The 115,343-nt window shown below is 57.9% G+C and carries 101 protein-coding genes and 3 pseudogenes (1 of these 104 running past the window's edge); 60 read left to right on the top strand and 44 right to left on the bottom strand.

Going from position 1 to position 115,343, the window contains the following annotated elements; translation table 11 throughout:
• Nucleotides 1–1,203: the 3' portion of an NAD(+) synthase gene (locus FH061_RS21250; RefSeq protein WP_151637831.1), read on the top strand. Its footprint begins 858 nt before the window's first position; 1,203 of the gene's 2,061 nt are visible here — the last part of the coding sequence; its start codon lies beyond the left edge, outside the window; the stop codon is at nt 1,201–1,203.
• A 96-nt stretch (nt 1,204–1,299) separates the two neighbouring features.
• On the opposite strand, the gene FH061_RS30625 is transcribed toward FH061_RS21250, so the two are convergent.
• Together FH061_RS30625 and FH061_RS21245 are read right to left on the bottom strand one after the other, a co-directional pair.
• The gene (locus tag FH061_RS30625; RefSeq protein ID WP_192805180.1) at nt 1,300–1,461 is read right to left on the bottom strand and encodes a hypothetical protein; all 162 of its coding nucleotides are present in this window, start codon (nt 1,459–1,461) and stop codon (nt 1,300–1,302) included.
• A gap of 73 nt (nt 1,462–1,534) precedes the next feature.
• Nucleotides 1,535–1,966: a tautomerase family protein gene (locus FH061_RS21245; protein WP_151637830.1), complete on the bottom strand. Its 432-nt coding sequence runs from the start codon at nt 1,964–1,966 to the stop codon at nt 1,535–1,537.
• Between the two features lie 135 nt (nt 1,967–2,101).
• Here FH061_RS21245 and FH061_RS21240 point away from each other — a divergent pair, with 135 nt between their 5' ends.
• On the top strand, nt 2,102–2,965 hold the full coding sequence (locus tag FH061_RS21240; protein WP_151637829.1) for a LysR family transcriptional regulator: 864 nt from the start codon (nt 2,102–2,104) through the stop codon (nt 2,963–2,965).
• A gap of 24 nt (nt 2,966–2,989) precedes the next feature.
• Here the strand turns inward: FH061_RS21240 and FH061_RS21235 are convergent, their stop codons facing one another.
• Together FH061_RS21235 and FH061_RS21230 are read right to left on the bottom strand one after the other, a co-directional pair.
• The gene (locus FH061_RS21235) at nt 2,990–4,336 is read right to left on the bottom strand and encodes an MATE family efflux transporter (protein WP_151637828.1); all 1,347 of its coding nucleotides are present in this window, start codon (nt 4,334–4,336) and stop codon (nt 2,990–2,992) included.
• On the bottom strand, nt 4,333–4,974 hold the full coding sequence (locus FH061_RS21230; protein WP_151637827.1) for a TetR/AcrR family transcriptional regulator: 642 nt from the start codon (nt 4,972–4,974) through the stop codon (nt 4,333–4,335). Before FH061_RS21230 ends, FH061_RS21235 begins: the two co-directional genes overlap by 4 nt.
• 109 nt (nt 4,975–5,083) lie before the next feature.
• Here FH061_RS21230 and FH061_RS21225 point away from each other — a divergent pair, with 109 nt between their 5' ends.
• The 11 genes from FH061_RS21225 (at nt 5,084) to FH061_RS21175 (ending at nt 16,275) form a co-directional block, all read left to right on the top strand.
• Entirely contained in the window at nt 5,084–5,833 is a 750-nt protein-coding gene (locus FH061_RS21225) for an SDR family oxidoreductase (protein ID WP_151637826.1), read from the top strand.
• Nucleotides 5,834–5,974: 141 nt separating this feature from the next.
• A complete protein-coding gene (locus FH061_RS21220; RefSeq protein ID WP_151637825.1) occupies nt 5,975–6,565 on the top strand; it encodes a 2-hydroxychromene-2-carboxylate isomerase in 591 nt (196 codons plus the stop codon).
• Nucleotides 6,566–6,867: 302 nt separating this feature from the next.
• Entirely contained in the window at nt 6,868–7,731 is an 864-nt protein-coding gene (locus FH061_RS21215; RefSeq protein WP_151637824.1) for a branched-chain amino acid ABC transporter permease, read from the top strand.
• Nucleotides 7,732–7,733: 2 nt separating this feature from the next.
• Nucleotides 7,734–8,744 (top strand): branched-chain amino acid ABC transporter permease, encoded by a 1,011-nt coding sequence (locus FH061_RS21210; RefSeq protein WP_151637823.1) that lies wholly within the window; start codon nt 7,734–7,736, stop codon nt 8,742–8,744.
• Nucleotides 8,745–8,747: 3 nt separating this feature from the next.
• Nucleotides 8,748–9,512: an ABC transporter ATP-binding protein gene (locus tag FH061_RS21205; protein ID WP_151637822.1), complete on the top strand. Its 765-nt coding sequence runs from the start codon at nt 8,748–8,750 to the stop codon at nt 9,510–9,512.
• Nucleotides 9,499–10,206, top strand: coding sequence for an ABC transporter ATP-binding protein (locus tag FH061_RS21200; RefSeq protein WP_151637821.1), 708 nt, complete (start codon nt 9,499–9,501; stop codon nt 10,204–10,206). Before FH061_RS21205 ends, FH061_RS21200 begins: the two co-directional genes overlap by 14 nt.
• Before the next feature lie 82 nt (nt 10,207–10,288).
• Nucleotides 10,289–11,473: an ABC transporter substrate-binding protein gene (locus FH061_RS21195; protein ID WP_151637851.1), complete on the top strand. Its 1,185-nt coding sequence runs from the start codon at nt 10,289–10,291 to the stop codon at nt 11,471–11,473.
• A gap of 86 nt (nt 11,474–11,559) precedes the next feature.
• Nucleotides 11,560–12,666, top strand: a complete 1,107-nt coding sequence (locus tag FH061_RS21190) for a zinc-binding dehydrogenase (protein ID WP_151637820.1) — start codon at nt 11,560–11,562, stop codon at nt 12,664–12,666.
• 25 nt (nt 12,667–12,691) lie between these two features.
• A complete protein-coding gene (locus tag FH061_RS21185) occupies nt 12,692–14,149 on the top strand; it encodes an aldehyde dehydrogenase family protein (protein ID WP_151637819.1) in 1,458 nt (485 codons plus the stop codon).
• Nucleotides 14,150–14,312: 163 nt separating this feature from the next.
• Nucleotides 14,313–15,293, top strand: a complete 981-nt coding sequence (locus FH061_RS21180) for a Bug family tripartite tricarboxylate transporter substrate binding protein (protein ID WP_151637818.1) — start codon at nt 14,313–14,315, stop codon at nt 15,291–15,293.
• Nucleotides 15,294–15,456: 163 nt separating this feature from the next.
• On the top strand, nt 15,457–16,275 hold the full coding sequence (locus FH061_RS21175) for an IclR family transcriptional regulator (RefSeq protein ID WP_151637817.1): 819 nt from the start codon (nt 15,457–15,459) through the stop codon (nt 16,273–16,275).
• Here FH061_RS21175 and FH061_RS21170 read toward each other — a convergent pair.
• Nucleotides 16,261–16,695 (bottom strand): PaaI family thioesterase, encoded by a 435-nt coding sequence (locus FH061_RS21170; protein ID WP_192805179.1) that lies wholly within the window; start codon nt 16,693–16,695, stop codon nt 16,261–16,263. The genes FH061_RS21175 and FH061_RS21170 overlap by 15 nt on opposite strands.
• Nucleotides 16,696–16,968: 273 nt before the next feature.
• Between FH061_RS21170 and FH061_RS21165 the strand changes: the two genes are divergently transcribed.
• The 4 genes from FH061_RS21165 to FH061_RS21150 all read left to right on the top strand — a co-directional run bounded on the left by FH061_RS21165 (nt 16,969) and on the right by FH061_RS21150 (nt 22,284).
• Nucleotides 16,969–19,083 (top strand): 3-hydroxyacyl-CoA dehydrogenase NAD-binding domain-containing protein, encoded by a 2,115-nt coding sequence (locus FH061_RS21165; RefSeq protein ID WP_225984784.1) that lies wholly within the window; start codon nt 16,969–16,971, stop codon nt 19,081–19,083.
• 70 nt (nt 19,084–19,153) lie between these two features.
• A complete protein-coding gene (locus FH061_RS21160) occupies nt 19,154–20,332 on the top strand; it encodes an acetyl-CoA C-acyltransferase (protein WP_151637815.1) in 1,179 nt (392 codons plus the stop codon).
• A 27-nt stretch (nt 20,333–20,359) separates the two neighbouring features.
• Nucleotides 20,360–21,133, top strand: a complete 774-nt coding sequence (locus tag FH061_RS21155) for an SDR family oxidoreductase (protein WP_151637814.1) — start codon at nt 20,360–20,362, stop codon at nt 21,131–21,133.
• A 71-nt stretch (nt 21,134–21,204) separates the two neighbouring features.
• A complete protein-coding gene (locus FH061_RS21150) occupies nt 21,205–22,284 on the top strand; it encodes a phosphotransferase (protein WP_151637813.1) in 1,080 nt (359 codons plus the stop codon).
• 24 nt (nt 22,285–22,308) lie between these two features.
• On the opposite strand, the gene FH061_RS21145 is transcribed toward FH061_RS21150, so the two are convergent.
• Entirely contained in the window at nt 22,309–22,728 is a 420-nt protein-coding gene (locus FH061_RS21145; protein WP_151637812.1) for a PACE efflux transporter, read from the bottom strand.
• A 253-nt stretch (nt 22,729–22,981) separates the two neighbouring features.
• Between FH061_RS21145 and FH061_RS31130 the strand changes: the two genes are divergently transcribed.
• The 3 genes from FH061_RS31130 to FH061_RS21130 all read left to right on the top strand — a co-directional run bounded on the left by FH061_RS31130 (nt 22,982) and on the right by FH061_RS21130 (nt 24,640).
• Entirely contained in the window at nt 22,982–23,371 is a 390-nt protein-coding gene (locus FH061_RS31130) for a hypothetical protein (protein WP_225984783.1), read from the top strand.
• Nucleotides 23,372–23,416: 45 nt separating this feature from the next.
• Entirely contained in the window at nt 23,417–24,025 is a 609-nt protein-coding gene (locus FH061_RS21135; protein WP_151637811.1) for a hypothetical protein, read from the top strand.
• A gap of 171 nt (nt 24,026–24,196) precedes the next feature.
• On the top strand, nt 24,197–24,640 hold the full coding sequence (locus FH061_RS21130) for a DUF3597 domain-containing protein (RefSeq protein WP_151637810.1): 444 nt from the start codon (nt 24,197–24,199) through the stop codon (nt 24,638–24,640).
• Between the two features lie 93 nt (nt 24,641–24,733).
• Here the strand turns inward: FH061_RS21130 and FH061_RS21125 are convergent, their stop codons facing one another.
• Nucleotides 24,734–25,039, bottom strand: coding sequence for a hypothetical protein (locus tag FH061_RS21125; RefSeq protein WP_225984782.1), 306 nt, complete (start codon nt 25,037–25,039; stop codon nt 24,734–24,736).
• A 296-nt stretch (nt 25,040–25,335) separates the two neighbouring features.
• Here FH061_RS21125 and FH061_RS21120 point away from each other — a divergent pair, with 296 nt between their 5' ends.
• Both FH061_RS21120 and FH061_RS21115 read left to right on the top strand, forming a co-directional pair.
• The gene (locus FH061_RS21120; protein ID WP_192805178.1) at nt 25,336–28,047 is read left to right on the top strand and encodes a bifunctional diguanylate cyclase/phosphodiesterase; all 2,712 of its coding nucleotides are present in this window, start codon (nt 25,336–25,338) and stop codon (nt 28,045–28,047) included.
• Between the two features lie 87 nt (nt 28,048–28,134).
• The gene (locus FH061_RS21115) at nt 28,135–29,691 is read left to right on the top strand and encodes a methyl-accepting chemotaxis protein (protein ID WP_225984781.1); all 1,557 of its coding nucleotides are present in this window, start codon (nt 28,135–28,137) and stop codon (nt 29,689–29,691) included.
• Between the two features lie 285 nt (nt 29,692–29,976).
• Here FH061_RS21115 and FH061_RS21110 read toward each other — a convergent pair whose 3' ends face one another.
• Nucleotides 29,977–32,001 carry a hybrid sensor histidine kinase/response regulator gene (locus tag FH061_RS21110; protein ID WP_151637808.1) on the bottom strand — a complete coding sequence of 675 codons (2,025 nt, stop codon included), beginning with the start codon at nt 31,999–32,001 and terminating at the stop codon, nt 29,977–29,979.
• The gene (locus FH061_RS21105) at nt 31,991–32,809 is read right to left on the bottom strand and encodes an alpha/beta fold hydrolase (protein ID WP_151637807.1); all 819 of its coding nucleotides are present in this window, start codon (nt 32,807–32,809) and stop codon (nt 31,991–31,993) included. The genes FH061_RS21110 and FH061_RS21105 overlap by 11 nt, the downstream gene beginning before the upstream one ends.
• A gap of 548 nt (nt 32,810–33,357) precedes the next feature.
• On the opposite strand from FH061_RS21105, the gene FH061_RS21100 reads away from it, so the two are divergent.
• The 6 genes from FH061_RS21100 to FH061_RS21075 all read left to right on the top strand — a co-directional run bounded on the left by FH061_RS21100 (nt 33,358) and on the right by FH061_RS21075 (nt 41,035).
• A complete protein-coding gene (locus tag FH061_RS21100; RefSeq protein WP_151637806.1) occupies nt 33,358–34,854 on the top strand; it encodes an ATPase domain-containing protein in 1,497 nt (498 codons plus the stop codon).
• A 46-nt stretch (nt 34,855–34,900) separates the two neighbouring features.
• Nucleotides 34,901–36,412, top strand: coding sequence for a hybrid sensor histidine kinase/response regulator (locus tag FH061_RS21095; protein WP_225984780.1), 1,512 nt, complete (start codon nt 34,901–34,903; stop codon nt 36,410–36,412).
• A gap of 353 nt (nt 36,413–36,765) precedes the next feature.
• A complete protein-coding gene (locus FH061_RS21090; RefSeq protein ID WP_151637846.1) occupies nt 36,766–38,256 on the top strand; it encodes a DUF4331 domain-containing protein in 1,491 nt (496 codons plus the stop codon).
• 20 nt (nt 38,257–38,276) lie between these two features.
• Nucleotides 38,277–38,516 (top strand): hypothetical protein, encoded by a 240-nt coding sequence (locus FH061_RS21085; RefSeq protein ID WP_151637804.1) that lies wholly within the window; start codon nt 38,277–38,279, stop codon nt 38,514–38,516.
• Nucleotides 38,517–38,702: 186 nt separating this feature from the next.
• Nucleotides 38,703–39,896, top strand: a complete 1,194-nt coding sequence (locus tag FH061_RS21080) for a tetratricopeptide repeat protein (protein ID WP_151637803.1) — start codon at nt 38,703–38,705, stop codon at nt 39,894–39,896.
• Nucleotides 39,893–41,035: a HupE/UreJ family protein gene (locus tag FH061_RS21075; protein ID WP_318841039.1), complete on the top strand. Its 1,143-nt coding sequence runs from the start codon at nt 39,893–39,895 to the stop codon at nt 41,033–41,035. The genes FH061_RS21080 and FH061_RS21075 overlap by 4 nt, the downstream gene beginning before the upstream one ends.
• Before the next feature lie 68 nt (nt 41,036–41,103).
• Here FH061_RS21075 and FH061_RS21070 read toward each other — a convergent pair whose 3' ends face one another.
• The 5 genes from FH061_RS21070 to FH061_RS30620 all read right to left on the bottom strand — a co-directional run bounded on the left by FH061_RS21070 (nt 41,104) and on the right by FH061_RS30620 (nt 46,278).
• Nucleotides 41,104–43,521, bottom strand: a complete 2,418-nt coding sequence (locus FH061_RS21070; RefSeq protein WP_225984779.1) for a DNA polymerase II — start codon at nt 43,519–43,521, stop codon at nt 41,104–41,106.
• A gap of 311 nt (nt 43,522–43,832) precedes the next feature.
• Entirely contained in the window at nt 43,833–44,123 is a 291-nt protein-coding gene (locus tag FH061_RS21065; protein WP_151637802.1) for a hypothetical protein, read from the bottom strand.
• Between the two features lie 118 nt (nt 44,124–44,241).
• On the bottom strand, nt 44,242–45,144 hold the full coding sequence (gene sigJ / locus FH061_RS21060) for an RNA polymerase sigma factor SigJ (protein ID WP_151637801.1): 903 nt from the start codon (nt 45,142–45,144) through the stop codon (nt 44,242–44,244).
• 50 nt (nt 45,145–45,194) lie between these two features.
• Complete coding sequence (locus FH061_RS21055) at nt 45,195–45,659, bottom strand: carboxymuconolactone decarboxylase family protein (protein WP_151637843.1); 465 nt, start codon at nt 45,657–45,659, stop codon at nt 45,195–45,197.
• Nucleotides 45,660–46,116: 457 nt separating this feature from the next.
• On the bottom strand, nt 46,117–46,278 hold the full coding sequence (locus tag FH061_RS30620; RefSeq protein ID WP_192805177.1) for a hypothetical protein: 162 nt from the start codon (nt 46,276–46,278) through the stop codon (nt 46,117–46,119).
• A 195-nt stretch (nt 46,279–46,473) separates the two neighbouring features.
• Here FH061_RS30620 and FH061_RS21050 point away from each other — a divergent pair, with 195 nt between their 5' ends.
• Entirely contained in the window at nt 46,474–46,878 is a 405-nt protein-coding gene (locus FH061_RS21050) for an FKBP-type peptidyl-prolyl cis-trans isomerase (protein ID WP_151637800.1), read from the top strand.
• Between the two features lie 105 nt (nt 46,879–46,983).
• Here FH061_RS21050 and FH061_RS21045 read toward each other — a convergent pair whose 3' ends face one another.
• The 6 genes from FH061_RS21045 to FH061_RS21025 form a co-directional block, all read right to left on the bottom strand.
• Nucleotides 46,984–48,102 carry an MBL fold metallo-hydrolase gene (locus FH061_RS21045; protein WP_151637799.1) on the bottom strand — a complete coding sequence of 373 codons (1,119 nt, stop codon included), beginning with the start codon at nt 48,100–48,102 and terminating at the stop codon, nt 46,984–46,986.
• A 138-nt stretch (nt 48,103–48,240) separates the two neighbouring features.
• Nucleotides 48,241–48,789 carry a DUF2939 domain-containing protein gene (locus tag FH061_RS21040; RefSeq protein ID WP_151637798.1) on the bottom strand — a complete coding sequence of 183 codons (549 nt, stop codon included), beginning with the start codon at nt 48,787–48,789 and terminating at the stop codon, nt 48,241–48,243.
• 5 nt (nt 48,790–48,794) lie between these two features.
• Nucleotides 48,795–49,295, bottom strand: coding sequence for a C40 family peptidase (locus tag FH061_RS21035; protein WP_151637797.1), 501 nt, complete (start codon nt 49,293–49,295; stop codon nt 48,795–48,797).
• A gap of 98 nt (nt 49,296–49,393) precedes the next feature.
• Nucleotides 49,394–49,567 carry a hypothetical protein gene (locus tag FH061_RS30615; RefSeq protein ID WP_192805176.1) on the bottom strand — a complete coding sequence of 58 codons (174 nt, stop codon included), beginning with the start codon at nt 49,565–49,567 and terminating at the stop codon, nt 49,394–49,396.
• A 4-nt stretch (nt 49,568–49,571) separates the two neighbouring features.
• The gene (locus FH061_RS21030) at nt 49,572–50,420 is read right to left on the bottom strand and encodes a PA4780 family RIO1-like protein kinase (RefSeq protein WP_151637796.1); all 849 of its coding nucleotides are present in this window, start codon (nt 50,418–50,420) and stop codon (nt 49,572–49,574) included.
• A 57-nt stretch (nt 50,421–50,477) separates the two neighbouring features.
• Nucleotides 50,478–51,791 (bottom strand): DEAD/DEAH box helicase, encoded by a 1,314-nt coding sequence (locus FH061_RS21025; protein ID WP_151637795.1) that lies wholly within the window; start codon nt 51,789–51,791, stop codon nt 50,478–50,480.
• 621 nt (nt 51,792–52,412) lie between these two features.
• Here FH061_RS21025 and FH061_RS21020 point away from each other — a divergent pair.
• The 3 genes from FH061_RS21020 (at nt 52,413) to FH061_RS21010 (ending at nt 56,350) form a co-directional block, all read left to right on the top strand.
• Entirely contained in the window at nt 52,413–54,248 is a 1,836-nt protein-coding gene (locus tag FH061_RS21020; protein WP_151637794.1) for a hybrid sensor histidine kinase/response regulator, read from the top strand.
• A gap of 211 nt (nt 54,249–54,459) precedes the next feature.
• Complete coding sequence (locus tag FH061_RS21015; RefSeq protein WP_151637793.1) at nt 54,460–55,029, top strand: hemerythrin domain-containing protein; 570 nt, start codon at nt 54,460–54,462, stop codon at nt 55,027–55,029.
• Nucleotides 55,030–55,936: 907 nt separating this feature from the next.
• A complete protein-coding gene (locus FH061_RS21010; RefSeq protein ID WP_151637792.1) occupies nt 55,937–56,350 on the top strand; it encodes a hypothetical protein in 414 nt (137 codons plus the stop codon).
• Between the two features lie 389 nt (nt 56,351–56,739).
• Here FH061_RS21010 and FH061_RS21005 read toward each other — a convergent pair whose 3' ends face one another.
• A complete protein-coding gene (locus FH061_RS21005; protein WP_192805175.1) occupies nt 56,740–57,654 on the bottom strand; it encodes a Bug family tripartite tricarboxylate transporter substrate binding protein in 915 nt (304 codons plus the stop codon).
• Between the two features lie 7 nt (nt 57,655–57,661).
• On the opposite strand from FH061_RS21005, the pseudogene FH061_RS21000 reads away from it, so the two are divergent.
• Nucleotides 57,662–58,264, top strand: a pseudogene (locus tag FH061_RS21000) (M20 peptidase family dipeptidase); the annotation flags it as partial.
• A 475-nt stretch (nt 58,265–58,739) separates the two neighbouring features.
• On the opposite strand, the gene FH061_RS20995 reads toward FH061_RS21000, so the two are convergent.
• A complete protein-coding gene (locus tag FH061_RS20995; protein ID WP_225984778.1) occupies nt 58,740–59,690 on the bottom strand; it encodes a LysR substrate-binding domain-containing protein in 951 nt (316 codons plus the stop codon).
• Nucleotides 59,691–59,803: 113 nt separating this feature from the next.
• Here FH061_RS20995 and FH061_RS20990 point away from each other — a divergent pair, with 113 nt between their 5' ends.
• The 4 genes from FH061_RS20990 (at nt 59,804) to FH061_RS31820 (ending at nt 63,469) form a co-directional block, all read left to right on the top strand.
• Nucleotides 59,804–61,639: a gamma-glutamyltransferase family protein gene (locus FH061_RS20990; protein ID WP_151637790.1), complete on the top strand. Its 1,836-nt coding sequence runs from the start codon at nt 59,804–59,806 to the stop codon at nt 61,637–61,639.
• Between the two features lie 41 nt (nt 61,640–61,680).
• The gene (locus FH061_RS20985; protein ID WP_151637789.1) at nt 61,681–62,658 is read left to right on the top strand and encodes a Bug family tripartite tricarboxylate transporter substrate binding protein; all 978 of its coding nucleotides are present in this window, start codon (nt 61,681–61,683) and stop codon (nt 62,656–62,658) included.
• A gap of 65 nt (nt 62,659–62,723) precedes the next feature.
• Nucleotides 62,724–63,239 (top strand): GAF domain-containing protein, encoded by a 516-nt coding sequence (locus FH061_RS20980; RefSeq protein ID WP_151637788.1) that lies wholly within the window; start codon nt 62,724–62,726, stop codon nt 63,237–63,239.
• Between the two features lie 5 nt (nt 63,240–63,244).
• Nucleotides 63,245–63,469: a tautomerase family protein gene (locus tag FH061_RS31820; protein WP_151637787.1), complete on the top strand. Its 225-nt coding sequence runs from the start codon at nt 63,245–63,247 to the stop codon at nt 63,467–63,469.
• Between the two features lie 408 nt (nt 63,470–63,877).
• Here FH061_RS31820 and FH061_RS20970 read toward each other — a convergent pair whose 3' ends face one another.
• A complete protein-coding gene (locus tag FH061_RS20970) occupies nt 63,878–64,663 on the bottom strand; it encodes an IclR family transcriptional regulator (RefSeq protein ID WP_192805182.1) in 786 nt (261 codons plus the stop codon).
• A gap of 211 nt (nt 64,664–64,874) precedes the next feature.
• On the opposite strand from FH061_RS20970, the gene FH061_RS20965 reads away from it, so the two are divergent.
• The 5 genes from FH061_RS20965 to FH061_RS20945 all read left to right on the top strand — a co-directional run bounded on the left by FH061_RS20965 (nt 64,875) and on the right by FH061_RS20945 (nt 70,386).
• A complete protein-coding gene (locus FH061_RS20965) occupies nt 64,875–65,834 on the top strand; it encodes a tripartite tricarboxylate transporter substrate binding protein (RefSeq protein WP_225984787.1) in 960 nt (319 codons plus the stop codon).
• A gap of 28 nt (nt 65,835–65,862) precedes the next feature.
• Nucleotides 65,863–66,663 (top strand): enoyl-CoA hydratase/isomerase family protein, encoded by an 801-nt coding sequence (locus FH061_RS20960; protein ID WP_151637785.1) that lies wholly within the window; start codon nt 65,863–65,865, stop codon nt 66,661–66,663.
• Nucleotides 66,664–66,668: 5 nt separating this feature from the next.
• Complete coding sequence (locus tag FH061_RS20955) at nt 66,669–68,756, top strand: acetate--CoA ligase family protein (RefSeq protein WP_151637784.1); 2,088 nt, start codon at nt 66,669–66,671, stop codon at nt 68,754–68,756.
• 13 nt (nt 68,757–68,769) lie between these two features.
• Nucleotides 68,770–69,648 (top strand): alpha/beta fold hydrolase, encoded by an 879-nt coding sequence (locus FH061_RS20950; RefSeq protein ID WP_225984777.1) that lies wholly within the window; start codon nt 68,770–68,772, stop codon nt 69,646–69,648.
• Nucleotides 69,649–70,020: 372 nt separating this feature from the next.
• On the top strand, nt 70,021–70,386 hold the full coding sequence (locus FH061_RS20945) for an EamA family transporter (RefSeq protein WP_192805173.1): 366 nt from the start codon (nt 70,021–70,023) through the stop codon (nt 70,384–70,386).
• Nucleotides 70,387–70,540: 154 nt separating this feature from the next.
• Here FH061_RS20945 and FH061_RS20940 read toward each other — a convergent pair whose 3' ends face one another.
• Nucleotides 70,541–72,763, bottom strand: coding sequence for a hybrid sensor histidine kinase/response regulator (locus FH061_RS20940; protein ID WP_151637782.1), 2,223 nt, complete (start codon nt 72,761–72,763; stop codon nt 70,541–70,543).
• 311 nt (nt 72,764–73,074) lie between these two features.
• Between FH061_RS20940 and FH061_RS31815 the strand changes: the two genes are divergently transcribed.
• Entirely contained in the window at nt 73,075–73,428 is a 354-nt protein-coding gene (locus FH061_RS31815) for a response regulator (protein WP_151637781.1), read from the top strand.
• 387 nt (nt 73,429–73,815) lie between these two features.
• Here the strand turns inward: FH061_RS31815 and FH061_RS20930 are convergent, their stop codons facing one another.
• Nucleotides 73,816–75,552: a carboxylesterase/lipase family protein gene (locus tag FH061_RS20930; protein WP_151637780.1), complete on the bottom strand. Its 1,737-nt coding sequence runs from the start codon at nt 75,550–75,552 to the stop codon at nt 73,816–73,818.
• Nucleotides 75,553–76,175: 623 nt separating this feature from the next.
• Between FH061_RS20930 and FH061_RS30610 the strand changes: the two genes are divergently transcribed.
• A complete protein-coding gene (locus FH061_RS30610) occupies nt 76,176–76,400 on the top strand; it encodes a hypothetical protein (protein ID WP_192805184.1) in 225 nt (74 codons plus the stop codon).
• Here FH061_RS30610 and FH061_RS31810 read toward each other — a convergent pair.
• The 3 genes from FH061_RS31810 to FH061_RS20910 all read right to left on the bottom strand — a co-directional run bounded on the left by FH061_RS31810 (nt 76,350) and on the right by FH061_RS20910 (nt 79,318).
• Nucleotides 76,350–76,568: a tyrosine-type recombinase/integrase gene (locus FH061_RS31810; RefSeq protein WP_151637779.1), complete on the bottom strand. Its 219-nt coding sequence runs from the start codon at nt 76,566–76,568 to the stop codon at nt 76,350–76,352. The two genes, FH061_RS30610 and FH061_RS31810, sit on opposite strands and share 51 nt — an antisense overlap.
• A gap of 762 nt (nt 76,569–77,330) precedes the next feature.
• The gene (locus tag FH061_RS20915; RefSeq protein ID WP_151637778.1) at nt 77,331–78,221 is read right to left on the bottom strand and encodes a LysR family transcriptional regulator; all 891 of its coding nucleotides are present in this window, start codon (nt 78,219–78,221) and stop codon (nt 77,331–77,333) included.
• Nucleotides 78,222–78,313: 92 nt separating this feature from the next.
• The gene (locus FH061_RS20910; protein ID WP_151637777.1) at nt 78,314–79,318 is read right to left on the bottom strand and encodes a zinc-dependent alcohol dehydrogenase family protein; all 1,005 of its coding nucleotides are present in this window, start codon (nt 79,316–79,318) and stop codon (nt 78,314–78,316) included.
• 509 nt (nt 79,319–79,827) lie between these two features.
• On the opposite strand from FH061_RS20910, the gene FH061_RS20905 reads away from it, so the two are divergent.
• Complete coding sequence (locus FH061_RS20905; RefSeq protein ID WP_151637776.1) at nt 79,828–80,991, top strand: EAL domain-containing protein; 1,164 nt, start codon at nt 79,828–79,830, stop codon at nt 80,989–80,991.
• A gap of 180 nt (nt 80,992–81,171) precedes the next feature.
• On the opposite strand, the gene FH061_RS20900 is transcribed toward FH061_RS20905, so the two are convergent.
• Complete coding sequence (locus FH061_RS20900) at nt 81,172–82,113, bottom strand: AraC family transcriptional regulator (RefSeq protein ID WP_151637775.1); 942 nt, start codon at nt 82,111–82,113, stop codon at nt 81,172–81,174.
• A 107-nt stretch (nt 82,114–82,220) separates the two neighbouring features.
• Here FH061_RS20900 and FH061_RS31805 point away from each other — a divergent pair, with 107 nt between their 5' ends.
• The 3 genes from FH061_RS31805 (at nt 82,221) to FH061_RS20885 (ending at nt 84,807) form a co-directional block, all read left to right on the top strand.
• Nucleotides 82,221–82,379, top strand: coding sequence for a nuclear transport factor 2 family protein (locus FH061_RS31805; protein ID WP_225984776.1), 159 nt, complete (start codon nt 82,221–82,223; stop codon nt 82,377–82,379).
• A 298-nt stretch (nt 82,380–82,677) separates the two neighbouring features.
• A complete protein-coding gene (locus tag FH061_RS20890) occupies nt 82,678–83,703 on the top strand; it encodes a zinc-binding dehydrogenase (protein WP_151637774.1) in 1,026 nt (341 codons plus the stop codon).
• A 15-nt stretch (nt 83,704–83,718) separates the two neighbouring features.
• Nucleotides 83,719–84,807 (top strand): Gfo/Idh/MocA family protein, encoded by a 1,089-nt coding sequence (locus FH061_RS20885; RefSeq protein ID WP_151637773.1) that lies wholly within the window; start codon nt 83,719–83,721, stop codon nt 84,805–84,807.
• 463 nt (nt 84,808–85,270) lie between these two features.
• On the opposite strand, the gene FH061_RS20880 is transcribed toward FH061_RS20885, so the two are convergent.
• Complete coding sequence (locus tag FH061_RS20880; RefSeq protein ID WP_318841038.1) at nt 85,271–85,771, bottom strand: hypothetical protein; 501 nt, start codon at nt 85,769–85,771, stop codon at nt 85,271–85,273.
• A gap of 350 nt (nt 85,772–86,121) precedes the next feature.
• On the opposite strand from FH061_RS20880, the gene FH061_RS20875 reads away from it, so the two are divergent.
• On the top strand, nt 86,122–86,490 hold the full coding sequence (locus tag FH061_RS20875; RefSeq protein WP_151637772.1) for a VOC family protein: 369 nt from the start codon (nt 86,122–86,124) through the stop codon (nt 86,488–86,490).
• Nucleotides 86,491–86,872: 382 nt separating this feature from the next.
• On the opposite strand, the gene FH061_RS20870 is transcribed toward FH061_RS20875, so the two are convergent.
• The 3 genes from FH061_RS20870 to FH061_RS20860 all read right to left on the bottom strand — a co-directional run bounded on the left by FH061_RS20870 (nt 86,873) and on the right by FH061_RS20860 (nt 90,530).
• Entirely contained in the window at nt 86,873–87,406 is a 534-nt protein-coding gene (locus FH061_RS20870; RefSeq protein WP_151637771.1) for a YajG family lipoprotein, read from the bottom strand.
• Entirely contained in the window at nt 87,403–88,401 is a 999-nt protein-coding gene (locus FH061_RS20865; RefSeq protein ID WP_151637770.1) for a hypothetical protein, read from the bottom strand. The genes FH061_RS20870 and FH061_RS20865 overlap by 4 nt, the downstream gene beginning before the upstream one ends.
• Nucleotides 88,402–89,021: 620 nt before the next feature.
• Nucleotides 89,022–90,530 carry a DUF4214 domain-containing protein gene (locus FH061_RS20860; protein WP_192805172.1) on the bottom strand — a complete coding sequence of 503 codons (1,509 nt, stop codon included), beginning with the start codon at nt 90,528–90,530 and terminating at the stop codon, nt 89,022–89,024.
• 349 nt (nt 90,531–90,879) lie between these two features.
• Between FH061_RS20860 and FH061_RS20855 the strand changes: the two genes are divergently transcribed.
• Entirely contained in the window at nt 90,880–91,077 is a 198-nt protein-coding gene (locus FH061_RS20855) for a YqaE/Pmp3 family membrane protein (protein ID WP_151637768.1), read from the top strand.
• Between the two features lie 464 nt (nt 91,078–91,541).
• On the opposite strand, the gene FH061_RS20850 is transcribed toward FH061_RS20855, so the two are convergent.
• Nucleotides 91,542–92,426, bottom strand: coding sequence for a YihY/virulence factor BrkB family protein (locus FH061_RS20850; protein ID WP_151637767.1), 885 nt, complete (start codon nt 92,424–92,426; stop codon nt 91,542–91,544).
• A 257-nt stretch (nt 92,427–92,683) separates the two neighbouring features.
• Between FH061_RS20850 and FH061_RS20845 the strand changes: the two genes are divergently transcribed.
• Entirely contained in the window at nt 92,684–95,326 is a 2,643-nt protein-coding gene (locus FH061_RS20845; protein WP_151637766.1) for a PAS domain-containing hybrid sensor histidine kinase/response regulator, read from the top strand.
• Between the two features lie 159 nt (nt 95,327–95,485).
• Here the strand turns inward: FH061_RS20845 and FH061_RS20840 are convergent, their stop codons facing one another.
• Nucleotides 95,486–95,716: a response regulator gene (locus tag FH061_RS20840; RefSeq protein ID WP_151637765.1), complete on the bottom strand. Its 231-nt coding sequence runs from the start codon at nt 95,714–95,716 to the stop codon at nt 95,486–95,488.
• Nucleotides 95,717–95,901: 185 nt separating this feature from the next.
• Between FH061_RS20840 and FH061_RS31120 the strand changes: the two are divergent.
• Nucleotides 95,902–96,114 (top strand): annotated as a pseudogene (locus FH061_RS31120) (transposase); the annotation flags it as partial.
• Here the strand turns inward: FH061_RS31120 and FH061_RS31115 are convergent.
• Both FH061_RS31115 and FH061_RS20830 read right to left on the bottom strand, forming a co-directional pair.
• Nucleotides 96,075–96,428 (bottom strand): hypothetical protein, encoded by a 354-nt coding sequence (locus tag FH061_RS31115; RefSeq protein ID WP_225984788.1) that lies wholly within the window; start codon nt 96,426–96,428, stop codon nt 96,075–96,077. The pseudogene FH061_RS31120 and the gene FH061_RS31115 overlap by 40 nt on opposite strands.
• A 430-nt stretch (nt 96,429–96,858) precedes the next feature.
• Nucleotides 96,859–98,448, bottom strand: coding sequence for a methyl-accepting chemotaxis protein (locus tag FH061_RS20830; protein WP_151637763.1), 1,590 nt, complete (start codon nt 98,446–98,448; stop codon nt 96,859–96,861).
• 490 nt (nt 98,449–98,938) lie between these two features.
• On the opposite strand from FH061_RS20830, the gene FH061_RS20825 reads away from it, so the two are divergent.
• Together FH061_RS20825 and FH061_RS20820 are read left to right on the top strand one after the other, a co-directional pair.
• Complete coding sequence (locus tag FH061_RS20825) at nt 98,939–99,319, top strand: TetR/AcrR family transcriptional regulator (protein ID WP_151637762.1); 381 nt, start codon at nt 98,939–98,941, stop codon at nt 99,317–99,319.
• 2 nt (nt 99,320–99,321) lie between these two features.
• Nucleotides 99,322–99,681: a hypothetical protein gene (locus tag FH061_RS20820; protein WP_151637761.1), complete on the top strand. Its 360-nt coding sequence runs from the start codon at nt 99,322–99,324 to the stop codon at nt 99,679–99,681.
• Nucleotides 99,682–99,977: 296 nt separating this feature from the next.
• Here FH061_RS20820 and FH061_RS20815 read toward each other — a convergent pair whose 3' ends face one another.
• From FH061_RS20815 to FH061_RS20805, 3 genes are all read right to left on the bottom strand, one after another.
• Nucleotides 99,978–100,418, bottom strand: coding sequence for a universal stress protein (locus FH061_RS20815; RefSeq protein ID WP_151637760.1), 441 nt, complete (start codon nt 100,416–100,418; stop codon nt 99,978–99,980).
• Between the two features lie 156 nt (nt 100,419–100,574).
• Nucleotides 100,575–103,253, bottom strand: a complete 2,679-nt coding sequence (locus FH061_RS20810; protein WP_151637759.1) for a bifunctional acetate--CoA ligase family protein/GNAT family N-acetyltransferase — start codon at nt 103,251–103,253, stop codon at nt 100,575–100,577.
• Nucleotides 103,254–103,325: 72 nt separating this feature from the next.
• Nucleotides 103,326–104,171, bottom strand: coding sequence for a universal stress protein (locus FH061_RS20805; protein WP_151637758.1), 846 nt, complete (start codon nt 104,169–104,171; stop codon nt 103,326–103,328).
• 303 nt (nt 104,172–104,474) lie between these two features.
• Between FH061_RS20805 and FH061_RS20800 the strand changes: the two genes are divergently transcribed.
• Together FH061_RS20800 and FH061_RS20795 are read left to right on the top strand one after the other, a co-directional pair.
• A complete protein-coding gene (locus tag FH061_RS20800) occupies nt 104,475–104,924 on the top strand; it encodes a pyridoxamine 5'-phosphate oxidase family protein (RefSeq protein WP_151637757.1) in 450 nt (149 codons plus the stop codon).
• A gap of 288 nt (nt 104,925–105,212) precedes the next feature.
• Nucleotides 105,213–106,067 (top strand): universal stress protein, encoded by an 855-nt coding sequence (locus FH061_RS20795; RefSeq protein WP_192805171.1) that lies wholly within the window; start codon nt 105,213–105,215, stop codon nt 106,065–106,067.
• 133 nt (nt 106,068–106,200) lie between these two features.
• Here the strand turns inward: FH061_RS20795 and FH061_RS20790 are convergent, their stop codons facing one another.
• The 3 genes from FH061_RS20790 to FH061_RS20780 all read right to left on the bottom strand — a co-directional run bounded on the left by FH061_RS20790 (nt 106,201) and on the right by FH061_RS20780 (nt 111,870).
• Entirely contained in the window at nt 106,201–107,070 is an 870-nt protein-coding gene (locus tag FH061_RS20790; RefSeq protein WP_225984775.1) for a DUF6920 family protein, read from the bottom strand.
• A gap of 45 nt (nt 107,071–107,115) precedes the next feature.
• Complete coding sequence (locus FH061_RS20785) at nt 107,116–109,944, bottom strand: cation-translocating P-type ATPase (RefSeq protein ID WP_151637755.1); 2,829 nt, start codon at nt 109,942–109,944, stop codon at nt 107,116–107,118.
• A 135-nt stretch (nt 109,945–110,079) separates the two neighbouring features.
• Nucleotides 110,080–111,870 (bottom strand): PHA/PHB synthase family protein, encoded by a 1,791-nt coding sequence (locus FH061_RS20780; protein WP_225984774.1) that lies wholly within the window; start codon nt 111,868–111,870, stop codon nt 110,080–110,082.
• 133 nt (nt 111,871–112,003) lie between these two features.
• On the opposite strand from FH061_RS20780, the pseudogene FH061_RS31110 reads away from it, so the two are divergent.
• Nucleotides 112,004–112,393 (top strand): annotated as a pseudogene (locus tag FH061_RS31110) (MaoC/PaaZ C-terminal domain-containing protein); the annotation flags it as partial.
• 228 nt (nt 112,394–112,621) lie between these two features.
• The gene (fabI, locus tag FH061_RS31105) at nt 112,622–113,380 is read left to right on the top strand and encodes an enoyl-ACP reductase FabI (protein ID WP_225984786.1); all 759 of its coding nucleotides are present in this window, start codon (nt 112,622–112,624) and stop codon (nt 113,378–113,380) included.
• Nucleotides 113,381–113,467: 87 nt separating this feature from the next.
• On the opposite strand, the gene FH061_RS31800 is transcribed toward fabI, so the two are convergent.
• On the bottom strand, nt 113,468–113,725 hold the full coding sequence (locus FH061_RS31800) for a chemotaxis protein CheW (protein ID WP_225984785.1): 258 nt from the start codon (nt 113,723–113,725) through the stop codon (nt 113,468–113,470).
• 397 nt (nt 113,726–114,122) lie between these two features.
• Here FH061_RS31800 and FH061_RS20765 point away from each other — a divergent pair, with 397 nt between their 5' ends.
• Both FH061_RS20765 and FH061_RS20760 read left to right on the top strand, forming a co-directional pair.
• A complete protein-coding gene (locus FH061_RS20765; RefSeq protein ID WP_192805170.1) occupies nt 114,123–114,719 on the top strand; it encodes a TetR/AcrR family transcriptional regulator in 597 nt (198 codons plus the stop codon).
• Nucleotides 114,720–114,940: 221 nt separating this feature from the next.
• Nucleotides 114,941–115,264, top strand: coding sequence for a hypothetical protein (locus FH061_RS20760; protein ID WP_151637752.1), 324 nt, complete (start codon nt 114,941–114,943; stop codon nt 115,262–115,264).
• The last annotated feature ends 79 nt before the right edge of the window (nt 115,265–115,343 follow it).

Genomic DNA, 115,343 nt, shown 5'->3' with positions numbered 1-115,343 from the left:
ATGCGCGCCTCCACCTTCGGCGATTCGGTACGCCGGCATCGTGATGAAGTGAGCCGGTTCCGCACCGTGTCCTATGCGGTGAATCTGCCATTCGACCGGGTGCTGCCGCTGGCGCGCAATGTCGAGCGTTTTCCCTATGTGCCTTCGGATCAGAAGCGGCGCGACGAGCGCTGCTCCGAGGTCTACAACATCCAGGTGCAGGCACTGGTGCAGCGCCTGTCGGCATCCGGCATCAAAAAGGTGGTCATCGGCGTCTCGGGTGGGCTCGATTCCACGCATGCGCTGCTGGTATGCGCCAAGGCAATGGACAGGCTGGGCCTGCCGCGCACCAATATCATCGGAATCACGATGCCAGGCTTCGCCACCAGCGACCGTACGCTGAAACAGGCGCGCCAGCTGATGGAAGTCGTCGGCTGCTCGGCAAGCGAAGTGGATATCCGTCCCAGCTGCCTGCAGATGCTCAAGGATATCGGTCATCCCTATGCCGAAGGCCAGGAAAACTATGATGTGACGTTCGAGAATGTGCAGGCGGGCGAACGCACCAGCCATCTGTTCCGCATCGCCAACTTCCGCGGCGGCATCGTGATCGGCACCGGAGATCTGAGTGAACTCGCGCTGGGCTGGTGCACCTACGGCGTGGGCGACCAGATGTCGCATTACAACGTCAATGCCAGCGTGCCGAAAACCCTGATTTCCCATCTTGTACGCTGGGTGGCCGAAACCGGCCAGATCGGAGAATCCGGTTCCGACGTTCTTCAGGGCGTCCTCGACACCGAGATCAGCCCCGAACTCGTGCCAGGCAAATCGAAGAATCAACCGGAGCAGAAGACCGAAAGCGTGATCGGTCCTTACGAGCTGCAGGATTTCAACCTGTACTACACGCTGCGTTTCGGGTTCTCGCCCTCGAAAGTGGCTTTCCTGTCGCTGGCGGCATGGGGAGACCGGGACGCAGGGAACTGGCCGGAGGGGCCGCACGTTGCACGCAATGAATACGATCTCGCGGCCATCAAGCACAATCTTGGCATCTTCCTGTACCGCTTCTTCAAGCTGAGCCAGTTCAAGCGCACCTGCATGCCGAACGCGCCGAAGGTGGGTTCCGGCGGTTCGCTGTCGCCGCGCGGCGACTGGCGGGCGCCGAGCGATTCGGAGGCAACGGTCTGGATGGAAAATCTGAAGACGATTCCGGATCAGGCCGAGCAGTAGCGCGGTTGAAAAACCGGGCGCCGGCATGAAGCCGCCGATGCTGCCTGCCTTGCCGGGAATGGCAGCGGCAATGGCAGCATCGGCCATGGCCGCACGTCATGCCTGCACATTCATGAGCAGGTACACCGCCGCGCTGGCCAGCGTGCCGGAAAAGGCCAGCGAGACTGCAAGGGCGGTGGCCAGGGAAAGTTTCTCGTTGAACGCCAGCGAAGGTGGCGCCTCCTGGTACAGGTCGATATCGCAATAAGCTGTTTGCATGGTTGTTCTCCTCATAGGTAATTAGGGCGGATTGCAGTTGGAGAGGTAGATGAACGGTCGCCTCGGCGCTGATTTAAACCGATGCCTTCGTCCCGCTTTGTCCGGGAACCACCGCGCCCGGCAATGCGTAATGAGCAATGCCGTTGCCGAACGACCAGTTTTCCTTTTTCGTTTCCAGCAGGCTGATGAGAACGTCGGCGCGCGAGATCCCGGTGCGCTCGGCAATGCCATCCGACATGTGCCGGTACAGCGCCTGCTTCATCTCCAGGCTGCGGCCTTCGTTGCAAGTGATCTGGATGAAGACGGCGTCCGCGGCAATATGGCGGATGCCGAGGTATTCCGGCGCGCAGACGAAGTCTTCCGGGAGGTGCTCGCCGATGACATGAAAACGGTCATCGGCAGGCACGTTGAATGTATCGACCAGCGCCTGATGAATGGCATCGGAGATATGTTTTTTCACTGCGGCGGACTTGCCCTGGGCAAGCGAGATGCGAACGAGCGGCATGGTGGTGCTCCTTTCATGAATTGAGTAAAACAGCACTGCGGTAGATTGAATTCGTGTCGACACCCAAACTATAGGGGCGTAAAATACATTTGTAAAATTGGAATAACTGTTCAATTGCTTTTGTAAAACTCATATATGAGCCTTCCCTTGCTTGAGCTGGATGTACTGAGAACCTTCGCCGCCGGGGTGGATATCGGCAACTTCGCGCGGGCGGCGGAAAAAATAGGACGGTCGCAGTCGGCGGTCAGCCTGCAGATGAAAAAGCTGGAAGAGCAGCTCGATATCGCCATTTTCGAAAAGCAAGGCCGCTCGCTGGCACTGACTGGCGCGGGCAGGGCGCTGTACGACTATGCGAAGCGCATGCTGGAATTGAACGAGGAAGCCGTCGGTGCGGTGCGCGGCATTGCGGTGGACGGCGAAGTGCGCTTCGGCATGTCGGTCGATTTCGAGAATACCTGGCTGCCCGCGACGTTGGCCCGCTTCACCCGCTCCCATGGCAATGTAACGGTGGAAATCCGGATGGACCGCAACGCGGTACTGGCTGCACGCGTCGACCGGGGCGAAGTGGATATCGCCTTGCTGTTTGCGCACGACGCCGGATTGAACAGCGAACGCGTTGCCGACGTCGGGATGATCTGGATAGGCCGGCCGGATCTGGCATGGAAACCGGAACAGCCGCTGCCCCTGCTGTTGCTGGAGCAACCTTGCCTGTTCACCCAGGCCGCGCTGCAGGCGCTGGATGCGGCGCGGATCAAGTGGCGCGTCGCGGTGACGAGTCCCAGCCTGGGCGGTTTATGGGCCGCCGCCGAGGCAGGCATGGGCATCACGGTGAGATCGGCGGTGTCGATGCCGCGCGGGCTCGCCGATCTTGGAAGCACGCTCGCGTTGCCATCGCTGCCTGGCATCGGCCTGTGCATCAAGCAGTCGGAAAAAGCCGGCAGCCAGGCTGTCATGCGGCTGCGGCAGGCGTTGCTCGATGTGCTGCAAGAACAACTCTGATTCCGCGTCGGGGCCCTGCGGGCGTCAGCGCGCCGACCAGACTGCCTTGCGTACCCCGGCCGCGCCGAACAAGCCGTAAGCCGCCAGACCGAGCGCGACGCCAAGGAAATGTCCGCTCATCCCCATGCCGGCGACATTGGCAAGCAGCCAGCCGCCGCCGACCGCCAGCACAATCCGCGACAAGGCCGCCAGCACCGGCCATTTCATGCGGCCCGCGCCCATCGAAGCGAAATACAGCGCCATGCCCAGACCAAGCCCGCCGAAGGCCGGGCCGATGAAGCCGAGTGCGGCCGCGGCGATGGCGGCCACTTGCGCGTCCTGCGTGAAGAACGCGGTGAACCGGTCCGAGCCTAGCGCGACACCGATGCCGAGCAGTGCGGTCGCGGCGAAGGTGACCGCGCCGCCCAGCCATGCAAGGCGGCGCGCGGTAGGCCAGTCGTTGCCGCCGGCCGCCTTGCCGACCAGCGCCGTCAATGCCGAACCCACGCCGAACGCCAGCGGAATGATCAAGAATTCGAGGCGTGCGGAGATGCCGTAGGCGGCAACCGCCGCCGTGCCATATTCCCGCAGCTGGCGCGTGACCAGGATCGTGGTCAGATTGGCGATGGCGGCGAGTCCGCAGGCGGTGGCGCCTATCGAGAGAATCCGCCTGAACAGGTCTGCCTTCAGGCGCTGCCTGAATACCGGCATGAAGCCGGCGCCGCCGCGCAACACGACGATGGCCATGGACAGCGCGGCCGCAATGAAGACCAGTGAAAACGCGGCGCCGATGCCGCCCAGCCCCATGCCGGCGGGCTCGCACAATACCCATGCCAGCAGCGGAAAGGCAATCCAGGTCAGCGTCAGGGTGCGCGCGGCAAGGGCATGACGCCCGCCGCCGCGCAGCACCGAAGCGAAGGTATTGGCCAGCCAGGACGGCACCGCCCCCAGCCCGAACAGCAACAGCACATAGCCATGCGCCGCTTGCGCGGCTTCCGCTCCGGCCACCGATTCCAGGATGGTCGCGCCGAACAGGCACAGCCCGATGGTGAAGGCCAGGCCGGCCGCGAGGGCAATCGTCAATGCATGCATCACCAGCGAAGAAGCCTCATCGATCCTCGCTGCGCCGAGCGCTCTCGCAATGGCCGAGACCACGCCGCCGCCCATGGCGCCGGTGGACATCTGCTGCATCAGCAGCGCGAAGGGCAGCATCACCGCCCAGCCGGCCAGCGCCGCCGTACCCTGGCGGGCAGCAAGCCAGGTTTCCACCAGTTGAGCGGCGACCTGCAGCAGTGCCACGAGCGTGGTCGGCGCGGCCAGCGCAAAGACATTGCGCAGCAAGGCGGCATTGGCGAGCGGAGGTGCGTGAGGCGTGGCGGCGGGTGAATTCATTTCAAGTTTGCAGCCCCGGCAGTCTTGCGCCTGCCTTTCGCACCTGAAGTTTCAGTGTCAGTGTCAGGCGCTGCCGCCATGCAGGCAACCGCTTTCTGCAGGAAGCCCTTGCTCGATTCGATGACGGCACGCTGCGACTTCTGGTTCGGCATGGTCCTCGCCATCAGTATCGCGCCCACCATCTGGCACAGGAATGCCCATGCCAGGTCCTGGCTGCCCAGGCGCTGCTCCAGAATCTCGATGCCCCTTGCCAGTTCCTGCGCGCAGGCCGCCCTGACTTCTTCGCCGGCGCGGGCGATTTCCGCTCCGAGTGCCGGCAGCACGCAACCTGCCTCCGGATGCCGCACGTGGCTCATGCTGAGATAGCGGTCGAGCTCGAAGCCTATCCAGTCTTCGGCGGTCTGGTGCGGATTGCCTGCCCACATCTCGCGGCTGCTCTGAAGTTCGCTTTCGATCAGGGCTTTCAGCAAGTCGTTCTTCGAAGCGAAATGGCTGTAGAAGGCGCCGCTGGTCACGCCGGCGGCTTCGGTCAGCGCATCGACGCCGGAAGCGGCGAAGCCGCGGTCTTTCACCAATGCGCCGCTCGCCTTGAGCAACTCCTTGCGTTTTTCTTCCTTGTGTCCTGGAGGATATCTCATCGTATTGCGGTCAATGGTCTGGTTAAAACAGGCTTGACAATGCGACCGATCATAACATAACGTCCGTTATCACAACGATCGTTATCCAATCAGAAAACGGAGACCTGTCATGCATCAGGAAACGGCTCAGGAGAGGGCTGCGCGCGCGGCGCTGGTAGTGGGAGCAGGGGACGCCACCGGCGGCGCCATTGCGAAACGTTTCGCCAGGGAAGGCCTGGTCGTCTGCGCAACCCGGCGCAGCGCGGACAAGCTGCAGCCGCTGATCGACGAGATCCGGAGGGCCGGCGGGCAGGCGCATGGTTACGCTTCGGATGCCCGCAAGGAGGAAGACGTCGTCAAGCTGGTCGACGATATCGAGCGCGACATCGGTTCCATCGAGGTCATGGTGTTCAACATCGGCGCCAACGTCCCGTGCAGCATTCTAGATGAAACCGCCCGCAAGTATTTCAAGATCTGGGAAATGGCCTGCTTCAGCGGCTTCCTGGTTGGCCGCGAAGTGGCGCGTCGCATGGTGACGCGAGAGCGCGGCACGATCATCTTCACCGGCGCAACCGCAGCCTTGCGCGGTTCTGCCAATTTTGCGGCGTTTGCCGGCGCCAAGCATGCCTTGCGCGCGCTTGCCCAGAGCATGGCGCGCGAACTCGGTCCGAAAAACATCCATGTCGCCCATGTCGTGATCGATGGTGCCATCGATACCGAATTCATCCGCGAGAATTTTCCCGATCGCTACGCGCTGAAGGACAGCGGCGGCATTCTCGATCCTGCGCATATCGCGGACAATTACTGGCATCTGCATACCCAGCCGCGGGATGCCTGGACACATGAACTGGACCTGCGTCCCTGGTCGGAACGCTGGTAAGCATTTTCCCTGCGGCATTGCCTAGCCGCCGCATCCCCGAATCGCCGCATCAACGCATCAACGCATCAACGCATCAACGCATCAACGCATCAACGCATCAATGCATGCGCATATCCCGAATCTTCGAACCCGGAGGTCTTCATGAGCAGGAAAGTCGAGTTCTTCTTCGATGTGGGCAGTCCCTACAGTTACCTTGCCTATCACCAGTTGCCGAAAATAGCGCAGGCAACAGGCGCTGAAGTGACCTGGAAGCCGATGCTGCTCGGCGCGGTACTGAAGGCGACCGCCAACCAGAGCCCGATGGCGGTGCCGCTGAAGGGGCAGCATCTTCTGACCGATCTGCAGCGCTGGGCAGATCACTTCGGGGTGGTATTCGTGCAGAATCCGCATTTCCCGATCAACACCCTGCATCTGATGCGCGGCGCGATCGGCATGCAGATGGCCGGTGAGGCCGAATTCCGGCGCTATCTCGACGCCGTGTTCCATGCGATGTTCGGAGAGCCGCGCAATCTCAATGAGATTGGCGAGGTCATCGCGTTGTTAACTGAAAACGGCTTCGATCCGCAGCGTTTCCAGGCGATGATCAACGACCCGGCGGTGAAGGATGCCCTGAAGCGCAACACCGATGACGCTGTCGAACGCGGCGTGTTTGGCGCACCGACCTTTTTCGTCGGCAACGAGATGTACTGGGGACAGGACCGCCTGCATTTCGTCGAGGCGGCATTGCGCTGAATTTTCTTCTCTTACCCTCTTCGTTCCCCATGCCGGCCCGCCGAAGGCGGGCCACGCTCCGCACCCTGTTCCTCATTCCGTAAAACTTGATGTGAAACGCGATCTCCCTCGCGAATTCCGCATTTCAGCTTGAGAGAGTGGCCTCTGATCCTACTTTGGTTTCGCTCTGCAAAACTTCATTCCAAATTAATTGACACGACCGTTCGCTTTCGGTAGCTTTCGTACAACTAGAAAGCGGACAAAAAGTCCGTTCGGTGCCTTCGGTTTACTGGCTGCATGGCAATTCTTTTGGAGACGACAATTTGGAACTCATACTTCAACAGGTCCTTAACGGACTCACGCTTGGGGGTGTCTACAGTCTGGTGGCGCTAGGACTGACCCTCGTCTACGGCATTCTTCACGTTCCCAATTTTGCACACGGCGCCTTTTATATGGCGGGCGCCTACGCCGCTTTCATGCTGATGAGCAAATTCGGCGTCAACTATTGGCTCGCAATGGCTGGCGCCGCCGTGGTGGTTGCCCTGCTGGCCGTCATTGCCGAACGACTGGTGTTTCATCCGTTGCGAAATTCTCCCGGCCTGCACCACATGATCGCGGCCATCGGCATCCTGCTGTTTCTCGAATCGAGCGCGCAGGCGATCTGGGGCGCCGACTTCCATCGCATGCAGACGCCCTACAACGGCATCATGAATTTTGCCGGCCTGGTAATGCCGGTCCAGCGCCTGCTGATCATCGCCGCCGCCTTCGGCCTGATGGTGCTGCTGCACCTGTTCCTGAAGAAGACCACCACCGGAGCCACCATCATCGCCATGGCGCAAAACCGTGACGGCGCCGCGCTGGTGGGAATCGATCCCAACCGCGTCGCCATGCTCACGTTCGCGATTTCCGGCGTGCTCGCGGCGGTTGCAGCGACGCTGTACGCGCCGATCAACCTGGTGTATCCGGCGATGGGACACCTCGTCATTACCAAGGCCTTCGTGATCATCGTGCTCGGCGGCATGGGCAGCGTGCCCGGCGCCATCATCGGCGGCCTGATCATCGGCTTTGCCGAAGCCTTCGGCGCCTTCTACATCTCGACCGATTACAAGGACATCATCGCCTTCGTCCTGCTGGTTGCCATCCTCTCGGTTCGTCCGGAAGGCCTGTTCACGAAAGGAGTGCGGTAAGCATGAACTATCTCGAAGGCAAACTCGGCTGGACGCTGCTGCTCATCCTCGGCCTGCTCTTTCCGCTGGTCGCAAGCAATGACTACCTGCTGACGGTGATGTCGCTGGCCTACATTTATGCGATCGCCACCATCGGCCTCAACCTGATCACCGGCTATACCGGCCAGTTCAACCTGGCGCATGCCGGCTTCATGGCGATCGGCGCCTACACCGTCGGCATCCTGACCGTGGACCACAAGGTCTCTTTCTGGCTGGCTTTCGCCTTGTCGGGCTTCGTGTCGGCGGGCGTCGGCGTGGTGGTGGGCATCATTTCCCTGCGCTTGAAGGGTCACTTCTTTTCGATCTTCACGCTGTGCGTCGGCTACATCATGTATCTGCTGATCGAGAAATGGGAAAGCCTCACGCACGGCACCGTGGGCATCATCGGCATTCCCGCGCCGGAATCGATCTTCGGCATCGACTTCGAAACGCCGCGCGCCCAGTATTACATGGTGCTGTTCTTCCTGGTGCTGAGCGTGTGGATCATGCACCGCATCGTCACCTCGCTGCTCGGCCGCACCTTCATGGCGATCCGCAACAGCGACGACCTGGCGGAAGCGCTCGGCATCAACCTGATGCGCAACAAGGTGCTGGCCTTCGTGCTGTCCGTGTTCTATGCCGGATTCGCCGGCGGCCTGTACGCGGGTTCGGTGCGTTTCCTCGGCCCCGGCCTGGCGGGCGTGGAGCATACCTTCGACATGACGATGTTCATGCTGGTGGGCGGCATCGGCACGCTGTTCGGTCCGCTGCTCGGCTCCATCTCCATGCCCTGGCTGACCCAGTATCTGCAGTTCCTGCAGGATTACCGCTTCATCGTGTTCGGACCGATCCTGGTCGCGCTGGTGATCTTCCTGCCCAACGGCATCGTCGGCACCTATCTCGCCTGGAAGGCGCGCAATGCGTCCCGCAAGGCAAGCGCGGCCGCGCCGCTCAAGCGCCCGACCGTGATGGCAACCGCAAAACAGGAAGGATGAGCCATGCTGCAGATTGAACAACTCAACAAGCGTTTCGGCGGCCTGCATGCGGTGCGCGATGTGTCGACCACCATCGAGAAGGGTAAGATCAACGCCATCATCGGACCCAACGGCGCGGGTAAGACCACGTTTTTCAACCTCATCAGCGGCGCCATCAAGCCGACTTCCGGCCGCATCGTCTTCGATGGCCAGGACGTGACCGGCATGCGCGCCGACCAGGTGGCGCAGCTCGGCGTGTCGCGCACCTTCCAGGCAACCAGCCTGTTCGAGCGCGCGACCGTGCTCGACAACCTGATCGTCGGTCACCGGCTGCGCACGCGTTCCGGGCTGATGGATGTTCTGCTCGGCAGCAAGCGCTTGAAAGAGGAAGAGGCGAGGTGCCGCGAGAAAGCCCGCGAGGCACTGGATTTCGTCGGCCTGTCGCATGTGGCCCACCGCATTGCCGCCGATATCTCGCAGGAGGAGCGCAAGCGGGTCGCTTTCGCTCTGGCGCTGTCGACGGAACCCAAGCTGGTGCTGCTGGATGAACCTGCCGGCGGCGTCAATCCGGAGGAGACGGTCGGCCTGGCCGAGCTCATTCGCAAGATGGTCAGGAGCGGCCTGACGGTCTGCCTGATCGAACACAAGATGAACATGATCATGAACCTGGCCGACAAGATCATGGTGCTGAGCTACGGCGAAAAGATCGCCGAAGGCACGCCGGCCGAGATCCGTTCGAATCCGGTCGTCATCGAAGCTTATCTCGGGAGTGAACATGCTGCGGCTTGAAAACGTTTCGGTCAATTACGGCAGCTTCCGCGCGCTGGACAACGTGAATATCCATGCGAAGGAGGGGGAGCTGGTGGTGCTGCTCGGCGCCAACGGCGCCGGCAAGAGTTCCATCTTCCTGACCGTCAGCGGCCTGAACAAGGCAGCCAGCGGTAGCATCAAGTTCGGCAGCAAGGAACTGGTCGGCATGCAGCCGTCGCAGATCGTGCATGACGGCGTGGTGCATTGTCCCGAGGGTCGCAAGCTGTTTCCGGGCATGTCGGTGCTGAAGAACCTCATTCTGGGCGCCTACGTGCACCGCAAGGACAAGGCCGGCGTGCAAAAGACGCTCGATGAAGTGTTTGAACTCTTCCCCATCCTGCATGAAAAGCGCGAGTCCAATGCCGGTTCGCTGTCCGGCGGCCAGCAGCAGATGGTGGCCATCGGCCGTGCGCTGATGGGCCGGCCCAAGGCGCTGCTGCTGGACGAGCCGTCGCTCGGCCTGGCGCCGCTGGTGGTGAAGCAGGTGTTCGATGTGATCCAGAAAATCAACCGCAGCGGCACCACGGTGCTGCTCGCGGAACAGAACGCTTTCGCCGCATTGAAGATCGCCAGCCGCGCGTATGTGATCGAAAACGGCCACATCGTGATGGAAGGCTCGCAGGAAGAGCTGTTGAACAACGAGCAGGTGCGCAAGGCGTATATCGGCGCCTAGTGGTACGAGTTGGAAATTTGTTGAAGGCAAATCTGACCGGAATCCAACCGGCAGGACTATCCACAAGGAGACAGGAATGTACATGCAGTCTGGAATCAAGCTTACCCGCATTGCAGCGGCCACCGCAGCCGCAGTCACCATGAGCCTGACCATGGCCGGCGCCGCGACGGCGCAGGAAGTGGTCAAGATCGGCTACTCCGGTCCGCTGAGCGGCGGCGCCGCGCTGTACGGCAAGAACGTGCTCTCCGGCATGGAGATGGCGGTCAATGAAATCAATGCGAAAGGCCTGGAAGTCGGCGGCAAGAAATACAAGCTGGAAATCGTCTCGCTCGACGACCAGTACAACCCGAGCCAGACGGGCATCAACGTGCAGCGCCTGATCCAGCAGCACAAGACGCCGGCGGTGCTGGTGCCTCACTCGGGCGGCATCTTCGCGGTGCAGGCTTTCAACGAGAAATCCAACGTGCTGCTGCTGGCCTATACCAGCCTGCCGCAGGTCACCGCGCGCGGCAACAAGCTGACCGTGCGCATTCCGCCGGAATTCACCGGCTATGTCGATCCCTTCGTCAAGCATGCGATGAGCAAGTACGGCAAGAATGCCGCCATCGCCAATGCCGACCATGATTATGCGAAGGCATGGACCGCTGCCTTCAAGCCGGCATGGGAAGCGGCCGGCGGCAAGATCGTGGCCGAGAATCCGATGTCCTACAACAAGGCCACCGACTTCTACAGCGGCGTGTCGCGCGTGATGCAGGCCAAGCCGGATGTGCTGTTCATCGGCGGCGCATCCGAGCCGACGGCGCTGGTGGCCAAGCAGGCGCGCGAACTGGGATTCAAGGGCGGCTTCATCGTGATCGACCAGGCAAAGATGGATGAAATGGCCAAGGTCATCGGCGGCTACCAACCGCTGGAAGGCGCGATCGGCGTGCTGCCGCTGGTCGAGGATACGCGTCCTGATGCGAAGTCTTTCGTCGAGCGCTACCGCAAGTCGCATGACAACCGCGACCCGAGCTCGGAAGTCTCGCTCAACTACACCGCCGTGCATGCAACCGCGATCGCCATGAAACTGGCCAATTCGGTTTCCGATCCGGCAGCGATCCGCGCGCAGATGGACAAGGCGGTCAAGCAGCTGCCCAACGAGTCCAATCCCAACGACCTGGACGGCGTCAATGAAGCGGGCGGCATGCTGGCCAATACCTATGTCGGCACGGTGGAGGGCGGCAAGGTGAAGTCGCTGAACCTGCGCAGCCTGGCCGCATCGAAGTAAACGGGCCGGGAAACGCATAGCAGGCATTACGACAGGCCGGCGATCATGCCGGCTTGTTTTCATCCAATTCAGGCAGGGAACAGGGTATGGAGCAACGAGCGAAGGCGGTGATCTGCCGCGAAATCAATCAGCCGGTGGTGGTCGAGGAAGTCATCGTCGAGGCCCCGCGCCGCGGTGAAGTGATGATCAAGCTGGCAGCCTGCGGCGTCTGCCACAGCGATCTGTCGGCGACCAACGGCACGATTCCTTTTCCGCCGCCGGTGATCCTCGGACATGAAGGCGCCGGCCGCATTGTTGCCGTTGGCGAAGGCGTCACCGATTTCAAGGTGGGCGACCATGTGGTGAGTTCGTTCGTCAGCATGTGCGGCAAGTGCCGCTATTGCCAGACCGGGCGCCCGCAATTGTGCGACCAGGCCGGCAAGGCCATGTTTACCCTGCCCGACGGCACGGTGCGTACGCGCGACCTGTCGGGCAATGCGCTCAATGTATTTTCCGGATGCGGCGTGATGGCGGAATACGCCACGCTGCATACCGATAACGTGGTGAAGATCGACCAGCAGGTGCCGCTCGACAAGGCGGCGCTGATCGGCTGCGGCGTGATGACGGGCGTAGGCGCGGCGGTGAATACGGCGAAGGTGGAACCGGGTTCGGTGACGGTCGTGTTCGGTTGCGGCGGCGTCGGGCTCAATGCGATTCAGGGTTGCGCCATCGCCGGCGCCCGGATGATCGTCGCGGTCGATACCTCGGATGCCAAGCTGGAGATGGCGAAACAGTTCGGCGCCACCCATGTGGTCAACAGCAAGACCGAAGACAATGTGGTCAAGACCATCCTGAAGCTGACCGGCGGCGCCGATTATGCGTTCGAGTGCGTCGGCCTCGGCGATATCGCCGCGCAGGCTTACGGCGTGCTCGGCAAGGGCGGCACGGCGGTGGTGGTCGGCGTGGCCAACCAGAAGGACACGACCACCGTCAAGACCGCGTCGCTCACCTTCGGCGAAAAGACGCTGACCGGCAGCTACTTCGGCTCGGCGCGCCCGACCGAGGATTTCCCGCGGCTCATCGGCCTGTACCGGGCGCAGCGCCTGAAACTCGACGAGCTGATCAGCCGCACCTATACCGTCGACGAAGCACCGCAGGCATTCGCCGACCTCAGCGCCGGCCGCAATGCGCGCGGCGTGATCCTGTTCGAATAAACCGGGCCTTGCACGGAGAGACAGCATGCAGAACCGAGACAAGCTTTACATCAACGGCCAGTGGGTGACTCCCTCGGGCCGCAACACCATCGACGTGATCAACTCCTCCACCGAGGAAGTGATGGCGACCATCCCCGACGGCGACGAAAACGATGCCGCTGCCGCCGTGGCGGCCGCGCGCGCCGCATTCGACGCCTGGAGCGCCACGCCGCCGGCGGCCCGCGCGGATTACCTGCGCAAGATTCACGAGGGCCTGAAGGCGCGCAGCCAGGAACTGGCGGAAGTCATCGCCGGCGAAGTCGGCATGCCGGTCAAGCTGTCGGCCGCGATCCAGGTCGGATCGCCGGTCGCCAATTTCGGCTACTACGCCAAGCTCGCCAATGAATTCGAATGGGAAGAAGTGGCGGGCAACTCGCGGGTGGTGCGCGAGCCGGTCGGCGTGGTGGTCTGCATCACGCCATGGAATTATCCCTTGCACCAGATTGCCGCCAAGGTGGCCGCGGCCATGGCGGCCGGCTGCACCATCGTGCTCAAGCCGTCCGAAGTGGCGCCGCTCAACGCCTTCGTCCTGGCCGAGGTGATCGATGCCGCGGGCGTGCCGGCCGGCGTGTTCAATCTCGTCAGCGGCACCGGCCCGGTGCTGGGCGAGGCGCTGGTGCGCCATCCGGACGTGGACATGGTGTCGTTCACCGGATCGACCCGCGCCGGAAAACGCATTTCGGAAGTGGCCGCCGCCACGGTCAAGCGGGTGGCGCTGGAACTCGGCGGCAAGTCCGCGTCCGTGATCCTCGACGATGCCGACCTCGCGGCCGCGGTGAAGGGCACGGTCAACGCCTGCTTCCTCAACAGCGGCCAGACCTGCTCCGCGCATACCCGCATGCTGGTGCCGGAGTCGCGCTATGAAGAGGCGGCGAAGATCGCGGCCGAGGTGGCTTCCAAGTTCACCGTGGGCGATCCCTTCGGCGGCACCGCCAAACTCGGCCCGCTCGTGTCCGAAGCGCAGCGCGAGCGGGTGCGCAGCTACATTCGCAAGGGCATGGAAGAGGGCGCCGAACTCCTGTGCGGCGGGCCGGATGCACCGGCCGACCTGCCGAAAGGCTATTACGTCCAGCCCACCGTGTTCGGCCGCGTCAAGCCGGACAGCACCATCGCGCAGGAAGAAATCTTCGGGCCGGTCCTGTCCATCATCACCTACAAGGACGAGGATGAGGCGGTGCGCATCGCCAACGGCACGCTCTACGGGCTTGCCGGCGGCGTATGGGCCGGCTCGGATGAGCGGGCGCAACAGGTGGCGCGGCGGCTGCGCACCGGGCAGGTGGATATCAATGGCGGCACCTTCAACCTGTTCGCGCCCTTCGGCGGCTACAAGCAGTCGGGGCGCGGCCGCGAAATGGGCAAGTATGGAATGGAGGAATTCCTGGAATACAAATCGCTGCAGTTCAAGCCGGGGGCTCCCGTACTGAGCGAGAAGGCGCCTTACTGAATACCGATCGGCATGCGCTGCAGGCCTTGGCGCCTGCGCATTGCCGGTTTTCGAAGCAGCGGTTCGCCGGTCGGCAAAACATGACAACACGACGGCAAGGAGCAGTTCAACATAGCAAGATCAGCAAGATCAGCAACACCCACACAACAAGGCAGGAGACATCATGCTTAGCAAACTGGCAGCAAGCTTCACCCTCGCATTCGCAGCCGTGGCCGCTGCGCCCGCATTTGCGCAATCCCCGGCGCAGAACTTCCCCAACAAGCCGATGCGCATCATCGTCACCTTCACGCCCGGCGGCGCTCCCGACATCCTCGGCCGCCTGCTGGCCGACCGCATGCAGGCCGCGTGGGGCCAGCCGGTGATCGTGGAAAACAAGCCCGGCGCCGGCGGCAACATCGGCGCCGACGTGGCGGCCAAAGCCGCGCCGGACGGCTATACGCTGCTGGTCGGCACCGTGGGCACGCATGCGATCAACGGCGCGCTGTATGAAAAAATGCCGTACGACATGGTCAAGGATTTCAGCCCGATCAGCCTGCTCGCCACCACGCCCAACATGCTGGTCGTGCACAACAGCGTGCCGGCCAAGAACCTGCAGGAGTTCATCGCGCTCGGCAAGAAGGAGGGCAAGATGACCTTCGCGTCCTCCGGCTCCGGCACTTCCATCCATGTATCCGGCGAATTGTTCAAGACCCAGACCGGCATCGACATGCAGCACATCCCGTACAAGGGCCGCGCCAGTGCGATTCCCGACCTGCTCGGCGGTCGCGTGACGATGATGTTCGATAACATGCCGTCCAGCCTGCCGCTGGTCAGGGAAGGCAAGCTGCGCGCGCTCGGCGTCACCAGCGCCAAGCGCTCCCCGGCGGCGCCGGATATTCCCACCATTGCCGAACAGGGATTGCCGGGTTTCGAAGCGGTCTCTTGGTTTGCCTTGTTCACATCGCCCGGCGTGCCCAAGCCGATCGTCGACAAGCTGCAGGCGGAAGTGCAGAAGATACTGAAGTCGCCGGAGGCATCCAAGAAGCTGCTCGATATCGGCCTGGAACCGGTCGGGTCGAGCGCCGAGGAACTGGTGACTTACCAGCGCGCCGAGATCGCCAAATGGAGCAAGGTGGTCAAGGACTCGGGCGCCAAGGCGGAATAATCCGAGTTTGGGGCGTTCCGAAAGGCTGATATGCGCCGCATGTTGATTGCTTGATTGAAGTCTGCCGGGGCATCCTGTAAAGTTTCCCGGCATGCAAGCAACGATAGCGGCGCATCTCCGGCTTTCCGGTTCGAGTCCGTCCGCTGTCTCCAAGGTTACCCAAATGAATTCCCGCGACAACGATATTGAAGACCTGGCTTCCGCCGAGGAGCCCAAGACGGGCGAAGACCGTTATTTCATCACCGCGCTTTCGCGCGGGCTGGACGTGCTGTCCTGTTTCCGTTCCGGCGACGTCTCGCTGAGCAATCAGCAGATATCCGAGCGCTGCGGCCTGCCCAAATCGACGGTGACCCGCATTGTCTACACCCTGTCCAAGCGCGGCTACCTGATCCAGGTCGAGCCGGGCGGCCGTTATGCGCTGGGCACAGCCACGCTGGCGCTGGGCAGTTCGATGCTGGCGCGCATGGACATCCGCCAGATAGCGCGGCCGCTGATGCAGGAACTGGCCGACTATGCCGGCGCGACGCTGGCGTTGGGCGTGCGCGACCGCCTGTCGATCATCTATACCGAAGTGGTGCGCAGCACCGCAACGCTGGCGCTGACCCTGCAGGTCGGTTCGCGCCTGCCGCTGGCGTCGTCGGCCATCGGCCGCGCCTATCTCGCCAATGCCTCGCTGCAGGAACGCAATGCCATCGTCAAGCTGGCGACCGAGCTCGACGACTCCGCCGGCGAAGCCATGCGCGAAGGCATAGCGCGCGGCCTGCAGGATTACCAGGAATACGGCTGCGCTACTTCGTTCTGCGACTGGCAGAAGGATGTGAACGGCATCGCGGTGGCATTCCGTTCCAGCGGTACCATCCCGGCGATGGTGATGAATTGCGGCGGTCCTTCGTCGAGCCTGTCCAGGGAATTCCTGATCGATGAAGTCAGGCCGCGGCTGCTGGAACTGGTACGCCGGCTCGAATCCTCAAACTTTGGCTGACATCGCAAACACGCCGCTCGCACGCAGGATGCGGCGTTCTCCCACTTGCAGGAAGCAGGCGGCGAATGCCAGCCGGCTGCCGCTGCGATGAATCTCCACGTGCGCCTCGACCCAGTCGCCCGGGCGCGCGGCTTCCATGAAGTCGGTCGTGAGATTGACGGTGGCGATGCGCTTGTCCGCATGGGCGCGCAGGATGGCGATGCCGAGCACGCTGTCGGCGAGGGTCGCCAGCATGCCGCCGTGGGCCACGCCATTGCCGTTGAGATGTCCTGAACTGATCCGCACCCCGAATATCGCCTCGCGTTCCCCGATTCTCTTCTCATAGACCGGACCCAGCGCGCCGAAATAAGGCCCGCCCCGATTCAGTTTCTCGAAACCTTCCGGCACGGGAAGGGACTCTGCCGATACTTGCTCTGCCATGATTTTTCTATCGAGGGTGGATGCACGCATTGTAAATGCCATTCCTCGCCATGGCTATCCAAACAGTTCTGCAGAGTAAAACTTATCAGCGAAAATCAAAATGGATTTGATGCCGCGCAGGCGCGCTTGGAGGCATTTCCACTCTATCGCTCGCTTTACACTGGGTAAGTCACCTGCTAACATCGACGGGACTTAAGTGGAACATTGTTTTGCTATGCAAAACAGCGAATGTAATCATAAGCGTGCCGGCGACCCGGTCGGCATGAAAAACAAATGAACAGGACAGGAGCCGCAAGCATGGAGACCACGCAGTATGAGATCAAGGGAGACATCGCCGTCATCAGTCTCAACAATCCGCCCGTCAATGGTCTCGGGCTGAGTCTGCGGCGGGGCATCATCGCGGGTGTCGAGCGTGCGCAGGAAGACGCCGCGGTGCGCGCCATTGTCCTGATCGGCACCGACAGGGCATTTTCCGGCGGCGCCGACATCAAGGAATTCGGCACGCCCAAAGCGAGCCAGGAACCCAACCTGCTGACCGTGATCCGCATTGTCGAAGCATCGGCCAAGCCGGTCATCGCCGCCATCGGCGGCGCCTGCATGGGCGGCGGGCTGGAGCTGGCGCTGGGCTGTCATTTCCGCATCGGCCGGCCGGATGCGCAGATTGCGCTGCCCGAGGTCAAGCTCGGCATCCTGCCCGGCGCCGGCGGCACGCAGCGCCTGCCGCGCCTGGTCGGCCTGGATACCGCGCTCAACATGATCGTGTCCGGCAATCCCGTGCCCGCGGCGAAGCTGGAAGACACTGCCTTGTTCGACGAAATGGTGGACGGCGACCTGCGCGAAGCGGCGCTGGCGTTTGCGCGCAAGGTGGTGGATGAGAACCGGCCGCTCAAGCGCGTGCGCGATCTCCGCATCAGCGAGCCGCTCGGTGAAGCCTATCTGGCATTCGCCCGCAATACCGTGGCCGCCAGTACGAAACATTTTCCGGCCCCGCTGAAATGCGTGGAAGCGGTGACCGCCGCCTTTACCAAGCCTTTCGACGAAGGCATGAAGATCGAGCGGGAAGCCTTTCTCTGGTTGATGAACACCCCCGAGTCGCGGGCATTGCGCCATGCCTTCATCGGCGAGCGCGCCGCGGCGAAAATTCCCGATGTGCCGGCCGATACGCCCACCCGCAAGATCGAACGCGTCGCCGTGATCGGCGCCGGCACCATGGGCGGCGGCATCGCGATGAACTTCCTCAATGCCGGCATCCCTGTGGTGCTGCTGGAGATGAAGCAGGAAGCGCTCGACCGCGGCATCGCGACCATACGCAAGAATTATGAAAACTCGGTCAAGAAAGGCAAGCTGAGCAGCGAGAGCCTGGAACAGCGCATGGGGCTGCTGACATCGACGTTGTCATACGAGGATATCGGCTCCGCCGACCTGGTGATCGAGGCGGTGTTCGAGGACATGGGCGTCAAGGAGCAGGTGTTCGGCAAGCTCGACGAAGTCATGAAGCCTGGCGCCATCCTTGCCAGCAATACCTCGACGCTGGACATGAACCGGATCGCCGGTTTCACCAAGCGCCCGCAGGATGTGGTCGGCCTGCATTTCTTCAGCCCTGCCAATGTGATGCGCCTGCTGGAAATCGTGCGCGCCGAGCACACCGGCAAGGACGTGCTGGCCACCGTGATGCAGCTGGCCAAGACCATCAGAAAGGTCGGCGTCGTGTCGGGGGTCTGCGACGGCTTCATCGGCAATCGCATGCTCAAGTATTACCGCAACCAGGCCAATGCGCTGCTCGATGAAGGCGCGTCGCCGCAGCAGATCGACCGCGCGCTGGAAAAATGGGGCATGGCCATGGGGCCGTTCCGCATGGGCGATCTCGCCGGTCTCGATATCGGATGGGCGGTGCGCAAGCGCCAGTATGCGGAGAATCCCGACATGAAGCGCTCGGTGATCGCCGACCGCCTGTGCGAACTCGGCCGCTTCGGCCAGAAGACCGGCAAGGGCTGGTATCGCTACGAAGCCGGCAAGCGCGATGCGCTGCCGGATGCGGAAGTCGATGACATCATCAAGGCGGCCCGCGCCGAAGCGGGCGTCGCGCCGCGCAAGATCAGCGACGAGGAAATCGTCGAACGCTGCATGTTCGCGCTGGTCAACGAAGGCGCGCGCATCCTCGAGGAAGGCATTGCGGCGCGCGCCTCCGATATCGACATGGTGTATCTCACCGGCTACGGCTTCCCGGCGCACCGCGGCGGACCGATGCTGTATGCGGAAACCGTGGGCCTGCCGAATGTGGTCGAGAAGATGCGGCGGTTCGCGGCGATGCCCAACGGCGACAAGGCATTCTGGACGCCGGCGTCCTCGCTGGTGTGCATGGCCAACAGCGGCGAATCGTTCAGCTGACAAGGCTGCATGATCCGCTGCCGCGCATGCAGGCCGTTCAAACCATTCAGAAAACTTAAAGGAATCCAACGTGAATGATGCAGTCATCGTCTCCACCGCCCGCACCGGACTTGCCAAGTCGTGGAAGGGCGCCTTCAACATGACCTATGGCGCCACCCTCGGCGCCCATGCGGTACGTGCCGCGGTAGAGCGCGCCGGCATCGATCCGGCGGAGGTGGAAGATGTGCTGATGGGCGGCTCCCTGTCCGAAGGCACCACCGGCGGCAACGTGGCCCGCGCCATCGCATTGCGCGCCGGCTTGCCGGTGACGGCTGCCGGCGCGACCATCAACCGCTTCTGTTCTTCCGGCCTGCAGGCCATCGCCATGGCGGCCCAGCGCGTCATGGTCGACCGCGTGCCGGTGATGGTGGCCGGCGGCGTGGAATCGATTTCCTGCGTGCAGAACGAGACCAATCGCCACATGCGCCAGGATCCATGGCTGATCGAGCACAAGCCGGAAATCTACTGGAGCATGCTGCAGACGGCCGAGCAGGTGGCCAAGCGCTACAACATCTCCAAGGAAGCCCAGGACGAGTATGGCGTGCGCAGCCAGCTGCGCGCGGCGGCAGCCCAGGCTGCCGGCAAGTTCGACGACGAGATCGTGCCGATGACCACCGTCATGGGCGTGGCCGACAAGGAAACGGGCCGCATCACCACCCGCGAAGTCACCATTTCCGCCGACGAAGGCATTCGTGCCGATACCACGCTTGAAGGCGTATCGAAGATCCGCTCGGCGCTGCCGGGCGGCGTCATCACCGCCGGCAATGCCAGCCAGTTTTCCGACGGTTCGTCGGCCTGCGTGGTGATGAGCGCCAAGCTGGCCGAGCGCCGCGGCATCCAGCCGCTCGGCATCTTCCGCGGCTTCACGGTTGCCGGCTGCGAGCCGGACGAGATGGGCATCGGCCCGGTATATGCGATTCCGCGCCTGCTGGAACGCAACGGCCTCAAGATGGAAGACATCGGCCTGTGGGAACTGAATGAAGCCTTTGCCTGCCAGGTGCTGTATTGCCGCGACAAGCTGGGCATTCCGGATGAACTGCTCAACGTCAATGGCGGCGCAATCGCGGTCGGCCATCCGTATGGCGTCACCGGCTCGCGCCTGACCGGCCATGCGCTGATCGAAGGCAAGCGCCGCGGCGCGAAGTATGTGGTGGTCACCATGTGCGTCGGCGGCGGGCAGGGCGCGGCGGGCCTGTTCGAGGTCTGCTGAACAAACAACGATAGAAGGAGACAAGCGATGGGCGTCAAACAATTATTCCAGCTCGACGGCAAGATCGCGCTGATCACCGGCGGCTCGCGCGGGCTGGGCCTGCAGATGGCCGAGGCGCTCGGCGAGATGGGCTGCAGGCTCGCCATCAGTGCGCGCAAGGCCGATGAGCTGGCCGAAGCGAAACAGCATCTCGAAGGCATGGGTTATGAAGTGCTCACCGTGACGAACGATCTGTCCAAGAGCGAGCAGATTCCCGCGCTGGTGGACGAGGTGGTGCAGCGTTTCGGCACCATCGACATCCTCGTCAATAATGCCGGCGCCACCTGGAGCGCACCGGCGGAAGAGTATCCCGATGAAGCCTGGCACAAGGTGCTGGGGCTGAATGTCGATTCGCTGTTCTTCCTGGCCAGGGAAGTCGCGCGGCGCTGCATGATTCCGCAGAAGTCGGGCAAGATCATCAATATCGCCTCGGTGGCAGGCCTGCGCGGCAGCGCCACCAACGTCACGACGATCGCCTACCACACCTCCAAGGGCGCAGCGGTCAATTTCACGCGCGCGCTGGCATCCGAATGGGGCAAGTACAACATCAACGTGAACGCCATCTGCCCCGGCTTCTTTCCGTCCAAGATGTCTGCCGGCCTGCTGGAAAAGGTGGGCGATGCGATCATTGCCCGCGCGCCGCTGCATCGCATCGGCGGCGACGAGGATCTGAAGGGTGTCGTGGTGTTCCTGGCATCCGAGGCATCGCGCCACATCACCGGCCAGGCGATCGCGGTCGACGGCGGTGTCAGCGCGGTTTGAATCCGCACGCTGCCGAACCGAACCCGAAAATCCAACCCTGAGCCGCTCCCAACTCCGACCAGACTGACATCATGACTCTCGATCCCCAAGACCGCTTCGTCGGCACCCGCCCGGTGGCGCCGCAGCATGCGTTCGATATCGACCGGCTGGCTGCTTTCATGCGGCAGCACGTCGACGACTTCCGCGGTGAACTGCAGGTGGAGCAATTCAAGGGCGGGCAATCCAATCCTACCTTTCTGCTGACCGCGGGCGGGCACCAGTATGTGATGCGGCGCAAGCCGCCCGGCACGCTGCTGCCGTCGGCCCATGCGGTCGACCGCGAGTACCGGGTCATCAGCGCGCTGGCCAATACCGATGTGCCGGTCGCCAAAGCCCATGCGCTGTGCGAGGACGATTCCGTCATCGGCAGCGCGTTTTACATCATGGACTACGTGCAGGGCCGCATCCTCTGGAATTCGGCATTGCCCGGCTTTGAAGCCGGCGAGCGGCGCGCGCTGTTCAACGAAATGAATCGCGTCATTGCCGCGCTGCACAGCGTGGATTACGAAGCGGTCGGCCTCGCCAGCTACGGCAAGCCCGGCAGCTATATCGAGCGGCAGGTGGCGCGCTGGACCAAGCAGTATCGCGCTTCCGAGACCGAGCGCATCGAGGCGGTGGAAAACCTGATCGAGTGGCTGCCCCGGCATATTCCTTCCGGCGATGAGACACGCATCGTGCACGGCGATTTCCGCATCGACAACGTGATCTTTCATCCGACCGAGCCGCGCATTCTCGCCGTGCTGGACTGGGAGCTGTCGACGCTCGGCCACCCGCTGGCTGATTTCGCCTATCACTGCATGACCTGGCGCATGCCGCAAGGGCGTGCGCGCGGACTGGGCGGCGTGCCGCTGACGGAACTGGGGATTCCGACCGAAGAAGAGTACGTGCGGATGTATTGCGAGCGCACCGGCCGTGCGGACCTGCCGACGAGCGACTGGGAGTACTACATGGTGTTCAACATGTTCCGGCTGGTCGGCATTCTGCAAGGCATCGTCAAGCGCGCGCAACTCGGCAATGCGGCCAGCGCCGATGCCGTGGAAACCGGCAAGCGCACCCGTCCGCTTGCGGAGCAGGCCTGGGCGCTGGTGGAGCAGATAGAACGGCGCAACTGACAGCGGCCGCAGGTCGGCGGCGAATCATGCCGCCGATGCCGGCAGCCCGAAGAGGCGGTCGAATGCCCAGCCGAATACAAAGGTATAGACCAGGAAAAAAATGGACAGGCCGATGTCCATCAACAAGGACTGGAGCAGGCTCACCTCCAGCCACCATGCAATGATCGGCACCAGCATGACGATCAGTCCTCCTTCGAATCCCACCGCATGCGCGGCACGGCGGGCGAGACTGCGGCCGCGCACGGTCTGCCGCGATTCCCAGCGTTCGAACAAGGCATTGAATGCCAGATTCCACATCACGGCGATGGCCGAACACGCGATTGACAGAGCGGTCGCATGTTCCAGGCCCTTGTCCGACAGTGCGGAAAAACTGACGCTGCAGATGGTGATGGCGATGGCCTCGTACAGGCAGACGTAGACGACCTTGCGCTTGATTCCTTGCAAAACGGTTCCTGTTTTCTGGTTGACGCGAGCCAGCCGAAAATAATTTCCAGGTGGCGAAACAGGCATTGTAAGCAATTCGGCGCAACACCATCGCCGGCCGCGTCGGCCTCTTCCGGCACGGCGCTCACCAGCGTTCACCAGCGCTTCCCCGAATGTCCGCGACAATCTGCCGCCGCGGCATTGATACATGGCGCATACATTAGGGTACATACATCCGGTAACTCTCCTTACGCTTTTCGCGTAGGCGGAAAGCATGCTTCGGCATTTAATACAGGCATGGAACAGCGCATCGCCGGACTGGCTGGCGACAGGCGGTTTCCAGCTGCGTGCCGCGCCTCGGGTGCAAGCCGCATCGAAGCATCGTTCAGTGCATTTCAAGTGCATCGTCAAACAAGGAGAAATGATGAAAGCATTCCTGTTGCCCGCGGCCGCGGTCTGCACCATGCTCGGCGGCTGCGTCGCGGTGCCGGTCAGCGATCCCGGTGTCCATGTGAGCGGAAGCGCCCGCGTATACAACCATCCGGGTTACGGGCCGCCGCGCCATGCCCATCCGCATTATCCGCGCGGACAGGTTTATGACCGGGATGGCGATGGCGTGCCGAACCGGCATGACCGCCGTCCGAACAATCCCTATCGTTACTGATCTGCAGCACGAATCCACTCGTTCGTCTTGAAAGGATAAGCAGCCATGAATGCAAAATCACTTGTTTCCACGATCGCGTCGGCACTGGCGCTGACGTTGTCACTGGCTGGCGCAGGCCTGTCCCCGGCCGGCGCGCAGGACATGCATACCCCGGGGATCGATCATGCGCAGGCACAGATCCGGCTGCGCATCGAGCAGGGGATTGCCAGCGGACGGATCACCCCGCGCGAAGCCGACGCCCTGTACCAGCGCGAGCGCGAACTGCAGGCACGTGAAATGCGCATGAAGCGCGACGGCCACGCCTCGCCCGGCGAGCGGCAGGCGCTCCGGCAGGACATGGAGTCCATGCGCGCCGATGTCGAGCGTGCGATTGCCCGCCAGTCCGCCTCGGCAAGCCATCCCGACCATCGCCCGGGCGTGCTTGATTCGCATGCGCACATCCGGGCGCGCATAGACCAGGGCATCCGCAGCGGCCATCTGACCCCGCGCGAAGCCGGCAGGCTGCGCATGCAGGAGCGGGATTTATATCGGCTTGAAGCGCAGTTCAATGCCGACGGCTATCTGTCGCGCGGTGAACGGCGGCAGTTGCGGGAAGAGCTGGCCATGCTCGATCGCGATATCGACAGGCTGATGGCAAATCATCGATATCGCTGAGTGGCAGGCTGCTGGTCCGGTGCCCGGGTGGAGCGATCCGCTTCGATTCCACCCGGCAGCACATCAGGCCATGCCGTTTGCGCTGCCTCTTTCGGAGGCAAGACTGATGGAACCTAAGGAAAGGCCCGGTGCTCCAAGCTGAGCAATTTAACAATCTTTAGGAGAGGAAACATGGGCATCCTGAGCAATATCTTCGGCAAGATTTTCCCTTCGTCGCATGCTGCCAATGCGCAGGGGCAGCAGACTTCCGGACAGGCAGCAACGCAGGCGGCACCACAAGCGGCACCACAAGCAGCGCCAGCCGCCGTCCCGGGTCAGCAGGGCCAGGCCTCGCAAGCTGCTCCTGCCGCCATGGAGCAGGTTGATGTCGAGCAAGTGTTGAATGACATGGCCCAGAAGAATTCGCAGAAGCTGAACTGGCGCACCTCGATCGTGGATCTGCTCAAGCTGCTCGACCTCGACAGCAGCCTTGCGGCCCGCAAGGAACTGGCGCAGGAACTGCAATACTCGGGCGACATGAACGATTCCGCCGCGATGAACATCTGGCTGCACAAGCAGGTCATGAACAAACTGGCGGCCAATGGCGGCAAGGTACCGGCCGATCTGAAGGATTGATGCCTGGCCTGGTTTGTCCGTCCTCCGCACGCACCGGACAAACCGGACGGCAGGGAACATGTCCCTCCCCGCACGGCCAGGTCTGCAGTCGCATTACGCCTGCAGACCGGCATGCCAGTCCGCATAGGGCGTATTTTTTGCCATGCGCCGGTTGTAATCCGGCGCGCCATCCTTCCACCACACCGGGCCGCGCTCCCCCAGGGCGAGCTTCGCCGCATGCACGGCGGCCCGTGCCGCGGCGAGCTGTCCCGGATTCCCGGCCTTCTGCGCCGCGGCGACCGCCCGCCGCGCCGCCATCAGCTCCGAGGTAAGAGCCTGTCTGCGGCTGTCGGGCAGGGCGGGATCGGACATCCGCCACAGGCGTCCGCGTACCACGAAATAGCGTCCATCCGGAGTCACGGGATAATTGATAAGCGCCTCCCTGCAATATTCATGAGTTGCCTGCCATCGGCGAGCAAAGCCCTCGCCGGCCCCATCAGTATTGACCACTTTTGACCGCTTTTGTCCGTTCGGCACCGGAAAATATCTCTCCTCCCGCGGACCTGGCAGTGACCGCTTCGCGCAGGCACCCATGACAATTCCAAGCGCATGAAGTCGTGTTTCTCCGGCATTTAGGGATTTTGTAACGCAATATGTTGCCTTAAGGAAATATAATGCGTTACTCTTTCGGCTGTCCCAGTCATGACCGCCCATTCATGCATTTTGATTCCCTTAAACGTTCGATCAGGCTCACGCCGGAGAAACAGAGATTTATTCGTCAGCATGGACGGCTGATTTGTGCCTGGCCGGCCCTGTGCCTGATTCTTGGCGCGGTACTGTGGGCCTTGCTCGCCTCCCTGCTGGACAGCGATCGCCAGCATCTGGAGAAGGAAGCGCGTGTTGACGCCAGCATGCTGTCGGCGACGTATGCAAGACAGATCTCCCACACCATCGGCGAGCTTGATCACATTACTGCATTGTTGAAGAGCAATTGGGAGCGGTCGCAAGGGCATTTCAGGCTGGAACAGATACGAAGCCGCGCCAGTTTCATCGACCCGACCCTGGTTGCCATTTCGATCAGCAACCGCGACGGCGTCATCGTCTCCAGCACCCTGTACAACGCGGTCGGCATGTCGATCACCGGGCGCGACTATTTCAAGCATCATACGGCCAATCCGTCGCCCGCCCTTTACATCGGCGCGCCGCTTGTCGGACGTTTCAATGACAAGGAGATCGTCACTTTCACCCGCCGGCTCGACCGGGACGATGGACAATTCGACGGCATCATCACCGCTTCGACCGGTACGCCTTTCCTGGCCGCCTCCGCCAACAAATCCACCCTCGGCGCAACGGGGATTCTCGCGCTGGTGGGGCAGGACGGCATCCTGCGCGCGGCCAAGGTCGGCAGTGAAACTGACAGCCTGCTCCAGCCATCGGTCATCACGCGCGACATGCTTGCCTCCGGCCCCGACTACAGCGATGTGAGCCGCCCCGGTTGGTTCGCCGATGGCGTGCTGCGCTACCTCGCATCCGTACCCGTGCCCGGCTATCCGCTGCATGCGGTGGTCGGCCTGGGCCAGCCCGACGTACTGGAGCCGCTGCAGAATGCGCGGGCGACGTACGTCAAGATCGGTCTGGGAGGAACCTGCATGCTGGTGCTGTTTGCCGTCATCGCCACCGTCATGTCGCTGCGCCTGGCATGGCGCCGGCACCGGGAAGAACTCGTGCGCCAGACCTATCGGGTCGCGACAGAGGGCGCCAACGAGGGTTTCTACATGTGGCGGCCGATCTACGGCAGCAGCGACGACGTGCTCGATTACGAATTGGTGGATTGCAATGAGCGCGGCGCCGAACTGTACGGCTCCCAGCGCACCCGGATTCTCGGCGGACGCCTGAAGACCCTGTACAGCGATCCGATGCTGGAACAGTTGCTGGCGACCGCCCAACATGTGATGCGGAGCGGGTATTACGAGGATGAATTCCAGACCACGGGGAAAAGCCTGGTGAAGTCGGCATGGCTTCATCGGAAATTCGTCCGCGCCGAGGATGGCATCGCTGTCACGCTGCGCGATATCAGCGAGCGCAAACGGCTGGAACAGGAGCGAGACAGGATGTCGGAGCAGGACAGTCTCACCGGCCTGCCCAACCGTCACTGGCTCGCCGGCTATATGCCGGTGGCCCTGGCCCAGGCTGCCGTGCGCAATGGCCTGCTCGCCATACTGTTCGTCGATCTCGACAAGTTCAAGGCCGTCAATGACACCTGGGGCCATTCCACCGGCGACCAGCTGCTGCAGGCGGTGGTCCGGCGCCTGCGCGGCGTGCTCAGGCCGTCGGACAGAATCACCCGTTTCGGCGGCGATGAATTCATCATTGTTCTCGAGGGGATCGCACGGGACGACGATGCCGCCGAAGTCGCGCACCGCATCAACGCCGCGCTCGAAGAACCGTTCCAGGTCGGGTCGCGCGAATGCCAGGTCGGTGCTTCCATCGGCATCAGCCTGTTCCCCAAGGACGGCGGCGATGCCGAGACCCTGATCCGGAATGCGGACATCGCGATGTACACGGTCAAGTCGGGCAGCAAGGGGCACTATCGTTTCTACGACCAGGAATTTTATGCCCGCATCCAGACCCGGCGCGAAATGGAAGCCGAACTGGTGCAGGCGCTGGAACAGGACCAGTTCGTCCTTCATTACCAGCCGCGCGTCGACGCCCGTTCGGGCAGGCTGCTGGGACTGGAAGCGCTGGTGCGCTGGCAGCATCCTTTGCGGGGGCTGGTGTATCCGGGCGACTTCATTCCTATCGCCGAGGGCTCCGGTCTCATCCTGCAGCTTGGCGCCATGGTGATGGACAAGGTCTGCGCGCAGCTCGTGCAATGGCGGGAAGGCGGACTGGACGTGGTGCCGGTATCGGTGAACGCGTCGGCCCGCCAGTTCAACGAAGGCAGCGTGGACGAAATGCTGGCGGCGCATGTGGAGCGTCATGGACTTCCCGCCAGCCTGATCGAAATCGAACTCACGGAATCGATCATGGTGAGCAATGCCGAACAGGTGTACGACCAGCTCACCGCGCTGCATGCGATGGGCGTATCGGTGCATCTCGACGATTTCGGCACCGGCTATTCTTCGCTGTCCATCCTGCACAAGCTGGATGTCGACGTGCTCAAGATCGACCGTGCCTTCACCGCTCAGCTGGGTACCGGAAAGGAAGGCGAGATCCTGTTCAAGGCCATCATCTCCATGGCCAAGGCGCTCGACATGCGCGTGGTTGCCGAAGGCGTAGAACATGCGGAGCAACTGAGCGTGCTGCAACAGTTGGGATGCGACGAGATTCAGGGTTATCTGGTCTCGCGACCCTTGCCGGCGGCAGAGGTGCAGCGGTTCCTGCGCCCGGAGATGACACTTCTCGATGCGGCAGCGATGCTCCATTGATGCACACCTTGCTATCGAACACGGCAAAACTCCTTGATGGCGGGCGGCACAGGGCGCCATCGGTATCAATTCATTCATGAGACAAGCATGTCATTGGAAAACCTGAAGATTACCCACCGGATTGCCATCGGTTTCACCGCCGTATTGATGCTGATGACGGCAGCCATCACCGTATCCGATCGGCAGTTGAGCGTCATGGAAGACGCCGGTCGTCACATGAGCAGGACCGAGTGGAGCAGAATCGAGGCTGTCATGGGAATGCAGTCGGCGGCGGGCGCGAGTGCCGCCCGGACGGCAGCCCTCTTCGGACTGGCAGACAAGGCCGCTACTGGAGCCGATACCTTGAACAATGAGATATCAGGCATGCGGGCCTTGCTGTCATCACTGCAATCCGTGGCCGACTCCAGTGATGACGCCGCTGCAGTGGCCAGGATCGAGGAAGCCTTGGCAGCCTATGCCGCGGCACTGCGAAAGACGGAAAATCTGCTCAAGCAGGACAGCCGCGATGAAGCCGCGAAGGCGATGGCAAGCGAAATGGCGCCGGCATTGCAGGCCCTGCAGAAACAGCTTGCCAGCCTGGGCGCGATGCAAAAGAAGCGTGTGCAGGCCGCAGCCGACGCCGCAGCGAAAAGCAGTTGGGAAACCCGTTTGGCAGCCTATGGCCTGGGAGCGGCGGCATTGATCGCGGCGGCCGGATTGGGTGTCTGGCTTGCCAGTGGAATCATTACACCGCTGCAGGAAGCCATTTACATTGCCGAAACAGTCAGTTCCGGCGACCTCAGCCAGGAGTTCAATACCGAGCGGGGAGGCGATTTCGGCCGCCTGCTGTCTTCCCTGGGTGACATGGAGGACCGGCTGACCGACCTGGTCGGCAAGATCAAGGAGTCGAGCGACTCCATCATGGCGGCGTCGAAGCAGATCGCTTCCGGCAATCAGGATTTTTCGGAGCGCAACAGAGAGCAGCTCGCTTCGCTCGTCGGCACGACCGCCACCATGCAGGAACTGACCTTGAACGTCAAGAAGAATGCTGACAGCGCCACTCGCGCCAACGAACTTGCGGTTTCGACTTCCACGCTGGCAAGCAAGGGCGGAGGCAGCGTGACGCAGCTGGTCGGCACGATGAATTCCATCAGCGCCTCTTCCCAGCGCATCGTGGACATCATCGGCGTCATCGACGGCATCGCGTTTCAGACTAACATCCTCGCGCTCAATGCGTCGGTGGAAGCGGCGCGCGCCGGCGAGCAGGGCAGGGGATTCGCGGTGGTGGCGGGCGAGGTGCGTAATCTCGCGCAGCGCGCCGCCAATGCCGCCCGCGAGATCAAGGGGCTGATTGATGACTCGGTTGAAAAAGTGGATGAGGGCAGCAAGCGCGTGGCCGAAGCCGGCGCCACCATGCAGGAAATCGTGGCCAGCGCAAACCGTGTGACCGACATCATGGCCGAGATCAGTGCCGCAAGCCGGGAGCAGGCGGCGGATATTGAACAGATCAACCGCAGCATGGCAGGGATGGATGACGCCGCCAGGCAGAACTCCAGCCTGGTGGAAGATGCCGCTGCGGCAGCCGCCTCGCTGCAGCGGCAGGCCGGCACGCTGGTTGAAGTCGTGTCCTCCTTCAAGCTTGACGACGAGCCGGCTTCGGCTTGACCGACGTCGCGTCGGCCGAGAGCTAAATGAATCGCAAGGGAAGACGGCGTGCTTCCCGGAGAGCATGGACGATGCGTACCGCGTGTATTGCGGGTATACCGTGTTCGTCTCTGCGGCAATGCGCGCAACCTGTACCGGATCGGCACGAATACGCCGGAGGAAAGCGGCGCTGCCGCAATTGTTATTGCCTGGACCAGTTCAATGACCGTGACAATCTCGATCACATGCGCGTGTTCATTGCGAATGACAGCGTCACGAACTTGCCGTCCCTGCATGCCTGCATTCTTATAACGCCTGAAGCGTCTTCGCAACCTCTTCCGTGAACACCGACAATGCAAACGGTTTTACCAGCAGTTTCGTGTCGCCTGCCATGATGTCATTGCGAACTTCGGCATCCTGCACATAGCCAGTGATGAGTATTGTCTTCAATTCCGGACGAAGCCGCTTGGCGACCTTTGCAAGCTGGCGTCCATTCATGTCGCCGGGCAGGCCAATATCGGTCACAAGCAAGTCGATGTTCGGCGTTTGATCGAGGGCAGCCAGGGCCTGCGCACCGGTTTCGGCCTGCACCACGATATGGCCTTCATTTTCCAGTACTTCAGCAAGTAGCATTCGCAGCGGCGCTTCGTCGTCAACCATAAGGATGGTTGACGACATTGATGACTTGGCAGATCGTCCTTCCAAGGAAGCCGATGATTTCAGGTCTGCCGGCTCGCCAACGTGCCTTGGAAACCGAAGACTGACCGTCGTTCCGGTGCCAACCTCCGAGCGGATTTCCACATGCCCGCCGGACTGTTTCACGAATCCGAAAATCATGGAAAGACCCAGGCCGGTGCCTTGGCCGATCGGCTTGGTGGTGAAGAAAGGCTCGAACGCACGCGAAGCCACATCGGGGCTCATTCCGCTGCCTGTATCCCTGACGCTGATGGTGACGAATTCCTGCGGGGATGGCAGCGGCGTTTCCGCCAACCCCGCCGGGCTATCCATCACGCTTTTCTTCGTCTCGATGACTATGGTTCCGCCATCGGGCATGGCATCCCGGGCGTTGATGACCAGATTCAGCAGGGCGCTCTCGAGCTGATTGCGGTCGGTCTTCACCAGGCCCAGGTCGTTTTCCAGCGCGGTGTGAATCCGAATGTCGGGGCCAACCGTCTGCGCGAACATGTCGACCATCGACTCTATGAGCTGAGTGACATCCAGGGCGACATTTGACAAGGTCTGCCTGCGGGCAAACGAGAGCATGCGGTGGGTCAGCGCGGATGCGCGCCCCGCCACGGTTTCGGCCGCGTCGATATAGCGAAGCAGATCGTCCTTGTGGCCGAGCGTGAAGCGAAGCCGCATCAGTTGCAGATTGCCCACGATGCCTGCCAGGAGATTATTGAAGTCGTGGGCAAGACCTCCCGTCAGTTGGCCGACGGCTTCCATCTTTTGCGCCTGCTGCAGGCTTTCCTCCATCTGCCGAAGATACTCGGCCTGGCGCCTCTCTTCGGTGATATCCCGGCCGACGAAGTAGAGCGAGCCGGCATCCGGAACGATGTTCCAGGATATCCACCGATAGCTTCCATCCTTGTGCCGCCGACGCCCGGTGCGGTTGCTCAGAGCCTCGCCGGCGCGCAACCTGTCCATCGCCTCCAGAAATGCTCCCGTATCTTCCGGATGAATCAGCTCGCTGAAAGGAAAGGAACACACTTCAGCATCGGTCCATCCGAGAACCGCGGTAAAGGCCGGGTTGACCCGGGTAAAGTATCCTTCAGTCGAGCCGACAGCGAGAAGGTCCTGCGAGAGACGCCAGAGCTGGTCGCGCTCGGCGGTACGCTTCGCCACCTCGGCTTCCAAGGTATTGTTAAGCGTGCGCAAGGCGCTCTCGGCATCCTCCGCTCTACGCTTGGCGGCAAGAAGTTCCTGCTCGTAGGCGCGTCGGCCTCGCGCATCCACCAGCGTGGTTTTGATCAGCAGGGGCTGGCCGTCTTCGTTTCTTTTCAGTATGGCGCTGAGAAAGACGGGAAGCCTGTTTCCGTCCTTGCACTTCACATCGAAGGCAAGCTCATTAACGTATCCCTGCATTAACAGCAGCGGGCCGTAATGGGTATCGTGATAAATGCGCCCGGCTATCGCAAGGAGATCCTGGAAACGGACTTTTCCATCGAGAGCACCCTGGTCATATCCGGTCCAGCGAAAGAAGGTGGCGTTCGCTCTGATGATGGTTCCGTCAGGCAGAGTCAGCAGATAAGCACACGGTGCATTTTCGTAGAGATCCTGTATGTCCTCTACCTGAACCAGACTCTCCAGATCGGGCTTGCTATGTTCCATGGGTCGCGAGATATTCTTTTATCGCGCCAATTGTTTCTTCCGGCGCGCTGAGATTCGGGCAGTGCCCGGTCGCCTTCATCAAATATAGCTCGCTTTCGCGCAATTCGCGGTGCATGAATTCGCCGACCGTACGCGGGGCAATGACATCATCCGCGCACTGCAGAATGAGGGCGGGCACGTTGCATTTCAACAGGTCGCTTCGATTATCGGAGAGGAAGGTTGTCCGGGCAAAATGCTTGGCAATCTCAGGGTCCGTGCGGCAAAAGCTGTTTTCCAGTTCCTGAGCAACCTCGGGCCGGTCCGGATTTCCAACGATGGTTGGAGCCAGGGCATGTGACCACCCCAGATAATTGGCATCCATGAATTCCAGAAGCTCTTCAATGTCGCTTTTATTGAACCCGCCGATGTAATCACCGTCATTGATATAACAAGGCGAAGGCGCGACAAGAATCAGGTGTTCAAACAATGCAGGCTGCCGGATCGCCGCAAGCACGCCAATCATCGCACTGACCGAATGTCCCACATAGATCGTACCCGGTCCGGCGACCTCGTTGCAGATGCCGAGGACATCTTCGGCATAACCCTCCAGGGAGGCATATTTGCTTTGGTCGAACCGGGTAAGGTCCGATGCGCCCGCACCCACATGATCGAAAGCGATGACTTTATAGTCGTCCAGAAAAGCGGGTATGACATGCCGCCACATGTTTTGGTCACAACCAAATCCATGGGCAAGAATCATGGGCTTTGTGCCACGGCCCAAAACCTTAACGTTGTTTTGTTCAATGATGAAATTGGTTTCTTGGTCCATCTTGCACCCGTTGATTTCTCTGATGGAACAGTTAGAGCCGGCAACAGCTTTTCCGCATTCCGAGCCCGACTGACCGGAGGCTCTTCCCGATCCGCGAAATGGCAATAATGGTACTGCCTGTGTCTCTGCGAAAATTCCTTGCAACATTATCAGCCATTGACAGGAACTGTGCAGGAGCTTGATCAGCTTCCGTGTGCATTAATTACGGGGAAGCGGGCGCATTAATCATGTGGTGGTGAATCACTTGCGTTTGCAATCGTCCTTTGATGCGCAAGCTTATGCGTTAATGCACACGGCTCGCCCAATGCAGTGATGAGTATATTGCTCCCTTGAATGAGCACGACATGCTTGAATGAATAAGGATGGATGCGAAAAGACCGTTGCAGGCGCCGAGCAGGTTCCGGGCTTCCCGCGTCCTGTCAGGCGCCAGCGACTTTACCTGTAGAATGTTCAGTATGACTTGGTCATGGCTTGCAGGACTAACGGTGGGCTAGATTGAGCCAGCGTTCATGTATCGCGGTAAATCATCTAACCTTCGCGAATATCCAATGCTTTCACAACAGAATAATTCCAGTCAGGCATTCATTTCCACCGGCGTTCCCGGCCTCGACAACATACTCGGCGGCGGCCTTACCAAAGAACGTCTGTATCTGCTGGAAGGCGATCCGGGAGCCGGCAAGACGACGATTGCACTGCAGTTTCTCATCGAGGGAGCAAAACGGGGAGAATCCGTTCTTTATATCACCCTTGCCGAAAACAATATCGAACTGAGGGCGGTTGCGGCATCCCACGGATTTTCGATGGATGGCGTTACCGTGCATGAAGTCATACCCGAAGAAAGCATTCTCGATCCGGACGAGCAATATACGATTCTCCACCCGTCCGAAGTGGAACTGGGCGAAACCAACAAGCTCATCCTCGAAGTCATAGAAAGAACCAGGCCGACACGCATCGTGCTGGATTCCCTTTCGGAATTGCAACTGCTCTCCGGCAGTGCATTGAGATATCGAAGGCATGTGCTGGCGTTGAAGCAATATTTCGCCACGCGCTCATGCACGGCCTTGCTACTCGATGATAAGACTGCCATAGGCGGCGACCAGCAGGTGCGCAGCATTGCCCATGGAGTCATTTCACTGCAGCACACCGACTCGGAATATGGCGCGGAACGCCGTCTCGTGCGCATATTGAAATACCGTGGCATTTCGTTTCGCCGCGGCCCGCATGACTACTCGATCATCTCCGGCGGCATCGTCGTTTATCCCAGAATCGTGGCGGCCGAGTCGCGCGAACTGATCAAGCGCTCGCAGATACCAAGCGGTCTCGCTTCTTTTGATGCGATGCTGGGCGGCGGCATTGAAGAAGGATCCAGCACACTGATTTCCGGTCCGCCCGGCACGGGGAAATCGAGTCTGGCGGCACAGTTCATTGCCGCCGTCACCGGGCAAGGAAAACCCGCCGCGATCTTTCTGTTTGAAGAATCGCTCAACACCTTGCTGAACCGTTGCGATGGAATCGGCCTTGACTTGCGTACTCCCTATGAGTCCGGGCTGCTTGCGGTTTACCAGATCGATCCGGCGGAAATGTCGCCTGGAGAATTTACGCATACCGTGTGCAAGGCTGCGGATAATGGCGCCAGGGTCATCGTTATCGACAGCTTGAATGGCTATATGAATGCGATGCCGGAGGCAAGTTTTCTGACCACCCATCTGCATGAGGTATTAACCTATCTTGGACAACGGGGAGTTGTCACGTTCCTGGTCGGTGTGCAGCAGGGAATAGTCGGCGCGATGTCGACCAGCCTCGACGTGAGCTACATGGCCGACAATGTGCTGATCCTGCGGTATTTTGAAGCGAGAGGCGCGGTGGAAAAAGCGATCTCGGTATTCAAGAAACGCGGCAGCGCCCATGAAACCACTTTACGCCGCTTCTGCATCACGGCGCACGGAATCGAGGTTGGCCGGGTGCTTGAAAACTTCCAGGGCATCTTGACTGGCGTGCCGACGCTGGTGGCAGGTCCCGGCGGCAATGACTTTTTGCCGACTTGACGTACCTGGCAACGGCTTTCGATAATCGCATCGGATGACAACACGTATGGAACAGCGAATTCTCATCCTCGCTCCCACGGGAAAAGACGCCCGGCTGGTATCCCAGGTCTTTGACCGCGCCGGTCTCACGTGCTTCGTATGCTCCCCCGCTGTCGACATTCTTGCCGAGCTTGATAAAGGAGCGGGCGCGCTTTTCATCGTGGACGAAGCTCTTACGGTCGACTTTCTCAAGTCGTTCACCCAGTTCCTCAATCAGCAGCAGACCTGGTCCGATTTGCCTGTCATCGTTCTCAGCAAGAGAGGGCTTGATGCGCAGGGCATGAGAAAGATTTACCAGGAGCTTGGAAACGTGACCATCCTGGAGCGTCCTGTTCAAAGCATCACGCTGCTGACCGCCGCCAATGCCGCGCTGCGGGCACGCAAGCGCCAGTATGAAATGCGTGAAATCGATCGCCGCAAGGATGAATTCCTTGCCATGCTTGCGCATGAACTGCGCAATCCCCTGGCGCCGATCAGTGCGGCCGCGGAACTGTTAAAGATGGTGGATCTCGATCCGGACCGCATGAAAAAAACCAGCGACATCATCTCGCGCCAGGTTGAGCACATGACGGGCCTGATCGATGACTTGCTTGATGTGTCGCGCGTGTCCAGGGGGCTGGTCGAGCTGGATCAGGGGCTGGTCGATGCAAGGAAGATCGTGGCGAATGCGGTCGAACAGGTGCGGCCACTGATCGATCTGCGCAGGCACCATCTGTCGGTGCATACGCCGCCCGTGTCGGCCCTCGTGCAAGGCGATCAGAAACGCCTGATCCAGATTATTTCGAACCTGTTGAATAATGCGGCGAAATACACTCTGGAAGGCGGCACCATTACCCTGACAATGGAGGTCGATAGCAAGAACATTGTCCTGAGCGTGACGGATAATGGCATCGGCATGGCGCCGGAGGTAATCGAGCATGTCTTCGAGATGTTTACGCAGGCCGAAAGAACGCCGGACCGGTCGCAGGGAGGTTTGGGAATCGGCTTGTCACTCGTAAAAAGCCTGGTCGAGCTGCACCATGGTTCGGTCAAGGCGACCAGTCCCGGCATCGGAAAGGGAAGCACCTTCTCCGTCCTGCTGCCGCGGGCCATGGCGCCCGGGAATGCCTCCGAGCATGATGAGCCCCGCATGATGTCGCCATCCCCGAGACGGCAACGTCTGCTCGTGGTTGACGATAATGTCGATGCGGCGCGCATGCTGGGCATGTTTCTGGAATCGGCCGGCCACGAAATCATGATCGAGCACAGTGCCAGAAATGCGCTGGAGCGGGCGCGCAAGGACTTGCCGGACGTTTGCCTGCTCGATATCGGCCTTCCGGACATGGATGGCAATGAACTTGCAAGGTGCCTTCGCGCGCAGGCGCAAACAAAAAATCTGACCTTGATCGCCATTACCGGCTACGGCCAGGAACAGGACAGGAGGAATACCGCCGACGCGGGATTTCTCCATCACTTCGTCAAGCCTGTGGACATGGAGCGGCTGCTTGCCATCCTGGCAACGCCGGTGTCTTTGCAATAACCGGCTCGACAGCCGGCGCGGATGATGCCGATCATACGGATGGCGCGATGCCGGAACGTCGATGACATGCATCTTTTCCCGACCGTTTCCTTCCCTATACGATAGGGACCGGCTTCGCATTGACCGAGGCCTCCCGATTCATCCCATGTTTCCAGGTTGAGGAAGATGCGTCTTGCCCCCTGTCATTGACGCTCTCCAAGACTGTACCCGCCGACTTCTGATGGGGTCAATTCGGTGCCGATCCGGCGCCGATCCGAGCGTGAACATATTTGAATCCAGATTCCGTACTCCTCCGTACAACGAAGGCGGGCACAGATTCCGTTGTTCTATCAATCAAGGAGAGAGTCATGTTAATGCGAACCAACAGGCGCCAGCTCGGCGTCAGTCTCATTGCCGGAGCGTTGGCCGGCCTTGCCGCACTGCCGGCCGCCGCTTCCAGCCACCGGGAAGCTCCCTTCATTACCCGGCAGCCCACCGTCGACGCCACCGATTTCTACATGTTCCGCAGCTACGAGGCCAACCGATCCGGCTACGTGACGCTGATCGCCAACTATATTCCGCTTCAGGATCCAGGCGCCGGCCCGAATTATTTCGCGATGGATCCCGACGCGCTCTATGAAATCCACATTGACAACAATAGCGATGCCAAGGAAGACCTGACTTTCCAGTTCCGCTTCAACAATGAAAATCGGGACACCAAGCTTACCGTGGGCGGCAAGCAGGTATCGATTCCGCTGGTCATCAATGGCGCATCCGACATCAACACCCCGGGATCGGCGGCATTGAACCGGAGGGAAACCTATTCCATCAATGTCGTGCGCGGGGACCGCCGCACCGGCACGCGCCAAGCGGTGGCCAATGCCGCCGGCGGCGGGACTACCTTCGACAAGCCGGTTGACAACATCGGCAACAAGTCGATCGCCGACTACGCCTCCTATGCCGCCAGGCATCTCTACAACGTCAGCATCCCCGGCTGCGCCGCGCCAGGACGCGTGTTTGTCGGCCAGCGGAAGGATCCGTTCGTGGTGAATCTGGGCGAAACCTTCGACCTCATCAATATCAAGGCGCCGGCCACCGCCTTCGATCCGAATGCGGAACGTGCGGCGCAGGACTCGCTCGCCGGCAAGAACGTGACCTCGATCGCCATGGAAGTGCCGATCGCCTGTCTGACCAATGGCGCCGAACCGGTCGTCGGCGGCTGGACCACGGCCAGCCTGCGCCAGGGCCGCGTCATCAACCCGACACCGAAGAGCGGTGCGGCGACAAAGGACGGCGGCGCATGGACCCAGGTCTCGCGCCTGGGCAATCCGCTGGTCAATGAAGTCGTGATCGGACTCAAGGACAAGGACCAGTTTAACCACAGCAAGCCGAGCGGCGACGGGCAATTCATTGATTACGTCACCAATCCGACCCTGCCGGCCCTGGTTGAGGTGCTATTCGGCAGCGCCGGCGTGAAGGCGCCGACCAACTTCCCGCGCAACGACCTCGTCACCGCATTCCTCACCGGCGTCAGTGGCCTGAACCAGCCGGCCAACGTGGTCGCCTCGGAAATGCTGCGCCTGAATACCGCCACACCGGCAGCGTCCGGCACGCAGAATCGTCTTGGCGTGATTGGCGGCGACAATGCGGGCTTCCCGAACGGACGCCGTCCCGGCGATGATGTCGTCGACATCGCATTGCGCGTGGTCATGGGCCGTCTCTGCCATGTCAACATCGGATGCGCTGCCAAGGACGCGCCGGCCGGCCTGATCGATTTCACCGACGGCGCCTATGTCGACAGCACCCGGTTCGACAATGCCTTCCCCTACCTGCGCACACCGCTCGCAGGCTCGCCCAACCAGTAATCCGGCCCAAGGAGACAGCCATGAAGACGCAGTTAGCAGTGCTCGCAATGACCTTGGCATTGAGCGCATGCGGAGGAGGGGGCGGCGACAGCGGAACGGCGAGTGCGCCGGCCGACACTACGACGCCAGCGCGCGGCGACAGCTTCATCAGCAGCGTGCTTGCCTTGATCAGCGGCGGCAGCGATTCCGCCGAGCCCACGTCGGTGGATGCATTCAATGCGACCACGCCCGAGGACACGGAGCCGCAGCCGACAAGCTGATCGCCCGGCGATCCGCATCCGCAGCCCGCAGCCCGCAATCCGCACACTGCGCTCGGTCCCGATCGCATTTGCAGGTGAAGGCTGCGCAACACCGCCCCGGTCCGGTAATCTTCCGGTCCGCGGCGCGTCCTGGCCGGCGCCCCTGGCGGGTTGCCGGCCGCTCCAATGAATCGGGAGGGAAGACCCATGCGCGTTCCTCGGGCGGCGTCATTGATCGCGCCACTCAAGCTTGTCTGCCTGCTGGCAGTGCCGCCGGCGGCATTCGCCGCGCCGTATGTGCCGGCAAGCGGTGATCAGGTAATTGAACGACTGCCTTCGCGCGGCGATCCGCGGCAGCAGGAGCTGCAACGGCTCCGCGCCGATTTGTCGGCAACGCCGAACGACCTTGCCAAGGCCGCGGTCCTGGCAAGGCGCTACGTGGAAGCGGGAAGACTGGATGGCGATCCCCGTTACTTCGGCTATGCTCAGGCCGCGCTGGCGCCCTGGTGGAATCTGTCCGATCCGCCAACCGAAGTGCGCCTACTGCGGGCCACGCTGCTGCAGGGCAGGCACCAGTTCGCCGAAGCCTTGCAGGACCTCGACGCCGTCTTGCGCACCGACAGCCGCGATGCCCAGGCGTGGCTCACCCGCGCCACCATCGAGCAGGTGCAGGCCGAATACGCGAAGGCGAAAGCGAGCTGCTCCAGGCTGCAGGCCCTGGCGCCGGAACTGGTGACGGTGACCTGCATGGCGAATGCGGCAAGCCTGAGCGGCCAGGCGGAAAAAGTGTATCCGCTGCTCGAATCGACGCTGAAAAGGCATGCCGATGCCGATCCCGGCATCCGAAGCTGGGCAATGACGCTGCTGGCGGAAATGGCTGTGCGCCTGGGCCATGCCGGCGCCGCCGAAACGCATTTCCGCGGCGCGCTCGCGCTTGCTCCCCGCGATACCTATCTTCTCGGCGCCTATGCCGATTTTCTTCTGGACCAGAACCGTGCCGCCGAGGCGGAAAGCCTGCTTGCCAGGCATGGCCGGGTCGACGGTCTGCTGCTGCGCCATGCGCTTGCGCTGCGTGCGCGGAATGCGCCGCAGGCCGGCGAACAGGCCGCCACGCTGCGCACGCGCTTCACGGCTGCCGCCCAGCGCGGCAGCGACGAGCATCTGCGTGAACGGGCACGCTTCGAACTGGGACTGATGAACCATCCTGCGGAAGCACTGCGCCTGGCCAGCGAAAACTGGAAGACGCAAAAGGAACCCGCCGATGCGCGCATCCTGCTGGAAGCGGCGCTCGCCGCCGGGGATCGCGGCGCGGCCAAGCCGGTTCTGCAATGGATGCAGTCGAACGGGGTGCAGGACGTGGCCCTTGCGGCGCTTGCCGGCAAGCTGGGAGCGCGCTCATGATGCTTGCCCGCTTTCTCATGATCGTGATCTCGGCGCTGTCATGGGGACTGATGCCGTCCGCACATGCGCACAAGCCGAGCGACAGCTATCTTTCCCTCAGTACGTCGGATGCCAAGGCACATGAAGTGCGCGGCCAGTGGGATATCGCGCTGCGCGACCTGGAACATGCGGTCGGCATCGATGGTAACGGCGATGGCGAACTCACCTGGTCCGAGATCCGGGACAGGCATGCCGACATCGCAGCCTACGCGCTGTCGAGGCTGTCGCTCAAGGCCGGGGGCAGCCCATGCCGTGCGGCCCCGACCGCTCATCTGATCGATCATCACAGCGACGGCGCTTATGCGGTGCTTCGCTTCAGCGCCACTTGCGAGCAAGCCGTCAATGCGCTCGACATCGAATACCGGCTGCTGTTCGATCTCGATCCCCAGCACCGGGGCTTGCTGAAATTTGCGCAGGGCGGACAGGGCACAAGCGCGATCTTCAGTCCGGACCAGCCGAGCATTCGCGTCGATGCAGCCGGTTTCGGTCCGCTCGCCCAGTTCATCGATTACTTTGGTCACGGCGTCTGGCATATCTGGATCGGCTTCGACCATATTCTGTTCCTCATTTCCCTGCTGCTGCCGGCGGTGCTCGTATTCCATCAGCGGCAATGGCAATCGGCCGACCGCCTGAGGCCCGCGGTGACCGATGTGCTCAAGGTCGTGACGGCTTTCACGCTCGCCCACTCGATCACGTTGAGCCTCGCCGCGCTGGAACTGGTCAGTCTGCCGACGCGCTGGGTCGAATCGGCCATCGCGGCATCGGTCGTTATCGCCGCAGTGAATAATCTCGTCCCGTTTTTCCAGGGACAGCGCTGGATTGCGGCCTTCGTGTTCGGGCTGGTGCATGGCTTTGGTTTCGCCAGCGTCCTCGGCGACCTCGGCTTGCCGCAGTCCGCACTGCTGCTTTCGCTGGTGGGTTTCAATCTCGGCGTGGAAATTGGACAGCTGGCCATCGTCGCGGCATTCCTGCCGCTGGCCTACGGCTTGCGCAAGACCTGGCTTTACCGCCGTGCCATCTTCGTCGGCGGATCGGCGGCCATCGCATTGCTCGCCAGCGTATGGCTGGTGGAGCGTGCCTTTGAAGTGAATGTGGGTTGATTCGCGCGGCGATATTCATCATGCCGTGTTTTCGCACGGATATGCCTGTTGCAGACAAGGGTCGCGTTCTAGAACAGAATCTGCTGCCGGCTCGTCAATGCCGTGAAATCGTCCTGCACGAAGGGCAGGATCGCATCCGCCACCGGCTGCAGCTGGCGCGTCAGGTAATGATCGTAATCGATGGGAGACCGCCGCGTTTCGAGCGGTTCCGGGCCGGCGGTGGTCATCACATAGCGGATCCACCCGCCATTCTGGTACTGCCTGGGACGCCCCTGGCGCAGGTTGTAGTCATCGGCCATGCGCGCGGCGCGTACATGCGGCGGCACATTGCGCTCGTACTCGTCGAGCGGACGGCGCAGGCGCTTGCGGTACACCAGCAGCTCATCGAATTCGCCGCCGACGGTGCGGCTGACATAGTCGCGCACATAATCCTGATACGGCTCGCCCTTGAAGATGCGCAGGTACAGCGCTTGCTGAAACTGCTGCGCCAGGGGCGTCCAGTCGGTGCGGACCGATTCCAGTCCCTTGAAGACCGCTTCCTCGCTGCCGTCGTCTCTTGCGACCAGCCCGGCGTAGCGTTTCTTGCTGCCTTCCTCCGAACCGCGGATGGTCGGCATGAGAAAGCGCCGGTAGTGGGTATCGAATTCAAGTTCCAGCGCGCTCTCGAGATGGAGTTCCTCGCGCAGGTGGCGGTCCCACCATCGGTTGACATGGGCGACCAGTTCATCGGCGACCTCGTTTGCCTGATCATCGGAATGAGGATGCCCGAGCCAGACAAACAGGGAATCGGTGTCGCCGTAAATCACTTCGTAACCACGCTCCTCGATCAGCTTGCGCGTGCGGCGCATGATGTCGTGGCCGCGCATGGTGATCGATGATGCCAGGCGCGGATCGAAGAAACGGCAGCCGCTGGAGCCCAGCACGCCATAGAAAGCGTTCATGATGATTTTCAGGGCCTGCGACAGCGGCGCGTTGCCGTCGCGCTTGGCATTTTCCCGCTCCCGCCAGATTTGCCGCACGATGGCGGGCAGGCAATGCCTGTCGCGAGAAAAGCGTGCGCCGCGGAATCCCGGCACGCTTGCGGCATCGTCCGGATGATGCAGTCCTTCCACCAAACCTACCGGATCGATCAGGAAGGTGCGGATGATGGAGGGGTAGAGGCTTTTGTAGTCGAGGACCAGTACCGAGTCATAGAGTCCCGAGCGTGAGTCCATGACGAAGCCGCCCGGGCTGTTTTCCCCGGCGACATCGCCGAGACCGGGCGCCACATAGCCCTGGCGATGCATCATCGGCATGTACAGGTGCTCGAAGGCGGCAACGGAACCGCCGCTGCGATCGATGGCCAGCCCGGTGACGCTGGCGCGTTCCAGCAGGAAGCTCATCAGCCCGGTCTTGTCGAAGATGCGCGTGACCAGTTCGCAATCCTTCAGGTTGTAACGCGCCAGCGCAGGCTTGTCCTCGGCAAAGCGGCGGTCGATCTCCGCCATCCGCTGGTAAGGATTGTCGATGGACTTCCCTTCGCCCAGCAGCGTCTGCGACACATGCTCCAGGCTGAAGGAAGGAAAATTCCAGGAGGCCGACTTGAGTGCCTCGATGCCGTCGATGATTAGGCGGCCGGCCGCGGATGCGAAGAAGTGCTGGCTCTTGCCGCCGTGCTCGCGCCAGCCGAGCGCGCCGCCATCCCGCCCGAAGCGCAAGGGCACGCGCAGATGATCGGCATGCCGCTGCAGCACGCGCAGGTCGAACTGAACCAGGTTCCAGCCGATGATCGCATCGGGATCGTGGCATGCCAGCCATTGGTTCAATCGCTCCAGCATGAGAGAACGGCTTTCGCAGTACTCCAGCGCGAAGTCGAGCGCTTCCTGTTCGCCGTTTGCCGGTCCCAGCATGTAGACCTGGCGCTGGCCGCAGCCTTCGAGCGCAATGGAATACAGGTCGCCATGGGCATTCGTTTCAATGTCGAGCGACACGGTGCGCAGGCGGGGGCGGTATGCGGTCGCCGGCTTGATCTGGCAGTCGAGCAGCGGACCGCCATCCTGTGAAGGCCGGCCGCCAAACGTGACCGCGCCGGTGATGAAACGCTCCATCAAATAGCGCTCGGGCGGACGGATGTCCGCTTCATAGACCTCGATGCCGTTTTCGCGCAGGCGCTTTTCCAGCTTCTGCAGCTGGCGATACTGGCGGCAATACAGGCCGAGCACCGGGCGACGGTGGAAATCGCGGAGTTCGAGCGGGCGGAGTTCCCATGCGCGCTCGCCCTGCAATGCCGCTTTTGCCTGGTCTTCCTGTTCGGCGGGGATGAACGCCACCGACACTTGGTGAGGCAGTCGAAGCTGCTGCGGACCGTCATCGGTGGCGACCCAGAAATCAACCTCCGTGCCGGCGGACGTGTCGCGCCAGTGCCGGGTCAAGAGGAATCCCAGTTTCAGTTCCACCAGCGCATCACCTTCAAAGCACTCTCCCGAAGCAATCCACAATACCCTCATGCTGCTTCGCCAAGGAAACAATGCATGCAGGCAAGCATCTTAAACCATGCTTGCGGTTTGTGAGTGCCGGTGAGTGCCGGTTTAAAAAGAGCGTTATGGCGGCCCGGCGGGCAAGCAGGGAGCGTTGAAAGAACCCTTGTTGGGTGCAGCAGCTCGCGCCGGGTTTATGCTGGTTAGCAGATTGTTATTGTGCTCGGTATCGAATCTCCGCAGGAGACCGGGTGCCAAGGACCTCGAAAGCGATGACTTGCCGCTTTGCGACAGACACCGGCATCCGCCGAAGGCAGCTTTTTAGAATCCGGGCGGCAGTATCAATTGTCCAAAGGGCTTATTTTGATATAGGCATCGGTTACGCGAAACTTCTGCCGCCTGTCTCCGAGCAGCTCCCGCAGTTTCGCAATGCTGAAGTTGGTTTCCTCGTGTATCCGGATGAGCAATGAAGCGCTGACCGGCGTCCGGCGGTGCCGTATCTTGCTCAGCACGGGCGGTCGCACTTGCAGCGTTCTGGCAAGAGCGGCGTCATTTGCAAGTTGCAGCGCATCGCGCACGCTGTCGAGCAGACGGTTCGGATCATAGACACGGTAACTGGAATTGTCGTCCATCAACTGGCTCAATAAGCAGAATGAAGAAGCTTGTTGATGTGTCTATTCGGGAATTGTTCAATATAAAACGAAAATTTTTGCCGCATGATGCCGCGTAATGCACGGGCGTCAAGCTACCTCATGTCGCTGTATCCAGGAACTGCTGCGGCACGCCTGCCAGCTTGTCAGGATTGCGCACGACGAATACGCTGGCAATACGTCCGTCATCGATATGGAAGGATTGTGCCGATTCGATGCGGCCCTTGACGTAACGCAGCAATCCCGGCTCGCCATTGACCCGCGCCATCCGGTATTGCACGCACCCGGGATTCTGATGCTCGATCGACCAGAACACGCCGGCAATCCGGCCCGCCCCTTCAAGAACGCGGCCAAATGAAGGCATCTTGCCGCCGCCGTCGCTGACCAGGGTGACTTGCGGCGAGAGCAGGGCTTTCATCGCGTCCCGGTCGCCGCGGCCTGCGGCCTGCATGAAAGCACCGATCAGGGCACGGTGCGCCTCCGGCGATGACGGGAAACGCGGTCGCTCCTCGCGAATTTTTTCCTGCGCGCGATGCACCAGCTGGCGACAGCCGGCTTCACTCCTGCCCAGCAAGGCGGCGATGTCGCCATAGTCCTGGTCGAATGCCTGCCGAAGGAGAAAGGCGGCGCGTTCATCCGCGCTTAGGCGCTCTAGCGTCCAGAGCAGCGCGAGCGAAACATCGCTGGCCAGTTCAGCCGCCGTTTCCGGCGTGTTCTCGTCCATCTCGACCAGGGGCTCAGGCAGCCACCAGCCCGGATAGCTTTCCCTCTCGATCTTGCGTTCGCGCAGCCGGTCAAGCGCGAGTCGCGTCGTGACGGTCACCAGCCAGGCTTCCGCCGACTGCAGGCTGTCGTGATCGGCGGCCTGCCAGCGCAGCCAGGCGTCCTGCACCACGTCTTCGGCATCGGCGCGCGTACCAAGCATCCGGTAGGCGGTGGAGAACAACCGCGCGCGAAGTCCGGCAAACACTCCTTCGCTCCCGATGTTATTCCGTGCGTCCATCGCTGCTTCTCCTTCACGCCTCGTGTCGATATCAGGCCTCATGTTACTCATTAAAATCCAGGCGCGGGCACTTCGGGAACAGGATTGCGCAGGCTCAGATTCAGCATGTTCCAGGCCTTGATGGTGGCCACGGCATAGCCTAGTTCGACGATCTCGGTTTCAGAAAAATATTCTCGCACCCGCGCGAATTCCTCATCGCTGGCATCGGCATGCGGCTGGCTGTTGACGATCTCGGCCCAGCGCAGCGCCGCCCGCTCACGCTCGCTGAAAAAAGGGGATTCGCGCCAGGCCGCAACCGTGTTGAGATGACGCGGATCTGCGCCCTGGCGGATCAGGTCGCGCCAATGCATGTCCACGCAAAAGCCGCAGCCGTTGATTTGCGAAATGCGCAGATTGACCAGTTCCACGAGCCGCTCGCCAAGCGAGCTTTGCTTGACCGAGCCCGACAGGTTCATCAGCGCCTTGAGGCTGGCGGGGGCGTGCTTGAGCAGGGAAATGCGTGCGTTGAGTGTCATGGCCGTCCTTCTTGGTTGTGAGGGGCGGGCGCCCAATGCGCCGCCTTCCATCATTAGACGTGCGGCCGGGAGGCGCTGTGACAGTCGCGAGGAAAATTGTTGCCCGGGATTTTGAAGGGCCAAGGCGTTCGTGTTATTGCGCAGGCAAGTCGGGGCTTCGGCATGGCAGTCCACCACGCCGCCGGAATGCTTTCCGTGTCGCGGATCAATGAGGGAACGAGTGAAGGATCTTGGAAAAGCAGGATAATCCATGTGGAATACCCATACTGGAAATGAGAAAGGCCCGCCATCCTTGCGGAATGGCGAGCCCTTCGGGTAATTCTCGGTGTCGGAGTGTCGGAGTCTTGGTGTCAGAGTGGCTGGGCGTATCGACCAGCCTGAAACCGCCAGACATCCCGGCTTGACAGCTTAATAACTGATGCCCGAATACCGGAATGTCAGATGCGGGACGCTGACTTCAGATTGTTTCCGCGATGGCGCGTACTTTCTTCATGTCGTCCGCGCTCGGGCTGTCGTGGTGAACTGCTTTTGCCATGGTGATGGCCTTGTCCAATGCATCCATGAATGTGCCCAAAAACGCGAAGGAACGGTTTGCGGCGTTGAGTGCAAGAGTTGTCATGGCTTTTCCTTTCGTACTTTCGTAATGTCTTCTGGTGTGAAGACAATATAGGCCTGACCGCGCGACATTCCCAATTTCAAGTGGTGATGGAGAGAAATAAGCTTTGTGAATTTCTCTCGCTTGTCGAATGGCGTTGCGCCGCAACCTGCACTCTGCTAGGTTTCCGTTTCCGCTTTCTTTTACCTGGAATACGATATGAAGACAATTTCTATGCTGCTTGCTGTTCTGTCCATCGCGGCCGGCGCCGCGACTGCAGCGGATGCACCCGTTGAAACGCTGGAGTCCGGCGTCAAGGTCCAGAAGATCAAGACCGCCAAAGGAGCGAGTCCGAAGGCCTCGGACGTCGTCAAGGTGCATTACCGCGGAACGCTGCAAAACGGCACGGAATTCGACAGTTCCTACAAGCGCGGGGAGCCGGCCACCTTCCCCCTGTCCGGCGTAATTCCATGCTGGACGCAAGGCGTTCAAAAGCTGAACGTGGGGGAAAAAGCGAAGCTCTTTTGTCCCGCCAAGACCGCATATGGCTCACGTGGCGCGGGCGGCGTGATCCCGCCGAACAGCGACCTCAACTTCGAGGTTGAACTGATCGCGATCCAGTAGCGGCTTGCGCGGAACTGCGCGGCAGGGCGCCACAATGAACAGGGAGGGAAGCAGAGCAAATGAGCGCGATGCCCCTCATCCGCTCATCTCATTGATCCCGCATTATCACGACGGGTTGCGCTGTTCGCCGTGGCGCCTGGTGTTCGACGCCGGCAGAAAGGTTTCGCCATGCCGGAGGACGAAGAATTCGTCTTCCGCAATGTCCTGGTCGCGGCGCGCCTGCGCAAGGTCGACGGGAGCCTGATCAAGCCTTTCCTGCCCCATGGGGAAGGTTCCCCAATGCATGCCTATGCTGCGCCGGATCTTGAGTTCGCGGTGGATCCTGACGGCCTCGTCCGGGCTGACATGAGAGTTCCGGTACCAGATCGGCTGATAGGCGCCGATGCCGATGGCGGCAAGATCGAAACCGTCGAATCGCGCGGCGATATCCCCGATGTCTTTTGAATACCCCAGATCGCCCGAAAAGAAAAAGGACGCCTTCGGCGTTTTGATCGCGAACGCGCCCCACAGGCTTTCGTCGCGGTCCCAGGGGGTACGGGAAGACCAGTGATGGACCGGAAGGAAATGGACTTCCATTCCGCGTACCGAGGTTTTGTCCCACCAATCCATCTTGACGATCCTCGACCGGTCGCCGCCGGTAATATACTTTTCCAGCCAGAGGTCGACGCCAAGCGGCGCCAGCATCATGGGCGGTCCGCCTTTCTGCCGGTAGAGTGCGCGCAGCGAGTCGACCGACAGATGATCGTAGTGAGAGTGACTGATCATCACGACATCGATATGGGGCAGGGCGGAAAGCGCCACTCCGGGTGGCTGATGCCGTTTCGGGCCTGCAAAGCCTATCGGCGATGCGCGCTCGTCGAACACGGGATCCGTAAGCACATTGAGGCCGGTGCCGGTCTGATACAGGAAGGTCGCATGTCCTATCCAGGTCAGGGCCGGCTCGCTGCGATTGCTATGAACGAAGTTCAGATCCGGCGTCACGCCGACAATCGGCGCGGCCGGATCGCGGGCATTGCTCGGGCTCGTCCAGTTCTTGATCCTTGCGACCCAGCCTTCGATGAAGCCGGTCGCCGGGCGCTGATAGGCAGGATTCGGAGGGTAATTGTTTTTGAAGCCTTCCACCGTATGATGCGGCTTCGCGGGATCATAGTGCGGATTGATGTTGGTACAGGCAGTCGTGGCCAGCACGGCCAGGAGCGCCGAGGTGAGGATGGCTGATTTCATCTTGTCGGAATGCAAAGGAGTGCATGACAGTATACGACGTCTGATGCGAGACGTTGGACATGCAGGATCCAGGGCATGAGCGAGGAGGCCGCGTCATGGGGCGGCACCGGCATGCCTGGAAGCCCGAGTTTTTCCGTTTCAAGGCTGGCGCGGCAGCACGACCTCGGCGAGCCTCCAGCTCCAGAATCCTGAGCGTACCAGTATGAAGCTGCCGTCCTTTTCCAGCGCGCCGTCGCCCCGAAAGGCCACGCGGCTCCATCCCTGATAGGCGATGTTCATTGAGGGCATGGCTTCGCCGGCCGCCGGCACCTGGGTGATCGTGCTCTTGATGACGGTTTGCGTAATTCCCGGCACGCCGCTGTTCAGCATTTCCATGACGCCGGCCGGCCCCACCGCCGCATCGATCATCGGACCCATGACGAGTCCGCCGATTTCCTGTCCGAGTCGTTTCAGCACATTGTCGGCGGAATGCGGATTGATGCCCGGTCCGGCGCCACCCGCCAGCAGCTGGCTTCGGAAACTGTCCCGCAGGGCAGGAAAGTCGGCATAGGAAGAAAAAGTCTTGTAATCGCGCTTTTCAATCGCCACGCGCATGCGGTAGACCGTCCAGTGCGGGCTGAAATAGCTGGCCGTCACCAGCACCAGCCCGAGCAACGCAACGGCAACCGCAATTTTCCTGAGTTTCATGACGCTTACAGCAATGTCCTGGCTACTTCGAATCGCTCTGACCAATACCGGTTGGTGAGCTTGTCCACCCGCACCCGGCCCCGCGCGTTGGGCGCATGGATGAATTCGCCCTTGCCAAGGTAGATACCCACATGGGAAAACGGTCGGCCCAAGGTGTTGAAGAACACCAGGTCGCCGGGCCGAAGCTGGTCTATTGCGGTTTCCCGGCCCTCGCGGGCGAGCATGGCGGCGTTTCCCGCCAGGGACATGCCCAGCGCTTCGCGGTATACGTAGGTCACCATGCCCGAACAGTCCAGCCCGGCCTCCGGATTCTTGCCGCCGAAGCGGTATCCGGTATTTAAAAGCATCAAGGCGTACATGGCAACTTCGCGCGCCGCCGGAGAAGCCTCGGGTTCATTCTGGAAGGTGTTGGGGCCGATGCGCCCTTTGGGAGCGGTAGGGGCAGTACCGCAACCGGCCAGGGTAATGGAAAGAATAAGGGCGAGCAGGGGAAGGAGGCGTTTCATGCGGTTCTGCAATGGTTGGCAGGCAATTGTATAGCCTCCCTGCAATCCCGCACAAATAATGTGAACCACACTCAAGCTTTCGCAAAAGTGCGGATGTTTCAGAGAATCAAACTCCCGCACAGGCGCAGTGTTCGACGAATGCCGTCGCCGCCCCGCAGGGATGCCGAAGGTTTCTGGTTGATGTTCCGTTCAGAAATTGTTTCGGTTGCGGGCTGGTCGAGGTTGAAGCCGGTGCCTGCGGGTGCGCCGGCATCGTCGCCGATGCTGGCCACTGATTCATCCAAGCTTCGCCATGGAATAAGCCGCATGTTCCTCCTCCTGCCGCGCCAGCTCGATCTCGCGGATCACCGCCTCGACATCCGCAGGCCGTTCAGGCGCCGCGACCTGCCCCGTGAGCGGACTGTCTGGTGTCAGCAAGCCGGCCTGAAACAAATTCCAGATTTCCTTTCCGTACTGACTCGACAGCAGCTCGGGCGCAAAATTGCCGAAGAAACCCGAGAGGCAACTTACGTCACGTTCCAGCATTGCCAATGCAACGCTGCTGGAAGCCGCGTCGATTGCCTGGGGCAAATCGATAATCACCGGGCCATTCGCATCGACAAGGATGTTGTATTCGGAGAGATCGCCGTGAATGACGCCGGCGCGAAGCATCAACACGACCTGTCGCAACAACATTGCATGCAGGCTTAATGCGCCCTCACGGTCCAGCTCCACATCACTGAGGCGCGGAGCGGCGTTGCCATCCGCATCCGTCACCAGCTCCATCAACAGCACACCTTCAAAGCAGATATAAGGCGCGGGCACGCGTACGCCTGCAGAAGCCAACCGATACAAGGCATCCACTTCGGCGTTCTGCCAAACCTCTTCCGCCATCTTGCGCCCGTATCGCGACCCTTTTTCCATCGCCCGCGCTTGCCGGCTGTTCTTCACGCGCCGGCCTTCCTGATACGCCACCGCTTGATGGAAGCTGCGTTGCGTCGCCTCCTTATATACCTTTGCGCATCGGATCTCGTCTCCGCAACGTACGACATAAACAGTCGCTTCCTTGCCGCTCCTTAGCTGACGCAACACCTCGTCGACCAAGCCTTCCTCAATCAAGGGCTGGATTCTTTTTGGTGTCTTCATGGCGACCGCCGATCAGGCCCCAGCCTTCGCAAGGCGTAGCGAGGATAAAGGCGCACCTCAATCAATCCGGCTCCGCGGATTGCCGGCACGGTCCGTATGGCGTCGCTGTCCGGAGGTGACGGGTGCGGGCCTGCCGGTTTGTGGCCCGCGTTGTTGCGGCTTGTGCTGGCCGGTACGCGCCGCGTTGCGCGGCGCCTGGCTGTGGCGCCCATTCTCGATCGGCTCAGCCTTGATCCGTGGATCAACCTCGAAGCCGGGCAAGGTTTTGACTTCAATCTCTCGCTTGAGCAAGCGCTCGATATCCCGCAACAGCTTGTGCTCGTCCACGCATACAAGCGAGACCGCCTGGCCAACGCTGCCGGCACGTCCGGTACGTCCGATACGGTGCACATAATCTTCCGGCACGTTGGGCAATTCATAGTTGACCACGTGCGGCAGCATGTCGATGTCGATGCCGCGTGCGGCAATGTCTGTCGCGACGAGCACGTGCAGCTTCAAACTCTTGAAATCGGCCAGCGCTCGGGTGCGCGCACCCTGGCTCTTGTTGCCGTGGATTGCCGAGGAGCGGATGCCTGCCTTGTCAAGTTTTTCGGCCAGGGCATTGGCGCCGTGCTTCGTGCGCGCAAACACCAGCACCTGGTGCCATCCGTTGTCGTCGATCAGTTTAACGAGCAGATCGCGTTTCCTTGCCTTGTCCACGTGATAGACGCTTTGCGTGACCATATCGGCCGCCGCATTACGTCGCGCCACTTCGATCCGTTGCGGATTGTGAAGATAGCTTGACGCGAGGGCGCGAATCTCGTCGGAAAACGTCGCGGAAAACATCAGGGTCTGTTTCTTCTTCGGCAGCCGGGCAACGACGCGGCGGATATCGTGAATGAAGCCCATGTCGAGCATGCGGTCGGCTTCATCCAGAATGAAAATTTCAATGCCGGACAGATCGACGTTGCCTTGATTGACGTGATCGAGCAGGCGACCCGGCGTGGCGACGATGATGTCGACGCCAGAACGCAAAGCCCTGGTTTGCGGCACCATGCCGACGCCGCCGTAAATCACGGCGGATTTAAGCGGCAGATACTTGCCGTAGGTTCGAACGCTGTCCTCGACCTGGGCAGCGAGTTCGCGTGTCGGGGTCAGTACCAGAACGCGGGGCTTGGTGTGCGCGGAGTTGCTGCGGCTGCTGAGCAGTTGCAGGACAGGCAAGGTAAAGCCGGCAGTCTTGCCGGTGCCGGTCTGGGCAGCGGCCATCAAGTCATGCCCTTCAAGCACGACGGGAATCGCCTGTGCCTGAATAGGGGTAGGCGTGCTGTAGCCTTGTTCGGAAATGGCGCGCAAAATGTCGGCGGACAAGCCGAGTTCAGTGAAATGCATAGGGAATTGCTCCAAGAATCTACCTGCGTGCAAAGGCACGAACCAGTCTAGGCGGAATCGCTTAAGGGAATGAAACGCGGAAAGAGGATCTGATCGCGAGCGTCGACAAACAGGCTGATAGGAGAACCAACGCGGGGACAAGTGTAACACTAACCGCAGAAGCGGATTGATTCAGTGATGCGCGGGCAAATATGCGGCAGCATATTCAATGTGAGATTTGTGATTTCACGGGCTTTGGAAAAATGGATTCGTCCATAAGTGTTTTCCTTCTGCCATTGGATACTGGGATACTGCGATACTGGCCAGTTCGTGAGCAGCATCAACCGGATGGCGGCATCCATATATCACCCCGTCCGTAATGAATCCTTCATTAATGCCAGAAGAACCGTGCCGCCAAATCTCATGTTTCAGGTGGTGAGCAGGCGTTTGAACACTAAACGAAGCCATTGAAGCTTGCTGGCGTTATATTTTTTTATAAGGTATCTTGTAACCTTCCAGTGGAACTCATTCTCTTTTGATAAACCGGTTCGTGTATTGACACAGTTGCCCTTGCTGCAAGAACGTGCCATGTTGCCGAAGGGGCGGAAGTAACAAGACTTTTCCCGACAGGATGAGAGAAAATTGTACCCAGACCGAGCAGAGGAGCCGAAAGATAGTCATACACGCTCGTTCTTACGGAACATCTCTCCGCCACTTCTTGCGTTGCTGGCCTTATCGCTGGTTCTGCCCTGGCTTTTAACAGCCTGGTTTAGCTGGTATCACTACGGTTCCGTCATGCGGGAGACGGAAAACACCGCACAGCGTTCCGTGATTGCGCTTCAGGAGCATGCGGCCAATGTGCTGGAGACGCATATCCTGATCCTTCATCAGGTAGCAGCATTGGCGGATCAGCAGCCGTGGCACGAGATCGCTTCGGATATCCGCCTGGAAAGAACGCTTGCCCAACTGGTTAACAAATTTCCGCAGCTTTCAGCGGTCGGTCTGGTGGATGGCGCCGGCCAAATACAAATGAGCAACCATGGCCGACAGCCGGGTGTCTCGATAGCTGAGCGCGAGTACTTCACCGCCCATAAAAACCGTATTGTTCAAGGGATTTTCTTTAGCGAGCCCGAGCCTGGCCGGTTGGCCAGTGAGTCCGGGTTCACGATCAGCATTCCGAAGCATGACGCGAAGGGCCAGTTTGACGGCATCGTCTTCGTCAGCGTCCCGGTCCGGTATTTTACGGAATTCTGGAGACAGTTCGTGCCTTCGGAAGGCTATCTGGTGCCCATGGTGCGTGGGGACGGCATGCTGCTGACCCGCTATCCGGCGGCGAACAATCCCGCAAAACTTGACGTGAACGGTCCATTTCTAAGCCATATCCGCAAGTCTTCTCATGGCATCTATACAGCGATATCTCAGGTTGACCAGGTTGAACGCATCAATGCCTATGCACAGGTGAAGGACTACCCGCTTTTCATCAGCTACAGTATCGAACGAAAAGTGGTCTGGAATAAATGGCGGGCCGACATGTTGCCCGGACTGCTGATTACCGTCTTTATGACGATGGCATTGATCGGCCTCTGGGGCCTTGTCGCAAGACGTGTTCAACTCCAGCATATTGCGCTGACGCGATGGCAGAACACGGCCAGCGTGCTTGAATCCGAGATCCGGCGGCGCGAGCGCGCCGAAGCGGCGTTGCGTCAGGGACAGAAGATGGAAGCGCTCGGACAGCTGGCTGGCGGCATCGCTCATGATTTCAATAATCTGCTTAGCGGCGTCATTGGCAATCTTGAGATGATGCGCGTGCATCTGGAACAGGGGCGTCTTGATGCGGTATCACGATCAATGAATGCTGCACAGTCAATCGCCGGCACGGCAACCGCCATCACCAGGCGCTTACTGATGTTTTCGCGACGTGAAGTGCCGACAGTAAGCAGGACCAACTTCAATGATCGCATCATTATCATGCAGCCTTTGATTGCCAATGCGGTGGGTGTACGAATTGCGGTGCGCACGGAACTGGCAGAGGATTTGTGGGACATCTCATGTGACCCGAATCAGCTGGATACCTTGCTTCTGAACCTGGCAATCAATGCACGGGACGCAATGGCTCACAGCGGGGTGCTCAGCCTGGAGACCGAAAACGTGGAATTGCGGCCTGCGGAGTTTGACGAGCACCATACCATCGCCGCCGGTCAGTATGCTGTACTGCGTGTCATCGATACGGGGACCGGAATGTCGCCGGAAACGCTCTCCCGGGCGTTCGACCCGTTCTTTACAACGAAACCGGCGGGGCAGGGAACTGGACTCGGATTGCCAATGGTGTACGCCTTCGTCAAGGAATCCCTGGGAGATATTCGAATCGATTCAACACAGGGAGTGGGAACGACCGTGACCATCTTCCTCCCCCGGTGCCCGCTTGCCGATAAACAGCTTCCTGATCTGAAAAAGGCATTGCCAAGGGACCAACCTTAACAACTCTTCCGTGGCGCTTGAATAACAGATGCAAATATCGCGGATGAAACTGAAGCCAGTCTCGGGTTGATGATGCAGGTCAAAGGATTCTTCATACATGACGCCGAGCTGGCATGGACGCACGCAAAGTTTGCGTCATTCGATATCCTGGATATTGCGCGGTATTAAGATTGTCTGTCCTACTACATTAAACCAGACCGGGAGAACAACAATGCGCGCAACGGCTACATCGAACCCATCGACTACATCGGCTACCGCAAGAACCAGGACGGCATCCAAGGCTGCCACCAAGACACCGGCCAAGGCCGCCAAGCCAGTCAAAGTGCCTGACGCGATCGGCTTACTTAAAGACGACCATAAAGCAGTAAAGAAGCTTTTCAAGGATTTTGAAAAGCTCAAGGAAAAAGGCAGCGAAGCCGACAAGCAGGCACTCGTTCAGCGCATCTGTACCGAGCTGACGATACACGCACAGATTGAGGAAGAAATTTTCTACCCCGCGGTTCGCAAGGCGATCGATGACGGCGATCTCATCAATGAAGCAGAGGTTGAGCATGCGAGTGCGAAAGATCTGATCCGGCAGCTCGAGACGATGCCGGTGTCAGACGCCTATTACGACGCCAAAGTCACCGTCCTCGGCGAGTATGTCAATCACCACGTCGAAGAGGAACAAACCGAAATGTTCAAAAAGGCCCGCAAGGCAAAGGTAGACATGGAGAAGCTGGGCAAGAAGATGGCTACCCGCAGGCGTGCTCTGCTTCGCGAGCTCGCAGAGAAAGCCTGATCGATGCCGCGGCGCCTTTGGCTCGCACCATAAGCGCCGCCCGCATTTTTCCTGGCGGTCCATGCCGTATTTGCCAACTGCCGCGAGCGGTTCGCCGTTGCATTGAGGGTCGGGAGTGCACGCGTACGGATGTACGCCGAGCACGATAGCGGTGGTTTGTTGAACTGAGCAGATAAGGCATGAAATGAATGAACGGACTCTGCGGAAACGACATATTCACCCAGGCAAGCGGGTGTCCGAGAGGAGCAATAACCTGTCTCTTCACTTTCATTGCTTCTGTTTTTCCTTCCTCAACAAATCACCGCTACGAGGTGGGCTTAAACAATTCAGCTTAGTCAAGCGTGGTGCTGAGCCAGGAAAACGCCTTCAGGCGGTTCGAGATACACAAAGTGGTCCGCAGTCTTCCGTTGCTCCGATTTGGCAGAATAGCGACGCACTTTTTGCGTTGTGACGCTCCTTAATCGGTTCGCAGGGATTTTTCGAGGACCACTGGGATCACTGACTGACATCACACCGCCGGATGAAATTCGGAGCTCTATCGAGCTTGTATTGAACATTTCAACGTAAGCGCGATATTGTGTTCCAATCCGTTCGAATTCTTTATAAAGATAGCAGTATTAGTCGTAAGCCCGATGTTGGCTTCAATGGCATGGATTACGACTTGTCGCCAGTAAAGTGGACAGTATGGTGAAGAGATAAGCTGATTCTTCAACCATGGTTTGCGTACATTCGTAGTTAATCTGGAACTGAGGTATCTCCGAGCCATGGCCTGTCCATAAGCTCCTGCAATAACGCAACATGTACTTTCACATGCCAAATGTATCGCTTGCGTCATCGAATGCTATCAACGCACCCGGGGTTCAACTACAATCCAGCCACCTTCAATGCTTCGATACAGGAACTAGGCATGAAACCGATTCGGATACTGACTGCCTCCATCCCTGAAGCATTATCTGTGCTGGGCGAAGCGTATCCCGCACCTGACTTTGAATACACAGCGGTATTGACCCTGGCTGAAGCTACGAGTCAGTTAGACCAGCCATACGATCTGATCGCTTGCAGCGTGCATTTCAACGATGGTCAATTTTATGACTTCTTGCGGATCGCGAAGGCGCACCCTATCGCCAGGGATGTTCCATTTCTCGTGCATTTTACGGGCATGGAAAATAAGCGGCATTATGTATCGCAAAGCGTCGAAATTGCCTCTAAGGCATTAGGCGCGGCTGAAATCATACCGATCTATCAATGGCGCAACGAGCTTGGGAACGAAGAGGCCTTCAGAAAATACCGGGAAGTGATACACAAGTGGGTCGGGCGCTAGCTCTCTACCTTTGGTTCGCTCCAACACTCGAGGCAATGAAGGTCGATGACGAGTATAGACTGGAAGGTAGTGACGAATCGCGCACTCCATGTCGCTGATGAGACTCCGCAGACGCGACGGTAATGTTCCAGATTGCGCAAAGCCGGTGAAAAGTCGGTTTTCTGTGGTGCGCATGGGTAGCCGCCGGTTTTTATACTTTGCCGATGTGATGGACTACCAAGCATGGTCGGGACGGCCGCAATGCCCGATATTGTTGAACTAGCCGCCTCCTGGTTGATCCATTCATGTATCCGGCCCGCCCGCCGGCCCGCATTTCCCACATGAGCTGCAATATCAGTTAGAACAACGGGTAGGCGATGTCAAATGTTTAAATGGGAAACTGTTTCTCATCAGTCGAGCGATATATTTGCACGCTTGCCGAGCGCACTATATTTAGCGACTTCGGTTTGAATCTTCGATGCAAAGGCCTGGCTATCGAGCATGACCGGTTCAAGGCTGCTGGCCTGCAGCTTCTCGATCACATCCGGCATGGCAAGAATGGTGCTCAAGTCTTTCTTGAGCACTTGCAGCACAGGAGCGGGGGTGCCATTGGGCGCGGCAATCCCATACCACGCTTCGAATGTGGCCCTGGGATAGTTGAGCTCGGCCATCGTGGGAACATCCGGAAGGGCAGTCGAGCGTGTGGAGTGCAAAACAGCCAAGGCTTTCAGCTTTCCTGATTTGATATGCGGCTTCACCGCGCTGATGGACTCGACGGCCATGTTGATCTCGCCGCTCAACACCGCCATCACGGCGGGAGCGCATCCTTTATAAGGAATCGCTGTCAACTTGATGCCTGCTTCTTGCGACAGCATTTCCGTGGCGATGTGCGGCGCCGAGCCCGGGCCGAACGTCGAATAGGTCAGAGTCTCCGGTTTAGCCTTTGCTAGGCCTACCAGGTCCGCCAGGCTGCTGGCCGGCGTTTCCGCGCCTGTGACGAGCACCAGCGGCGCATTGGCCACGATGGCGACAGGTACCAGATCTTTCTTGTAGTCGTAAGGTAATCCGGTTTTCAGGGCGGGGAGCACGCTGTAGGTGGACGAGCCTGACAAGAGCAAGGTGTATCCGTCCGCGGCTGACTTGGCAACCGTGTTGGCTCCAATCATGGTGCTGGCCCCAGGTTTATTTTCCGTCAATACTGGCTGCCCGAGCCGCGTCTGCAGTCTGTCTGCAAGCGTACGCGCGACGAGGTCGGTGGCACCGCCCGGCGCGAAGGGCACGACGAATTTGATGGGCCTGGTTGGAAATGTCTGCACCTGCGCCATGGCAGCTGGTGCAGCGGCCGATCCAAGCATCGACATAAATTGGGGTGAGCCGGGACTATCCCCGGCTGAACGCGTTATCGGCTGGAACTCGCTCGAGGTGCTTGCTTTCAAGACCGGGAACCCCGAAGCGCCGGTCAATGCGATTCCCGGAACTGCGATTTCCCATTGCCAGTTGCGCTATGTCGTTGGGACCGACAGCAGCCGCTTGCTGGAACACCTGCGTGCGCATCTGGACAGGAACGGCTTCACCGATGTTGAAGTGGCGCAGAACGGACCGCTGATGGAGGCAAGCCGGCTTGATGTCGACGATCCTTGGGTCACCTGGGCACTGGATTCCATCAGAACCAGCACTGGAAAAGAGCCGGCATTGCTGCCTAATCTGGGGGGCACGCTGCCGAACGACATTTTCGCAGGCATCCTCGGCCTTCCGACACTCTGGGTTCCGCATTCGCATCCATCGTGCGCGCAGCATGCTCCCGACGAACATATTCTCGGCAGTGTCGCGCGCGAGTCGCTGAAATTAATGGCCGGCCTGTTCTGGGACTTGGGTGATGAGAAAGCCAGAAGGACGGCCAGGCGCCGGATCACTCAGCAAGCCGAGCTGCGATGACTTGTCACGCCGAACGGACGCCCACGCGATTTATCTGCATCACAAGTTGAGCAATCGAGGTAGAGCAGGCTGCTTTGGTCTAGAGCAGATTGCAGGTGGATGTACGGTCGCCTCGGCCTGCCTTGGGCGCATGGCGGCGTTGGTCGTCGCTGGTGTGGCCCGCCACATGGCGCTCCTCCCGCCTTGCCCTGCATCCCAAGGCGAACCGATTCTTCCGTACACTCACCTGCAATCCGCTCTAGGCGTCCGACACCGTTTCCGATTGTCCGTCGACAGGAAGCATGGACAAGCCGACGTTGGTATAAAGCCCGGACATGCTTGGTGAAAGTGCATGACGTGCTTCCGCTAGGTTTGCTGCGGCTTCCGAGCCTCGCATGCACACCATGATGATCAGGTGTAATGGCGACAAACACTTCCCAGTCTTAATGACAAAACTTGTCTCCAGGATAACGCGGCTGTATAGGCAACACAATCATTACAGATGCATCATCCTGCATGCCGTGCGTAGGGATTGCGCGAACTCGTCCTCCACCCGCAGCGGTACTTCCCGTGAACGACGCATCAGCGTGATTGGCGGCAGCTCCCAGTCCAGGGCATGAGGCACGACCGTCACACCAAATGTTTGTCGCAGTTCTTCCGCAATGTCCGCCGGCACAATTGACAGTGCAGTTTCGCTGCCTGCAAGCATTCCGCCAATTACCTTGAGTGAATAGCTTTCAATGAACGGCGTTGGTGGCTTAACTCCGGACCGTAAGAAGAGATCGATCAACATTGCGCCAATCGGTGTGTTTGGAGATGGCATGATCCAGTCGAGCTGCACCAGCTTCGCCCAGTCGAGCGGGCGCTTTCCAAGTCTTGACCCGAGCGGCTGGCCTGCAACCAGCTTCGGTCGCTGGTGATAAAGCACGTCACTCGTAATCCCCGGCTGGCCCATACGCGCCGACGCCCTGCCAATCACGCAATCCAGTTCATGTGCCTGCAGCGCTTGTATAAGCTGGTCACTGGTCGCCTCATGAATAGTGATCGATATCTTGCCCATCTCTTTCATGGTCATCCTGATCGCGTCGCACACGAGCTTTCCCGAGACGAAGGGAATCAGGCCGACCTGCAGATGTGATGCAAAGCCGCTGGATGATGCCGTCATTTCACGTGCCCAGTGATCAAGGTCCAACAGCATCGCGCGGGCGCGCGTCAATGCGATGTCGCCAAGCGCAGTCGGTGTCATCCCGCGTGCGCTGCGGACAAAGAGTTGGCCTCCAAAGATATCCTCCAGTTCGCGTAACGCCTGCGTCACCGCGGGTTGGCTGGTCGACAGCTCACTGGCAACGCGAGTGAGCGAGCCGTGGCGCTGGATATGTATCAGCATCTGCAGGTGGCGCATCTTCAGGCGCGACACCAGGCGTTCAGAGAGATTGTCGCGAATCAAGGTCAGGGGGTATAAGTAAAGGCTTATGGAATTATAACAAACGCCAAGTGGGCGGTTATGGCGGCACCTTATACTCGTTCATTGTCATCACAGCGCCATTGATCAGAGAAATCATGTCATCTTTCACCACGCGGCCCGAAATCAAAGGCACCTTTGGCGTCGTCTCATCAACGCACTGGCTTGCTTCACAAACTGCCATGGGCGTGCTCGAGCGCGGCGGCAATGCATTCGATGCCGCAGTCGCGGGCGGCTTCGTCCTGCAAGTCGTTGAGCCGCATCTCAACGGCCCGGGCGGCGAGGTGCCGATCATGCTGTGGAGTGAACGCGAACAACGCATGCGCGCCCTCTGCGGACAGGGGCCGGCCCCCGAACTCGCTACGCCGGAGTACTTCCGCAAGCTCGGTGTAGAGCTGGTGCCCGGCATCGGCCTGCTACCCGCTACCGTTCCCGGTGCATTCGGCGCCTGGTTGACCATGCTGCGCGATTACGGAACCTGGTCACTGGCCGACGTCTTGCAGCCGGCGATAGAGTATGCAAGTAACGGATTTCCGATGGTGCCCCGTGCGGTGCAGGCCATCATCGCCGTGCAGGAATTGTTTCGCAGTGAATGGAAGACATCGGCCGATGTATGGCTGCCCGATGGAAAAGCGCCGGAGCCAAATGCACTGTTCCGCACGCCTGGCCTTGCCCGCACTTACGAACGCCTGGTGCAGCACGCGGCCAAAGCGGGCGGCGATCGCGAGCAACAGATTGATGCGGCGCTGCATGCGTGGTATCGCGGCTTCGTCGCCACGGAAGTTGATCGCTTCTATAGAAACGAGGCAGTGCGCGACACGACGGGCAATCGCAACACCGGCCTGCTGCGTTACGAAGACATGGCAAGGTGGCAGGCAACCTATGATGAACCGGCAATACTCGACTTCGGCCGCTATACGGTTGCCAAGTGCGGCCCTTGGTCTCAAGGACCGGTTCTCCTGCAGCAACTGGCTATCCTGCGCCACGCCGGGGTCGAAAATCTCGATCCGCATTCGGCTGCATTCGTGCATGCTCTGGCCGAAGCAACGAAGCTCGCAATGGCCGACCGTCTGGCATGGTATGGCGATCCTGATCATGTCGACGTGCCGCTACCAGACTTGCTGTCGGACGAGTACGCGCGCTCGCGCTATAGCCGCATCGGCGTGCTCGCCGCAGCAGTGCTGGAACCGGGGCAGCCCGGAGACAGGATGCCTCGTCTGCCTGACCTGGGTGTCGGCGAACGCACGCTGGCAAGTTCCGACACGCGTTTCGGCGTCGGCGAACCGACCTTTGCCGCGTTGCCGCCCGTCACGGAATGGGCGAAGCGCGAAATCTTCGTCGGCGACACCTGCCATATCGACGTTATCGACCGTGACGGCAACATGGTCTCTGCGACGCCGTCCGGCGGATGGCTGTCGTCGAGCCCAGTGGTCCCTGCGCTGGGATTCTCGATCAATACGCGCCTGCAGATGACGTGGCTGGATGACGGCGTTCCCGGCCAGCTGAAGCCGGGCAAGCGACCGTCGACCACGTTGTCGCCAGGCATGGCACTGCGGGATGGCAAGCCCTACATGGCTTTCGGCACGCCTGGCGGCGACCAGCAGGATCAGTGGACGGTAGCCTTCTTCCTGCGCCATGCGGTCCATGGCATGAACCTGCAGGAGGCAATCGACGCGCCGTCGTGGCACGTCGATCATTTCCCTTCGTCGTTCTGGCCGCGCGGGCTGCAGCTAAACAGGATCACGGTCGAATCGCGTATCGGGGAGGAGACGATCGCCGCCTTGCGTGCCTCCGGGCATCAGGTGGTCGTCGGCGGCGCCTGGTCAGAGGGACGGATCTGTGCGTGCACGCAGGAGCGTTACGCCGATGGAAAACTGCTGCTGCGCGCCGGAGCCAACCCGCGCGGCATGCAAGGCTATGCCGTGGGGCGTTAAGCAGCATTCTTTCGCAGTCAACATTCAACCTGGAGGGCGTCATGCGTCGTTTTGCAAAACTGTTCACCTCTGCCGCGGTCGGCCTGGTCGCCCTCACGGCACTCTCCGCACAGGCACAGGAAAGCTGGCCTGAAAAGCAGATCACGATCATCGTGCCATGGGCGCCGGGCGGGTCTACTGACATTCTTGCGCGTGCGGTTGCCTCATACATGGCGCAAACATTCGGCAAGCCGGTGATTGTGGAGAACAAGCCAGGCGCCTCAGGCAATATCGGTTCCAACTATGTCGCCAAGTCTGCAGCGGATGGCCACACGCTGTTGATGGGATCGATGAGCACGCATGCGATGAACCCTGCGATGATGTCCAGTATGCCCTTTGATGGCGTCAAGAGTTTCGCGCCGATCGCCTTGGTGGGCTATGTCACCAACACCATGGTCGTGCATCCGTCGGTACCGGCGAAGAACGTCAAGGAATTCATCGCCTATGTGAAAGCCAATCCCGGCAAGATCGCCTATGCTACTGCAGGCAATGGTTCGACCAACCACCTGAGCGCCGCTTTGTTCCAGAAAGCGACCGGGATCGACATGTTGCATGTGCCGTACAAGGGAGGGCAGCCTGCGGTAACCGATACGGTCGCAGGACATACGCAACTGCTGTTTAGCGCCGGCACGCAAACCTTATCACATGTAAAGGCGGGCAAACTCAACCTGCTTGCGGTCACCGAGAGCAAGCGTTCGCCGCTGCTGCCCAACGTGCCGACCGTCGGCGAAACCGTGCCCGGCTACGAACTCGCCGTGTGGTACGGCGCCTTCGGCCCCGCAGGCATGCCGCCTAAGGTTGTGGCGCGCCTGAATACCGAGATCAACCGTATCCTGGCCCTGCCGGAAGTGCGCGAAAAAATGGCCGGCATCGGCGTCGAAGTCGTCCAGTCCACGCCCGACCAGTTCGCGAATGTGCTGAAGGCGGATGCGGAAAAATACGCCAAGGTGATCCGCGAGCTCGACATCAAAGCCGAGTAACGCCGTGCTTGCCGCCCGCCTGCGTTGCAGGCGGCGCTATCCTATGGCCATTGCCACCTTTGCTTATGACATTTTTCGAATTGAATATCGACGCGCTTGTTCACGCTGCGCGCGCAGACCAGCAGCCATCGCGCCTGTTCTCGGCCGCGGAGGCCATCGCTGAGCAAGTGATCGGCTTCAGGCTGTTCACAATCATGCTGTTCGACTCGCAGCGCTTTGAAGTGCAGCGGCTACACTCAAGCATGCCCGCCGTCTACCCGCTCGGCGGACGCAAGAAGAAGGCGGCGACCCCATGGGGCGAGCACGTGCTCATGCAACGCAAGGTGTACCGTGCAGAGCGTTTCGACGAAATCCTTATGATGTTCGACGACCATGAGACACTGCGTTCGCTCAATATTGGCTCGATGCTCAACATTCCAATTGCTTATGACGGTAAATGCATCGGCACGATGAATCTCAGCCATGAGGAGGGCTGGTTCACGCCTGACCACGAACGCCTTGGATTGCTCATCGGCGCCTTCCTCGTTGCGCCCTTGATGCAGTTGCAACAGCAGTCTGACTGTGATCTGACAAAGAAATAAACCACATGCCATTAATCCGCGTCGACATTGGTGAAGGACGTACGCTCGAACGGAAGCGGTCACAGCCACAGCGCCCGACGAAAGGGTTGAATTCAGTCACCGGCGCACGAAGTGATCGCGTGCAGCTGATCTTCGCCGATGTGGCAAAGGGAAATTGGTCGTATGCCGGCATACTCCATCGCGACAACAATCCGTGGTCACCGGCACCTGCCCAGACTATCCAGGTCTAGGCTGTGTTTGATAAGCGTTGCGAGCGGTTCGGATCGGCGCCGAGGAGCGCACGCGTACGCAGGGTACGCCGAGCACCGCAGGTGCCAATCGGGATCGCGCAGCAGCTTATCAAACACAGCCTAGAGCGGTTTCACCCTGACCTGCCTGCCGATCCCGGAAAGGTTGCTGCCGGCACCGCGTTGTGACTCCTTGCCATGGCTTGGCCATGTCGCGTCGTCACGCCTTGTTCCAGTTGCAATCTGCCTCGGCCTCGACTAGGCCGGTCAGGGTGAAAACGCTCTAGGGCTGCTCCCGGCCATGCTTATGTGTCGAGCCCCATCGAGAATTAGGCTGCGCGTTCAGTAGCGATGCGGATTATGGACTGATTGGTTTTCCGGTTAGACCGCCATTTATACATCGGCCTTGAATTAAAGGGATGTAATCGCCTGGCGGACCCTCGCCGCAAGGTCCATCAACTGGTCGCTTAATTCGTTACTGATCATCTCAGGCGCCAGTTGGGTCGAGACGCTCACATTCAGTACATAGACTGGGTGGCCTTCTACTACAATGGGCGTTGCCAATGCAACGACTTCCGGCTGCCAGGAAGCCACACAGTAGCCGTGCCGGCGCACGCTTTCGATTGCCTGGACAATCTCTCGTTCAAGAGAGCGCCATCCGGTCGGCCGTCGGCCCTTGAACTGCAATAGGAGTGCCTTCCGATCTGCCTCCGGTGCGGCCGCCAGATAGGCACGTCCCAGTGAAGTCAACTCCATGGGAACGCGCTGACCCGCTACGACATTGCGCAGCGTCGGCTTGCGGTTGTATCGCACCGATTCCAGATACACCATTTCCTCACGATCGGCTACTGCCAAGCCAACATTAATCTTCTTCCGTTCGGCGATGGCGCGCATCATGGGGCCGACCGCCTGCAGCACCGGCGAGCCGGAGCGCATTGCATGGGCAAAGCTCAGTACTGGAGCGGCGAGACGATAGGCGCGACGGCTGCGGTCGTATTCAAGCAGGCCGGTTCCCACAAGGGTCTGCGTCAGGCGGCTCACCGTTGCTCGCGACAACCCCGTACGCTCGGCCAACTCTCCATTGCCTAGCAGACTCGCTCCCGGCCGAAAGGCACGCAATATCTCGACACCCCGCTCAAGCGAACGATTCTGGGGCGGCTGTTCGAGCCTGGTTCGCTTCATCGATAGAACGGACATCTTATCCACTGGCAACTTCCCTTCAACTTGCAATTCCACTAGGTGGAAATCGTGGCCTCCATTGACCAATCTTACCGCATACACTGCCTGCATGGACAAAGAGCAGGGCTGCAGGTTGTTCACCACTGCACCTTTCTCCAATCCCATATCATTGAGGAGACATTCCGTGCAAACGCCATTGAACTTGAAGTCGTCGCTACGCAAATTTGGCCTGACTGTTACGCTCGCCGCCGCAGCGGCTGCCAGTGGCATTGCGGTTCCGTCCGCATTGGCCGCCTATCCTGAAAAGCTGGTACGCATCATCGTACCGTTCGCGCCCGGCGGGGGAACCGACCTGATTGCGCGAATCCTCGGTAGCGAGATGTCCAAGGATCTGGGGCAGTCAGTCATCATCGAGAACAAGCCGGGTGCCGGCACAATCATTGGAACCGATTCCGTGGCCAAGAGCGCCCCGGATGGCTACACGCTATTGCTGGCGACGTTCGCCCATGCCGTTAATCCTAGCCTGCAGCCGAAATTGCCCTACGTGACAGACAAGGCTTTTGCGCCAGTCATACTGATTGGGCGCTCCCCTAACGTTCTGGTCGTAAAGCCGGACAGCCCTTACAAAAGCGTCCAGGATATCATCGTCGCAGCGAAGGCTAAACCGGGCGGCCTCACCTTCGCTTCGCAAGGCAACGGCACATCGGCTCATCTTGCGGGCGAGCTATTCAAGAATCTCGCCAAGCTGGACCTGACACATGTTCCCTATAAGGGCGCCGGTCCGGCTCTGACCGATTTGATCGGCGGGCAGGTCGATATGATGTTCGGCACCGCCGCCGCGGTAGCGCCTTTCCTTCAAAGCGGGAAGCTGCGCGCCCTAGGCGTAACCACGACCCAGCGATCGCAGGCAATGCCAAACGTCCCCGCGATAGCCGAGAGCAGCGTGCCCGGATACGCTGCTGAGAGCTGGTATGGGTTGTATGCACCGGTCGGCACCCCGCCAGAGATCATCGCCAAGCTCAATGCAGCTGCCAAGAAGGCGATCCTTACCGAAACCTTCCGCAAGCAGGCCAAGGACGAAGGGGTGATCATTGCCGCTGGCGAGCCTGCGGAACTCGATACCTACGTGCGTGGCGAGGAAATCCGGTGGAGAAAGATCATCAAGGAAAACAGCATCACCGCCAACTGATTCTACCGATATTGCAAGGAATACCAACATGACCACCGATCTCATTGATCTGCAGATTCAATCCGGAATTGCCACCATTCATTTCAACCGCCCGGAAAAACGCAACGCGATGAGCGACGAGATGCGCACGCAATTCATCGTGGCGCTGGAGCGCGTTGCCACCGACAAGGCGATCCGCGCGCTGGTACTGACCGGCAACGGCAAGGGATTCTGCGCCGGCGGCGACGTCGCCGGCATGGAGCGCCGCATGCAGGCACCCGCCGGCGAAGTGGCGTTCAACGGCTGGAGCCGCCAGCAGCGTGTGCACTATACGATTTCGCTGTTGCACACCATGCCCAAGCCGACCATTGCCGCCGTCAATGGCGCGGCTTCCGGACTCGGTGCAGATACGGCGTTGGCTTGCGACTTCATCATTGCCAGCGACGCCGCTAGCTTTACGTGGTCTTATATCAACCGCGGCCTGATCCCCGACGGCGGAGGCATGTATTTCCTGCCCCGCCGCGTTGGCTTGGTCAAGGCGAAGGAACTGATCTTCAGCGGCCGCAAGGTGGAAGCCGAGGAAGCCCTGCGGATTGGCATCGCCGACCGGATGGCCGCTGCCGATACGCTGGTGGACGACGCCAAGGCTTGGGCATTGGAATTGAGCAAGGGCTCGGCCACCGCGCTGGCACTGGGCAAAACCATCCTGAATCAAAGCTTCGAGCTGCCGGCAGATCAGGTCTTCGCGCAGGGCAGTCAGGCGCAAGGTATTTGCTATACCAGCACCGAGCACCGCGAGGCGGTGATGGCATTCCTGGAAAAGAACGCTGCACGGTCGAGCAAGGAGTAAAGCACATGAGCGCCATTTCCTATCTGCTAAAACCACGCAGCGTTGCCGTGATTGGCGCATCTGCGGATGTGAACAAGACTGCAGGGCGGCCGGTATCGTATCTGCTCAAGCATGGGTTCAGGGGCAATATATTTCCGGTTAATCCAAGGGCCGACACCATCGCTGGCCTGCGCTGTTATCCAGATATTGCATCGTTGCCTGAAGTGCCCGACGTGGGTATCGTGCTGCTCGGTGCGGAGCGCGCGCACCTGGCGGTGCGCGACCTGGCCGCACGTGGCACGGCGGCAGCCATTGTGCTCGCCAGCGGCTATACTGAAACCGGTGAAGAGGGCATGCGCCGTCAGCGCGAATTGATTGAAGCCGCCGGCAAGATGCGGCTACTCGGCCCCAATACCATTGGCCTGGTCAATCTCACCGACGATATCGTCTTGTCTGCCAGCGGGGCCCTGGAAATGGATCATTTTCCGGCTGGCGCCATCGGCGTGGTGTCGCAGAGCGGCGGTATCCTGGGCGCCTTGCTGTCGCGCGCAGCGGCGCGCGGGATTGGTTTGTCCAAGCTTGTGTCCACCAGCAACGAGGCGGACCTTGACCTTTCCGACTTCGTCGATTATTTGGCCGATGATGATGCGACCCGGGTCATTGCCCTGTATATCGAGAGCGTTCGCAATCCGGACAAGTTCCGCGCCGCAGCGCTGAAGGCGGCGCGCGCCGGCAAGCCGGTCGTCGCCTTCAAAATCGGCCGGTCCGAAGCGGGTGCCAAGGCTGCGGTTTCGCATACCGGCGCATTGGCCGGAGCGGACCGCATGTATGACGCCCTGTTCAGGCAAGTCGGTATTATCCGGGCGCACACCTTCGGCGACTTGCTCGATATTCCAGCCGCTCTGGCGACCGGCCGCGTCCTGCGCGGCAATCGTGTGGCCATCCTGACCTCGACCGGCGGCGCGGGAACGCTGGTGTCCGACAGCCTGGGCGTGTCCGGCTTCGAGACCCCGGCTCCGGACGAGACAACTGCCGCCCGCCTGGGTGCGTTGCAAAGCGGGGATCAAGCTGCGCTCGACCGCAACCCGATCGACGTGACACTGGCGGGCCTGCAACCGGATCTGCTGCGCGGCGCAATCCAGACGCTGCTGGACAGCCCAAGCTATGACGCCTTGACTGTCATTGTCGGGTCTTCCGGCTTGGCGATGCCCGAACTGATGGCTGGCGCCATCCATGACTGTCTGCACACCAGCGACAAGCCAGTATTGGCATACGTCAGTCCACATGCGCCCGATGTGGCCGCTCTCCTGACTCAGCGCGGCGTGCCGGCTTTCATGGCGCCAGAGAGTTGCACGGCAGCGCTGGATGGGATGCTAAGGGCCGCTCGCTGGATAGCTCCGGCTGAGGATGCGGCCATGCCGGCGCAGGTGTCAACATCGGACTTTTCAGCGGGACCGCTGGATGAAGCCCAAGCCAAGCAATTGTTTGCACGATTCGGCGTGCCAGGCGTCCGTGAAGAGGTGGTGACGACGCCGGCCGAAGCCGAGAGGACTGCACGAGAGTTGAGTGACTGCGTGGTGCTGAAGATTCTTTCAAACACGATTACGCATAAAAGCGACGTCGGTGGCGTCGCTGTCAACCTTGCAGCGGAACGGGTTGGCGCACGCCTGACTGCGATGGCCGCCGAAGTCAAGGCCAACACCGGTATTGCGCCAGATCGTTTTTTGATTCAAGAGATGGTGACGGGCGGCATCGAGCTCATCTTAGGTTTCCATCGCGACCCGCTGGGGTCGGCGATCTTACTTGGCATGGGCGGCGTTACGGCGGAACTTTTCAAGGACACTACGATGCGACTGTTGCCGCAAACGGGTGGACTGAGCCGCACGGAAGCACTGGAGTTGGCACGAGAGCTCAAGACCTGGCCGCTTCTCGACGGCTTTCGCGGGCGGCCCAAGACCGATATCGATGCGCTCGTTTCTGCCATCGTTGCCTTTTCGGAGATGGCTGCGCACATGGGAGAACGTCTTATCGAAGCCGAGATCAATCCGCTGTTCGTTCTGCCACAAGGGCAGGGAGTGCGCGCGGCTGACGGCGTCGTTGTGCTCGGCAAGTGAGCAGGAAGCAGGGATGGCGGCCATAAATAGCCTTCAATCAGAGGTGACATTTTCCAGCGCGGCGGAAGTCGCGCAATACCTTGACAGCTTGGATGAGCTGTCACAGCGCTACGTTTCCCAGTTCGAAGGCCGCCGCATGGTTTGGCGCAGGTTTGGCGATGGGCCGTCTCTCGTCCTGCTGCATGGCGGTCATGGCAGCTGGCTCCACTGGGTGCGCAACATTGAAGCGCTGGCTGCCCGGTCTTCCGTCTGGGTCCCCGATCTTCCCGGTTATGGAGACTCGGATGCTGCCGCATCAGCCGAATTGGCCGCCATGGTGGAGCAGGCCATCGCTGGACTTGATTCGCTCCTCGGTGAGAAACGCAAGATCGATCTGGTTGGTTTTTCATTCGGCGGCTTGGTCGCTACGCAGATTGCCGCCCGGCGCGGCCAGGTTCGCCGGCTGGCGTTGCTGGGAGCGGCCGGACACGGCGGGCCGCGTCGTCCGCGCGGCAAGCTGTTGGCGTGGAGAGACGCGGCAGAGGCCCAAGACCAAACGAGGCTAAGCGCAACCATGCGTCACAATCTGGCAATGCACATGCTGCATGACGCTAGTCGCATCGATCTTCTGGCCACCCAGGTTCACACCAATGCCTGTATTCAGGCTCGCTTTCGCAGCAAGGAGCTTTCACGGGCGGGCGGTTTATGCGCCGCGCTTGAACAGGTCGATGCCAGAGTGCTTGCTATCTGGGGCGAACACGACGTGACAGCGGACCCTGAAGCGGCTATTCACATATTGACGGAAGTCTGTCCCGACATTCAGACACATATCGTGCCAGGCGCAGGCCACTGGGTGCAATACGATAGTGCGAATGAGGTCAATCACTTGCTGTTAGCCTGGCAGGACCAATAAGCAAATGGGAATCAGCAATGACTGGTCGTGCCGTAACAACGGACATGATTGGATAGGCGTAAGCGGGAGACGGGCGACAGTTCGCTCGGCACGGCGGTTCAGTTGCAAGGGGACTGCAAGTTCTGCCGATCCGATGCACTTTCAAAGCAATCTTCACTTGTGTTGACTATGTGCCATTGCTCCATCGGCCAGTACTGTTTCATAGAACTTGGAATTTCATTATCTATGTGCCATCTAATACGTTACGAAGAATGGGAAACCCACAGCTACCGTTCTTATTTAAGACATTCTGGCGATAATGTCACAAAACCAGTCGCCTAACGAAATTCGATACTGTACCAAGGCAGCATTGAGCGTTCTTTAGCAAAGTGGGTGCCGGGGATCGTTTTTCTTGGTGATACATCGAGAACTGTTTTCCGAACGTGCGCTGCACTCGCGCTCCAGGTCCCGATTTCTTTCAGCCTTTCCAAAGCGTATCTCGGCAGCCTTGCCTACCTTGTCCTTGCTGCATCGGTGTGTGCGTTTTTGCTCTACTTCGAGCTGATTCGACGCATTGGTCCTGCACGTGCGTCATTCTCGTTTGTCCTGGTACCCATCGTCGCCATCGCGATATCCGTCATGTTTGAAGGGCTGCCTTTGTCAGGTTATTTGATTATCGGCGCCATAACAGCCTTGGTGGGCAACTTGTTCATCTTGTCTCAACGCGTCAAACCCAGTGAGGTGAAAAAGACGGTGTAAGTGCCGAACGACCGGTATAGGCTCAGACATTCTCAACCCGAAAGACTCTGTCAGATCGGATCACAACGGAAACATATTGGGTATTTGTGCGGTACGAAATATGCGGTAGTCAAATCAAATGGCACCATCTGGCGCGGCCGGAGCGGAATTGCAGTCAACGTTTCGTTGCCGCGCTTTGATCACGGAGAGCGACAATCGTTGCAACAAGGTCGGATAGCTTGACAGGTTTGACAAGGTGACGATCGAACCCGGAATTCGCTGACTGCCACAGGTCGTTTTCGGTGCCATATCCACTTAGTGCAACCAGCGATATTGATTTTGTAATTGGACTGTTTCGAATCTGTTCAGCAACTTGATACCCATTCATACCGGGCAAGCCAATGTCGATGAATGCGATTTCCGGAAGCTCTTCTGCGGCAATACGCACTCCGGTCGCGCCATTATCTGCTTGCAGCACATTGTAACCGCTCGACTCAAGCATCATCGCGAAAAGCTCGCGTGCATCGTCATTGTCTTCGACAAGCAGCACTGATCCCGGTTTGAATCCATTCGTCTCTTCAGGCTCCAACACCTCATCATGCGGAGCTTCTTGCAGGGGAAAACGTAGGGTAAACGTGCTGCCGCTACCCAAACCGTTGCTCTCCGCTTCGATCGTGCCGCCATGCATGCCCACAAGTCCCTTCACTAACGATAGACCGATGCCAAGTCCACCACGAGATCGGTCAAGCGAACTGTCTGCTTGCACAAAGACATCAAATATCTTCGGCAGCAGTTCGGGCGATATGCCTATCCCATTGTCGCGCACGGTCAGTACCGCATGCTGCTCAATAGCTTGCAGCGATACCTGTATTTGTCCGCCGGACGGGGTGTATTTGACGGCATTGTCAAGAAGATTGGTCAAGATTTGTTCTGCGCGTACTGGATCTACGTCTGCCCATGCGTGCACTGTCGAGACAGTGAGTTCATGATCGCTGAGTCTGCCTGCGGCTTGAAGTGAGGCGACGCTATTTGCAACCAGGCGGCTCAGATCAAAACGTTGCGTTTTAAGAGAGAGCCGTCCAGTCAAGGCACGGCTAACATCCAGCAGGTCGTCGAGGATGCGTTGCAGGTGCGTCCCCTGTCGCTGCATCACCTTGACGGCCTTTGCCACTGCCTCACGTCCGAGGTTCAGTTCAAATACTGAAATTCCTGCTGTGATGGCATTGATGGGATTGCGCAGTTCGTGACTAAGCATGGCGAGGAAATGGTCTTTCGCCTTGTTCATCTCATCAGCAGTCAGGCGCGCCTGCTTCTCCGACTTCAACAGATGTTCGCGCTCTGCTTCCGCAGCTGTGCGAGATGCCCGCTCTTCGTCAAGGAGTGCGGCAGTATCGTTGAGCGCGGAATTCAAGCGGTCTACTTCCATGATGCGTGTCATCGCTGACCTAGTCGGCCGCAGGCCTTTTCCAAGCATGACGGCTGATTCGGCGGAATCGGTGATGGCGCGTACCAGACGGCGGCTGAAGTGTGCTGCAAAACCGACTCCGACTACCGAAGCAATGATCAGCCCACCGATCCACAGGAAAAGTGCGTGGTTGGTCGCTTTTTCTATGATGGCCACAGGCGCTCCGACGGCTACCGTCCACCCTGACACTTTTGACTGCGTGAATACGTCGAACACTTCAATGCCGTCGCTTGTGTGATGGTGCAAAGTGCCTTCGCGTTGTGCCGATATTGCAGCTTTCATTGAGGCGATCACCGGTTTTCCGATGTACTTCTCTGCTCGATGACTACGGCCGATGATCGTCCCGTTGCGATCAAACACGCCGACTAACCAGTCGGCAGAAATTTGTCGTGCGGCGAACGCTAAATGAAAGTGCTCCGGTAAAAAGACTTGTGACAGCACATATTTTTTCCCCGAAGGCAGAATAACCGGCATTTCCAGTGTGAGGACGTGCTGCTTGGCTCCTTGGCCGAAAAACAGGTTGGATGCCGTTATCTCTGTCGTTTCTAGTACCCTGAGAAGCTCACGCCGATCCCTGGCCGTGGAAATGGGGGTCCCATAGGGAACGCGCGTGTTGATGACCTGGTCGCCCTTGGCATCATAGAGAATGACCCAACCCGTCTCCCCGATATTCGCGACCTTCGCATGCTGGTAAAAAGCTGAAAAATCTTCCGCTTCCAGAAAGCTGGATGCAGCAAGCACCCGTAAAGCAGACTTGGCACTCGTCAGTTCCTGGTCAATGGCCAACGCGATGGAGCGGGCAATTTCCATCTGGTTTTCTTCTGACGACCGATGAAAAGCGTCGTGGAGGCGCGCGACCGCAAGTCCGGAGAAGACTACCACGGGAATCAGAATGATCAGTGCAAGCGACAGCAAGTAGCTACGGACTTTCATTGCAATTTTGTAATGTTGTTGGGCTGGGCAGATATGCGCGTTTTATGAGGCCCCTGATTGTATGTGAATTTCCATTCCTGCAATTTCTTTCATGTAAATGTAAAGGGCATGTTTCATGCCTTTGGCGATACGTCAGGCGGTCCGCGATCATTCAGGCATAGCTGGATGGTGCATCAATGCAGTGACAAAGCGATGGCATTCTTCTGACAGCACCCCAAAGCGGAGTGGAACGCGAAGTAGCAGCCAAGCCACTGATAATGGTGGTGGACGCCGCCGCTGACAGTGTCTACGCCCTTGCCACAATTTAAGAGATGTGGGGCTATCGGTCCGTTGTCGCGACTGTTCCGTACACAGCAATCGCACTAGCCAAGGGCGAACCGGTCGACCTGTTCAAACTGGACATCGGGATGCCCGGGATGGATGGCTATGAACTCGGCGCGGCCCTCAAGGAGGAATACCCCGTTGCAGGTTTTATTGGCAAAAGCGCCTGGCCCAGAAACTTGAGGAGGGAAGCAGCGCGAGCATTTGCCTTCCATGCCCACGTCCAAAAGCCGATCGGCTTCACGACCCTTGAAAAACTGATACCAGTCATACTGGCCAGAAAAACTGGGTTAGGCACATGCCGGGCTAGACTTGAAATCCTACGCCGACCCGGTCGAGTATAACTTCGTGAATCAACCAAGGCTCCATCAAGAATCGGAGCCGATGCAGCGTACCTCATTCATCGTGCAGTCGCCTAGCGGCCTGGCATGGCATGTCAAACGTTGACCGTCGGTTTTCTGGAAGAACGACTGGAGGTTAAGGGTTAATTTTTGACGGCCAGAACTTGGCAACCACGGTCTGCTTCAACTGATATCAAACATCATAAAAGGATGGTGCCGGCCTCGCAGGAAGCGCATTAAAAAGCCACCCATCAAGATGGGTGGCCGATTGTTCCAAACCTTATGAAATCGCGGAAAGTTACCCTTGGCCATCCAGGTAGAGTGGACAAGCCTGCTTGAATTTCAAAGTTCTTAAGTTCTTAATTTGTTAAATTCTTGGGCCTATCTCTCCTACGGTACGGGCAGAAGTTGCACGCTGAGGCGCTGTTCCTGGTTCGTGGCGTCGAACACCACGCCGGAGGGCCAGTTCGGCCAGGCTGCGATGCCCAATTGCGGGTTATGCGGATTTCCTGTGGCAGCGAAGCTCCTGATTGTCGTCATCATGGAAGCCGACAGTTGTTCCCGGCCGGGACGGTTCACGTCGTTAAAAGCGAAAGAAAAGAAGCTGCGCCCGAAATTGCCAAACCAGAAGGGCAGGTCCAGTGCATGCACCGCGCCATAGACGTTCCTGAACGGCGCGGGCTCGTTTCGCCAATCGAAGCGGTAGTACCAGGTCTGGCTGGGCTGCTGAGTTGCAAGGGTGTTCAGTGAAGCCAGCGTCAAGGAGGTAAATACTCCTGTGGTCAATCCATACGCGACACTGTTCCATCCGGTGCCGGGCTGCTCGACAGGCAGGTGCTGCGGCTGGATGAAGTCCGCATCCCTCAAGGCGGTCGCCACGTTCGGATCGAAGTTATACATCATCGTGAACCGGTCATAGTCAGTTGGCTTATAGGCGCCGACCAGTCCGCCGAACAGTTTGCCCTCCTCAAGCGTATTGCCGGCCAGCATAGGCACCCGGTTGTAGCGGCCCGCGGCGATGGCAGTATGCGGAGCCCAGGGGATGACGTAGTTGTCGGTCAGCACCGCAGGCGCATCAGGCAGTTTGCTGGCGATGGCGACCCGGATCATCTCGTCCGGTGTCTTGGAACGCAGGTATGTAGCGATCTGCGAAGCGGTATGCGTCGCGACGTAGAGATCCGCACTGACATCGTCCGAGGCTCTTCCGTCCGCAATCAGAAGTGCGCGCAGCAGTTTCTGGGCATAATCGCGCGAGTCCGAAGGCGTCTTGACCGACAGGCCGCCGCTCATCGATACGGCTTTGTGCATGAGTCCGCTGGCAAGCGGCGAAACCAGCAATGCCCAGACATTCACCGCTCCTGCTGATTCGCCCATGACGGTGACGTTCGCGGGATCGCCGCCGAAGGAAGCAATGTTATTTTGAATGAATCTCAACGCCTGGATCTGGTCGAGAGTGCCGAAGTTGGCTGAATCCGATGCGGGTTCGCCCGTTTTGAGCTGCGCCAGGTCGAACCATCCAAGCAGGCCCAACCGGTAGTTCAATGTCACGACAACCGCACCTGTCCTGTTTGCCAGGGCAGCGCCGTTGTACATGGGGTCCGCCGAGTAGCCCACCACGTTACTGCCGCCGTGGATGAACACGATGACCGGAAGCGGCCCTTCAGCAGCGTCAGGCCGCCAGATGTTGATCGTCAGGCAGTCCTCGGCGCCGACCGGCTTGCCAAGGCCGTCACGCACCGACAGGCTATATGTTCCGGTGTCGGGAGCGGGACTGAACATTCTTCCGCCCTGGCTGCATGAGGGGCCGAAGGCTTTCGCCTGGCGCGGGCTGGACCATGCATCGGGTTCTACAGGCGCCTGCCAGCGCAGCGACCCCGTCGGTGGCTTTGCATAGGGGATGCCCAGCCATTGCAGTGAACCCGTCGCCTCGTCGTGCGTGCCGATCACGTCTCCATACCTTGTTGCGCGGCGAAGCCCATTGTCGCTGGTCACAGAGGACACCGGCATCAGCCTGGTGCCCTGGCCCGGTGTGCCCGTAGCCGATTTCGAGTCACCGCCGCAGCCCTGGAGCATCAACAAGAGAACAGAGGCAATACCGACCGAACGCGTCATGCAACGAATCATCATGCTAACTCCAGTTCATTTAATGGTTGGAATCCTGCTACTGGTCGATTCTGACAACATGAAACGACGGGTTGTATGTCGTACGTCGAACCGGAAGTCCGCAGCAGTTGCTATTTCTTAAGTCGTCTAGGTCATCTGATCTGCTCCGCGTTACCAATCCGGCCATGGCGCCATGGTGCCGCATCTTCAGGCGATGATATGACTTAACAATACTTCGCAGGCCAGGGTAATTCCATGTGCATATCGCACATCATTCACCGGGCGCATGTGTGGTGAAGTGCTATCGCTCCTGCCTGCCCCAGGGTTCGAGCTATGCGCTGCCGGCACAAGCAATATTCATGATCCAACCCGTGCCTGTGGTTGAAACGCTTTATCGCGTTGACCCATAGTCGTTCCTCATGCTGATATCTGGTGCCGACAGCGTATGACCCAGCTGCAGGAGTGACCAGCAGAGAAATCAAACTGTGGAATCAAGTGCCATGCCCATCACCGGGGGGATGAGCCCACCCCGGAATGATCAATGGTTGAGCACTGCCGCCCTTAGGTCATCATCTTCGGCAGAGTAGCCGCCAGCGCATCCACTGTCACGTGGATACGGCGCGCCACGTGGGATGTTTGCAGCCAGCATGGACTTGGTCGGCCGCCAAGGCATCCGCCGCATGCGCTTCCGTCAGGATTGCCCGGCAGCGCTCGTGGTAAGTGCGGCCGAATTCCGTCAGCGTCCGGCGCCGCGTCGCGCGATTGATCAGTTGCGCGCAGACGATGCTCCAGAAAGCGGACATGCTAGTCAGTCGGTCGTTTCAAAATTCCTGGTTTATTCTGATGGTCAAAATGCGCAGCTTATTTCGTAAATCGCCTGTTGTTGTAGTCGATCCCAAATTATTGATGCTCGTGGTCGCGATTGATACATGTCCGAGGTTGTCCCGTGCATAACGCAGGTCGATAGCACTGTTTGCCATATGCCAGCCAGCGGTATGCCGCAACCAATGAGCCGACGCCACCTTCACCCTCACAGCCATGCCTTTGTAAGACGGGTCCGTAAGTGTCCGGACGCGTACCAGTGTTCGCAAAAACGCACTTTACTATTCCATGAACTGCACTACATGTCAGTGGGCGATGTATGGCTCCGGTAGGTAGCATTAAGGGTGTTCCTTCCGCGAGGATCGGAAGCGGCTTGCGTCCCTTCTCAGTTCGATACCGGCCAAGCTCCGTCATCAATTCTGTCGTGGCCGGGACCATGCGTGTCTTGCGACCTTTGCCGATAACTTCCAGCCACCAGCAATCTTTGCCATCCCTATCTCCCCGGCGGAAGAAGTCCCCCATTGTGTTTTCAACGACTTCTGAGATCCGTAATCCACATGGATAAAGCAGGGGAAAAAGCCATCTGGTACGTCAATAGTGCTCGCGGTCTCGTTCGGTTTCCTTTGGCATCGTTTCTATGGTTTTCTTGACTTCAACCCACAAATCTTTTTTCAATACCGTGTCAACCGTGGTCGAGCCTTTCCTGATCTTCGCCTGGACAGAGATAGTGGGTTACCCGCCAGGTAGCCTGCATTGACGAGTCATGAAAACAGTGTGTTGAGGATGATGGCCGATTGTCGTTGGCTGGCAGAGGAGAGCGGACTTATTAACGTACGCCATTCCGGATGTGAGCGAGCGAACCTACGGCCGCTTCGCATTACCCAAAACTTGTACAGATCACTAAGCCCATTGAATGACTACTATCGAGAAATGCGTATGACCATTGTGGTGCCGCTCGCCAGTCCGCAGCTACTCAATAACTATCGTTGAAACAAGGTTTGCAGAAATTCCACGAATACCTTGATCTTTGCCGCCTGAAGGTTCTTCTGCTGGTAGAGCGCCGCAACGGTCGGGCCAGGTGCCGCCCAATCTTCGAGTACCGGGACTAGCTGGCCAGTTTGCACGAAAGGCTGCACGCTAACCGACAGCAGCTGCACGATGCCGCCACCCGCAATGGTGGCTTCGATCAGCGATTCCGGATGGTCGATGCCAATCCGGGGGTCTGGCGAGTACAGCAGCTGCTCGCCGTTTTTCTCAAAGGCCCAGGGGCGCGGCTGACGCGAATGCAGCTTTAGAAAGCTTAGGCAGGGAAAAAGATCCAGATCTTCTGGCGAAGAAGGAAGCCCATGTTTGCGAATGAACGCTGGTGAGGCGCAGCATAGGTAGCTAGTCTTGCATAACGGCTTGGCGATCAGGTTGGAATCGGCCAACTCGCCGATGCGTACCGAAACGTCGACACCTTCGTCCACTATGTCGGTCATGCGATCATTAATGGTTACCTTGATGCGGATATCGGGATATTGAGCGAGAAAGCGTGGAAGAGCAGGGGCAACATACAAACGGCTAATGATGGTCGACATGTCGATACGTAAGATACCAGATGGTGTCGCATGCGATTGTTGGAGACTGTCTTCCAACTCAGCCATACCGTTGAGCAATTGCAGCGCCTGTTCATAGCATCGACGGCCTTCGTCAGTAAGCGACATGCGTCGCGTAGTCCTATTGAGTAACTTCACATTGAAGTGATTTTCCAGCGCTGCGACCTGTTTGGTGGTTGAGGGCGTAGATATGCCCAGCCTGTCGGCGGCTTTACTGAATCCGCCATACTCGACAACCCGACAAAATACTCTCAAGGCTTCAAGACGATCCATGTGGTAATTCCTGTAGCAGGGGTCCAATACCGATAAGACGTTGTCGCACTGTATCATGGGCGCTTCCCTGCTACGGCAGCTGCACCTGGCGCTTATTCCGCGATATCCACCACGATCTTGCCATGCGCACTGCGGTTCTCAATGGCAGTATGCGCGGCTTGTGCGTCAACGAGAGTAAAACTGCGTGGATCAAGCAAAGGAATGAGGTTCCCTGCTTCTACCAGCTTCGTCGCCTCGCGCATAATGTCGCCATGGTGCGCCCGGCCCTCTCCGGTGAGTAACGGCAGCAGTGTAAAGACACCAGAGTACGTTGCTGCACGGAACGACAACGGTGCTAGCTTATGCGTGCCCCAGCCGAGGCAACTTACCACATGTCCCTGGTAGCGGCGCACCGCTTCAAAGGAAGCATCTAGCGTGGTGCCCCCAACGGTGTCATACACGATATCGAAACCCTCGCCATCGGTATGCTTGGCGACATACGTCTCCACGGATTCAATGCTGTAATTGATCGCCGTTGCACCGAGTCGTTCGACCAGTTCCTGCTTACCGGGTCCTTCCGTGGCGAACACCTTGGCACCGAAGGCTTTTGCAATCTGTATCGCGACGTGGCCGACTCCGCCAGCGCCGCCGTGGATAAGCACTTTTTGACCGGCGCGCACGTTGGCACGATCAACCAGTCCTTCCCATGCAGTAATAAATACCAATGGCAGCGCGGCCGCTTCGCGCATGCTGAGGTTGCTCGGCTTGATGGCGAGCAACCGGGCATCGACCGCCGCATATTCTGCTAACGAGCCCTGTACCCCACCAACCCCGCCGGTCATGCCATACACTTCGTCGCCCGGCTTAAAACCGCTCACGCCCGTACCTACCTCGCGCACCACGCCGGCCAGGTCGATGCCGAGGACAGCAGGTAATACCGGCTTGGCGTGCGCGGCACTTCCCGCGCGAATCTTCGTGTCAAGCGGATTGACGCCGCTGGCCTTGACTTCAACAAGGACCTGTCCAGGACCTGCTGACGGGCGCGGTATCTCGCGATGGACGAGTTGAGTGCCAAAGCTGTCGAGGACGAGGGCATGCATGGTTGATTGGGTAGTCATGATAGAGATCCTTGGCTGGATTAGTGTCGGTCTGTTTACCGGGCCGCCTTAACGTAACGGTGGCTTCACCGGTAAGAAACAGTGTAGGCACAGTCCGACCCTAGATAAACGGGGCGCAGGGCAATGGACTTTTTATGGATTGGAAAGAGTCCAGATTATCGGCGGTCACCTGCGGAATGCATATACGACTTCCATACGCATCCAAAATTGAATGGAAACATCGCTAGCGGCCCCTGTTCGATGACACTGTCAATCGCTATTGTGTGTATGGTTAACAGCCTGTAAGAAAGTAAAGTGCTTTCACGCTTGACTACTGCCGAACAGGTGAATGATGAAATTCAAGCTCCGAATGCAACGGCGTCCCTGTATCAACTTTCAGTTGACTGTGAAACAGTCTTGGCTCATAACTCAGGTTATGAAGTGACGAAACCATCTACGAGAGATTTGCTTTTATACGCGACCTATTGTGGCGAGAGCAACAAAGTTTCATCAACGCCGGAGCGCCTTTCATGATAACGGCACACGATATTGAACAGGGTTTACGCAATCGACAATTCTTGCTCCATTACCAGCCAAAGGTTTCTCTTATTACGGGGCAGATTGTTGGGGCAGAAGCCTTGGTACGTTGGAGTAAGGACGGTACGCTTATAGCCCCAAGCGCCTTCATTCCTTTAGCCGAGCGATCATCGCAAATCAAGGCTGTTACAACGCAGATCTTTTATCGTCTAGCAAGAGATCTGGTGCTTTTAAACCATAACAACGAGCTCACAGTCTCCTTTAACGTTACGGCTCAGGATTTTGAGGATCCTGTGCTGACCAAGCGAATTCTTGCTTCTATCGCTCATTCCCAAATGCCTCCCGCAGCACTCGAAGTCGAAATCACGGAAACGCAAGCGTTACATGCCGATGACGAATGTATTCAGAATGTCCTATTACTCTGCAATGCAGGAGTGGGTCTGGCAATGGACGATTACGGCACCGGCTATTCATCAATAGATACGCTTAGTCGCTGGCCATTCAGCACCATAAAAATTGATCAGGGGATTGTCAGTCGCATGCTTGGATCGGAAAAGAGCGCAACCATCGTCCGTTCAGCAATACGTCTTGGCCATGAATTGAAAATCAATGTTGTTGCTGAAGGGGTCGAAACGCCGGAAGAGTACCAGTTCCTCCTCGAATCAGGTTGCAAAACTGTCCAAGGTTACTTGGTCAGCAGGCCGCTGCCACCGGAACAATTTGTCACCTTCCTCCAAACCAGGACACGCTGCCCTGGCGTACCGGTTGGTCTAATACATATGGCAATTGTCGACCATATGCAATGGCGTCGGCAACTCGCCAGCTATGCAATTCGCCGCGCCAACTTGCCGCCCGATGCACCTCTGCGCCAAACTGATGGCTATCCCCCCTTGTCATGCCGCGAATGCAGTTTGGGCCGTTGGTACTTCGGGCCAGGCCAACTGTTTGCCGATCGGCCTGGCTTCGCTGCACTCGATGCTCCTCATTGCGCGATGCATGACGTCGGACACGCGCTCGTTCGACAGATTCAGTCGGGTGCATCGCTCTCGGAAATCCAATCGCTTCTAGACGATTTAAAGCTGTGGTCCATGCAATTGGTGAGCCATCTCGAGGTTTTAGAAGACGTTGGATTAGCCGAACTCTATCGTCTACACTAATTCGCATGACAGGCGGGACGCGAGCGGAGGCAATGCTGCCGCTATCATGCGTTTCCTGACCAGATGATGACTTCCGGTCGCGCTCGGGAGGGCTATGGTGTTGACAACCTGATGCAACGCCACGGCGTCGTGAAACTTTGGCGCCATATTTATGCCGCTGCTCCAGTGAACTCCTGTTGTTTAAATGCGGTCGCCCGGTTGAGTTGCGAGGCTGGACCGCCTAAACGCACCTGGTGTCATGCCGGTAACGCGCTTGAAGACGCGATTGAAGGAAGTTTCTGACTCGTATCCGACCTTATGTGCAACCTCGCCCATGGACTGGCGCGTGTTTCGGATCAACAGCTTCGCACGGTGGACACGCCAGTGCGTAAGGTACTCGAGGGGAGTTTGGCCGACTACCGCTTTGAATTTCGATGCGAATGCCGATCTAGACATGTACGCCTTTGCAGCAAGTGATTCAAGTGTCCAGTCCTCTGCCAAGCGTTCATGCATTGCGATAGCGGCTGGGGCTAGCTGCTTGTCGGAGATCGCCGAGAGCCATCCAATCCGTGGAATGGCACCGCTATTGACGTAGGCGCGGACCGCATACACCAACAAGATTTCGTACAGTCGCGCAATCGTTGCATCCGATGCGAGCCCGGGCTGCTGAAGCTCGATTGCTAACAAATTTAGGGCAGACTGGAAGGCATGAGTGCGGTTGTGCTCGAGTCTCAAATGCAGAAAAGAGGGCAGCACTGACAAAATCGGCGTGGCCTCCAGTTCATCGATGGCAAATGATCCGCTCACGAAAGTGGTAAGCGCACCGTCACCCCCAAACTTGATCACATCATCGACCCGATTTTCGTCTACGACTCTGCAATCCACAACGACGGAGCTTGGATGATCGACCAACGTATAGGGATCGCTATCGAAGGTGATAAATACGTCGCCTGCCGCCAAGTAAACAGGATTCGGTTGGCTATGCATGGTCAGAATGCCTGACCCGTGTTGGACCAACACGAAGTTCACACTGTTTTCGCCATTGCCGGCAGAGCGCCAGCCCCAGGGAGCAGTTGCTTCCAGCCGGGTAGTGACCGCCTTGTTGATCCTTAACGCGCTGAATACTTCTGAAAGTGGATCCATTCAACTGTCTGTAGAAAAATACTATCGGATAAGGAATCTGGCTTTTTCGCACTGTTGAGTACAAATTATGGCAGCTATGATGGATTCATGTGAAAGGAGGAAGACTCATGAATATTGAGCAACTCGTGGCGTCGGAAGCTATCTGTACCACAAAAGCCCGTTACTGCCACTTCATTGACCTTAAGCGATGGGATGACCTGCGTCAGCTCTGTGTGCCGGACGCACGGCTAACGTTTCGCGGCATCGATGGACAAGTGCTCTACTAGTTCGATGATCTCCACGCGTTCATTGAGACAACTGCAATCGCCCTGCTGGACGCGCAAACCATTCATCAGGTGCATAGCCCGGAAATTACATTGACGTCGCCGACAACAGCAACCGCCATCTGGTCCATGGAAGATCACGTTCTCTCCTCGTCCAATCAGGACGGACCGTTTAACACCCTGCATGGTTATGGTCACTATTAAGAGACCTTTCAGCGGACCGATGGGACGTGGCGCATTAAGACGATCGATGTACGACGGACCATTTTGAATATCACTTGATGCACGACAGAGAACAGACATGACACGTAAAATGAAGGCTGTCATCGTGACAACAGCGGGCGGCCCGGAGGTGTTGAAATACACGGAGGTCGATATGCCCTCTATCCAGCATGCTACCGATATCCTGATACGCGTCATCGCTGCTGGCATGAATCCGGGTGATTGTCAGAACCGGGCATCCGGGGCTCCGTCCTATGCTGCAGGTGACGGGCAATCCACCTTCAGCATCTTGGGCATGGATGGAGTTGGCATTGTAGAGCAGACAGGCCAGGCGATCACGCACCTGCGGCCCGGCGACGAGGTGTGGTATTACGATGGTGGCTATTCGGACAAACCCGGTAGTTATGCCGAATTTAAAGTTGTCAGCGGCCACTATGTCACTCTCAAACCCAAGTCAATTAATTTTACTGAGGCTGCGGCCTTTCCCACAGTTTGCCTGACGAGCTGGGAAGCTGTTGTCGAGCGTGCCAGAGTTCGCGAAGGAAACTTTGTGCTGGTCCATGGCGGTGCAGGAGGTCTTGGTCATATCAGCATACAGCTGGCGCACGCCCGCGGTGCGCGGGTTGCAACGACTGTATCAAGCCTTGAGAAGGGGAAATTGGCCCGGGAGTTAGGTGCTGAGCTGCTCATCGACTATAAGCGGGACAATGTCAAACAGGCTGTTGCCAGATGGACTGGCAAGGACGGTGCCGATATTATCCTTGACTATGTCGGCAGGGAGAATTTTTCCGGAAGTATGGACTTGGTTGCACCTTATGGAACTCTAGTCAATACAGTAGTAGCGCCATGGCCCGAGGGAAACAACATGCTGGCCGAGTATAAGAACTTGAACATCAAGTTTATCAATATCGGTCTTCCGCAGGTATCGGCAAATCATGAATACCGACTGCGCCAGACCCGAGTCTTACGACACATCGCTGAACTGGTCGACGCGGGCACCCTTCAGGTGCATCTGCACCGCGTGTATCAGTTGCGCGACGTCAAAGAAGCGCATCGCGCGCTTGAGGCCGGCGAAGTTATTGGCCGGATTGTCATCACTATTTAAAGCAGAGAGGTTTGCATGGAAAACGGCAAAATTGGCGTCGGCATTATCGGTGTTCATCCCGATAAGGGTTGGGCCTCCATCGCTCACATTCCGGCACTTAAATCGCTGCCGGACTATCAAATTACCGCCATCAGCCACCATCAGCTGGAGGTGGCGCAAGCGGCGGCCGCGAAGTTCGGGATTCCCAATGCGGTAGGTTCTACTAATGAACTTGTTAACCATCCCGACGTTGACCTCGTTGTTGTTACTGTAAAGGTGACCCAGCACCGTCAACTGGTCGAATCAGCGATCAACGCGGGCAAGTCGGTGTTTTGCGAATGGCCATTAGGCATGAACCTTGATGACGCCATCGCGATGCGCGACCTCGCCAAAGCAAAGGAGGTTCATACAGTAATGGGCGCACAAACGCGCGCAGCACCCGCATTCAATTTTGTGCGCGATCTGATCCATGATGGCTATGTGGGGCGCGTTGTCTCATCGACACTGGTCGGCTCCGGGATCCTCTGGGGCGATACACTGCCGGAAACTTATCGCTATACGCTCGACCCGACGAACGGCGCAAGTATGATCAATGTGCCGTTCGGCCATTCGGTCGACGCCGTACTCTATGCGCTCGATAGCCGGTTTGGGGATTTGGTTGCAAAACAGGCGAGTATCCGAAAGACGGTCAAGATTATTGAAACTGGCGATGATGTGCCAATCGGGATCCCCGATCAGGTGGCGGTCTCTGGTCTGCTTGAGAGCGGCGTTTTTATGAACATCCACTTTCGCGGCGGCCTTTCGCGCGGTACCAATTTCCGGTGGGAAGTCAACGGTACCGGGGGCGACATCATCGTCACGACATCGATTGGCTACATCGGTGATGGCGGCTTCCGGGTAGAAGGAGCCACAGGCGATGAGACGCTCCATGAATTGAAGATTCCAACTACCTACGCGAGGGAGTTTGATCCTGGGATTTCCCAGAGCATGGCAATTGCATACCAGCGCCTTGCGTCGGATCTGCTAAACGGAACACACCTCAGCCCTACATTTGATGATGCAGTAGAACTACATCGTCTAATTGACAGGATCGAACGCACTGAAAAGGCGTTGAACAATTCCTAAAAGATCACATGCTAGTAACATTAAGGCGGTGTGGCTCGACTTCTACCAGGTGAGAGCCTCACTCGGAACCGCTTAAACTTTTCACTGTACACCGACTGCAAGCACATCAGTCAGATCGGCATTACAGCGTCTCCTTTCGGGAAGCGCCGGAGGCGGGTAAGGGTCGAATCGAGTGCCTGACAGCTTGGATTGCATCATCCGCTTCTTGGCATACCTCGGCCGTTCCTGTTCGGCATGTGACCATTTACACAATTCCGCACTTCTGTCGCAGCGCAAAACATTTCGGGATTGATTGACAGAATCGCCAGTCCCACTTGAGTCGTCCCATCCGTTCCAGATCGAAAATCAACCGGGATGGGGGTTTTGGCGCGCGGGATTGTTCGCCGTGCGCCATGTGACGAGTCGGACCAGGATCAGCGTAGGAATCAGCCGGACCAGGAAGCAGGTCTTTTCAGCCCTTCGCTCATGGCTTGCTTTCCCGCGATTCAATATCCGCCAGCGATTCGCGTCCGCGTGCCGTCAGTTCGAAACCTTCGCCCGCTGCATGTGGCGCGATCAACCCCTTCTTGCTGAGGAAGGCGGCAACATCACCCTCCAGCTTCGCGGGTGCAGCGGCAGCCACGGCACTAGCCGCCATCGTGCGCAAGCCGTCGATGCAACGCTTGACGAACAAAGTCTGCTGTCCCTTCTCGGTCAGCATGAATGCGCCGTCTTTTCCGCGCGTGACATATTTCAGGCCGATCAGTGCCTTTGCATTTCGCGCAACGCAAGCGCTTGGTCGTTCTCCCTTGCGGGCCTTCCCGATCTGCGCCAGCGCTTCGTATTCGTCCTTCGTCAAACTGTCGTCCATGGGGTTTTCTGCTGCTTTCATGGTGTTGGGAAAGTCAGAAATGATCATTTTAACGGAATTATCACCATGCGCGGTTGCTGGTCGAGACGCCTGTTCTCCTTGTGGCGATATCACTTCGTACCGCTACTGTCTGCCGCGGCTCTGCCGCACAGAACAGACGCTTGCTGTAACGGGCATTTTTCCTCTGTCGGCCAAGAACGGACGTTTGTGAAGTGCCGCAAGTCATGAGGAAACGACTAGTCGCATGCGGCAGGAAACGAATGGCCGAAGAACCTGTGACCACACTGCAGTCCACAGACATTTGCACCTCGATTAGTCGCGCGGCCCTATTAGGTTCCGCGCATTCGATTTTGGAGGAAATATTTTTCCGGAGGCGTGTCGATTTTGTGCGTCGTCATCCGTCGCATGGGCGAAGCACCGATTGACCATTCCATCTTTACCATGGAGACGTAAAGGACAAACAGATCGTCCCCAATCTGCCAGTAAAGGACCAAAATAAGTCCAAGGCTTTCTTTTCTGCGCTTGGACTTATCTTCAGTGACCGATTCAGCGGCGAGAACGCAGCATTCATGAACATCGTCGGCGACACCATCCAGGCCATGCTGACGACCGAGCCTTTCCTTCAGCCCTTGATCAACAAGTCCGTTACGCAGGCAAAGGAAGCAAATGAAGTCGTTATCTGCCTGAGCTGCGAAAGCCGGAAAGAAGTCGGCACTCTCATCGCCAAGGCCATTGCTGCCGGTGGCCGCACGCCGTACTCGACGGAGGACCATGGCTTTATGTATGAGCAGGGTTTCGAGGACGTTGATGGTCAGCTGTGGAACCTGGTCTGAACGGCGCCAGAGGCCTGATCTTCTTGGCTGACTCACCGGTGCAAGGTTGTCCAAGCCCCGTAGACCATACTAAAGCAGTTTGCAACTGCGGACTTTCTTTAACCCGACGAGCCCCTTTGTGTCGCGTACGGAAATGAGTCGGTTAAACACCAATGCTTGGGATTGAACGGTTAGCAGCCGTATTTAAGGGTTTTGTGCCGGGAGGGCGGCCTGAGAGCGCGATTGGCAACATTGTTGTTAAAAGGGGAAGCTTTCGCCGTTATGGCAAGTCTTAAAAACAGGGTCGCGTTTCGGTCCTCGGTTCCGTAGATGAGTTCTTGTCCGTGGAAACAACCGGACTTGTCCAAGATCACTGAGACGGCAGGGTGTGACGAAGCATAGCTCATCTCCTGCACAGTTCTTGGATGTCCGTTCCAATCTGTCTTTGCAGGTCGTGGAGTGCGGCTTCGAACACGGCTTGGATCTCTGCTTCAGAGTTCCACCAATTGGCGTTCGAACCCACGCCTCGATACATCTTTTCCGTTGCAATGCCTCCCGAGCCGCTCGCATATACCTTAACGAGAATATTGGCGGACAATAGCTGCGCGAGACCTTGGATGTACGCCTTGTTCACCTCGATACGCAGGCTAACCGGCGCCGAGTCCCGGTTGTGTCCGGGCATCGCAGCAAGCCCTTCGGTGAACCAGCGAAGGAAATCCCTCCCGTCGACCTGCGTCCGCATGACGGATCCCAGGTCGTCGCTGCTGCGCAGATCCTTGATCGCTGCAATATGAAATGGGCATGTAATGGCCTGGCGTGCTTTCGCCGGTATTTCCCGGGGCGTTGTGCTGACTCCCGATACGCGATCGGAGGCGCATCCAGCGAGTGTGGCGCATGCCAGGGCCATGGCTGTGGTGAAAGCACGCCGGGATGTCATTGGACGACCTTGGTACCTGCAGTGGCCTGCTGCAGCGGTGCAGAAACAGTGGTGCTATAGACGAAGGCACCGGACGGTATCCGAATCAACTGCGCGCCTTCGTTCGTGGCGAGCAGTTCACCCTTTGTCCCCTTGCCTGCGTCTGCGGTGCCGAGCACAACACGCTCTGCGCCAGGAGCACGCTGGATGTCATCTGCCAACAGCCGTCCGACCTGGGTGGCGCCGTCGCTGATAGCCTTCCGCAGCAAGCTCGCATTGTTCGCTTTCCACATCTCGATGTTGCCTTCCGGGGTAGGTGCAACAGATGGAAGGACGCCGCGATAGGTTACCTCCACGCGATACGCAGCCTGGTCAGCCCGTAGTACGCGCCCTTTGTCTTCTTCTGCCGACTGCGCTGAGAGACCGGCAGCAGTGCGGGCCGAAGTACTGCGCGGGTACAAAAAGCCATTTGCAGAAACTTCCACAGAGGAGAAGTCGCGGGAAAGGTGGTAATCGAGGATAACGAACATCACGGCATTCGAGGTCGATGCACGGAAAGTCTGCTCAATGGTTTTGTCATCCACCGACTTCGTCAGCGCGACGTGAGCAAATTGCATTTTGGGGACGCCCTGAAGTGATTTCGAGATGGTGTCATGCAGAAGCTGGTCAAATCTGGCGTCGACTGTCATGTCCTTCAGCGGTCGGACCATCTCGTCTGCCACCTTGGCGCGGTCCGCATTGATGCTTGTGTCCATCGCACCCAGCGCGCCCCCGCATGCCGCCGCCAGCAGCAAACCCAGTCCCGGCACTGCACCACAAGCGACAGCGCCAGCACCAAGGTTGGAGTGCTCGAATTCGGCATAAACTTCATGCTGCTTGATACCGACGTGCAGGTCCAGCGGCTGAATTGCGGAGGCAAGCTGCGCGTTGAGCGTACGGTTCATGGGCGCGCTAGCGCACCCGACGAGGACGATTGGTATCAATGCCGCCAACACGGCACGACGAAATGTATTCATTGGTTTCCTACAGTCTGAGATTTACGCGGCAAACTAGGAAAGGTGGCACTTGTAATTTCTGGTCCAACCTTTCATGTTTTCCACGGCTACTATAGGTATCTGAAGAGTTGGCGAAAAGAAGTTTCTAACGGAGCGTTGGAAGGTGTTGCCGATCGACGACAGGTGTTGTCAATAACTCTTTTCGGATTAAGAACACATGAACCACTTAAGGTAAATAAATGGCAAAGCCTTCTATCCTGGCACGTTCGGCTCAAACCTTCCTGTTCTGCTCCAAAAGGAGGACACTGCAATGTACAGTACGAAGTCCCGCAGCAAGAACCTGTTCTGCTACTTCGCGAAGTCGATGAATGAAAGAGCCCTCGGCCGGCGCAAAGCACAGAAGAGATCTATCGTATATCAGCAAACCTGGTCCAGCCCTGACTAAACCTGTACGACTACGGCGTGCTCGACCTGGTAAAAAACCATGCGTTCAAAATCCAGGAGCGTCGATGGCCGAGGACAAGTTCTTCCACGGATTCGTCCTGGCCGCGGACAAAGAGATCGTGCAGGGCCCGTTCATCCCAACCTATATTTCCGATTTAAGGAGCTAAAGATTGAGAAGAAAATGTATGGACCTCGCCCTAACGCGGTGTACTCGTTGAATAGCTTCGGCACAGGTTAACCGGTAGGCCCCCACCCCAATACACTGTGGGTTGGTAAACGCGGTCAGGGAGGTGATAGGTGTACGTAACTGACCTACCGGCATTTGTCCCGCCGGTACTGCTATAGCGGAGCGGCATGCCCATATTTGCGATCATGCTGCGTAGTGCGCCAGAGCAGATACTCGGTTCGTCGGCGCCTAGACCTGGCAAGACATCAGTTGGCTTTCGCACTTCCCAAATTCGGTAATCCATGGCGACGACTTCTCTGGCTCCGGGAGTACCTGCAGGCCTGTCATAGGCACTGATCTTCAATACGTAGACCCCTGAAGCCATCGCATTGGCATTCAGGTCAAAGGTGGCGTGCGTTTTGTCTGGCGAAATCAAGAAAGAGCCATAACGCTCCGAACCAGTAACAGGTACCAATTCGACGTTCTCCATGCCCGAGCCCCTTACTTCCAGACGCACTGTGCCATTTAGTAATGCAACCATGGGCGGTGCCACTGTTACGGTAGCAGCCAGCGGCACCGGTGGTTGCGGCTGGACAGGAGCATTGCGTATATTCCAGCGGCGCGCGGGCATCGCGACAAGTTCCGTGGCGTCGGGGCGGCCAGCCGGCCGATTGAAGGCGCTGATGCGCACATCAATCGGCCCGTCCGGTTGAGTCCTTGTGTCGAAATCAAGCCACGCTCTTGTCCGGTCTTCCGACAGATTGAACACTCCCAAGCGCGGTGTGTACCCGTTCGGCGGCAAAAGCTCGACGTTTTGCATGCCCTGGCCGCGTACCTCCAGCCGGATGATGCCTGCCACTGTCGCGCCGTTTTCTGCGAAGGAAGCTTGGGTGGGCTCGATACGAAACTGATCCTCTACGACTGGTGGAAGTTCGTTTCCATAGGGGGTATATACGAAACCATTCGTGATGTCACTTAGGACACGGCTCTTGTTTTCAGGGCTTTCGCTGAACGCCGCAAGTACTTGTGCGGGTGTCAGAATACGCCGGTTTAGAATGTCGAGCCAATATGCAAAGCCACCCGCATCCGGTTCACGTTGCAAGGCATTCCGGTAATACCTGGTAATGAGGTCAGGGTAAGACGGGGCAGTCCCATAGATCCGCCTGAATTCTTCAGAATGGTAAAAGTGGTGGGCTACATCATTAAGCGTCCGTACAGCACCGGTATCCATCATCCGTATCCAGTAGCCTAAACCTTCAAGGTCGGGCTTTCGGTTGAAGGCCGCTTGGTACAGTCGGTATGCCTGGCCAGCGTTACCGTCCAAATCTAACGCGACGACGCCGTCGGAAAAGTGAAGGCGGGTGACGGTGGATGGTGCCGTCAGTGTTGCCGTCGGCGTGGTAATGACAGTTCCACTCGCGGTCCGTTCTATGGAAGCCTGACGATAGCTTCCATTGACAACCAGCGCTTGGCCTGTGCATCTTGGATCGACGCTGCAACTGTTGACGACTCTGCCATCGTCCAGATAGACGGTAGGCATTAGGCGCGCCGGACTTGCGCTGTCGAGTTCACTGCCGCCGCCGCAGGCAGCAAGGGCCAGCGCGGACGCCAGCGTAGAGACCCCTTTCGTCAAATTTCGCATTATTCCCTTTGGAAAGCATAAGGCGGTGCACACCTACCTGCCGGTGCCTCATAAATGATGACTGTTTGTTAATTGTTATTATCGTTGAAACGTTTTCCCAAGGGCTGAAGGCTGCAAAACTTTTGCGGACGCTCAATGAAGATCAAGGACGGGAGCTTGATGGTGATAGTTAAGGTCGAAGCGATAATCTAATGCCCGACTGGCATCCGCTTAACCGGCACCTCGCGGCGCAGGGGTAAGGAAAGATATGCGGCTTCTCATTGCACTGATACTGCCATGGCTAACGTTTTTTACCATCGGCCGGCCCATCGCTGGCGTCATCTGCCTGGTGTTGCAGCTCACGCTGGTTGGCTGGCTACCGGCAGCGATCTGGGCGGTGTATGCGCTGAGCCAGTACAAGACGGACAAAAAGATCCGGGAGGCGCTGCATAAACGCGGGCCATAAACTGCTGATTCCGGCATCGCAATTCCGGTACGCGATAACCGTACCCGTGGGTTGCCGCCGATGCATTGCCGGATTTTTGACTTTACTCAGCAACGGCATGTCCCTCGTCCATGGTTCCCTATGTTTTTGGGAAAGCGCATTTCTTTTGGGAATGATTGGAAATCATGCGTATAAAGATAGTATTCAGCGCGTGGCGGCTACTGGCCACCATTGTCGGATGTCATGTGTTTCTACGGTGCCCGAAGGCCTATCATTGACTCTGCAGCGTTGAATGTGCGGCACCCAAACGGCTTCGCGATGCTGCCCGTCCCGCAAGACGATCATGCCAGCTTGATCATCCTTGAGTCGAGAGAGCGCAACGTCCATTGCTTTTCTTCGTCAGTGTCCATTCATCATGCTTTCTCCAGCGGCTTCAAGTGCCGTGGTCGACACGATTTGGAGTGACCCAAAGCGTCCCCGCTTAGCTACACCCGTTCATTCATCTTCCTTTCGCCCAGATTCTTCCCACTCGGCGCATATTGTTCAATGACGGCATTCACCTCAGCTCCAAAGAGCACGACAACCGAGGATAGGAAGACGTACCACAGTAAGACAATGATAGTTCCAACATTTCCGTAGACTTCATCAATGAGCCTGACGTGCTGCAGATAAAAGTTAAGAAGCAGTGACACGCCAATCCACGCGATGACTGCCAGGAATGCCCCTGGTGTGACGAAACGAAAGCGTTGCTCAACGTCTGGGCAGATTCCATAGACGATGGCCACTGTCGCCGTCAACAGGAGGATGACTGCTGGCCAACGTAACCACCATGCCCAAAGGATGGCAATGCTGCGTTCGAAACCGATGTATTGGGCAATGACCTGCATTGCTTGTCCACTGACAATCATCAAGGTGATGGCGATGGACAGCATCAGTCCGACTACCAGTGTATAGGCGATAGACAGCACATATCGTTTTAGTATCGAGCGCCGTTCCGATACGCCGTACACGATATTTAATGCGTTCATCATGGCTCGCATGCCGGAGGACGCCGCCCACACGGCAAGACCGGCAGCAAAAGAGAGGATTCCAACGCGACGTTGCTGCAGCTGGTCAAGCACACCGTTTATCTGGGGGATTGTCTGTTGGAGAAAAAATGATTCGGAGCGCCTTCTCATCCAATCAAACAAATCCGATATTTCAAGGAAGCCGAGTAAGGCAATAAAGACGATGAGAAACGGAAGAGTGGAAAAAAGCACATGGTATGTCACCGCGGCGGCATAACTTGCCGAATCATGCGCAGCAAACTGCCGAACTGCGGACCGCAGCATCTGACTGATGGTCAGATCATGGGAAACGAAAAGTGGCATAGGAGACTGATCATCGGCAAACCCAACCCTTAGGTGCGAAAGAAGCTATTGCAAGCCAGTAACGATGCAGAATACTGTCCAGTCGCTACCACTGTACGGTGCTTGACAATAAGCATCAGACCAATATTGTCAATATACTACTGCAAGCGTCGTTTCAGCTTCAAGATGATTTCCGACAACGTTGCGCAACGCTGTCGTTCGAACCTGAGACAATCGTACTCAACCTTACCAGCATCATTTCCCCTGAGTGCCTTGAAATGCAAAACATCGAGACTGCAATTGGCAATGCCGAGGCAATCCTTAACAGCATCACTGATGCGTTCTACTTTCTGGATAGGGAGTGGCGTTTTGCCTACGTCAACCGCCGGGCCAGCGAACTTCTTGATCGGCAACCTCAGGAATTACTCGGCAAGACTATTTGGGACGAATATCCGCTTCTCATTGGCACTGACCTCGAAAAGACTTACCGTAAGGTCGCAGCCGAGAAGACGAACGAGTCTGTGACCTTCTTTTACCCCGAGCACCAGAGATGGTACGAAGTTCACTGTAACCCAGTACCGCAAGGTATTTCCGTCTACTTCCGAGATGCGACGACAAGGGTGCTGGCTGGCGAGCGTTTGCGCGAGAGCGAGGTTCATTTCCGGACCATGGCCAACGCCATTCCACAAATCGTATGGATCACAGATGCGGAAGGAAATGTTCAATTCTTCAACCAGCAGTGGTACGACTATACCGGGAATCGACACGAATTAGAGGATGCAGGACAGGTCAGCGCAGACTACGTCCATCCGGAAGATCATGCGTCAACGATGACCGCATGGGAGAATGCAAAGCGTGATGGCAAGACCTACCTGATTGAGCATCGCATTCGTTCTGCAGCCGGGCAGTACCGCTGGTTTCTTGTCAGGGGCGAGCCATATCATGATCCCATGACCGGCAATGTGATACGTTGGTACGGGACCTCAACCGATATTCACGACAAGCGATTGGCAGAGGCCGCACTCCGGCAAAGCGAAGAGCGCTACCGCACCTTGGTGACCGCTTCTGCACAGATGGTATGGCGCGCCGAACCGAATGGAGAGATCTTTGCCGACTCTCCTTCCTGGCGGGCATACACCGGTCAATCCTACGACGAATGGAAAGGATTCGGTTGGACAAGCGCGCTACATCCTGAAGATACCCAGCGCATCATGCCGATATGGCAACAATGTCTGATAGAGCGCAAAATTTGCGAGGTGGAATATCGAGTCCGTCGAGTCGATGGCGAATACCGGTGGACTGCCGTACGTGCGGTGCCAGTGCTCAACGCGGATAACTCCGTGCGCGAATGGATTGGCACGAATACTGATATTCACGAAGTAAAGCTAGCGGCAACAGAGCTAGAGGCTAGCCAGGAGCGACTCAAGCTGGCAACGGAAGGGGGCAAAGTCGGCATTTGGGATTGGGACATGGTTGCCGGCAAGGTGGACTGGTCCAGGCAGGTTTATGACATCCATGGCTTGTCGCCAGACGACTTCGGCGGAACAGCGGAGGATTTCAAAAGGACGGTGCATCCAGACGATCTGCCAGAGCTATGGCACATCATTGAGGAGGCGTTACAGGACAAGGATGTGTTTGCACGCGACTTTCGAATAGTGCGGCCAGATGGAAGCATTCGCTGGGTTTCAAACTGGGGCAACATCTATCGTAACGACGATCATGTTGCGGTCCGGGTGGTAGGTACCCTGGTTGATATCACTGACCGAAAGAACGCTGAATTTGCATTACAGGAGCAGAATCGCCGCAAAGACGAATTTCTGGCAATGCTGGCCCATGAACTCAGGAACCCGTTGGCGCCCATCAGCGCCGCCGCGGCCCTGATGGGGATGATCCAGCCCGATGCCGGCCAGCTAAAGCAAACCAGCGAGATCATCAATCGTCAAGTCCAGCATATGACTGGAATGATCGACGATTTGATGGACGTATCCAGAGTGACTCGAGGCCTCGTCGCCTTGGAAAAAAGAGAGCTGAGTGTCAAACGTGTCATTTATGATGCGGTCGAACAGGTAGGGCCGCTGATTCGAACCAAGCGTCATCACTTGAGCATGGAACTCGCCCCGGAACCTGCGATCGTTCTCGGCGACGAGAAGCGACTGGTGCAGATCCTGACCAACCTGCTCAACAATGCCGCCAAATACACTCCAGACGAAGGCACGCTTCAGCTGCGTATGGATGTGCAGGATGGAAGCGTTCTGCTGAGCGTTGTCGACAACGGGATTGGCATTGCGCCCGAGCTGCAACCACATATCTTTGACTTATTCATCCAGGCTGAGCGGTCGCCTGATCGCTCCCAAGGCGGTCTTGGCCTTGGCTTGGCATTAGTGAAAAGCCTGGTTGAGCTCCACCATGGAACAATCACTTGCGCAAGCGCGGGTGCGGGCCTTGGCAGTGTTTTTACTATTCGTTTGCCGCGAGTTGCTTTGAAAGACGATAGGAAAAATAGCTTCTATCAAAATCAAGCAGATGGTCTGCAGACAAAGAGGAAACTGCGCATTCTGGTGGTGGACGACAATATGGATGCAGCGCAGATGCAATCGCTTTACCTCCAAGCCGCAGGACATGAAGTCGCGACGGAATATGGTTCGAAACAGGCGTTGATGCGAGCGAAAGTAGAAAAGCCCGACTTATGCATGCTTGATATAGGATTGCCGGAGATGGACGGCAATGAACTGGCACGGCAACTAAGGCAGCACCCGGAGACGAAACAAATCTGGCTGATCGCTATTACCGGCTATGGACAGGAACATGACCGACGAGCGTCTCTCGACGCCGGGTTTGACTACCATCTTGTGAAGCCAGTGAACGCATCAGAGTTGATAACGCTGATTGGACAGCTTGACGAGGGCAGGAAAAGGCATTAACTGAAAAATCCAACGGTATCGTCTCTGCGTCTTGGGCATTCGTGCGCTCGCAGGACCTTGGCGGGTAATCGCAACATTATGGCCGTAAAGCCAAACAAACAACTAATTAATAATTAGCGGCCGGCCAGTGCACTGAGTGCATCCTCGATCCGATAGGGCTTAGCTAGCAAGCAGCACCGGCACGTCTGAACAGCGAGCGTTCAAGAAACGAGCCAGATCCACGCCCGAGATCGGTCCGGGCATCACGACATCCGAAAACAGGCGGTTAATATGCGTACTGGACTCGATAATGTGCACTGCCTGCTCCGCATTCTTGGCCACTACGACCTCGAAGCCGGCCGCACGCAGCGCCGGGACCACCGCTTCGCGTACGAGTGGATCGTCTTCCACGAATAATCTTGCGAGGAGTCATCGTGAAAAAATCCAGGTTCAAGATCGCTATCCGAAGGTTCCTAAAGCTTTTCTGACTGGCGCTATCTTCTCTGTATGCGCGCCGCCTCAGGGCCTGTTTGAAAACGGGTCGAAGGAGGAGCAAGTTGGTAATTTGAAGTGGTGGAAGTGCACGGAGAATTACCATGTGGACAGAACCGCAGTGGGCCGGACAGGCCGAGCGCGAGCGCAAAGTCAAGAGCTATCCAAGCGATCTGAGCGATCAGGAATGGCAAGCCATTGAGCCATTGTTACCGTCACCAGCGAGAACCGGCCGCCGCCGCATCACGGACCTGCGCGAAGTGCTCAATGCCATTCGTTACGTGGTACGTTCCGGATGTGAATGGCGCATGTTGCCTGCCGGTGCCGCGAGCAGAGCCTCCAGCAGTTCGTCGAGGGTTAATGCCACCGCCTTGCTAATGGGCAATGGAAGCTCTGGCAGAAGTTCAAGCTGGCGCATCCATCTGGTCAAAGAGGCGTGCATCCCAGATCGTGTTTGTGGTGCCGTCGCAATTTGGTTGCGGGCATATGCGAGAGCTTCCGCATCTGTAAGCTGGTCTTGCAGCCACAGCTGCTGATACTCGTAAATTCTCTTCTGTGTGGACGGTCGGACTGCGTCTAGGTTGCCATTGGCGATGCGCGCTTTCGACAGGCCGGTTATGTCATGCAGCAAGCTGGGGATACTCTGCTTGCGGCCTTCCGCCATCACGTGTAGGGGCAAGTAAACGCACTCAGCAACTGCATCACGGCTGCAGCACCTTGTGCGGGCGGCCTCCTTAATTTCCCGGTCTTGGTAGCTTTCGGATCCTCGGTCAACGTCTTCATGACATTCTCATTCTAAATCAGGAGTGCACAACGCCGTCGTCCTCGAAAGTGAGCAATAGCCTCGCCATACAGTACTCATGCAGGATTCAACCGAACAACGAATTTAGGCAGTTCCAACAGAGCAGACGAAGTCCCGCAATGGCTACCCTCCTGAAATTATCCGACTGCACTCCAGTGTCCAGATCTAAGTAAGAAAGTAGCGGTTGGAGGCGCATACAGGCGCTGCTCGAGCCAGCCATGGAACCAAATAGACATTATGGCAATTACGCAGGCTATAACTATCGTGTCATTGCTAGGGGCGCAGAAGCTCCAATAGTAAAAATTGCTACTGCCTGGCTGAGGTGCTTGGCTTGTTCATGCAATGTGCCTGACGCTGCCGCAGCTTGTTCGACTAGCGCCGCATTCTGCTGGGTTACTTCATCCATGTGACCAACGGCGGTATTGACCTGCTGCACCCCCAACGCCTGTTCACTGCTTGCCGCAGCAATTTCATCCACTACACTTGACATGCGCGAGACGGCTTCAACAACTTGATTCATGGTGGATCTGGCGTCAGTGACCAAGCTACGGCCTGCGCTTACCTTTTCGACCGAGTCGTCAATCAGGTGTTTGATCTCTCTCGCGGCCGAAGCCGAACGTTGTGCAAGCCCACGCACCTCGGCAGCTACCACTGCGAAGCCGCGACCGGAATCTCCCGCACGGGCTGCCTCGACCGCTGCGTTCAATGCCAGGATATTCGTTTGAAACGCAATAGCGTCGATGGTGCTGGTGATTTCAGCAACCCGTTTGGCGGAATCCGAAATGGCATTCATGGTCGTGCCCACGTCAGCAACGGCAGCATCGCCGCGACGTGCGATGGCACGAGCCTCTCCCGCCAACAGGCTGGCATGCTGCGCATTATTCGCATTCTGGCTGACTGTTGCGGCGAATTGCTCCATGCTCGATGCCGTTTCTTCCAAGCTTGCCGCCTGGGTTTCGGTACGCCCTGAAAGATCCATGTTGCCTGCGGCGATTTCTCCAGTAGCCCGGTTGATGGAAGTGACGTTGTCGCGGATGTCGCCGATTGCAGCAAGCAGGTTGACATGCATCTGACTCAAAGCTCTTAGCAGTTTCCCGCCTTCGCCAATGTGGTGAGGGATGTCTCGTTGTGTCAAGTCTCCGCCGGCGAAGGACTTCGCCAGGCAGGTTGCCTCCGACATCGGCAGCACAACAACGCGGTTTATGTACACGTAGAGTGCAAGGTTAAGCATTCCACCTGCTACCGAGGCATACGACAACCATTGGGGCAGGGCGATAGTACTAAACAGAAGATGTAAAAGGGTATATGCAGCGACCATCACCTGTGGCAGCGATGCCAATGCAAGCCGTAGCCGTAAGGAGAGGTAGTCACCGCGCAGTAATGTTGCAAGAGCCGATTTCCGGATCAAGCGGCCTTGAGCTAAGGTAAGCGTGCTGTGGTTACCTTGATTGATATTCGCGTATGCAGCTACGGCGGCATCGATCTGGTGTCCTGCTGGCTTGGTGCGCACGGACATGTAGCCAACAATTTGCCTTCTTTCGGTGATTGGTGTGACATGGGCGATCACCCAATAGTATCCGCCATCCTTCCGCCGATTTTTGACAGGTGCGCTCCATATCTCCCCGGCCTTGAGCGTTTTCCACAAATCGCCAAAGGCGGCCTCAGGCATGTCTGGATGTCTAACAATATTGTGCGGTGCTCCTATCAATTCGTCTTCGCTGAAGCCGCTGACTTCGACAAAGTAGGGATTGACATAGGTTATGCGGCCCTTGAGATCAGTTTTGGAGACAATCGGACGATCGTCTTGCAGTACGTATTCGCTGCCATTGACGGGGAAATTTTTTCGCATTGTCGCTCTCTTTCATGCATCAAACCAGCTTGAAAAGATGTGTCGCCAGTCTGCAGTTGTCGTGCAGTGATGCGGCTATTACATAGATGTTGCACCAAGGAAACTTTGATCTATGTCAAAATTACCCAGGCGTTATTTGAGAGTTGCGGCAACGCTACGTTTTCTCTTCTTGCCGGTATGTGTTGGTTTATTTAAGAAGAGGATTGGAAGAGTCTCTAGACCGCAGGAGCCCGCTATCTATGAGCGCGAATTTAAACCTTTAGCGTATCCCGTTATTCCCTACTATAGGGCGAATGTGCTGGTAAGGTGCTTTAAAGCCCCGTTGGAAAGACCCATGGCTAGAGCAGGGCGCTGCCATAACTGAACTTTCAACACACGTATTTTCACTTGAGTCGAAACTACTCAATCGAAACGTTATTGACCAGACGTTCCAAAACTCGCATAATGGCGTTATTGAACAGTCGTTCCATAACTGATAGATGGGTTGCGCATGGCTAGGCCAAGGACGTTCGATGAAGACGTTGTTATCGCCCGCGCGGCAGAGGTTTTCGGGCGCCTTGGCTACAACGCCTGCTCGGTCGATGACCTGGTGGAGGCAACGGCGCTACAGCGAGGCAGTCTGTACAAGGCATTCGGTTCCAAACGCGGTCTATTCGAAAAGGTGCTGAACCGGGTCTTGGTCGGCGAATGGTACCGTGAGCCGGCCGTGCTCGACCTCCTAATTACCGCTCTGCGCGAACTGGCGCAAACAGACCTGCAGATCGCCGCCCTTTGCCGCGACGTCCTGCATGCCTATGGAGAAGGCGCCGCCGAACTGCTCGGCTCGCGTCTGCTAGATCACTTGCCTGCACACGAACTCAACAAGGAGTAGCGATGCCTCGACTCGAATTAACCGCCCGAGAACTTGTCGTCCACCTGACAGCGTGGGAATCGATCTGGTCGCTGCGGCGGAGCTTTCGCGTGCCGCTTGCGCATGTTCGCGGCGCTACCGAAGACAATGGCTTCGGTGGCAGAGCGCTAGGCCTGCGCATTCCGGGCACCTACTTCCCGGGCCTGATCGCCGCCGGCACCTTCATCAAAGGGGGCGACAAACAGTTCGTCTATACCTCGCGCAAGTTGCAGACCATCGTGATTGAACTGGCCGGTAATGACTGGGCCCGCTTGGTGATCGGAGTGCTGGACGCGCGCGCCGAGGCAGCGCGAATCAACGCTGCTGTCGTCAGCCGCCACTAGCTTCCGGAGCAGAATATAGGACTAATGCAAGGTTCAAGTGTCGGCAAAGAGTTGCTGGATGCTGTCCCGGGTCGACCCCTGAAGTTGACTAGGTAAGCAGCGGTGTCCGGACTGATGTAAGAAAGCGCTCGTTCAGAGAAACTCGAACGCCGGTGGGGCCATTCATACGGTCAAAACCTAGACATTATGGCCGGAACGCCTGGTCCATCCGTTCCGGGAATTATCTGGGTATTCTTCTAACATTATGCTTACTCGATACCAATTTCCTGGGTTTCATACATGTTCTCTCGAGCCGTCTAGCGGAAGACAAGGATGGGCACTGGTGAGTCTGCCAGTACACGCTGGGTCTCACTGCCTAGCAAAAGTTTACTTATGCCCCTTCGTCCATGAGAAGCAATAAAAATGACATCGCAGCCATAGCGTTCTGCTGCTGCGACGATCTCTCCAGCAGGGTCTACAGAGCATGGCGTTGTAGTTTCGCATTGCACACCTTGTTTCTTCGCCTCGTCGGCAAGGCGCTGGACATGTTGTTTTGCAAGACGCAACGCATCGTGCTCATACTCTTTCCTGTAATTGGGGATGTCCATTCCTTCTGATGGACGCGGATACACAAAGGGATGCGCTACCGAAATTCCAACAATTCTTCCATTATTCGTCTTGGCTGCTTCAATCGCAGGAGCGAAGGTCTTCTCGGCCAATGGCGACCCATCGGTCGGAACGAGAATAGATTTGAACATGATTACTGCCTCCTATATAGCAAAAAGGAATTCTTGATCCCATACCGTCCGTGCAGATCCATGTCTTAGGTTGGAGAAATCTGATCTGTAAAGACACAATCCATCATCTCACCGCCATCGTTTGCCTCACCTATGTAGATAGGGCGCTCTGGTTTATTACGGTCTCAATTCCAGCTTCATAAACATTGTTCCACTCTCTGCCGAGGGCGAAATTTCAAACCCAAGGGTGCTAGCCATATTGAGGATTCCATGGTTATAACTGAGCGCCTCGCCAACAACACGCTGCGTACCGCGGCTGGTGCAATATGCAATCAGTTTCTTCATTAGTGCATAGCCAAGTCCTTGCCCCTTGAGATCGGAACGGACAATCACAGCAAATTCTGCTTCCACGTTGTCTGGATCGGCGACGACACGGGCAACACCGAGGGTTTCCCATGCGCCAGTGGCAAGCCGGCGCGTGGCTATGAACGCCATTTCCCGGTCGTAGTCGATCTGTGTCAGTCGAGCCAGCTGTGAAGGTGATAGCTCACGCATGCGGATGAACATTCGGTAGCGCACATCTTCTGGATCCAGGGCATTGAAAAAAGCCACGTGTGCGGCGCCATCCTCTGGGCGGATCGGACGCAACAACAGATCAGACCCTCGCCACTGAACCCATTCTTCCAGATCTGCCGGATAGGGACGAATGGCCAGTCGCTCCAATCCATCACCTTTTATCGGCCTCACGCAGATACGCGCGTCAAGCGCAATCACGCCATCGGCGTCCGCGAACAGCGGATTGATATCGAGTTCCCGCAGTTCCGGCAGGTCGATCACCATGTCGGATACCTGCACCAGTGTGCGGCTGATCGCTTCGATATCAGCTGGACGACGATTTCGGTATCCACCAAGAAGCCGCGCAATGCGCGTACGCGAAATCAGTTCGCGGGCCAACACACCGTTAAGGGGCGGCAATGCAATTGCACGGTCGGCCGTGACTTCGACGGCAATGCCGCCTTGGCCGAACAATATGACAGGTCCGAACACCGGGTCAGTCGCAACTCCCACAATGAGTTCCCGTCCTTCCGGCCGTCTTGCCATCGCCTGTACCGTGAAGCCTGCCAGGCGCGCATCCGGGTACAGTTCGCAGAGTCGTGCATGCATCCTCTCTGCAGCCGCTGTAACTGCCTCTGCGCTTTCCAGATCGAGCACGACACCGCCTACATCGGACTTATGAGTGATATCCGGAGAGAGGATTTTCAGGGCAACTGGAAAGCCAATGTCTCGTGCTTCGCGTCCGGCAGCAACAGGATCCGTCACCCTGCGCGTTTCCACGATTGGAACGCCATAAGCTGCCAATACCTGTTTGGCTTCCCATTCCGAAAGCAATTCCCGGCCATCGGCTATTACTTGATCAATAATTGCGCGTGCAGTTTTTTTATCTCCAAGGTGCGCCTGCGATATGGCGGACGGTACTTCCATTAGCAGTTGCTGGTTTCTCTGATAGCGGACCATCTGCATGAAGCCGCCAACTGCCTTTTCAGGAGTATCGTAAGTCGGGACGCCGATGTCTGCGAAGGTGCGCCGTGCGGCCGCTACAGAGTCGCCACCCAGCCAGCATGCCAACAGATTACGATGCGACTGCTGGACGATTGGAGCAAGTATCGCTGCAATTTCCAGGCTTGGCACAATTGCTGTCGGAGCATGAATAAATAGAATTGCATCGACATTCTTGTCGCCTAGAAGGATCTGCAGGGTTTGGGCATACCGCTCAGGTGGTGCATCGCCCACGATATCGATCGGATTAGCCTTGGACCAATTGTCTGGTAAAACGCCATTAAGACGGTCCAACGTCGCAGCAGAAAGGGGCGCGAGCTTGCCACCGGACGAGATAAGCGTATCAGTTGCCATCACGCCCGGACCGCCCCCATTGGTCAGAATTGCCAGTCGCTCGCCGCATAGCGGACGCAATCGGGCGAGAGTTTCTACCGCGTCGAACAATTCTTCGGTCGAGTAGACTCGCAGCATGCCCGCACGCCGGATAGCCGCGTCGTAGACGTCGTCAGCGCCAGCTAGTGCGCCTGTGTGGGACGTCGCTGCTTTCGCACCTTCAGCTACCCGGCCGGCCTTGATGACGAGAGTCGGCTTGCTGCGCGCAGCAGCACGGGCGGCCGACATGAATTTGCGTGCTGAACTGACCGCTTCAATGTACAGCAAAATGGCTTGCGTATCGGGGTCACTTGCCAGGTAGTCGATGACGTCGCCGAAATCCACATCGGCACTATCGCCAAGGGAAATAAACTTTGAAAAGCCGATGTTACGCGACTTGGCCCAGTCGAGTACGCCAGTGACCATGGCTCCGGATTGGGAAACGAACGCGATCTTGCCAGGAGCGGCATCAATATGAGCAAAGCTGGCATTGAGGCCAATGGCAGGCACCAGCATGCCGACACAGTTAGGCCCCAAAATGCGCAATAGATATGGCTTGGCGGCGGCCAGCATTAACTCTTTCATCGTCTTGCCTCGCCAGTCCCGGTGGGTCGACAATCCTGCGGTGAGCACAATGGCGGCACGGGTGCCACGCTCGCCGAGTTGGTGAATTAACTCTGGAACACTGGCCGGCGGCGTACAAATGACTGCCAGATCGGGAACGCACGGCAGGGATGCAACGTCCGGGTATGTCCGCAGGCCGCACAGCGTTTCATATTTTGGATTGACAGGATAGATTTCTCCGTGAAAGCCGGCATGGACGACATTCTCCAGGACAGTCGTACCAACGCCTCGTGGCTTACTGGAGGCACCGATAATCGCGACCGACTTGGGATGAAACAGATAATTCAGATTGCGAACCGTCATGCGTGCCTCAGATGAGAGAATGTCGTCTGCCTGTTGGAAATCTACGCCGATGTGATGCGACCAGTATCTCGCTCAATGCGAAATGAGTACGGGTACCGTCATCGACTGCAACACCGTGCGTGTTGTCCCCCCAAGCAGAATTTCACTCAGGCGGGAACGGCCATACCCGCCCATGACTATCAAGCCGGCGCCGTAATCGGCCACATGAGACAGTAACGCATTGGCGACATCGATATCTGGTGTGGTCTTCTGTCTGGACACATCGACGTTGATACCATGGCGTACGAGGTAGGCTGCGATATCAGCCCCTGGTTCTTCTCCATGTGCACGCAACGATATTTCCGGATTGAAGAGTACAACTTGTACCTGGCGCGTTGCCCTCAGCAGTGGAAGAGCGCCGTTGACCGCCCGTGCTGCAGCCAGACTGCCATCCCATGCGATGACTGCGCGCGACCCGAAATTGGAATGGTCATCGACATACGGCGCCACGAGTATCGGACGCCCGCTATTGAGCAGTACGTATTCAGCAACATCACTACGTTCGCTGCTCAAGGGTTCTGCAGGGTCCGATTGACCGACTATGACGAGATCGCTATAGCGCGCCTGAAGGGAAAGTGCTTCCCCCGCTTCATCTTCGATCAGCCGCTTCTCGAAGGAACGGACGTTATTGCGGTCGGCGATCTGTTCGAAGTCCGCCAGCGCTTTCTCTGCATGCTCCTTCATGTAAGTCAAGCATGCATCGAGCACCGGCGCTGCGCCGGGAACCATGCCCCCTGAATATAGTATGGGCAGCACACCGGTTGGCGCCACACCAATGAGATGCGCATCATTTTCGACGGCTATCCGCGCAGCCAGCACAATACGCTCTCTGGTATGGCGGGATGCATTGACATGAACGGCTATTGTACGGTATGGCATATCGCGACTCCCATGATGAGGTACGGAGAGACGGAAACAACCGAGTCTCCGGCACAGTTGGCCGTTTGATGGCCAGTGTTAAAGAACAGGCGTGCCCATGGTAGAAGTGTGGATTGAAAGTTTGATTGATTCAGATCAAAGTGCCATGTGCCTTCCAAAATTCATGCAAGGCCTTTTCTCTCTGCCTGGATTTTTTGACTCAAGTCAAGGTAATACCCGCATCATGCGTCGCATAGTGACGTCGGTCTGCCGGTGCGATATGCATTGATATCGGCGTCACCTTAATCGCTGGAGGATGTTGACATGGACAAATCAACAGAGCAGTTCATACTGGACATCATCAATCATGGCAAGGACTTAACGCTTGCCACTATAAGGCCGGACGGATATCCACAGGCCACTACGGTCAGCTACGCAAACGATGGCATGAACATCTATGTTGGCATTGGCAAGGACAGTCAGAAGGCACATAACCTGCGTCGCAACAACAAGGTTTCCCTGACAATAAACGCGCCGTACAAAGAATGGAACGAAATCAAGGGCCTGTCTATCAGTGGCACTGCGGAGTTTCTCAACGACACACAGGAGCTTAAACATGCAGCCGACTGCATGATCAAACGCTTCCCGCAACTGTTGGAATGGACCCGGTCTAACCAAACAAACGATGTACTGTTGCTAAAAATTCGACCCCAGTTCTTATCGGTCCTTGACTATCAGAAGGGGTTTGGCCATACCGAGCTGGTGCAAGTCTAATCTCGAAACCAGCGTTCATGCCTTGATGGCACCGGTCAAAGAATGTGTCTGGTGGCATCGGGTAGGGCGCCGCCAAGAGAGGGCTACGGTCGAGACATCGTTCTTATAGCCTCACCGAGGAAGAAATTCGCAGGCATCGGTCTTATATTTGGCTAGTTTGCGCTGCGGTGTTGAAATACGCCGGTCGTATCCGCATTCTGCACCACAGATGCTACTGACTAACAGTCTTGTCTACTGCATAGAACTTGCTTCATGACTGAGGCTTTTCCACACCTAATGGAATGTTCAATGTCTTATAAAACCATCCTCGTCCATGTCGATCATTCACGTCACATGGTCCAACGTGTACGTGCCGCCTCCTTGGCTCGTAATAACGTGAACACCCACATAGTAGGTGTTGCGGTCACTGGAATCTCTCGCCACCTGCGTCTTTCAGAGCGGGTCCGGGAACAAGGGGGGCAAAGCACGGATGCATTGCAGGAAGAAGTCAGTCGCCTGCACAAGTCGGCAGAGTCGGCGCTGGCCTGCTTTGAAGAAACCGCGAGGGCGGCCGGCCTCCATTCTTTTGAATGCAGGCTGGTAGCAGACGAAGAACTTGGAGGCTTGAGTTTGCAAGCCCAGTACAGCGATCTGACGGTTCTTACTCAATTGGATCCGGATGAGCCTGCCAATGCAATGGCTGACGATCTTCCCGAATATGTTGCAGTGTACAGTGGACGGCCCGTCCTGGTGCTTCCCTATGGCTATGAACTCGCGGCACTCGCCGCCAACCCATGTCTGGCATGGGATGGCAGCATCGAAGCCACACGGGCCGTGCATCATGCCTTGCCGCTGCTGGAACAGGCCGGCAAGGTCGACATACTGAATCTGTGCCATGGCAGAAAACAGCCAGAAAAGAATGATGTCGCAGGAGCCGATATTGTTCGGTACTTCGCTCATCATGAGATCGAGGCAAATGTAATCCAGGACCATTATATGCACGGCGATATTGGCGCGGCCCTGCTCGCATATTGCAATACAGCGCACAGTGATTTGCTTATCATGGGCTGCTATGGCCATTCCCGCTTCCAGGAAATGCTGCGCGGCGGCGCGACACATACTGTGCTTGAGAAGATGACGATTCCAGTGCTGTTAGCCCACTAACCGGTCAGTCGATGCTGCCTTGGCCGAAACAACCTCGTGCCACTAACGTCTTATACAGAAGTCAGATGCGGCTCTAGGTTAGCGGCTTTTGCCGGATGGCACTTATCTTTGCATAGGAATTCAACAGGTCCATTTACTGGGCAAACTCATAGACAATTTCGTCAATATGGCCACGCCAGTATGGCTTGGGACCATCCGGCAGCAACCAGATCACTTCACCGTCAAGCGGTATCGTCATGCCTGCGCGTTGTGTATAGTTCCAGAATCGCCCTTGCCAGGGCGTCGGTATGATTGTCCCTTCCACAGCGCGACCGCGTGCCTCGGCACGGACAGTATCGATCAATCCGGCCTCGGTAAAGGTAAACAACATGGTCAGCTTGGTGTCGCCGTCTTCAAGCGTAGCCGCTGCTGAGTTTTCATCTACGGCATGCCAGCGTACTCCTTGGCTGGGCAGCAACGCAGTCGGATACCAGGCCGCTTCTGCAAAAAAGCGCATGAGTTCTCCTTTCGCCACTTCGCTATTGCCATGCAGGTGCGCAACGGTAAACAAGCCAAGCAGCGAAGCGTGAAGAATGCCATCACCAGCCACATAAGCATCGTGCACATGCACGTTCAAACCCGGCATAACTTCAATACGGGCGTCCCAGTCAAACCCCGGTCGTTGGGTAACTACTCTCTGGTCCGAGATGAACGGATACCATTTTTCACCTGACTCGCTCATATTGAACATGCCTTGGTGTTTGACATGGGCACCTGTCACGATGGGTTGGCCGTCTTTAAGAACGGCTCGAAAGAATCGATGTACCGGCAGCGGCAGAGCCGCGAGCGTATTGAAGTCAACTGTCTTTGATGTTATTGGGCGCCGTGCAGCATCAAGACGGGCACGCAGTTCACGAGTTTCGGCATTCCATACCATTTTCCCGATACCGACTGCTGCGACAGCAATGCCGGCGAAAATGAGCGACGCTGTCATCAGCGATGCCGTCGAGATTCGTATTTTCATGGCGGTAGCAAGACAGTAAGACGTTGAGTTATTCGATAGAGATGCCTACTTTGAGAATGTTGCATTCATTGGCTTCAGCAAGTGGTTTTTACTTGTGCGTCGCACCAGCTTGCGGAGTTCATTGCTCCATAACACCGTACTGGCGACGCCACCGCAGAACAGCCATTGGTCGAGGCTAAGCGGCGTGGTATTGAATGCCATGTTGAGCATGCTGACATGGACGACAGCAATCTGCAGCAGCAGCGACAAGGCAATCGCGCCCCATAGCCACTTGTTGGCAAACAAGTGATGAAATGCGCTGGTCAAGTCCGATCTGGCATTGAAACAGTTGTAAAGCTGGGCAAGCACTAACACCGTAAAGCCAGCAGTGCGCGCATTGTCGAGGTCTCGCGAACCTTCGATCAAACCGCCGGGCAAATAAAAATCGATGGTCAGCAGCGTGACAAGCGCCATCACGATCCCGGTCTGGAAGACACTCGCCCACATCTGTGCATCAATAATCCGGTCGGTCAGTCGGCGCGGCGGGCGCGCCATGACATCATCGGTTTCTGGATCAATACCCATCGCTAGGGCCGGTCCAGAATCGGTCAGCAGATTGATCCACAGAATGTGGGTTGCCAGCAGCGGCAACACAAGCCCTCCGGCGGCATCGGACAACCCGAACATATCTGCCATGACCACGCCGAGGAAGATCGTTAATACTTCTCCGATGTTGGAAGACAACAGGTAGCGCAAGAACTTCCTGATGTTGTCGAAGATATGCCGTCCCTCGCGCACCGCGCGAACGATTGTCGCGAAATTGTCATCAGCGAGGATCATTCGGGCCGCTTGCTTGGTTACCTCCGTGCCGGTGATCCCCATCGCGATGCCAATGTCTGCTGACTTCAATGCAGGTGCATCGTTGACGCCGTCACCGGTCATTGCGACGATATTGCCATCGGCCTGTAACGCATCGACGATCCGCAATTTATGCTCCGGAGCGACCCGGGCGAACACGGATGTCGATCTGACCGCATTGGAAAAAGCAATCCGGTCCATCTTTTCCAGTTCCAAGCCTGTCAACGCTGGCAGCGTAGCGGTGGTAATGCCAAGGTCAGCCGCGATACGCGCTGCGGTCCGTGGATGGTCACCAGTAATCATCACCACTCGGATACCGGCCTGGCGCGCTTCGTGGATTGCCAAGGCGGCTTCTTCGCGCGCGGGATCAATGATGCCTACCGTACCGGCATAGATCAGATCCTGTTCCAATTCCTCGCCTGCATGCGCTTCTTCTCCCGGATTTAAACGACGGTAGGCCACTGCCAGGGTACGCAGAGCCGCGTCGGTGAGGTTATCGACGTCGGCTGCGATGCGTTGCCGTCTGGCGTCGTCCAGCAAGACGGTTTCGGAGCCGATGCGGATCCTGCTGCATCGATGAAGCAGTACGTCAGGCGCACCTTTTGTCATGATGACAATGTTGTCGCTGTCTTCATGATCGACCTGCAGGGTCGACATCAGCTTGCGTTCGGAGGAGAACGGGATTTCACCGATGCGCTCGAAACGCCGCTTACGCCGTGAGGCAGCACCGAGCTTCTCCTCAGCGACCAGAAATGCCGCCTCGGTCGGGTCGCCCTGGATTTCCCATTGACCGATGTTGTTTTTGCGAAGCTCGGCGTTACTAGCCAGGCTGCCGCCACACAGGACAAGGACATGCTCGGCGTGCAGCGGTCCTGGTAGGAGCGGGTCGCCCAAGTGCAGGATTTTACCTTCCGGTGCATAACCGATGCCGGTGACATGGGTCGATCCTGAGGCTGTGATAATACGCTCGATTGTCATTTCCGCCCGGGTCAGCGTACCGGTCTTGTCTGAGGCAATCACCGTGGCCGCCCCCAGTGCCTCCACGGACGACAATTTTTTTACGATCGCATTTTGCTTTGCCATGCGCTGAACGCCCAGGGCAAGCACAATCGAAAGGATTGCGGGAAGCCCTTCCGGCACTGCGGCAACCGCAAGAGACACGCCAAGCAAGAGCACTTCGACGATTTCAGCCATCCCGTGAATTGGCGTGACGGACAGCACCGTGGCCACGACGAGCGCAGCAATGAGCGTCACAACCGCACCTAGCATCTTGCCTACCTTGCCGATTTCCTTTTGCAACGGTGTCTGAGACTCCACAGTACGGTCGAGCATACTGGCGATGGCGCCGATCTCCGTTGCCATTCCGGTCGCGGTCACAATAGCCAGGCCATTGCCCTGGACAACTATGGTTCCCTTGAAAACCATGTTCATGCGGTCGGCAAGCGGGACGGGATTCTGCAGTACCGCCGTATCCTTGAGTACTGCTTCACTTTCCCCGGTCAACGAGGCTTCCTGTACCCGCAATGCCGCTGCCTGCACCAGGCGTGCATCGGCGCCGACAATATCGCCCTCACTCAATGAGAGCAGGTCGCCACAGACCAGTTCGTGCGTTGGTATGCGAACTAGCTGTCCATCACGTAGCGCCGACGACATGGCTGCCGTCATGCTGGTCAATGCGGCAACAGCATTTTCCGCCTTGATTTCCTGTGCATAACCCAGGATGGCGTTCAGGACAATGATTGCTGTAATGACGATTGCATCAATGGGAAGGCCTGCGCGGCCTTCCATGAACCAGGCAATCAACCCAATGGCTGCAGCGGCGACCAGGAGGTAGACCAGCGGGTCCTGGAAGTGCATCAGGAATTGGCGCCAGGCAGGTGAACGAGGCGCGGCGCGCAATGCGTTGGGTCCGTCATCACGAAGCCGCTGTAACGCTTCAGACGAGGACAAACCTGCATGAACATTTGTCCCGAGAGCAGCGGCGACGCGGCTGCTGTCCAGCGCGTAGGCGCTATCAAGGCTTACAGACTGTTTCATCGCGCTTTTATGGTCGATCTTGTCAATGCCGTGATCCCGTGATGCCTTGAACGAAGTCGCATGGAAACGGACACGCTGACGCGCGGTGGACGCTTGTTTATGGTTGCCTGCGTATGGCTGGCAAGCCCAGAATTTTTATCGCTGAAAGACATAGGTGCCCGGTGCATCGGCTATGCCAGGGGGCATGGAGGGTGGCTCTTTCCGGTTTGGCGAATGGCTCGATAACCAGCTTTCCCACGCAGGCCACCATGATCCTTCCTGCAATGGCGTCATGCGATGCCAATCCTCGGGGTTGATATAGGGATCGGTAGGCATGTGCCGGGAAATCTGGTATTGCCGATTGGGATGACCTGGTGGCGAAACCACGCCGGCGTTATGTCCGCCGCTGGTCAGGCAATAAGTCACTTCAGTGTCGGTGAGCAGATGGATCTTGAAAGTCGATCGCCATGGCGCGACATGGTCAGCGATCGTGCCCACCGAAAAGATCGGCACGCGAATATCTGAAAGTGCAATCGGCTGTCCATTGACGCTATAACGGCCTTCGGCCAAATCGTTGTGAAGGAACAGGTCGCGCAGATACTGGATATGCATCCGGTAAGGCATGCGGGTCGTATCCATATTCCATGCCATCAGGTCTGTAACCTTTTCCGGCAGGCCGAGCAGGTAGTGATTCAGCCTGCGCGACCAGATAAGGTCATTGGACCGGAGCATCTGGAACGCACCGGCCATCTGGCGGCTGTCGAGATATCCTTGTTCCCACATCAATGCTTCAAGCAATGCCACCTGGCTTTCATCGATAAACAGTGACAGCTCGCCTGGTTCCTTGAAGTCTACTTGCGATGCGAACAAGGTCATGCTCGCCAGGCGCTTGTCACCATCACGTGCCATGGTTGCTGCAGCAATCGACAGCAGGGTACCGCCAAGACAATAACCGACGGCATGGAGCGCGGGAGACTGCGTCGCATTGCAGATAGTCTCGATGGCGTCCATGATGCCCAATGTACGGTAGTCCTCCATGGTCAGGTCACGATCTGCGGCGTTCGGATTCTTCCAAGAGATCATGAATACGGTGTGACCTTGCTCCACCAGATAGCGTACGAGTGAATTATGCGGTGACAAGTCGAGAATGTAGTATTTCATGATCCACGCCGGCACGATCAGAACTGGAGTCGTATGGACAGTCGATGAGGCTGGCGTGTACTGAATCAGTTCAATCAAGCGGTTTCGGAAGATGACTTTGCCGGGTGTGGTTGCGAGTGTCTCACCGACCTTGAATGCATGATCGCGCGGTTCGGATGCAAAGTCATGCAGCCAGTCGCTGGCAGCATTGGCAGCGCCGCGAATGAAATTCCTGCCTTGGCTCCGGATTGCCGCATTCATCACTACGGGGTTTGTGCCAGTAAAGTTCGACGGCGACAACATGTCGAGCAACTGACGGGCAGCAAACGTCACGACCTCCTCATGATGTTCTGATACGCCGCTGATTCCTGTTGTCGCGCGATGCCACCATTGCTGGGACATCAGAAAGCCTTGGTACATCAAGTTGAATGGATACTTTTGCCACGCTGAATCGGCAAAACGCTTGTCCTGAGGCAGCGGATCCACACACGGTGCGGTCTCGGCACTTGCGTGACGTAAGGCATCAAAGGCATATCCGTGCCACCTTGCTATTTTGTGCCAGCCGTCAATCAATAATTCCTGCTGCTTGGATGGCGACAGCTGAAGATGCGTAATCCAGTCAACATAGGCGATCCATAGGGCAGTCGGCGATATACCGCCCGTAAGTCTGCCAACCGATGCCATCAGAATCCGGTCTAGATCCTTGTTGCCATCATCATATTGGCGCGGCTCCCGGGAAGGGGCGCCAAGCCAGGCGCTGGCGAGCCGTTCAGGATGGCGAAGCATGTTCGGGAAAGCGTGGTCCATTGCCTAAGTATTTGAGAAGCTGATGAGGCGAAGATAAACAAACGTTTGCCCAAAAAAACTGACCTGGATCAAGTACATAAGGAATGGCGAAATTTATCCTGTCGCCTCGCTTAATGAATGCCAGGACACTTGAATGAATTCCAGAGTAGTTGAGAACCGAACGTTCGATGAGATTGTCATTGGGGACCACGCGCAACTCGTACGCACGCTATTGCCGGAAGACATTGAGCTGTTTGCAGCAGTATCTGGTGATGTCAATCCGGCCCACCTTGATCCGGTCTATGCGGCAGGAAATCGCTTTCACAAGGTGGTCGGACATGGCATGTGGGCCGGCGCCCTGATCTCCGCAGTGCTGGGGACAAAATTGCCGGGCGCCGGGACGATCTACCTGGGGCAGGATTTACGTTTCAAGCGTCCGGTCGGGATCGGTGACACCGTCACCGTCACGGTGACTGCCAAAGAAAAGGACGCGGCCCGCAAGGCGATCTACTTTGATTGCCGCTGTACCAATCAGCAAGGTGAAGACGTTGTCACTGGCACGGCAGAAGTGCTTGCGCCAACAGAGAAACTGCGGCAGCCTGTTATCGAGGTGCCGGAAGTATCGGTTGTACACCGCCATCGTTACCGGGAGCGGCTTGGAATGGGGAAAGCGCCTTCATCTTCCGAAAAAGCTCGCACGTCAACAGCGCCTCTTGCAGGACTGGTTTCCCCGACGCCGGTTGTTGAGAGTTCGGTTAGAGCGCCGTTTAGCTTGCACGGTCGACGCGGGTTGATACTCGGGATTGCGAATGAACATTCCATTGCCTATGGCTGTGCTCGCGCCGTTCGGGCAGCCGGTGCCGAACTGGCAGTGACTTACGTAAATGACAAGGCTAAGCCTTTTGTGACACCGTTGGCGGAAGGGCTTGGATGCGCCATTACTGCACCATGTGATGTGCGCATACCTGGCCAACTCGAAGCGCTGTTCGAACGTATCGAACGGGAATGGGGCAGGCTGGACTTCGTATTGCATTCGATTGCCTATGCACCTAAGGAGGATTTGCACGGCCGTGTCACCGATTGCTCAGCAGCGGGCTTTGCAATGGCCATGGATGTGTCATGCCATTCCTTCATTCGCATTGCACGCTTGGCCGAACCGTTGATGCACCAGGGAGGTTGCTTGCTGACGGTGAGCTTCTATGGTTCGGAGCGGGTTGTCGAGCACTACAATCTAATGGGGCCGGTCAAGGCTGCCCTTGAGAGCACGACACGCTACCTTGCGGCGGAATTGGGGCCGCAAGATATACGTGTGCATGCAATTTCCCCTGGGCCGATGCACACGCGAGCCGCCAGTGGTCTTGATCGTTTTGATGAACTGCTGGAGCGAGCGGCGGCACAGGCTCCACAGAAGCGCCTGGCCAGTATCGATGATGTTGGCGCGCTGGCAGCTTACTTGGTCGGCGACGGCGCGAAAATGGTAACTGGCACTGTGATACCAGTGGATGGAGGGCAGCACGTGATGGCCGGATGACCCACTGACCATGTGTATTGAGTTCGCTATTTGAGGAAACATACAAAAGGCGTTTTTCAACTGGCAGACGCAATAAAGCAGGTCTCGTTACGCGCGGGATAAAGGAGGTATGAGGAACCGTTCAACATCCAGAATTAAAACGCGTCCGTATTCGGCATTGAAAATCCCATGGATTGGGTTTCCGGTATCAATATGCGTTTCACGTAGGACCTCGATTTCCTGCGCTGATAGCCCGACCGATCCTTTGACTTTATCAACGATGAAAGCACCATAAGGCCGCTTTAATTTCAATATCAACATCGAACGTGACTGTGTGCCATGGTTATCCTGTTTGCCAAATTCCAGGAACTGCCAGAGAACCTCTATTTCTTCCTGTTCCGGCTCGAACTCCTCCGCGATCTTTCCCGCTGCCGCACTGCTGGGTCCATTCTTCTCTGATTGTCTGGTTGAGGATGCTTTCAGGTTGATCTCGGGTGCGCCATCCAGCCCGAAGTGGCGTCAGAGCGACAAGCCAATACTTCACTTGTTAAATATAAAGCAATGAGCCAAAAGAAAAAACTGACCTAGGTCAGGAATGCCATAGTGACAACGTCAAGTGCTGAACTGACCGTCTTTTGGACAAGGACACGGAAAACGAAATTATTTATACCAATTTGGTTGGCAGTTCGACCTAAAACGTTTTTTAGCTCGATCTTGAATATATGTCGGTAGTCATCTATTATTGTTGCAAAGGAGAAAACAAGTGCCGAAGTCGAATAAAGTTACGGCAGATTGCAACCGGCAGAGGATTGTCGAGAAGGCGTCATCCCTTTTTCGAGAAAAGGGGATCGAGAATGTGACCGTGGCAGAGGTAATGCAGGGTGCATCAATGACTCATGGGGGCTTTTACAAGCACTTCGCGTCTAAAGCGGCACTCGCCGCAGAAGCATGTGCTGGCGCGTATGGTCAAGTTGAGAAAGCACGCAAGACTTGGCTGGATGGAGAGGGGCGTCATACGCTCACAACGTTCATCGAAAACTATCTTTCGGTACGCCACTGCGACAATCCCGGGCATGGCTGTCCCATTGCGGCATTGGCAAGTGATGTAGCTCGCGCGCCTGAGAACGCACAATTACATATGGAATATCTGGCGGGTTTAGAGGCTGTTGTCGCTGAGCTTAATACACGTATTGAGCATTCACATCCTGAAAAGGAGCATTCGGCCCTTGGGATTCTGGCGACACTTGTAGGCGCCTTGGTGATTTCGAGAGCGACGAAAGGGAGTCCCATTTCGGAGCAAGTACTACTCGAGGCCGTCAGTTTTCTGAAAAGACGTCCCTCGGCTAGTTCAACCATGTGAGCATGACTCCAATGCCGCAGTCGCTCTACCGCTGAACTCTCCACTTAATTTGAAAGACTCGTTGGATCTCCATACAATGCAATAATTAACAATAAATAATTGTAGCCGCCGACATTTCCACAACTGGGGATATCGTCCCGAAACCCGACGAATCCGATCCAATGAAGTTGTTCCGGCTTATTCACGCTTGGTCTAGGCGTCAATGGCTTTCTGCAACTTCAATGAAAAAGAATAATATATTCATCTACCGACATTGGTTTGTCGATATCCGTAAACGTTTCGGACTAAGCAAACAGGTATTCCTGTTCACGCTTATCGCCATCATCGGTCTATGGGCCGCGATCGGTATTGGGTTATCCCAGCTATACAACCTTGCTGAGACGGAAAGCAAGACTGAACTCGAGAATCTCACCCTCGCATTCTCCGAAGAGGTCAACTCATCGGTCAATACCATTGATCTCTCATTGATTGGCCTACGCTCTCATTGGATACGCGATGAGTTAAAGTCGGAAGTGGTGTACGGCAGGGAACTGAGGCGGGAGTAAGGCGGTAGAGGTTTTTGTTGGACAATTTGATTGTCGAAGTCAAAACCAACCAACAAAGGAAACCTCCACCATGCGTAAG

Source organism: Noviherbaspirillum aerium (genome assembly GCF_008929045.1).
In the GTDB taxonomy this organism is placed as follows: domain Bacteria; phylum Pseudomonadota; class Gammaproteobacteria; order Burkholderiales; family Burkholderiaceae_D; genus Noviherbaspirillum; species Noviherbaspirillum aerium.
Note: the sequence above shows the minus strand (reverse complement) of the source record. Positions and strands in the feature narration are given on the sequence as shown.

Excerpts from the sequence above, each read along its gene's own strand:
- FH061_RS21245 (WP_151637830.1), bottom strand. The coding sequence starts at position 1,966 with ATGCCGCTCGTTCGCATCTCGCTTGCCCAGGGCAAGTCCGCCGCAGTG.
- FH061_RS20860 (WP_192805172.1), bottom strand. The coding sequence starts at position 90,530 with ATGCCTACCGTCTATCTGGACGATGGCAGAGTCGTCAACAGTTGCAGC.
- FH061_RS21225 (WP_151637826.1), top strand. The coding sequence starts at position 5,084 with ATGCATCAGGAAACGGCTCAGGAGAGGGCTGCGCGCGCGGCGCTGGTA.
- FH061_RS21180 (WP_151637818.1), top strand. The coding sequence starts at position 14,313 with ATGCTTAGCAAACTGGCAGCAAGCTTCACCCTCGCATTCGCAGCCGTG.
- FH061_RS21185 (WP_151637819.1), top strand. The coding sequence starts at position 12,692 with ATGCAGAACCGAGACAAGCTTTACATCAACGGCCAGTGGGTGACTCCC.
- FH061_RS21120 (WP_192805178.1), top strand. The coding sequence starts at position 25,336 with ATGCATTTTGATTCCCTTAAACGTTCGATCAGGCTCACGCCGGAGAAA.
- FH061_RS30620 (WP_192805177.1), bottom strand. The coding sequence starts at position 46,278 with ATGACAACTCTTGCACTCAACGCCGCAAACCGTTCCTTCGCGTTTTTG.
- FH061_RS20980 (WP_151637788.1), top strand. The coding sequence starts at position 62,724 with ATGACATTTTTCGAATTGAATATCGACGCGCTTGTTCACGCTGCGCGC.
- FH061_RS21090 (WP_151637846.1), top strand. The coding sequence starts at position 36,766 with ATGCGAACCAACAGGCGCCAGCTCGGCGTCAGTCTCATTGCCGGAGCG.
- FH061_RS20890 (WP_151637774.1), top strand. The coding sequence starts at position 82,678 with ATGACACGTAAAATGAAGGCTGTCATCGTGACAACAGCGGGCGGCCCG.
- FH061_RS21175 (WP_151637817.1), top strand. The coding sequence starts at position 15,457 with ATGAATTCCCGCGACAACGATATTGAAGACCTGGCTTCCGCCGAGGAG.
- FH061_RS21155 (WP_151637814.1), top strand. The coding sequence starts at position 20,360 with ATGGGCGTCAAACAATTATTCCAGCTCGACGGCAAGATCGCGCTGATC.
- FH061_RS20760 (WP_151637752.1), top strand. The coding sequence starts at position 114,941 with ATGAAAAAGAATAATATATTCATCTACCGACATTGGTTTGTCGATATC.
- FH061_RS31810 (WP_151637779.1), bottom strand. The coding sequence starts at position 76,568 with ATGGCTGTGAGGGTGAAGGTGGCGTCGGCTCATTGGTTGCGGCATACC.
- sigJ (WP_151637801.1), bottom strand. The coding sequence starts at position 45,144 with ATGGACGCACGGAATAACATCGGGAGCGAAGGAGTGTTTGCCGGACTT.
- FH061_RS20985 (WP_151637789.1), top strand. The coding sequence starts at position 61,681 with ATGCGTCGTTTTGCAAAACTGTTCACCTCTGCCGCGGTCGGCCTGGTC.
- FH061_RS20845 (WP_151637766.1), top strand. The coding sequence starts at position 92,684 with ATGCAAAACATCGAGACTGCAATTGGCAATGCCGAGGCAATCCTTAAC.
- FH061_RS21220 (WP_151637825.1), top strand. The coding sequence starts at position 5,975 with ATGAGCAGGAAAGTCGAGTTCTTCTTCGATGTGGGCAGTCCCTACAGT.
- FH061_RS21075 (WP_318841039.1), top strand. The coding sequence starts at position 39,893 with ATGATGCTTGCCCGCTTTCTCATGATCGTGATCTCGGCGCTGTCATGG.
- FH061_RS20915 (WP_151637778.1), bottom strand. The coding sequence starts at position 78,221 with ATGGATCGTCTTGAAGCCTTGAGAGTATTTTGTCGGGTTGTCGAGTAT.
- FH061_RS21110 (WP_151637808.1), bottom strand. The coding sequence starts at position 32,001 with ATGGAACATAGCAAGCCCGATCTGGAGAGTCTGGTTCAGGTAGAGGAC.
- FH061_RS20990 (WP_151637790.1), top strand. The coding sequence starts at position 59,804 with ATGTCATCTTTCACCACGCGGCCCGAAATCAAAGGCACCTTTGGCGTC.
- FH061_RS21080 (WP_151637803.1), top strand. The coding sequence starts at position 38,703 with ATGCGCGTTCCTCGGGCGGCGTCATTGATCGCGCCACTCAAGCTTGTC.
- FH061_RS21050 (WP_151637800.1), top strand. The coding sequence starts at position 46,474 with ATGAAGACAATTTCTATGCTGCTTGCTGTTCTGTCCATCGCGGCCGGC.
- FH061_RS21235 (WP_151637828.1), bottom strand. The coding sequence starts at position 4,336 with ATGAATTCACCCGCCGCCACGCCTCACGCACCTCCGCTCGCCAATGCC.
- FH061_RS20800 (WP_151637757.1), top strand. The coding sequence starts at position 104,475 with ATGGACAAATCAACAGAGCAGTTCATACTGGACATCATCAATCATGGC.
- FH061_RS20960 (WP_151637785.1), top strand. The coding sequence starts at position 65,863 with ATGACCACCGATCTCATTGATCTGCAGATTCAATCCGGAATTGCCACC.
- FH061_RS31815 (WP_151637781.1), top strand. The coding sequence starts at position 73,075 with ATGTGGGGCTATCGGTCCGTTGTCGCGACTGTTCCGTACACAGCAATC.
- FH061_RS20815 (WP_151637760.1), bottom strand. The coding sequence starts at position 100,418 with ATGTTCAAATCTATTCTCGTTCCGACCGATGGGTCGCCATTGGCCGAG.
- FH061_RS21190 (WP_151637820.1), top strand. The coding sequence starts at position 11,560 with ATGGAGCAACGAGCGAAGGCGGTGATCTGCCGCGAAATCAATCAGCCG.
- FH061_RS21195 (WP_151637851.1), top strand. The coding sequence starts at position 10,289 with ATGCAGTCTGGAATCAAGCTTACCCGCATTGCAGCGGCCACCGCAGCC.
- FH061_RS20900 (WP_151637775.1), bottom strand. The coding sequence starts at position 82,113 with ATGGATCCACTTTCAGAAGTATTCAGCGCGTTAAGGATCAACAAGGCG.
- FH061_RS21010 (WP_151637792.1), top strand. The coding sequence starts at position 55,937 with ATGAAACCGATTCGGATACTGACTGCCTCCATCCCTGAAGCATTATCT.
- FH061_RS21205 (WP_151637822.1), top strand. The coding sequence starts at position 8,748 with ATGCTGCAGATTGAACAACTCAACAAGCGTTTCGGCGGCCTGCATGCG.
- FH061_RS21095 (WP_225984780.1), top strand. The coding sequence starts at position 34,901 with ATGGAACAGCGAATTCTCATCCTCGCTCCCACGGGAAAAGACGCCCGG.
- FH061_RS21015 (WP_151637793.1), top strand. The coding sequence starts at position 54,460 with ATGCGCGCAACGGCTACATCGAACCCATCGACTACATCGGCTACCGCA.
- FH061_RS20955 (WP_151637784.1), top strand. The coding sequence starts at position 66,669 with ATGAGCGCCATTTCCTATCTGCTAAAACCACGCAGCGTTGCCGTGATT.
- FH061_RS20950 (WP_225984777.1), top strand. The coding sequence starts at position 68,770 with ATGGCGGCCATAAATAGCCTTCAATCAGAGGTGACATTTTCCAGCGCG.
- FH061_RS20940 (WP_151637782.1), bottom strand. The coding sequence starts at position 72,763 with ATGAAAGTCCGTAGCTACTTGCTGTCGCTTGCACTGATCATTCTGATT.
- FH061_RS20785 (WP_151637755.1), bottom strand. The coding sequence starts at position 109,944 with ATGAAACAGTCTGTAAGCCTTGATAGCGCCTACGCGCTGGACAGCAGC.
- FH061_RS20910 (WP_151637777.1), bottom strand. The coding sequence starts at position 79,318 with ATGACTACCCAATCAACCATGCATGCCCTCGTCCTCGACAGCTTTGGC.
- FH061_RS31820 (WP_151637787.1), top strand. The coding sequence starts at position 63,245 with ATGCCATTAATCCGCGTCGACATTGGTGAAGGACGTACGCTCGAACGG.
- FH061_RS21170 (WP_192805179.1), bottom strand. The coding sequence starts at position 16,695 with ATGGCAGAGCAAGTATCGGCAGAGTCCCTTCCCGTGCCGGAAGGTTTC.
- FH061_RS21035 (WP_151637797.1), bottom strand. The coding sequence starts at position 49,295 with ATGAAACGCCTCCTTCCCCTGCTCGCCCTTATTCTTTCCATTACCCTG.
- FH061_RS20790 (WP_225984775.1), bottom strand. The coding sequence starts at position 107,070 with ATGAAAATACGAATCTCGACGGCATCGCTGATGACAGCGTCGCTCATT.
- FH061_RS20810 (WP_151637759.1), bottom strand. The coding sequence starts at position 103,253 with ATGACGGTTCGCAATCTGAATTATCTGTTTCATCCCAAGTCGGTCGCG.
- FH061_RS21210 (WP_151637823.1), top strand. The coding sequence starts at position 7,734 with ATGAACTATCTCGAAGGCAAACTCGGCTGGACGCTGCTGCTCATCCTC.
- FH061_RS20970 (WP_192805182.1), bottom strand. The coding sequence starts at position 64,663 with ATGTCCGTTCTATCGATGAAGCGAACCAGGCTCGAACAGCCGCCCCAG.
- FH061_RS20825 (WP_151637762.1), top strand. The coding sequence starts at position 98,939 with ATGGCTAGGCCAAGGACGTTCGATGAAGACGTTGTTATCGCCCGCGCG.
- FH061_RS21105 (WP_151637807.1), bottom strand. The coding sequence starts at position 32,809 with ATGGACCAAGAAACCAATTTCATCATTGAACAAAACAACGTTAAGGTT.
- FH061_RS21130 (WP_151637810.1), top strand. The coding sequence starts at position 24,197 with ATGGGCATCCTGAGCAATATCTTCGGCAAGATTTTCCCTTCGTCGCAT.
- FH061_RS20795 (WP_192805171.1), top strand. The coding sequence starts at position 105,213 with ATGTCTTATAAAACCATCCTCGTCCATGTCGATCATTCACGTCACATG.
- FH061_RS20820 (WP_151637761.1), top strand. The coding sequence starts at position 99,322 with ATGCCTCGACTCGAATTAACCGCCCGAGAACTTGTCGTCCACCTGACA.
- FH061_RS20870 (WP_151637771.1), bottom strand. The coding sequence starts at position 87,406 with ATGACATCCCGGCGTGCTTTCACCACAGCCATGGCCCTGGCATGCGCC.
- FH061_RS21005 (WP_192805175.1), bottom strand. The coding sequence starts at position 57,654 with ATGGCGCAGGTGCAGACATTTCCAACCAGGCCCATCAAATTCGTCGTG.
- FH061_RS21115 (WP_225984781.1), top strand. The coding sequence starts at position 28,135 with ATGTCATTGGAAAACCTGAAGATTACCCACCGGATTGCCATCGGTTTC.
- FH061_RS20885 (WP_151637773.1), top strand. The coding sequence starts at position 83,719 with ATGGAAAACGGCAAAATTGGCGTCGGCATTATCGGTGTTCATCCCGAT.
- FH061_RS21240 (WP_151637829.1), top strand. The coding sequence starts at position 2,102 with ATGAGCCTTCCCTTGCTTGAGCTGGATGTACTGAGAACCTTCGCCGCC.
- FH061_RS20905 (WP_151637776.1), top strand. The coding sequence starts at position 79,828 with ATGATAACGGCACACGATATTGAACAGGGTTTACGCAATCGACAATTC.
- FH061_RS21040 (WP_151637798.1), bottom strand. The coding sequence starts at position 48,789 with ATGAAACTCAGGAAAATTGCGGTTGCCGTTGCGTTGCTCGGGCTGGTG.
- FH061_RS21030 (WP_151637796.1), bottom strand. The coding sequence starts at position 50,420 with ATGAAGACACCAAAAAGAATCCAGCCCTTGATTGAGGAAGGCTTGGTC.
- FH061_RS31805 (WP_225984776.1), top strand. The coding sequence starts at position 82,221 with ATGAATATTGAGCAACTCGTGGCGTCGGAAGCTATCTGTACCACAAAA.
- FH061_RS20830 (WP_151637763.1), bottom strand. The coding sequence starts at position 98,448 with ATGCGAAAAAATTTCCCCGTCAATGGCAGCGAATACGTACTGCAAGAC.
- FH061_RS21065 (WP_151637802.1), bottom strand. The coding sequence starts at position 44,123 with ATGGACGACAATTCCAGTTACCGTGTCTATGATCCGAACCGTCTGCTC.
- FH061_RS20780 (WP_225984774.1), bottom strand. The coding sequence starts at position 111,870 with ATGGACCACGCTTTCCCGAACATGCTTCGCCATCCTGAACGGCTCGCC.
- FH061_RS21230 (WP_151637827.1), bottom strand. The coding sequence starts at position 4,974 with ATGAGATATCCTCCAGGACACAAGGAAGAAAAACGCAAGGAGTTGCTC.
- FH061_RS30610 (WP_192805184.1), top strand. The coding sequence starts at position 76,176 with ATGGACTTGGTCGGCCGCCAAGGCATCCGCCGCATGCGCTTCCGTCAG.
- FH061_RS20850 (WP_151637767.1), bottom strand. The coding sequence starts at position 92,426 with ATGCCACTTTTCGTTTCCCATGATCTGACCATCAGTCAGATGCTGCGG.
- FH061_RS20805 (WP_151637758.1), bottom strand. The coding sequence starts at position 104,171 with ATGCCATACCGTACAATAGCCGTTCATGTCAATGCATCCCGCCATACC.
- FH061_RS21150 (WP_151637813.1), top strand. The coding sequence starts at position 21,205 with ATGACTCTCGATCCCCAAGACCGCTTCGTCGGCACCCGCCCGGTGGCG.
- FH061_RS30625 (WP_192805180.1), bottom strand. The coding sequence starts at position 1,461 with ATGCAAACAGCTTATTGCGATATCGACCTGTACCAGGAGGCGCCACCT.
- FH061_RS21070 (WP_225984779.1), bottom strand. The coding sequence starts at position 43,521 with ATGAGGGTATTGTGGATTGCTTCGGGAGAGTGCTTTGAAGGTGATGCG.
- FH061_RS20855 (WP_151637768.1), top strand. The coding sequence starts at position 90,880 with ATGCGGCTTCTCATTGCACTGATACTGCCATGGCTAACGTTTTTTACC.
- FH061_RS21200 (WP_151637821.1), top strand. The coding sequence starts at position 9,499 with ATGCTGCGGCTTGAAAACGTTTCGGTCAATTACGGCAGCTTCCGCGCG.
- FH061_RS21100 (WP_151637806.1), top strand. The coding sequence starts at position 33,358 with ATGCTTTCACAACAGAATAATTCCAGTCAGGCATTCATTTCCACCGGC.
- FH061_RS21165 (WP_225984784.1), top strand. The coding sequence starts at position 16,969 with ATGAACAGGACAGGAGCCGCAAGCATGGAGACCACGCAGTATGAGATC.
- FH061_RS21085 (WP_151637804.1), top strand. The coding sequence starts at position 38,277 with ATGAAGACGCAGTTAGCAGTGCTCGCAATGACCTTGGCATTGAGCGCA.
- FH061_RS31130 (WP_225984783.1), top strand. The coding sequence starts at position 22,982 with ATGCTTCGGCATTTAATACAGGCATGGAACAGCGCATCGCCGGACTGG.
- FH061_RS20865 (WP_151637770.1), bottom strand. The coding sequence starts at position 88,401 with ATGAATACATTTCGTCGTGCCGTGTTGGCGGCATTGATACCAATCGTC.
- FH061_RS21055 (WP_151637843.1), bottom strand. The coding sequence starts at position 45,659 with ATGACACTCAACGCACGCATTTCCCTGCTCAAGCACGCCCCCGCCAGC.
- FH061_RS21135 (WP_151637811.1), top strand. The coding sequence starts at position 23,417 with ATGAATGCAAAATCACTTGTTTCCACGATCGCGTCGGCACTGGCGCTG.
- FH061_RS20930 (WP_151637780.1), bottom strand. The coding sequence starts at position 75,552 with ATGATGATTCGTTGCATGACGCGTTCGGTCGGTATTGCCTCTGTTCTC.
- FH061_RS21025 (WP_151637795.1), bottom strand. The coding sequence starts at position 51,791 with ATGCATTTCACTGAACTCGGCTTGTCCGCCGACATTTTGCGCGCCATT.
- FH061_RS21045 (WP_151637799.1), bottom strand. The coding sequence starts at position 48,102 with ATGAAATCAGCCATCCTCACCTCGGCGCTCCTGGCCGTGCTGGCCACG.